Genomic DNA, 113433 nt, shown 5'->3' with positions numbered 1-113433 from the left:
CAGGCCGCCGATGATGAGCAGCAGCAGCAGGGTGCGCGTCGACATGGCCAGACCCGCGATGAGGCCGCCCAGCGCGAGCGCGCCGGTGTCGCCCATGAAGATGCGGGCGGGCGAGGTGTTCCACCACAGGAAGCCGACGAGAGCGCCGGCCGCCGCGGCGGCGATCATCGCCACTTCCAGCGGGTCGCGTACCGAGTAGCAGTAGTTGTTGGCGTTGGCGGCGTAGCCCGAGGTGTCGGCGCACCAGTGCTGGTACTGCCAGGCCGCGATGAAGCTGTACGCCCCGAGCACCATCACCGAGGTGCCGGTGGCCAGGCCGTCCAGGCCGTCGGTCAGGTTAACGCCGTTGGTGGCGCCGAGCACCACCACCACGAACAGGATGATCGCGCCGACCTTGCCGATGTCCAGCCAGTCGATGTCGCGGATGAACGAGATCTTCGTCGAGCCCACCGTCTCGGTGTTCGAGCCGGGGTCGCTCAGCGCGATGATGCCGAACGCCGCGCCGACCAGCAGCTGGCCGAGCAGCTTGCCGCGCTTGTTCAGGCCGCCGCTGTTGCGCCGGCGCACCTTCAGGAAGTCGTCGATGAAGCCGACCGCGCCGGAGAACACGAACAGGCCCAGCAGCACCAGGGCGGTGATGGTCGGCGTGATCTGGGCGATCTGCTTCTCGGGCAGGGTGGTCAGGCTCAGGTGAGCCACCACGTAGGCGATGACCGTGGCGAAGATGAACACCACGCCGCCCATCGTGGGCGTGCCCTTCTTACCCAGGTGGGCCTGCGGTCCGTCGGTGCGGATGGGCTGGCCCGCCTTGAGCCGGGTGAAGGCTTTGATGGCAATGGGGGTGCCGAAGAGGGATACCGCGAACGCCACCAGGATCGCGACGATGATGGATCTCATCGGTGGCCGTCTCCGTCACTCGCGCCCGCCAGGGCGCGCGTCTCGCGCAGTGCGTCCACCACGTCCCAGGTTCGGTATCGCGAACCCTTCACCAGTACGACGTCTGCGGACCGCAGCCGCTCCCGCAGCACGCCGATCGCCGCGGACTGATCGCTGACCAGCACCGACTCACCTTCCCAATGCCGCACCGAGGCCGCGCCGTCGAGGATCGGCGCGGCTGACTCGCCCACCACGATCAGCAGGCCGACGCCGAGCGTAGCCGCCAGCGCTCCCACCTCCGCGTGGCCGTCGCGCTCCGCCGGACCCAGCTCGGCGTGGTAGCCGAGCACCGCCACGGTGCGCCGCCCCGCCTGACCTGCGCCACCCAGGGTGTGCAGCGCGCGCAGCGCCGCCGCCGTCGAGGCCGGATTCGCGTTGTACGAGTCGTCGATGACCGTGACACCGTCGGCACGGTCGAAAACATCCATCCTTCGGGTCGAGACGGCGCGCAACCGGGCCAGCGCCGCGGGCAGTTCGGCCCACGGCAGACCGCAGCGCAGCGCCACGGCCGCCGCCAGCAGCGTGTTGCCCACCTGGTGCGCGCCTGTCAGACCCAGTTCCACCCGCGCGGACTCGCCACCTCGCACCACGGTGTACGAGGGACGCCCGCGCTCGTCCAGCACCACGTCCACGGCCCGCAGGTCCGCGTTCTCGGCCTGGCCCACCAGCACCGACGGCGCGGCGGTGACGCCCGCCATCGCGGCCACCCGGGGGTCGTCGCCGTTGAGCACGGCCAGCCCGTCCGCGGGCAGCGCCTGCACGATCTCGGACTTGGCCAGGGCGATGCCCTCGACCGAGCCGAACTCGCCGATGTGCGCCACCCCGACGTTGACCACCACGCCGATGCTCGGCGGGGCGATCTCGCAGAGGTCCTTGATGTGCCCGATGCCGCGCGCGCCCATCTCCAGCACCAGGAAGCGGGTGTCGGCGCCGGCCTTCAGAGCGGTGTACGGCAGCCCCAGCTCGTTGTTGAACGTGCCCGGCGGCGCCACGGTCGGGCCGAGCCCGCTCAGCAGGCCACCGATGAGGTCCTTGGTGGTGGTCTTGCCCGACGAGCCGGTGATCGCCACGACGGTGGTGTCGAGGCGGTCCAGCACGGCGCGGGCCAGCCTGGCCATCGCGGCCAGCGGGTCGGTGACCACGACCGTCGGCAGCTCGGGCACCGGGCGCGTGCCGAGCACCGCCACCGCGCCGGCGGCCGCGGCGGCCGGGGCGAAGTCGTGGCCGTCGGCCTTCTCCCCCGCGAACGCGACGAACAGGCCGCCGGTTCCGATCTTTCGCGAGTCGAACTCCACCGAGCCGGTCACCCGCGCCAACGGGTCGCCGCCGTGCAGCGTGCCGTCGACCGCGGCGGCGATCTCGGCCAGGGTCAGCGGGATCATCGGCCCTCCTCCTGCTCGGCGGCCCGGTCGGCCGGGTGCTGCTCGGCCGCCACGGCCTGTCCGGCGGCGTCGCCGGTCGGCGCGGCGGCGGTCTCGGAGCCGAAGCGCGCGGTCAGCGCGGCCGCCAGCTCGATCCGGTCGTCGAAGGGCAGGACCTTACCCTGGATCTCCTGGCCGGTCTCGTGGCCCTTGCCGAGCAGCGCGATCACGTCGCCGTCCTTGGCCCGCTCCACGGCCTCGGCGATGGCGGCCCGGCGGCCGCCGATCTCGACGACCTCGGCCGCGTAACCCGCGGTGCCCGCGAGCACGCCCTGCCGGACCGTCGCGGGGTCCTCGGTGCGCGGGTTGTCGTCGGTGACGATGAGCAGGTCGGAGCCCTGCGCCCCGGCCGCGCCCATGAGCGGGCGCTTGCCGGTGTCCCGGTCGCCGCCCGCGCCCAGCACGCAGATCAGCCGGCCGCCGCGGACGTCGGCCAGCGAGCGCAGCGCCAGCAGCGCCGCCTCGATCGCGCCGACCTTGTGGGCGTAGTCGACCACGCCGACCACCGGGCCGGGCGCGTCGACCTGCTCCAGCCGGCCGGGCACGCCCGGGCAGGCCGCGACGCCGGCCGCGGCGGTGCGCGGGTCGACCCCGACCGCGGTCAGGCAGGCCAGCGCGAGCAGCGCGTTGGCCACGTTGTGGCGGCCGGGCAGCCGCACCGCCGCGGGCACCGGCCCGGCCGGGCCGATCGCGGTGAAGTGCTGGCCGAAGCCCTGCTCGACGACGTCGGCGGCGCGCCAGGTGGCGGCCGGGTCGCCGAGGGCGGAGTACGTGATCGTGTCCGTGCGGCGCAGCGGCAGCAGCGCCGCGTCGTCGAAGTTGAGCACCTCGGCACGGCAGCGGCCGTCGAACAGCCGTGCCTTCGACTGGAAGTAGTCCTCGGAGTCGGGATGGAAGTCCAGGTGGTCCGAGCCGAAGTTGGTGTAGCCGCCGACCGCGAAGCGCACCCCGCCGACGCGGCCCAGCTTCAGCGCGTGGCTGGACACCTCCATCACCACCGCGGTGACGCCGTTCTCCCGGGCCACCGCGAACAGGGCGTGCAGCTCGGACGCCTCGGGGGTGGTGCGCACGCTCTGCACGGTGAGGTCGCCCAGGCGGCTCTCCACGGTGCCGATCAGGCCGGTGACGTGCCCGGCCGCGCGCAGCCCGGCCTCCACGAGGTAGGCGGTGCTGGTCTTGCCCGCGGTGCCGGTCAGCCCGATGACGGTCAGCGCGGCGCTGGGCGAGCCGTAGACGGCGTCGGCGACCGGCCCCAGGGCCTCGCGGGCGTCCGCGACGACGAGCACCGGCACTCCGGCCGCGAGCACGGGCGCCAGCGCCGGGTGGGCCGCTCCGGCGGCGTCGGTCAGCACCGCGACCGCACCGGCGGCGAGCGCCTGGGGCGCGAACTCGGCGCCGTGCCGGCGGGAGCCGGTCAGCGCCGCGAACAGGTCCCCGGGCCGCACCTGGTCGCCGGCGTGGGTGACACCGGTCACCTCGACCCCGGCCAGGGCCACCGCGTCGCCGGCCGGGGCCGCCTCCACGAGGCTCGCGAGCGTGGCGAGGCTGACCGGCGCCACGTGGGCCGGCCGCAGCGGTGCGGTGGTGGAGCTGAGTTTCCCGGGCACGGCGTCAGACCTTACCCGCTGGCCCATGACCCATCGCACACCTGTGCCCGCTGTGTCTGACTTCTAGTGACATGGATCAGTAATGCGTCACGAAACTGGGCGACTTGACCGTGCTCGGGAGCACCTTGAAGTGCCGCAGCGTGTACGCCATGATGTCGCGGAACGCCGGGCCCGCCACCTTGCCGCCCGCGCCGACGCCCGGCGTCTTGACGAACACGGCGACCACGTAGCGCGGGTTCTCCGCCGGGGCCATGCCGATGAACGAGCCGACCTCGCCCTTGACGTACTTGCCGTTGAGGACCTGCGAGCCGGTGCCGGTCTTGCCGGAGATGCGGTATCCGGCCAGTGCCGCCGAGCGGCCCGTGGCCTGGTCGACGGTGGTCACCGCCTCCATGATCTCGCGTAGCGCGGCGGCGTTCTCGGCGCTGATGACCCGGTGCGACTTCGGCGGCGCGGGTTCGGTCACCTTGCCGTCGGGCGCGATGGTCTGCTTGATCAGGTGCGGCTGCACCCAGGTGCCGTCGTTGGCGATCGCCGCGTACGCCGCCGCCATCTGCAGCGGCGTCACCGCCATCTCGTGGCCGATCGGGATCGAGCCGTGCGAGGTGCCGCTCCAGTCCGCCGGCGCCTGCAACTGACCCGAGGACTCGCCGGGCACCCCGATCCCGGTGGGCTGGCCGAGCCCGAACAGCTTCTGGTACTCGTACAGCTTCTCCGCGCCCAGTTTGTCGGCGATCTTGATGGTGGCCACGTTCGAGGAGAACGCCATCAGGCCCGGCAGCGTGATCTTGGTGCCCTCGGGGAACTGGTGGGTGTCCCAGTAGACCTGGTCGCCCTTCTTGATCGAGGGACCGATCTTCACCGTCGAGTCGGGCTCGACCACACCCTCCTGCAGGGCCGCCGACAGCACGATCGCCTTGTGCACCGAGCCCGGGTCGACCACCACCGAGGTGGCGTTGTCGGCCAGCGCCTCCGGCTTGGCCGCGCCCGGGTTCGCCGGGTTGAACGTCGGGTACGTGGCCTGCGCGACCACCTCGCCCGTGCGGGCGTCGAGCACCACGGCGGCACCCCAGACCGCCTTCACCTTCTGCATGCTCTCGAACAGGATGTGCTGCGCCTGCCACTGCACGTCGCGGTCGATGGTGAGCATCAGCGAGCTGCCCGGCTGCGCCACGGTCTCCCGGCGGTAGCCGCCCGGGATGGGCTTGTTCAGGTCCCCGTTGCCCGTCTCGTACTGCAGCTCGCCGTTGCGCCCCCGCAGCAGCTGGTCGTAGCGCGCCTCGATGCCGGCCAGGCCGTTGAGGTCGGTGCCGGTGAACCCGATGAGGTTCGCCGCGAGGTCGTCGCCGGGCATGTCGCGGCGCTCGTCGCGCTTGACGATGATGCCGTCCAGGTCGAGCGCCCGCACCTGCTCGGCGTCCTCCACGCTCAGCCCGCGCAGCAGCCAGCGGAACCGGATCGGCGCGCCGCTGACCTCCTGCTTGCCCTTCTGCAGCAGCGGTTCCAGCTCCGACGGGGCCTTGCCCAGCAGCGGCGCGATCACCGCGGCGGTCGTCCGGGGGTCCTTGACCAGCTCCGGGTCGACCGCAACGAAACGGGCCTCGACACTCTTGGCCAGCACCTCGCCGGTCCGGTCGTAGATGGCGCCGCGTGCCGCGGGCAGCACGATCTTGTCGAGCCGGTCCTCCAGCCCCTGCGCGGCGAACGCGGGCGCGTCGGCCAGCTGGAACTGCACCAGCCGCACCCCGATCGCGGCGAACAGCAGCAGCGCCACGGCGGTCGCCAGGCGCAGCCGTCGGCGCGGCTCGCCCATCTTCGGCGGGTCGGGCGGCGGGGCGACCGGGCGCTGCCGGCGGTCCTGCGGGCGGCCCCGTCCGGCGTGCCGCCGGTCGCCGCGGTGCGGCTCGCGGGCGCGGGCGGCCTGCGTACGCCCGATGAACTCGCGGTCGGCGCGGACCGCGGGACGGCCCCGGCCCGCGGCGGCCGTGCGGCGGCGCGGGGCCTCGCGGCCCGGCTCGTCGACATCGAAGTCGCCGCCGCCGAAGTCGCCGCCGCCGGCGTCGCTGCGGCGCGGGCGGCGGACCGACGGGGCACCCGTGACCCGGCCCAGGCGCTGCGGCGGGCGGCCCTCCTCGGCCCGTCCGCCGCGCACCATGCGCAGCTCGGCCCGGCGGCGCTGGAGCTCGGCCTCGGCCTGCGGATCCGGCTCGGAACCCGCGGACGAGCCGCCGTCGCGGGTGGTGCGCCCGCGCGGGGTGAAGGCGCGGGCGTCGCCGATACCGCCGCGGCGGTAACGCCCCCGGTCCTCCGGCTCGTCGGTGTCGCGTCGCGCCATCGTCGCCCTCTCCCGTCGACTACGCAGCCAGTCCTCTACACAGGCAGACGCGGCACGGCTCCCGCGGAGCCGTGCCGCTGTGCCGGTGGCCGGTTCCGGTGGCCCGCCCGGACGGCGGGCCGCCGGGAACCGTTCACCGGCTTCCTGACGTTCACTGGCTGGTGATGCTCGGCTTGCCGGTGGCCGGTTGCGGCACTCCGATGATCTTGCCGTCGGGGAGCCGGATGAAGGCGGGCGAGCCCGCCGGCACCAGGCCCAGCCGCTTGGCCGCCGCCTCCAGGCGACCCGGCGACTCCGCCTCCGTGATCTCCTGGGTGATCTGCTGCTCGCGCAGGTCGAGTTGCGCCTGCTGCCGCTTCAGATCGGTCAGCTGGATGCCGCTCTCGGCGATCTTGGTGTTGAGCACCAGGATGCCGAGCACCCCGGCGACCACGACCAGCACGATGAGCAGCACGAACGGCGTTCGCGGCGCCGCCACCGGCATCGGCGGAGCCAGCCGCAGCCGCGGTCGCCGTGCCTCCGGCGACGTGGCGACTCCCGGCTGCACCGCCAGCGCGGCACTGCCCACAGTCCGGTAACGGTCCCCGGAACGGCCTTCCTCACTCGCCTTCGCATTCAGGTTCGCGGCCCGACCCCCCGGTCGCGACGCCTCCTGCGCTGGCGTTGTGCTGCGGCGCGATGCCCGCAGCGGTGTCACGTTCATCCCTACCCCCTTTGCTCGCAGCCTGTCGGCCCCCGGTCAGGGACCTTGTTTGTCGATCAGTTGCGCGGCCCGCAGGCGCACCGACGCGGCCCGCGGGTTGCGGGCCACCTCGGCCTCCGACGCCATCTCGGCCCCGCCCCTGGTCAGCAGGCGCAGGGTCGGCCCGGTGCCCGGCAGCTCGACCGGCAGGTCCACCGGTCCGGTGCTGCGAGCGCGGGCCGCGAAGGCCTGCTTGGTGATCCGGTCCTCGAGCGAGTGGTACGACAGCACCACCACCCGTCCGCCGGGCGCCAGCGCGTCGATCGCGGCGGGCAGCGCACGCTCCCACGTGGACAGCTCGCCGTTGACCTCGATGCGCAGCGCTTGGAACGTCCGCTTGGCCGGATGTCCCCCGGTACGCCGGGCCGGCGCCGGGATCGAGTCCCGCACCAGCTCGGCCAGCAGGGCCGATGACGTGATCGGCGCCTTGGCACGCTCGCGCAGGATCGCCGCCGCGATCCGGGACGCGAACTTCTCCTCCCCGTAGACCCGCAGGATCCGGGTCAGGTCCGGGTGGGAGTAGCTGTTGACGATCTCCTGGGCGGTGATGCCCGTGGTCTGGTCCATGCGCATGTCGAGCGGCGCGTCCTGCGCGTACGCGAAGCCGCGGTCGGCCTCGTCCAGCTGCAGCGACGACACACCGAGGTCGAACAGGATCCCGTCGACCTGCTCCAGGCCGAGCTTCGGCAGCACCTGCGGCAGTTCGTCGTAGACCGCGTGCACCAGGTGCACTCGGTCGCCGAACCGCTCCAGCCGGCGCGCCGAGTGCGCCAGCGCCTCGGTGTCGCGGTCGAGCCCGACGAGGATGGTCTCCGGGTGCGCGAGCAGCACGGCTTCGGCGTGACCGCCGAGCCCGGTGGTGCCGTCGACGTAGACCGTGCGGCCGCCGGGTGCGCGTCCGGGCCGGTCCAGGGCGGGGGCCAGCAACTCCAGGCATCGATCAAGCAGAACCGGCACGTGTACGCCACGTGGCTCCACCATCTCGACCCCCCTGTTTTCGCTGTGCCTCGTCGTACCGCCAGATCCCCAACCGCTTCCCCGTTCCCACCCTCGTCGCGGCCGAGGATGAGAGCGATGCGCCTGGCGTCGGGGAAGTGACGCCAGGTGCCGGAGCGGGTGGAGATCTCGCGGTACGACTGCCGAGCCCGGCCTGCCATGAACGCGTGCCGGACCCCCGTCCTCACAGACCGCCGGGCAGCACCCCCTCCTCGATGTCGGCGAACTCGTCCTCGTTCGCCTCGAGGTAGGCGTCCCACGCCTGCCGGTCCCAGACCTCGACCCGGGTGCTGGCGCCGATGACCACGAGGTCACGGTCCAGTCCCGCGTACTCCCGCAGGTGGCCCGGGATGGTGACCCGGCCCTGCTTGTCGGGGATCTCGTCGTGCGCACTGGCGAAGAAGACCCGGCTGTAGGCGCGGGCCGCCTTGTGCGTCATCGGAGCCTCGGCCAACTGGCCCGCGATGCGCTGGAACTCCGGCGTCGGAAAGACGTAGAGACAGCGTTCCTGCCCTTTCGTGATCACGACACCTCCTGCCAGCTCGTCACGGAACCGAGCGGGCAGGATCAGCCGGCCCTTGTCGTCGAGCCGGGGAGTATGGGTGCCCAGGAACATCGGCCCCCACCCCCTCCAGCACCGACACCGACGCCGTCTCGTTTCGCGGACGAGTCGGCGTGCGTTGCCCCCGGGGCCGGCGGACCATCCGGCCCGCCATTGCGCCCCACTTTACTCCACTTCCCTCCACGGTCAATGCGGATTCAGCCTTCCGGGTGCCGATTTGCTCCACATAGGCGCAGCTCATGGCCGTAAACGAGCGGTGGAGGGCGGCGCGCCGCGTTACCAAGGTCATCTTTTTGACACCCGGAGTCGGCGCAGAAAAATGCACCCTCCGTCTCCGCGTAATCACCCGGAGGTGGCAACGCGGTGACAGAGGGTGCTTGACAGCTCTCTCTTGGTGCTACTCGGTTATACGGCCGTCGATCGGTGGAGGGCCGTCATGATCGGGTCGCGGCTCACGCGCCGGCGTCGTCCGCTTCGGTGTCGTCGCCGTCCTCCTCGGGACGGGCGTCCGGCGCGGCCGTCTCGGCGTCGGCCTGCGGGTCCTCGCCGGACGGGCGGCGCTGGTCGCGCCGGGCCGCCCCGTCGGGCTGGGCCGACGCGCTGGCGGAGGTCTTGGCGGTGGTCGGGGCGGGTTTGGCGGCGGGAGCGCCGAGCAGGCTGACCGCGGCTATACCGGCGCCCAGGCCCAGCAGCAGTCGGGCGGGGCGCCGCTCGGGGAGTTCGAGCACAGCGATGTCCTTCCAGGGGTGCGGCCCACCACTGTGCCAAGTGCTCGCCACCGTGGTGCGCATTCGCGCACGGCCGCTGTATCGTTTTACCCTTTCGGACCCGATTCGCGCAATACGCCGGGAAAACAGGAAGCCGGGCAGTGGTTCACGCCACAGGCCTGACGCCGTCACGGAGTCAGGTAGCCTCTCCCGCGTGACGGAGAACAAGCTGCCGCTGCGGGCCTCGCTCGCGGCATCGGTCTCGCGCACCGCCGCGGCGCTGTCGCGCGCCACCGGCCGGGGCGACGGGTCGGTCATCGGCGGACGACTAGGCATGATGATCGACCCCGACCTGCTCGCCCACCTGGCGGCCGGGCGGCGCATAGCCCTGGTCTCCGGCACCAACGGCAAGACCACCACCACGCGGTTCACCGCGGCGGCGGTCGGCGTGCTCGGCGAGGTCGCGACGAACTCGTTCGGCGCGAACATGCCCACCGGCCACACCTCCGCCCTGGCCCGCGCCGGCGCCACGCCGTACGCCGTGCTGGAGGTCGACGAGCACTACCTCGCGCAGGTGCTGCGGGCCACCACGCCGCTGGTCGTGGCGCTGCTCAACCTGTCCCGCGACCAGCTCGACCGGGCCAAGGAGGTGGCGATGATGGCGCAGTTGTGGCGCGACGCCCTCACCGACCACCCCGACGTGCACGTCGTCGCCAACGCCGACGACCCCATGGTCGTGTACGCGGCCGCCGCGCACGCCGCCGCGGGCGAGGGCCGGGTCACCTGGTTCTCCGCCGGCCAGCGCTGGCGCGAGGACGCCCACGTCTGCCCGGCCTGCGGCGCGCACATCGAGCGCGACGAGACCGACTCCGACGCCTGGCGCTGCGCCAACGGCGACCTGGCCCGCCCCACCCCGCAGTGGACCGTCGACGACTCCGGCGTGATCGACCCCGACGGCGTACGCCACGAGGTCAAGCTGCAGCTCCCCGGCAAGGTCAACGTCGGCAACGCGGCCACCGCGCTGGCCGTGGCGCACCGGTTCGGGGTCTCCCCCGCCGACGCCGCGCCCAAGCTCGGCGAGGTCGCCAGCGTGGCCGGCCGCTACGCCCAGGTCGACCGCGACGGGCGCAACATCCGCCTGCTGCTGGCCAAGAACCCGGCCAGCTGGCTGGAGGCCTTCGACATGGCCGAGCAGCAGCCCACCCTGCTGTCGATCAACGCGCGGGACCCCGACGGCTTCGACACGAGCTGGCTGTTCGACGTCGACTTCGCCCCGCTGCGCGGCCGCCAGGTCCTCATCACCGGCGACCGGGCGTACGACCTCGCGGTCCGGCTGCAGGTCAACGACGTCGCCTTCACCCACGTGAAGACATTCGACGAGGCTGTCGCGGCGGTGCCGCCCGGCCGCCTCGAAGTGATCGCGAACTACACCGCGTTCCAGGACATCCGAGCGGAGTTGGATCGAGTTGTCTAGCGCACTCCAGATCGTCTGGGTCTACCCCGACCTGCTGTCCACGTACGGCGACCGCGGCAACATGCTGATCCTGGCGCACCGCGCCAAGCTGCGCGGCATCCCCGTCGACACCCTTGAGGTGCGCTCGGACCAGGCCCTGCCCTACGGCGACATCTACCTCATCGGCGGCGGCGAGGACGGCCCGCAGGCGCTGGCCGCCCAGCGCCTGGCCGCCGACCGCGGCCTGCACCGCGCCGTCGACCGCCGCGCGGTGGTCTTCGCCGTGTGCGCCGGATACCAGCTGCTCGGCCACAGCTTCTTCGCCAAGGGCGCCAAGTGCGACGGCCTCGGCCTGCTCGACCTGCACTCCGACCGCGGCCCCACCCGCGCCGTCGGCGAGCTGGCCGGCGACATCGACCCGGCGCTGGGCCTGCCCATGCTCACCGGCTTCGAGAACCACGGCGGCCGCACCCACCTGGGCCCCGGGGTCAAGCCGCTGGCCAAGGTCCGGGCCGGCATCGGCAACGACGGCGCGACCGAGGGTGCGTGGTCCGGCACCGTCATCGGCACGTACTCGCACGGCCCCGCACTGTCGCGCAACCCGGCCCTGGCCGACCTGCTGCTGCGCTGGGCCACCGGCGAGGAGAACCTCGGCGCGGCCGACGACACCTGGCACACCCGCCTGCGCAGCGAGCGCCTCGGCGCCGTGGGACTCGTGTGACGGCCTCGCCCGAGGTCACCTCCACGACCTCCGCACAGCCCGGCACCGCCCCGGCCACGCCGTCCGCACCGGCCCGACCCGGCATCGCCTCGGTGGACCCGGTTCAGGCCGGTGCGAGCCCGGAACCGACCGGGACCGGTGCCACGTCGCCGGACCAGGCCGGCGCGGACGCCGTCAGGCCAGGCCAGGCCGGCGCGGACGCCGCGCTGCCGAGCCAGGCCGGCGCGGACACCGTCAGGCCAGGCCAGGTCGGGGCGGCGACGCACTGGCCGCGGCTGGTGGCGCTCGGAGCGCTCGTCGCGGGCGCGGGCTTCGCCGCGTGGAAACTGCCGCTGGAGCAGCTGCCCACCTGGGTCGACCAGCTGGGCCCGGCCGCACCCGCGGTCGCGGTGCTGGTCTGCGCGGTGCTGCTGTGCGCGCTGGTGCCGCGTACCGCGATCTCGTTGGGTTGTGGCGCGCTGTTCGGCGCGGTCGGCGGGGCCGCCTGGTCGCTCACCGCGGCGCTGCTGGCCGCGACCGTCACCTACGCCGCAGGGCGCTGGGCGGGGCGCGACTTCGTCGCCGCGCACGCCGGTGACCGGCTGGCCCGGCTCGACCGCTGGCTGGCCCGGCGCGGCCTGCTCGCCGTGATCGTGGTGCGGCTGCAGCCGATCGCCCCGTTCGGCCTGGTCGGGTACGCGTACGGGACCAGTTCGGTGCGCTTGCGGCACTACCTGCTCGGCACCGCGCTCGGCGGCCTGCCGTCCTCGTTCAGCTACGCCACCATCGGCGCGGCCGCGATCGCGCCGCACTCGCTGAGCTGGCTGACCTTCATCCCGGCCGCCACCGGCATCCTGATCAGCGCCGCCGCCGCCCTGCACTGGCGCCACCAGTCCCGCACGACGTCCCGCCCCGCCACCGCCTGATCGCATTCCTACCAAAAGCCACGATTCAGGTCTGCTAAAGCGTGAAGATCTGTTTTTGTGGACGCTGGGTGCCCCCACAGGGGCCGTCAGCGTCCACAAAAACAGATCTTGCTCGATGGGCTTAGGCTCTGCGGGCGTGCGTGCGATGCCAAGGGACGACTCTTCCGATCTCGACTTCCTGCTCTTTCGGCAGCACGACGTGCTCAGTCGGGCGCAGGCGCTGGCCTACTTCAGCGAGAAGGCGATCCGTCATCGTCTGGCCACCGGCCGATGGCAGCGCCCACGGCGTGGCGTGCTCGTGCTGCGCGACACGCCCGGCGACGATGACCAGCGACGCTGGATCGCCGTCCTGGCCGGTCCGGCTGGCACGGTCACCGCGGGCCGCACCGCGCTCGCCCAGCTCGGCCTACGCGGCTTCCACGTCCACGCGATCCACCTGCTCATGCCGTCCGCCACCCGTGACCGGGACACGCCGCACGACGTCATCATCCACCGCACGCGACGGCTGGAAGCCTCCGAGGTGCACGACCTCGGCAGCCCGCCGTGCACGATGCCCGCGCGCTCCGTGGTGGACGCGGCGCAGTGGGCTCGCTCCGACGACGAGGCACGCGCGATCGTCGCGGCCGCCGTGCAGCAGCGGCTGGTCGACGCCGCCGACCTGCGTGCCGTGCTCGCCAGGCTGAGTTCGGTGCGACGGCGGCCCGTGATCATGCTCGCTGTGAACGATGCGGCTGGCGGAGCCGGCTCGCTGGCGGAGGCCCAGTTCCTGGCTGTGTGCCGGCGTGGCGGACTGCCCCGGCCGCGGCTACAGGTGAGCCGCCGCGACGGTGACGGCAGGCAGCGCTACCTGGACGCGCTGTTCGAGCAATACGGTGTCCACGCCGAGATCGACGGCGCGCAGCATCTCGACGTGCGGGCGTACTGGGCGGACATGCGGCGGCAGAACGCGGTGTGGGTGCGCGGCGAGCGGGTGCTGCGCTTCCCCGCCTGGGCGGTTCGCAACCAGCCGGACGAGGTACTCGAAACGGTGCGCGCCGCTCTGCGCGCTGCCGGCTGGCCCGGCTGATGATCTGTTTTTGTGGACGCTGATGGCCCCTGGAGGGGCACCCAGCGTCCACAAAAACAGATCATGCGCCTCGACCGCCAGGGGCCTACAGAACATGTCAGGCATAACAGACGGCAGGTGGTCGCGCGCCACCGGCCACGCGGAGCAGGGGCTTGCGGCAGCGGCCGTCGTCCGGCTCGGTGCCCGACGGCCGGTCGCGCGACTGACGCAGAGGAGAACCGCAGCCACAGGTCAGCCGCGCTAGCACGTTAAGAAGGGCACCTTCTATAACGCGGAGCGTTAAGAAGGTGCCCTTCTTTCGGACAAAACCGTCAGGCGACGATGCTGACCAGGCGGCCCGGGATGACGATGACCTTCTTCGGGTCCTTGCCGGCCAGCGAGTCGGTGACCGCGGCCAGGGCGGCGGCGCGGACCTCGTCCTCGGCCGCGTCCGCGGCCACCTCGACCCGTCCCCGCACCTTGCCGTTGACCTGGACCGGGTACGTGACCAGGTCGGCGGTCAGCAGCGCCGGGTCGGCGACCGGGAAGTCGGCGAACGTCAGCGAACCGCCGTGGCCCAGCTTCGACCACAGCTCCTCGGCGATGTGCGGGGCGACCGGGGCCAGCATCAGCACCAGCGGCTCGGCGATCTCACGCGGCGTCGCGCCGGCCTTGGTCACCGCGTTGGTCAGCTCGATCAGCTTCGCGATCGCGGTGTTGAAGCGCAGCGCGGCCATGTCCTCGCGGACTCCGGCGATGGTGCGGTGCAGCAGCCGGCGCAGGTCGTCCGAGGCCGGGGTGTCGACGACGGTGACCGCGCCGGTCGTCTCGTCGATCACGGTGCGCCAGACCCGCTGCAGGAAGCGGTACGACCCGACGACCGCGCGGGTGTCCCAGGGCCGGGACACCTCCAGCGGGCCCATGGACATCTCGTAGACGCGGAAGGTGTCGGCGCCGTACCGCTCGACCATCTCGTCGGGCGTGACGACGTTCTTCAGCGACTTGCCCATCTTGCCGTACTCGCGGTCGACCTTCTCGCCGTTCCAGGTGAAGACGGTCGGCTGCTCCTCGGCGACCTCCTCGGCCGGGACGTACGCGCCCCGGTCGTCCTTGTAGGCGTACGCCTGGATGTAGCCCTGGTTGAACAGGCGGTGGTACGGCTCGAAGCTGGACACGTGGCCCAGGTCGAACAGCACCTTGTGCCAGAACCGGGCGTACAGCAGGTGCAGCACGGCGTGCTCGACGCCGCCGACGTACAGGTCGACGCCGCCGGAGTCGCCGGCCGACTGCGGGCCGACCCAGTAGGCCTCGTTGGCCGGGTCGACGAAGGTCGAGGAGTTGGTCGGGTCCAGGTAGCGCAGCTGGTACCAGCAGGAGCCGGCCCACTGGGGCATGGTGTTGGTCTCGCGGATGTAGGTCTTGGGGCCGTCGCCCAGGTCCAGCTCGACCTCGACCCACTCCTTGTTGCGCGACAGCGGCGTCTCCGGCGAGGAGGTCGCGTCGTCGGGCTCGAAGGTCTTCGGCGAGAAGTCGGCTACCTCGGGCAGCTCCAGCGGCAGCATCGACTCGGGCAGCGCGATGGCCTGGCCGTCGGTGCCGTACACGATGGGGAACGGCTCGCCCCAGTAGCGCTGGCGGCTGAACAGCCAGTCGCGCAGCCGGTAGGTGGTCGCGCCCTGGCCGTGACCCTCGGCCTCCAGCCAGGCGATGATCTTCTCCTTGGCCTCGGCGATGCCCAGGCCGTCCAGCATGCCGGAGTTGATCGCCGGGCCCTCGCCGGTGAACGCCTTGCCGTCGAAGCCCTCGGTCGGCTGCACGGTGCGGATGATGGGCAGCTCGAAGACCTCGGCGAAGTCCCAGTCGCGCTCGTCCTGGCCGGGCACCGCCATGATCGCGCCGGTGCCGTAGCCGGCCAGCACGTAGTCGGCGATGAACACCGGCACGCGCGCGCCGTTGACGGGGTTGATCGCGTACGCCCCGGTGAAGACGCCGGTCTTGACCTTGGCGTCGGCCTGACGCTCGACGTCGGTCTTCGCCGCGGCCTGGGCGCGGTAGGCGGCGACCGCCGCGGCCGGGGTGTCGTGCCCGCCGGTCCAGACCTCGTGGGTGCCCTCGGGCCAGGCCGCGGGCACGATGCCGTCGACCAGCTCGTGCTCGGGCGCGACGACCATGTAGGTCGCGCCGTAGACGGTGTCCGGGCGAGTGGTGAACACGCGGACAACCTCGGCGCTGCCCTCGACGGCGAACGCGATGTGCGCGCCGGTGGAGCGGCCGATCCAGTTCCGCTGCATCGCCTTGATCGGCTCGGGCCAGTCCAGGGTGTCCAGGTCGTCGATCAGGCGGTCGCCGTACGCGGTGATGCGCATCATCCACTGCTTCAGGTTGCGCTTGAAGACCGGGAAGTTGCCGCGCTCGCTGCGCCCGTCGGAGGTGACCTCCTCGTTGGCCAGCACCGTGCCCAGGCCGGGGCACCAGTTCACCGGGGCCTCGGAGACGTAGGCCAGGCGGTGCTCGTTGATGATCGCGCGGCGCTCCGTTGCGGACTTCGACGCCCAGGTCGGGTCCTCGGCGGCGAACTTCTCGATCAGCTCGCCGATCGGCCGGGCGACACCCCGCTCGGCGTCGTACCAGGAGTTGAAGACCTGCAGGAAGATCCACTGGGTCCAGCGGTAGAACTCGACGTCGGTGGTGGCCACCGAGCGCCGGTCGTCGTGGCCCAGGCCCAGCATGCGCAGCTGGGCGCGGTAGCGCTCGACGTTGCGCTCGGTGGTGATGCGCGGGTGGGTGCCGGTCTGCACCGCGTACTGCTCGGCGGGCAGGCCGAACGAGTCGAAGCCCATCGTGTGCAGCACGTTGAAGCCCGCCATGCGCTGGAAGCGGGCGAACACGTCGGTGCCGATGAAGCCCAGCGGGTGGCCCACGTGCAGGCCCGCGCCGGACGGGTACGGGAACATGTCCAGCACGAACTGCTTGGGCGCGCCCGAGCGCGGGTGGGACGGGTCGGCCAGCGGGCCGGCCGGGTTGGGCGCGTGGAAGGTGCCGTGCTCCTGCCAGTAGTCCTGCCAGTGCGCCTCGATGGCGTTCGCGGACGCGGCGGTGTAGCGGTACGGGGGGATGTCGGCCGGGGTCTCGGCGTGCTCGCTCATGTCCAGGTCCTCACGAGTCAGATCAAGATCAAAGTCATCGGGCGGTACGGACGCCTCAGCGCGTCGCGGTGTATCGGCTCCCGTGCCCGCGAACGGGCACAAAAAAGCCCCTCACGCAGGAGGGGTCGCCGTGCTCACGCGCGCTCTGTCGCGTCAGCACGGCTCTCTAAGGAGCGCCAGGGCCCAAGCCATGCCCGCATGATACCCCCGAGCACGTAATCGCTGCATCTCGCATGCCACGCACACCGGCTGATCCCGGCGCGTCGCACCGCGAGCGGATCCCGCCATTGCCGCAAGCGCCGCACCTACGGAACACTGCGGACAAGGCTCGCACTCCGCTGCGAGCCGCCCGACACGCCGCGCCTGCCGTCCGGCCAGGTGGTTGCTCGGCGAAGCAACCTCCCCGACGGAGGTCGGCGTCCTGTCGGGGCGCAGGTGATCAGAATGGTGGGAGGCCAGGGTGAGCGCAGGAAGCGCCCGTCCCACGGGGGCCGTGCCCCGCAGTTGCGAACTACAGGAGGACATGTGACCACGCAACGCAGTGGGGGCGAACTCACCGACCCCATGACGGTCGACGAGTTCCGTGCCACGACCAACGCCATCGTGGCCAACATCGAGCAGGTCATCGAGGGCAAGACCGCCACCGTGCGGCTGGCCCTGGCGGTGCTGCTGGCCGAGGGCCACCTGCTCATCGAGGACGTCCCCGGCGTGGGCAAGACGAAGCTGGCCAAGGCCCTCGCGCGGTCCATCGACTGCTCCGTGCGCCGCATCCAGTTCACCCCCGACCTGCTGCCCAGCGACGTCACCGGCGTCAGCGTCTACAACCAGGAGACCCGCGACTTCGAGTTCAAGCCCGGCGCGGTCTTCGCCAACCTGGTGGTCGGCGACGAGATCAACCGGGCCTCGCCGAAGACCCAGTCGGCGCTGCTCGAGTGCATGGAGGAGCACCAGGTCACCGTGGACGGCGTGACGTACACCATGGAGATCCCGTTCATGGTGGTCGCGACGCAGAACCCGATCGAGATGGAGGGCACGTACCCGCTGCCCGAGGCCCAGCGCGACCGGTTCACCGCCCGCATCGCCATGGGCTACCCGGACGCCGCCGCCGAATACGCCATGCTCGACGGCTACCACTCGCACGACCCGCTGGAGGACCTGACCGCGGTCGTCGACGGCGGCACCGTGCGCCGGCTCATCGCCACGGTGCGCAGCGTGCACGTCGCCGAGGCGGTCAAGCGCTACGCCGTCGAGCTGGTCACCGCCACCCGCGAGGCCCCCGAGCTGCGCCTGGGCGCGTCGCCGCGGTCCACGCTGCAGCTGCTGCGCACGGCCAAGGCCGTCGCCGCCCTCGACGGCCGCGACTACGTCGTGCCCGACGACCTGCAGACCCTGGCCGTGCCGGTGCTCGCCCACCGCGTCATCCCCACCGCCGACGCCCAGCTGGCCCGGCGCACCACCGACGCGATCCTGTCCGAGCTGGTGCACCGCCTGCCGGTGCCGCACGACCGCGGGCGCTCCCCCTACGACACCCGCCCGGCGACGCCGCCCAACTCCTTCTACGACCGGCGGGGCTGACCCATGCGTGAGGCGCTGCGCGGGCTCACCACCCGCGGACGCTCGTTCCTCGCCGCGGGGGCGGCCGCGCTGCTGTGCGCGCTCGCCCTCGGCGAGAAGGACCTGATGCGGGTGGCGGTGCTGCTCGTGGCGCTGCCGCTGATGGCGGCGATGTACGTGGGCCGGGCGCGCTACAAGCTCGCCTGCACGCGCAGCCTCGACCCGTACCGGGTGCAGGCCGGCGGCAGCGCGCGGGTGCTGCTGCGGCTGCAGAACATGTCCCGGCTGCCCACGGGCACGCTGCTGCTGGAGGACCGGCTGCCCTACGCGCTGGGCAGCCGGCCCCGGCTGGTGCTGGAGCGCCTCGGCGCGCAGCAGGCCAGCTCCGTGGCGTACACGGTCCGCGCCGAACTGCGCGGGCGCTACGAGGTCGGCCCGCTGACGCTGCGCATGACCGACCCGTTCGGGCTGTGCGAGCTGACCCGCTCGTTCCCCAGCGCGGACAGACTCACCGTCATCCCGAACGTGTCGGCCCTGCAGCTGGTACGCCTGGCCGGGGAGTACTCCGGCACCGGCGACAGCCGGGCCCGCTCGGTCGCGGTGCACGGCGAGGACGACGCCGCCACGCGCGAGTACCGCCGCGGCGACGACCTGCGCCGGGTGCACTGGCGCTCCACCGCCCGGGTCGGCGAGCTGATGGTGCGCCGCGAGGAGCAGCCGTGGGAGAGCCGGGCCACCGTCCTGCTCGACACGCGGCTCGGCGCGCACCGGGGCGAGGGCCCCACGGCCAGCTTCGAGTGGGCGGTGTCGGCCTCGGCCAGCATCGCCGTGCACCTGCGCCAGGCCGGATACCGGCTCCGCCTGGTCACCGACACCGGCGCCGACATCGACGCCACCGAGGGCGTCGGCGACGGCATGCTGCTCGACCACCTGGCCGAGGTGAAGTCCTCGCCGCGCGGCGACGTCAGCAGCCTGGTCGAGCACACCCGGCGGCGCGCCGACGGCGGCCTGATCATCGCGGTGCTGGGCCTGCTCAGCGCCGAGGAGGCGCGCCTGCTGTCGGCCCTGCGCACCAGCGGCACCACCTGCGTGGCGTTCTTCCTGGACGCCAGCACCTGGCTCAACCTGCCCGCCCAGGCCCGCGAGGCCGCCGAACACGAGCACGCGGCGGCGGCGCTGTCGCTGATGCAGAGCGGCTGGCGGGTCGTCCGGGTCAAGCACGGCGACCAGTTGCCCACGCTGTGGCCGCAGGCCGCCCGGGGCCAGCAGGGCTTCGCGGTGCGCGCGGCGATGGCCGAGACGGTCACCATGGGAGGCGGCCGATGAACTCACGACGTCATCTGGGCCTGGTCGCGGGTGGGGCGACGATCCTCGCCTCGGCCCCGATCTCGCAGATCTTCGCGGGCTGGAGCTGGCTGTTCGAGGGCGGGCTCATGGTCGCGATGGTGACCGGGGCCGCGCTGGGCGCGCGCTCACTGCGCGGGCGGCTCTGGGCCCAGCTGCTGGCCATGCTGGCCGCGCTGCTGATCGGCCTGACCTGGCTGTTCGGCGGGGACACCGCGATTCTCGGCCTGATCCCGACGCCCGACACCTTCGCGCAGTTCGGCTCGCTGTTCGCGCTGGCCGGCGAGGAGGTCCAGAAGAGCTACGTGCCGGTGCCCGACCTGGACGGCCTGCTGTTCGTCAGCGCGCTCGGCATGGGCGCGGTGGCGATCATCGTCGACCTGTGCGCGGTGGGGCTGCGCCGCCCGGCGCTGGCCGGGCTGCCGATGCTGGCCATCTACTCGGTGCCGGTCGCGGTCTACGTGGACTCGGTGACGCCGATCCCGTTCATCATCGCCGCGATCGGCTTCCTGTGGCTACTGGTCAGCGACAACGTCGACCGGGTGCGCCGGTTCGGCCGCCGGTTCACCGGCGAGGGACGCGGCGTCGACGTCTGGGAGCCGTCGCCGCTGGCCTCGGCCGGACGGCGGCTGGCCGTGGTCGGCGTGCTGGTGGCGGTCGCCCTGCCGCTGGCCGTGCCCGCGATGAGCGCGGGCTGGCTCGGCGAGTTCGGCAGCGGCGACGGCCTCGGCCAGGCCGGCAAGGGCCCGCGCGGCAGCGGCCGGGTGGACCTGTTCGCCGAGCTGAGCGGGCGACTCAAGCAGGCCGGCGTGCAGGACATGGTGAAGGTCACCACCAACGACCCGAACCCGTTCTACATGCGCTTCGGCGTCGCCGACCAGATCAGCGGCGGCGGCTTCGCCAGCCACCAGCCCACCGGCCAGCCGGTCAGCGACAACCTGCCCGACCCGGCCGGACTCGACCTCAGCGCGGTGCGCACGCAGGCCGCCACGGCCCGCGTCGAGATCACCGAGAACTTCGCCATGCCGCTGCTGCCGGTCTACTCGGCCCCGACGTCGGTCCGCGGACTCGACGCCGCGTGGTCGTACGACCCGTCGCTGCAGATCGTCTACTCGCAGCGGTCGAACTCCGCCGAGCTGTCGTACGAGTTCGACTACGTGCGGGCCGAGTTCACCCCCGACCAGCTGCGCACCGCGCCGACGATGGCCGCGTCCGACGCCAACCAGCGCGACTACAGCCGGGTGCCGGAGGTGCCCGAGGTCCGCACCCTGGTGAACAAGCTGGTCGCGGGCAAGGCGAACAACTACGACCGGGTCCGGGCCCTCTACGACTACTTCTCCGCCAAGAACGACTTCAAGTACGACGTGGCGGCCCCGGCGGGCACCTCCGGCGCGGCCATCGTCGACTTCCTGAACAACAAGCGCGGCTTCTGCGAGCAGTACGCGGCGGCGCTGGCGTGGATGGTGCGCACCGCGGACATCCCGGCCCGGGTGGCGTTCGGCTTCACGCTGGGCGGCTCGGCGGACAACGGGGTGCGTACGCTCACCAACCGCAACCTGCACGCGTGGACCGAGGTGTACTTCTCCGGCTTCGGCTGGGTGCCGTTCGACGCGACCCCGTCGACGTACGTGGTCGGCTCGGCTCCCACCGCATGGGCGCCGGACGTGGACGCGCCGGAGGAGACCCCCGGCCAGCCGCGGCCCTCGCTCAGCCCCGGCGCGACCGACGGCTCGGCGGGACCGGGCGGGCCGACCCGCGACCCGATCGACCCCGACGGCGGGTTCGCCGGGCCGATCAACCTCGAGACCGAGCTGCCCACCTGGGTCTGGGTGGCGAGCGGCGGCGTCCTCGTACTGCTGGTGCTGCTGGTCACCCCGGCGCTGCGGCGGCTGACGCTGCGGCGGCGGCGCAGCGTGCGGGCCGCGGCGACGGCCACCGGCGACGGGTTCGCCACGGTCGGTGTCTCCCCGGCGGACCTGACCATGACCGTGGTCGGCGACACCGACGCCGCCCGGCGGCAGGCCCACGCGGCCTGGGACGAGCTCATCGACACGATGATCGACCACCGGCTCGTGGTCGACCCGGCGGAGACCCCCCGGGCCACCGTCGAACGGCTGATCAGCACCGCGCTGCCCGCGTCGCCGGCGGTGGAGCAGGCGCGCCTGCTCGGGCTGGCCGAGGAGCGGGCCCGGTACGCGCCGGTGCCGCTGTCGGCCGAGCGCCTCGCCCCGGCCGTCCGCGAGGTGCGCCGGGCCATCGCCGACGAGGCCGACCGGGGTGTGCGCCTGACGGCGCTGCTGATGCCGCCGTCGGTGCTGCTGCGCTGGCGCAACGCGACCTACACCGGGTTCACCGCGCTGTCGGCGCGGACGGCACGGCTGAGCGAGGTCCTGATGCGCGTGCTGCGCCCACTCCGGCCCCGGCGGCTACTGCGCTGACCGAGGCCGACGGTCGGCACGGCCCTCGGGCCGCTGCGCCGGACCAGCCTGATGATCGCCGTTGCTGGTCGAGATCTGCGGTGCGGCCGCAGTATCCGACCGGAAACGGCGATCATTCCCGCGGCAGCAAGCGTCCCGGAACGCGCAGAGGTGACGAGCGCCGCCCCCGTCCAGGGGCGGCGCTCGTCGTCGTCATGGGCACCGGCGCGGCCTCGCCGGTGCAGGGGTCAGCGGTCGAAGTCCCCGCGCTCGCGCCAGCGGTTCTCCAGGCGGTCGATGATGCCGCCGCGGCCGCCCCGTCCGCCGCCGCGGGTGCGGCGGGTCGCGGTGCCACCGACGGAGCGCAGCTCAGCGGTCTGGCTGCGCTTGTGCGCCAGCATCCAGAACGCCGCCGCGCCCAGCATCAGCACGAAACCGACGACGCCCAGCCACAGCTTCTCGCTGTCGGCGACGCCGTAGACCACCAGGCCCAGTCCGGCGAGGATGAGCACGGCGGAGATGATGATCCGCCGGCGGGCGTGGAACTTGGGGTCGCTGTGGCGGACTGCCGAAGCGAACTTCGGGTCTTCGGACAGCGACCGTTCGATCTGCTCGAACAGCCTCTGCTCGTGCTCGGATAGCGGCACGGCTCTCCTCCCCGGTCCGCCAGGTCGGCGTTCCCCTCTCCAGGGTGCGACAGAGCGCCGATTCCCCAGATGAAGATCGCCAAACCGTGAATACGTGTTGCAGCCGGACGACTGCTACCCGTCAGTCTACGAGGGCGGTGGCGGGTCGGAAAGCGGGACGACCATGCCCGGAGCGGGATTTTGCGGCCGCGGGGCCGCCGCACCCGCAGAACGCCGGGTCGTACCGAGAAGACTGGCCGGACGGACGGCCCCGCGACCGAACCGGGCGATGACGGCATCACTGGCCACCTCGGCCTCCCGCCAGCCGTCCTCCTCCTCACCGAGTGCCAGCTGCCGCACCGCGCCCTCGGCTGCCAGCAGCCCCTCCAGGCGCACGCCCACCAGCCGGATGCGCTGCTGGGCACGCACCGCCTCGAACAGCTCCCAGGCGGTGGCGAGGATGTCGTGCGCCACGTCGGTCGGGCCGGGCAGCGTGCGGGACCGGGAGATGGTCCGGAAATCGGCGAACCGCACCTTGATCGACACGGTGCGCCCGGCCTGCCCGGCGGCACGGGCCCGGCCGGCCACCTTCTGCGCCAGCGCCAGCAGCGCCTTGCGCAGCGCCTCCGGCTCGCCCAGGTCGGTGTCGAAGGTCACCTCGGCGCCGATCGACTTCTCCTGGTGCTCGGTGTTCACCTGGCGCGGGTCCCGGCCCCAGGCCAGCTCGTGCAGGTGCGCGGCCAGCGACTGCCCCACCGCGGCACGCAGCAGGCTCGGCGTGGCGTCGGCGACGTCGGCGACGGTGCGCAGGCCGAGCCGGTGCAGAGCCTCCTCGGTGCGCTCGCCGACGCCCCACAGCACCGACACCGGCAGCGGCCGCAGGAACTTCAGCGTCTTGTCGGCGGGGATGACGAGCATCCCGTCCGGCTTGGCCCGGGTGGAGCCGAGCTTGGCCAGGAACTTGTTCGGGGCGACCCCGATCGAGCAGGTGAGCCGCTGTTCCTCGGCCACCCGGCGGCGGATCAGCCGGGCGATCTCGGCAGGCGGCCCGAACAGGCGGCGGCTGCCGGACACGTCGAGGAACGCCTCGTCCACCGACAGCTGTTCGACCAGCGGCGTGATGTCGCGGAACAGCGCCATCACCGCCCGCGAGGCCTCGGCGTAGGCGGTCATGTCGGGCGGGATGAAGATCGCCTGCGGGCAGCGGCTGCGGGCCATCGCGGTGGGCATCGCGCTGCGTACGCCATAGGCCCGTGCCTCGTAGCTGGCCGAGGAGACCACCCCGCGCCCGCCGGTGCCGCCGACCACCACCGGCAGCCCGCGCAGCTCGGGACGGCGGCGCACCTCGACGGCCGCGAAGAAGGCGTCCATGTCGATGTGCAGGAACGGGCAGCCCGAATCGTCGCCGTCAGGCCCGAACCCCTTCGGCGCCCCACCCCCGGAAGCACGTCCCACAATCGTTGACGCTACCGCCCGGGTGAGACATCGCCGCCCAGCCCCGGCCGGGTGGCCCGGCTGGCGGGGTGCCTGCAGTCTCGGGGAAACTGCGCGAAACCCGCCGCCGATTCGTGCACTTTCCCGGAAACTGCGGGCCGACCGCCGGCAACGGCGGCTGGGGCGGGGCCCGGGGGGATGGGTCAGGGGCGGTGGACGAGCAGGGGGATGCGCATTTCGGGTTCGGTGAGGGAGCCGTGCATGGCCACCAGGCGGGCGACCGAGGGCGGGTCGGTGGCGGTGGCCAGGATCGCCCAGTCGTCGCGGCAGACCGCGACCACGTCGCCGAGGCGGGCCGCGTGGCGCTGCGCCATCGGGCCGTACCAGCCGGTGGCGATCGCCTCGTCGCGGGTGCCGAGCCAGGCGACGTGCCCGGCCCGCTCCCGCCAGGCGGCGAGCACGTCCGCGGTCGCGCCGGGCGCGGTGTGCAGGTAGCGCACGCGCGGCTCGCCGGTCACCACGCGCACCCCGGCCGACAGCGCCGGATCGGCGTGCACGTCGACGCGGCGGTCCGCGGGCACGTCGAGCTGGCCGTGGTCGGCGGTGACCAGCAGTGCGGCGTCCTCGGGCAGGCCGTCGACCAGCCGGGCCAGCAGGGCGTCCACCTCGGCGGCGGCCGCGGCCCACTCGGGCGAGGTAAGGCCGTGCTCGTGGCCCGCCTTGTCCAGGCGCGGGTGGTAGCCGTACACCAGGGCGCGCGCCGGGGCCTCCTTGAGCGCCGTGAGCATGCCGGTGGCCAGTTCGTCGGCGTCGACCGCGGGCACGTAACGCGCGCCCGCGCTGGTGGCCGCGGTCAGGCCGCTGGCCGCGAACTCCGGGCGGTTCACCACCGTGGTGTCGATCCCGGCGGCGGCCGCGGCGGCGTACAGCGGCGGCACCGGCACCCACTGCCGCGGCGGCGGATCGTCGGACCAGACGGTGTGGTTGAGCACCCGGTCGGTGCCCGGCACGATGGTGTTGAACGCCAGCACGCCGTGCGCGCCGGGCAGCGCCCCGGTGGCGAGGCCGACCAGGCTGGTCGGGGTCGTCGACGGGAAGCCGCAGGTGGTCGACAGCGCCAGGCCGAGTTCGCCGCGCAGGGTCGCGGCGATGACCGGGGCGACGGGGGCCATCGCGGGCAGCTGGTGATGGCCCATGCCGTCGACGAGCAGCACCGCGATGCGGCGTACCCCGTCGAGCCGGGCGGCCAGGCCCAGCCGGTCGGCGACGCCGGGCACCCCCAGCGCGGCCAGCGCCCCGGGCAGCACGTCGGCGAGCGTGCCCTCGTCGTATCTCGGCGCCACGAACACGGAAGCCTCCCGGCAGGTCAGTCGTCGGACGAGCCGCGGCGGCGGGCCAGCAGGTGCAGCTGGGTGGCCACGTCCCGGTACGGCGGCACGGCGGACGCGGCCAGCTCGAACGCCAGCAGCGACTCCGGGTCGGCGTCGGCGACGACGCCCGGCACCAGGTCGGCGACCACGCGCACCCCGTGCGCCTGCTCGACGTGCAGTCCTGCCTCGGCCAGCAGCGCCTCCGCGCCGAGCAGGTCGAAGCGCCGCCGCACCGTGTCCCGCGCCGCGGCCCGGGCCTGCGTGTCTCCGCTGGTGGCTCGTCCCGAAGGCCCGCCTGGACGGCCGGCCTCCGGGGACTCCCCACCAGCGTCCAGCAGGGCAGTAGCGGCCTGCCACTGCCCGGCGATCGCGCGGGACAGCACGGCGGCGGCCCGGTTGGCCACCAGGACGCTGGCCGCGCCGCCGGGCCGCAGGGCGTCGTGCAGCGCCTGCGCGACCGCGTCGGGGTCGTCGACGTACTCGAACACGGCGTGGCACAGCACCAGGTCGGCGGCGGCGGGCGGGACGAGGTCGCCGAGCGAGTCGGCGTCACCCTGCAGCGCGCGTACCCGATCGGCGACGCCCGCGTCGGTGGCGCGGCGCAGCAGCGACGCGAGCGCGTCGGGGCTGGGGTCGACGACGGTCACGGTGTGCCCGGACTCGGCCAGCGGCACGGCGAAGCCGCCGGTGCCCCCGCCGACGTCCACGACGCTGAGTGGGCGGCCGTCGTGTCCGGCCAGCTCGTCGCGCAGCACCGACCAGATCACGGCGGTACGAGGTCCGGCAATGCGGGCTGTCGTCACAGTTCGCTCCACGTCGCGAGCCTAGCGGCCGCCGGTGGGCGGCCGTCGGGGCACGCCGTCCCGGCGGGCGTCAGCTGTCTCCCCGCAAGCCGCCGCCGAGCGGGCCCCGTTCGATCACGAGTTTCGCGCCGAAGCGCTCCATGAGCTGGGCGGTCTCTTCATCGTTGAGGTCGGCGCGCAGCTGCACCGCGCACGCTCCCCCGTCGATGCTCAGCGAGAACTTCAGCGTGGCCGCGGTGGGCAGGAACCTGCGCTCGCCCAGCTCGACGACCACCTGCTCCAGCTCGACCCGCGAGTGCGGGCAGGTCACCAGCCGGTATGGCTTGCCCTTCAGGTACTTCTCCACGCCTTGGACGACCTCGGGCAGCTTGTTGCCCTCGTGCACCCCGAGCACGACGGTGCCCTTCGGATCGGCTCCGGCCCCGACGAACGTCTCCCAGTGCCCGCGGATGTACTCGTCGAGGGTCGCCGGCGCACCGGCCACCACCACCCGGACCACGCTGCCGCGGGGCACGGTGCTGCCGCCGGGCGGATCGGTCACCGCCACGACGCCCCGTTCCAGCAGCAGCCCTGGCTCGTACGTGACCAGTGGCACCAGCCCCGCCTTGCCGAACTCCTTGTCGAGCCGCCCGATGGCACTGTCGATCACCTGCGGCACCCGGGTCGTGACGACGACCGCGTCGGCCGAGGGCTCCGGCACGTCCGCGGGCGGCAGGTTGCGCGCGGCACACCCGCTGACCGCGGCGGCGGCCGCACCGGCGAGCAGGAGCGCGGCGATCCGCGCCGGCAGGCTGCGCTGTCCGCTCATGTTGAGCCTTTCATCGGTGGCGGGTGGCCGACCTCAGGAGATGAGGATGGTGGCGTTGAGGTGGGACTCGATGTTGGTGAGCTGCTCCGCGACGACGCCCCGGCACTGGCTGGTGCAGCCGATGATCATTCCGAGGGCGACGGCGTTGCTGGTGCCGGATCTGATGTAGACCGGGCCGCCGGAGTCGCCGGTGCGCACGATGACGTCGCCGCCGCGACCGCCCTCCATGAGGCCGTAGGTGCAGCCCTCGGCGTCGCAGATGGAGGTGGTCAGGCTGAACACGGTGATGCCGCAGGTGGCCTTGGTGGCCATGCCGCTGAGGCAGACCACGTCACCGATCACCGGATCGCGCTTGGCGGTGATGTTGCGCTGGGTCGGGCAGCACGGGTCGGTGTGGATGACGTTGTCGTAGGTCTCGGCGGACGATCCCACGAAGATCATGTCGTACGTGGGGTAGTCGCTCTCCCGCGAGGCGGTGCCCCAGTACTGGGTCGATGAGTAGATCTTGTTGCCGTTGGCGAAGCAGTGCCCGGCGCTGATGCCGCCGGTGTACACCGCGGTGTCCCCGGTGACCGACCTGCGCCTGGCGACGAACGCGGTGGTGCAGGTGTTCGTCGGGCCGGAGTTGACCCGCACGCCCGCGCCGCCGAAGTGCGCCTCGCCGTCGTTGAGTCGGCCGGTGCGGGTCGCGGATTCGAGGGTGACCTCGGCGACCTCGCCCAGCGCGGCCCGCAGCGCCTGCGCGGCGGCGGGGAAGCGCGGGTCGAAGCTGACCTGGTAGCGGGAGTCCTCGGCACGCAGCCGGTAGCTGAACGTCGCGTGGGCCGCGTCGGGGTGCCAGGCGCGGGCGGCGAGCAGTTCGTCGGCGGCGGCCAGGCGCTCGGCCGGGAAGCAGCCGACCTTGACGGCCGACTTGACCTCGGGTGCGCCGTCCGCGGCCAGGGACGCCGCGGCGAGGCCGCTGCCGAGGGAGCCGGCCCGGGTGCGCTGCTCCGGGGTCACCACGACGGTCACCGTCCGCGTGTTGTGGTCGATCGCGGTGCCGATGTAGCCGCGCCGCACCTGGTCGGCGATGCGCTCCTTGCCGTCGCCGAGGCCGAGGGCCGCCCGCGCGGCCTGCTGGACGGCCTGGTTGGCCCGGCGGCCCGATTCGCTGTCGAGCCACTGCCCGTAGGCGGGTGCCCGGTCCGCGGTCAGCCCCGCGCCGAGCCCGGTGGCCGGGGCGGCCACCTGGCAGTCCGGGGTGAGCACCGGAGCCGCCTGAGCGGGCAGGGAGGCGACCACTGTGGCCAGCAAAAGGCCGCAACTCGCCACGATCGACGACGATTTCCGCATCTGCTGTCCGTTCGTCCCAGGGGTGATGGGTCGTGCGAACGGTATCGACAGATTCCTGTCCACACAAGACGTACGGTCGTCCTTTATAGACCCGTAGTAGTCAGCACACTACTAACGGAAGTCCCGAGAGGCGGCCGGGGTCGCCACGGTCAGCTCCGCCAGCTGGTCCGCGACCAGGTTGCGCACCCCCGACGCGGACTCCAGCCGGCCCCGGACCAGCAGCGCGGTGCTGCCCCGGGCCACCTTGCGGTAACGCAGCCACAGGCCGGGCGAGCAGACCACGTTGAGCATCCCGGTCTCGTCCTCCAGGTTGAGGAAGGTCACCCCGCCCGCGGTCGCCGGCCGCTGCCGGTGCGTGACCAGGCCGCCGACCAGCACCCGGGACCCGTGCTCGACCCCGGTGAGCCGGGCGATCGGCAGCGCCCCCTGCGCGGCCAGCCGCTCGCGCACCAGCCGGATCGGGTGGTCGTCCGGGGACAGCCCGGTCGCCCACACGTCCGCCACCAGCTTGTCCACCGCGTCCATGCCGGGCAGGGTCGGCGCGTGCACGCCGACGACGGTGCCGGGCAGCCGGTCGGGGGTGTCGGTGGCGGCCGCGCCCGCCGCCCACAGCGCCGCCCGCCGGTCCAGGCCGAAACAGGCGAAGGCGTCCGCGGTGGCCAGCGCCTCCAGCTGGGCCGCGGGCAGGCCGGCCCGCCGGGCCAGATCCGTCATGTCGGCGTACGCCCCACCGCGCCCACGCTCCTCGACGATCCGTTTCGCCACGTCCTCGCCCAGCGTGCGCACGCTGTCCAGGCCCAGCCGGACGGCCGGGCCGCCCAGCCCCCACTGCGACGGCTGCTCCCCCGGCAAGCTGCCCGACCGGTCCCCCGGCGCCCACTCCAGATTCGCCTTGACCAGGCTCGCGTTGACGTCCGGGCGACGCACCTGCACCCCGTGCCGGCGGGCGTCGTCGACCAGCGACTGCGGCGAGTAGAAGCCCATCGGCTGCGCCCCGAGCAGGGCCGCGCAGAACGCCGCCGGGTGGTAGCGCTTCAGCCAGGCGCTGGCGTACACCAGGTAGGCGAAGCTGATCGCGTGGCTCTCCGGGAAGCCGTAGTTGGCGAACGCGGCGAGCTTGGCGAAGATGTCGTCGGCCAGCGCCGGGCCGATGCCGTTGCGGGCCATGCCCTCGTACAGGCGCTCGCGCAGCCGCTCCATCTTCTCCATGGACCGCTTGGAGCCCATCGCCCGGCGCAGCTGGTCGGCCTCCACCGGGGTGAAGTCGGCGACGTCGATGGCCAGCTGCATCATCTGCTCCTGGAACAGCGGCACGCCCAGGGTCCGGGCCAGCGAGTTGTGCATGCGCGGGTGCGGGATGTCCACCGGCTCCAGCCCGTTCTTGCGCCGGATGAACGGGTGCACCGAACCGCCCTGGATCGGGCCGGGCCGGATCAGCGCCACCTCCACCACCAGGTCGTAGAAGCGCTCCGGGCGCAGCCGGGGCAGCGTCGACATCTGCGCGCGGCTCTCCACCTGGAACACCCCGACGGTGTCGGCACGGCAGAGCATCTCGTACACGTCGGGGTCGTCCGGTTTCAGGTCGCCGAGGTCCAGCTCCTGACCGAGGAAGTCGAACGCGTAGTGCAGCGCCGACAGCATGCCCAGCCCGAGCAGGTCGAACTTGACCAGGTCCACGGCCGCGCAGTCGTCCTTGTCCCACTGCAGCACGGTGCGGCCCGGCATACGTGCCCACTCCACCGGGCACACCTCGATCACCGGGCGGTCGCAGATGACCATGCCACCGGAGTGGATGCCCAGGTGGCGGGGGGCGTGCAGCAGCTCGTTGGCGTACTCCAGCACGTGCTCCGGGATGCCGTCGACGTCCTTGGCCGACACCCCGTGCCAGCGGTCGATCTGCTTGCTCCAGGCGTCCTGCTGCCCGGCGGAGAAGCCGAACGCGCGGGCCACGTCGCGCACCGCCGAGCGCGGCCGGTACGAGATCACGTTGGCCACCTGCGCGGTGTGCTGCCGGTCGTAGCGCCGGTAGACGTACTGGATGACCTCCTCGCGCCGGTCGGACTCGATGTCGACGTCGATGTCGGGCGGCCCGTCGCGCTCCGGGGCCAGGAAGCGCTCGAACAGCAGCCCGCCCTCCCCGCCGACCGGGTCCACGTTGGTGATCCGCAGCGCGTAGCAGACCGCCGAGTTCGCCGCCGACCCCCGCCCCTGGCAGTAGATCTTCTCCTCCCGGCAGAACCGCACGATGTCCCACACCACCAGGAAGTAGCCGGGGAACTCCAGCTGCTCGATCATCTTCAGCTCGTGCTCGATGCGCTCGTACGCCTCCGGGTACGCCTGCGGCGGCCCGTACCGCTGCGCCGCGCCTTCATAGGTGCGCTCGCGCAGGAAGGCCACCTCGTCCACCCGGTTGCCGTGCTCGTCGGTGAACGGCGGCAGCTTCGGCGCGACCAGGCGCAGGTCGAACGCCAGCTCACGGCCCAGTTCCGCGGCGTACGCCACCGCGCGGTCCGCGCCCGGGTATGGCATCGCCGCGAACCGGGCCGCCATCTCCGCGCCCGAGCGCAGGTGCGCGGTCGCCGCCGCGGGCAGGTAGCCGTCCAGGGAGTCCAGGCTGGTGCGGGCGCGCACCGCCGCGGTCACCGTGGCCAGCCGCCGCCGCGCCGGGGCGTGGTAGTGCACGTTGTTCGTGGCGAGCACGGGCAGCCCCGCCCGCCGCGCCAGGTACGCCAGGACCTCGTTGCGGTCGGCGTCCGACGGGTCGGCGTGATCGGTCAGCTCCACCACCACGTTCTCCGCACCGAACAAGGCGGTCAGCCGGTCCAGCTCCCGCGCGGCCGCGTCGACCCCGTCGGTGAGCAGCGCGTGCGGCACCGCGCCCTTGCGGCACCCGGTCAGGATCACCGCCTGCCCGGCCAGGGTCTCGGCGATCTTCTCCAGGTCGTACTTCGGCCGCCCCTTCTCGCCGCCCGCGAGATGCGCCTCGGACAGGGTGCGGGCCAGGTTCGCGTACCCCTGCGGCCCCCGGGCCAGCGCCAGCAGGTGCGTGCCCGCCGGGTCGGGCGCTCCCCCGCCGCGCGGCAGCCCGGCCAGGCTCAGCTCCGCCCCGAACACGGTCGGCAGCCCGTGCTCCCGCGCCGCCTCCGCGAACCGCACCACCCCGTAGAACCCGTCGTGATCGGTGATCGCCAGCGCCTCCAGCCCCAGCCGCACCGCCTCGGCGACCAGCTCCTCCGGATCACTGGCCCCGTCCAGAAAACTGAAGTTGGTATGACAGTGCAGCTCCGCATACGGCACCGCCGCCTGCGGCCGCTCGACCGGCTCGGCCCGGTAGGGCTCCCTCTTCCGCGAGAACCCCGGCCCATCCCCCCCATCGGCGACCAGCGGATCGACCACCCGGCCGCCCCGCATCCGCCGCTCCAGCTCCCCCCACGGCAACTGGTTCTGACTGTCGAACCCCACTCGAACAACTGTACTAACCCCCAGCTCACCCCCACCGCCGGGGCCACCCGTTGATCATGAACTTATGGCACGGCTCGACGGCGTGTCGCGGCCACAATTTCATGATCACCTCTGGGTGACGGGTGCCCCGTCCCGTCCCGTCCCGATCGATCATGAGGTTGTGTCAACGACACACCGACGAACCTGCCCATAAGTTCATGATCAACCCGGGGGGGGGTGGGGTGGGGGCGGGGGGCCGGGGTCAGTCGAAGTGGAGGGTTATGGACCATTGGCCGGCGTTGAGGGTGAGCAGGAGGGCTCGGCCGGTGGAGAGGAGGACCTGGAGGCGGGCGGAGCGGTGGGTGCGGCGGCCGTCCCACCACTGCTCCTCGACCGGCCACGGGCCCGCCCAGCCGGTGACCTCGATCTTTCGGCCGTCCCAGACCAGGCGGGCGGGCTGGGCGCTGAGTTCGAGCCGGGCGCTGACCCGCAGCACCTCGCCGGCGGCGTCGAGCAGTTGCACCGGCAGCGGTTCGGGCAGCACCACGGCCGGTGACGGCGGGGGCAGGCGGCCGGGCCAGGGACCCGCCGGGCGCGCGGGCGTCCGCTCGTCGCCCCAGGGCACCAGGGTCGCCTGCGCGCCGGGGTCGCGCCCGCCGCCGAGCACCGCGGTCACCACCGCCTCCGGGCCGAGGATGCCCTGCACCCGGTGCATCGCCCGGTGGGCGCGGTCGCGTTCCTCGCCGACGTCGCCCCACAGGCCGGCCTGCAGCCCGGCCTGCTGGACGAGGCCGTCGGGGATGAGCCGCAGCGCGATGACCCCCGCGGTCATCCGGCGCTGGGTGATCCACCCCTCCAGCTGCCAGCGGGTGCGGTCGGCGATGGCCTGTGCGGTGAGCACGCCGTCGTGGCGCCATACCCGGTGCAGTTCGCGGCCGTCGGCGGTGACCGCGCTGATGGCCAGCCGGGTGGCGGCCATGCCGTACCCGGCGAGCCGCTCGTGCAGCCGTTCGGCCAGCGCCCGTGCGGCGAACGCGGCGCTGTCGACGCGGTCCACCGGTTCGTCGTAGCGCTCCTCGACCTCGAGCTCGGGCGGGGCCTGGCGGACCGCGAGCGGCCGGTCGTCGCGGCCCGCGGCCAGGCGCTGCGCGAGCGCGGCGTCGAGCCCGAACCGGGCCAGCACGTCACTGGGCGGCAGGTCGGCGAAGGCCCCGAGGGTGTGCACCCCGAGCCGCCGCAGCAGGCTGGTCAGCGCGGGCCGGTCCAGGGTGGTGACCGGCATCGCGGCCAGGAAGGCGGCGGTCTGCCCGGGGTCGATGATCCGCCCGGCCCGCGCCGCCAGCAGCGCGGCGAACGTCCCGTCGGCGACGCCGATCTGCGCCTCCACCCCGCACTGCTGGGCGACCTGCTCGACGATGCGCTCGGCGGCGGCCTCCTCGCCGCCGAAGTAGCGGGCCGGGCCGCGGGCCGCGAACGCACACACGCCCGCACGCAGCACCGCCACCGAGGCGGCGATCTCCTCGACGGCCGCGACCACGGGTTCGAAGGCCCGCACGTCGCGGACCGGGTCGTAGTCGATCACGATCACCTGCGGACACCGGCTCTGCGCCTCACGTTTGCGCAGCCCGCGGCGCACCCCGTCGGCGCGGGCGGCGGCCGAGGAGGCGACGACGCGGTTGGCGTGCAGCACCGCGACCGGCTGATGCGCGGGCACGCCGTCGAGCAGGTCGGCGGCGATGACCGGCCAGTCCGGACACCAGACGAGCATGGTGCGCTGGGCGGCCTCGCCCATCACCGCACCACCCGCGGCCGCGCCCGGTCGAGTCCCGCCCGGTGCGGCAGCGCCGTCATGTGTGGACCAACCGCAGGTGGGAGGCCCGGCTCTGCTCCTCGGTGTGGGGCTGCGGGCGCGGCGGCGACACGATCACGGGCTCAGCCGCGGGGACCGCCGGGCCGGACGGGGCGGGCAGCCACATGGTGACCTGGCGCGGACGGCCCGCGGCGCCTCGGCCGCGGGCCGAGACGGTCAGCTCGCGGGCGCGCAGCCGGCCGTGCCCCCGGCCCAGCCCGAGCCACATGCCCTGGACCGGGGAGAGCACCACGTCGGCGCCTTCCCAGCCGCCACCGAACGGCACCAGCACGCTGCCGCGCTGGCGGGCGCGGGCGGCGAGCTGCTGGCGTACGGACGCGGCGACCGGCCCGGTCGGGGCGGCCACCACCACGTCGAACCCGTCGAGCAGCGCACCGACGACGGTCGTCCACTGCGGGCCGGGGTGTGGCACGAGGGCGAGCCGGTCCAGGGCGATGCCCAGCTCAGCGGCGGCGGCCATGCCCAGGGTCGGCAGCCCGACCACGGCGCACCAGGAACCGGCGGACGACGCGGCGGACAGCAGCGCCAGCAGCAGCGAGGTCGTGCCGCCGCAGCCTGGCGCGTCGGCCGAGGCGACCGCGATCGTGCTGCCCCGGCGCAGCCCCCGGCCGGGCAGCAGCTCGCGCAGCTCGGGCAGCACCGGCAGCAAACGGTCCGTGCCCAGGCCGGCCTGCTCGTCGGTGAGGTCGCTGGCTCGCCGCACCGAAGCGTGCCGCAACTCCATTGACCGGGCCATGCTCAGCCCCGTCATGGCGGTCATCCCCCCGTCGTACGTGGTCATCCGTCGTCGTGATCCCGGTGGCCCGTCCCCGGCGGCCGCGGGCGGGCGGCGTCGGGAACGGGCTGTCCGGGTGCGCCCGGCGGGCGCGGTGGGCCCGTGCGAGCCCGGGAACTCAGGGCCCGCCCCCGCGGGCCCTGGAACTCACCGTGCGAGGGCGGGCTGGATCGCGAGATCCAGTGCTTCCTGCACCTCGTCGGTGAAGTGGACGGCCTGCAGCAGCAGGGTGTCCGCCTCCTCGGCGGTGACCCGGGCGATGCCGGCCTCGGCGGCGGACCTCTTGGCCGCGCCGGACGAGAACAGGGACGACCAGGCGCTCATCTCGGGGGCGACCATGGCCAGCAGCACCCATACGCTGGTGATCTGACGGCGGCGGGCGGGCGCGGGCAGCGCGCGGGCGGCGATCACGGCGGCCGCGGCGCGCAGGGCGGCCAGGTGGGCGATGGCGTAGCGCTGTGCGTGGCTCTCGGTCTCCCGGGCCTCGGCGAGCCCGCGGCGGGCGAGGACGATCAGCTCGATCGGAGTGCGGTGCGGCAGCAGATGGGCCGGCACCTTCGTCGTGGCGTTCATGTCGGCGGCTCCCTCCATCGTCGGCCTATACCCGGCCGAGCCCCAGGGCTGTCGTTCGGACCCGGGTCGTTCCGGGCCGGGCGACCGCCCGCTTTCCGAGCCACGGAGGAAGAACGTGGTGTAGCGCTTGCCGGCCGGGCGTGGAGCTTCCCCACGCCACGCCCGGACCGGCTCGCCGGTCGGGCGGCCACCCGCTGCCCGGGGGTCGTTGGGCAGCGGGTGGCACCCGCCTGGTCGGCCGCCGGAGCCGCGAATCTCCGGTGACCTGGGTCGGTGCCGCGAACACCGGCCCGGGGTTCGCGGTAGCGAGCCGTTCCCCCCGAGACATGATCGAACACTTGTCCGAACAACGAGTAGAACGTTAGTTCGAAAAAATCGCGTTGTAAACCCTGGCCCGCGTCGTGTCGCCACCCGGACCGCAGAAGTAAGGACCAGATGAAGTTGCGCCCATGACAACAGGTAGCCTCGAACGGTGCCGTTCCGCCCTCGCCCCGCCCTGGGCATCACCATGGTCACGCTGGCCAGCCTGCTGTTCGCCGTCAACGGCACGGTCTCCAAGCTGATCCTGCGCGCCGGGGTCAGCGCACCCGACCTCACCACGCTGCGGGCGCTGGGCGCATGCGCGGGGCTGATCGCGCTGGGCGCGGTCCTGCGCCCCGGACTGCGCCGGTTCGCCGTCACCGCCCGGCAGTTGCCGCTGCTCATCGCGTACGGCATCACCGGTTTCCTCGCCGTGCCGATGCTCTACTTCGTGGCGATCGCCCGCATGCCGGTCGGCGTCGCGCTGCTGTTCGAATACACCGCTCCGCTGTTCGTCGCGCTGTGGGCCCGCTTCGGTCAGCGCCGGCCGGTGCGCCCCCGGCTGTGGGCCGGCCTGGCCCTGTGCCTGCTCGGCCTGGCCTGCGTCGCCGAGATCTGGGGTGACCTGAGCCTCGACGGCGTCGGCGTGCTCGCCGGCCTCGGCGCGGCGGTGCTGCTCGCCGCGTACTTCGTCCTCGGCGCGAAGGGCGTGGCCAGCCGCGACACCGTCTCGCTGACCGGCTGGGCGTTCGGCGTGTCGGCCGTGGCGGGCCTGCTCCTCCGGGCGCTGTCCGGCGCCGCCCCCGACTGGAGCGCGCTGGGCGGGCACACCGCCGGCGGCACGCCGCTCTGGCTGCTCTGCGCCTACCTGCTGGTCCTCGGCACCATCGTGCCGTACCTGCTGATCGCCGGCTCGCTGCGGCACCTGCCCGCGACCAGCGTCGGCATCCTCGGCATGATCGAGCCGGTGCTCGCCGCCGCGGTGGCCTGGATCACGCTGGGCGAGCGGCTCAACCCGGCGCAGCTCGCCGGCGGCACGCTGCTGCTGATCGGCGTGGCGCTGGCCGAGACCGCCCGGGTGCCCGTGGCGGCGCTCATCGAGCCGGTGCCGCTGGGGCAGAATGAAGCCCATACGGTCGAACGCGACCGCGTGCACAGCGCCCGTTGACGTGCCCCGCCGAGACTTGGATCGAGTGATGTCGTCGCACCCGAACGTGATCGCAGTCCAGCACGCGCTCGACGCCGCCGACGCCCGTGACCACACCGGCGCCGGCTGCCGGGTGGTCATCCTGGACGACGGCGTGCACACCGCCGCCGCGGCCGCGGCCGCCCTGGGCGTCGAGGCCGCGCAGATCGCCAACTCGCTGATCTTCGAGGTCGACGGCGAGCCACTGCTGGTGCTGACCTCCGGCGGGCACCGGGTGGACACCGCGAAGGTCGCCGCCGACCTCGGCGTCGCCAAGCTGCGCCGGGCCACGCCGGAGTTCGTACGCGAGCACACCGGCCAGGCCATCGGCGGCGTCGCCCCGCTCGGCCACCCCAAGCCGGTGCGCACCCTCATCGACACCGCGCTCGCCGCGTACGGCGAGATCTGGGCGGCGGGCGGGGTGCCCCGGGCCGTCTTCCCGATCACCTACCCGGAGCTGCTGAGGGTCACCTCGGCGACACCGGCGGAGGTCGCATGAGGCTGGTCCCCTGGACCTCCGACGACCTCGGCCGGCGTATGGACGACGTGCTGGCCGTGTTCGGCGAGGCCATGTCGTACCACCCGCAGGCACTGGCCGTGCGGCGCGGCTACATCACCACGCACCTGCAGCGCCCGCACTTCCGCGCGATCGCGAGCCTGAGCGACCAGGGCCAGCTGCTCGGTTTCGCCTACGGCTACCACTCCGAACCCGGCCAGTGGTGGCACGACCAGGTCAGCGCGGTGCTCGACCCCGACGCGCGGCAGCGCTGGCTGACCGACTGCTTCGAGGTCGTCGAACTGCACGTGCGCCCCGCGGCGCAGGGCCACGGCCTGGGCGAGGCGCAGCTGCGGGCGCTGCTGGCGATGACGGGTGCGGCGACCACACTGCTGTCCACCCCCGAGGCCGACGAGCAGGCGTCGCGCGCCTGGCGGCTGTACCGCCGCACCGGCTTCCTCGACGTCTCCCGCCACCTGCTCTTCCCCGGCGACCCCCGCCCCTTCGCCGTCCTCGGCCGCCCCCTGCCCATGACCCACTGACGCCGCACGCCGCACGCGTCGCTTGATCATCCGACTTGCCGGGCACTTGTGCGTATCTTGACCGCGAATTCGCCCACCTGCCTGGCAAGTCGAACGACCTTGGTGCCCTGCGGCACCCGCTCAACCCGCGACGGGCCGACGCGTCCGGCGAGCATCGCGATCGGGCCCCGGACGCGGCCCGGTCGCGACCGGACGGCGGCAGGTCAGGTCAGGACTTTGCGGACGACGGTGAGGAGTTGGCCGAGGCCGAGCACGGCCAGGGAGAACCAGAGGACCAGGACCATCGTCACCACGCCGGCCGCGAGATCAGGGCCGACCTGCGCCGTCGACGCGGCCGCGAGCACCAGCGACAGCAGGGTCAGCCAGGCCCGGGTGGGCCGGTCGCCGATGGTCGCCGAGCCCGCCGCGCGCAGCCCGACCGCCCCGGCGCGGGCCCGGATGTACTCGTGCAGCCACACCATCGCCGCGCAGGCCAGCAGCAACGTGCGCTGCGCGCCGAGCGACGCCAGCGCGACCAGCCAGCACACCTCGCTCAGCCGATCGATCATGGTGCGGTAGAACGAGGCCAACCGGGAGGTCCGGCCCAGCAGCACCGCCAGCGTCTGCCCGACCGTGTCGGCGGCCAGTCCCAGCACCAGCACCAGCGCCGCCAGCGCGGGCCACGAGCCACCCCGGGCCGCGAGGACCGGCACCAGCACCGCGCAGGCCACGGCGACCGTCATCGCGTACGCGGGCCGCGCCCCGAATCGCGCCAGGATCCCGCCGACCGTGAACGCGGCACGCAGCCACTTGCGCAGCAGCGGACCCGCGTGGCGGGGGTCGTATCCGTCGTGCGAGTTCGACCAGCCGGAGACATACCCGTCCCAGCTCGTTTCCGTCGTCGGCGCTGCCATGCTCCACTCCCGGTCCGCCCGCTCGCGCGGGCCACCCGGGTGGGAGCTACACCGCGGCGCCCACCCGTAGCCGCTGCCACACCTCACGGGTGGCCGTCGACCGGTTCAACGTGATGAAGTGCAGGCCGGGTGCGCCCTCAGCCAGCAGCTTCGCGCTCAACTCGGTGGCCACCTCGACGCCGATCGCCCGTACCGCCTGCGGGTCGTCGGCGACGGCGCGCAGCCGCTCGGCCAGGTCCGGTGGGAACGCCGCGCCGGACAGCTGCGCCATGCGCTCGATCTGGCTGACGTTGGTCACCGGCATGATGCCCGGGATGATCGGCACGTCGCAGCCGGCCGCGGCGGTGGCGTCACGCAGGCGCGCCCAGTCCTGCCAGTCGAAGAAGAACTGCGTTATCGCGTAGTCGGCCCCGGCCCGGCACTTGCGGACGAAGTGGTGCACGTCCGAGGCGTAGTCGGCCGAGCGCGGGTGCTTCTCCGGGAACGCGGCCACGCCGACGCAGTAGTCGCCGCTCTCCTTCAGCAGCCTCACCAGCTCCTCGGCGTAGTGCAGCCCGCGCGGGTGGGCCACCCACTCCGCCTGCGGGTCGCTGCCCGGCGGGTCGCCACGCAGCGCCAGCATGTTGCGCACACCCGCGTCCGAGTAGTGCCCGATGACGTTGCGCAGCTCGCCGATCGAGTGGTTGACCGCGGTCAGGTGCCCCAGCGGCAGCAGCGTCGTCTCGGTCGCGATGCGCTCGGTGAGCTGCACCGTCGTGTCCCGGGTGCTGCCACCCGCGCCGTACGTGATGGAGACGAAGGACGGTTGCAGCGACTCCAGCTCCCGGATCGACTGCCACAGCAGCCGTTCGCCGTCGGCGGTCTTCGGCGGGAAAAACTCGAACGAGAACGTCGGCTCCCCCGACACCAGCAGCTCACGGACGGTCGGCCGGGGTCCCGGCATGGTGGAAGGAGCACGCAGCGTCACCCTGCCGACTCTATCGGCGCACCGGCCTGAAGAGCGGTTTCGTCCCAGTGCGTGGTGCGCCCGCCCCGCGCGACCATGCTCACGGGCCCCTCCCGCCCCAGCCGCACCGCCCTCGGCCGGCCCGCTCACGGCTGCTCGCCGGTGAGGAACCAGTCCGTGAACGAGGCCGAGCCGCGCCCCACCGCCGGATGGCGGCAGGCGGCGAGCAGCCCGCGCTCGGCATACCGCCGCGGCGGGCAGGGCCAGGGCAGCTCGCACACCCGGCAGCGGTGCACCGGCGGCCGGAAGCCAGCACCCGGCACGTGGTCGTGCAGCAATCGCGCGGCCAGCCGCCACATCAGCGGCTGCACCACCTGCTCCGGCGGCTCCAGCGGCGGGTTCTCCCAGTCGATCGGGGGCAGTTCCATCAGACCCTCCAGGGTGTACGGGCGAACGAAGGCACCGGGGCGGCGCAGGCCATGGGAGATGACGCGCCGCCCCGGCGGCTCACACCGGACTGGGAGTGCCGTCGACCAGCGCGAGCCCGTTCATCACAGCGAAGATTCCGCCCCGTGGGAGGGGCCAGCAGAAAAGTGTGTAGGGGCCAGGAGGCGTTAAGTCCTTACACGCCTGTCACCAGGGCGGACGCCCGCCCTTCGAGCCGGATGTGCGCTATTGCCGCAGCTCATTGGCTGTCAATCGGCCAGTCCGCGAAATGAGCGATCAGTCGCGCAGCGTGTAGACGCTCAGTGCATGGGTGAGTCCGGCCGCAGCACCGGCAACAGCCGGTGCCGTCACGTAGATGCAGCTTCAACAGGTGGCGGGCATACGCCGCCTGCGCATCGGCGTATATGCCAAGTGTTCGAGCATCGAGGGGAGTTCTCATGCCACATGCCCTCCCTTGTGGACGGTGGCATGAGTCAATCACAACTGTTCCGAACAATCAACGTCTGTTCGGAACAGTTGTCAGGCAGAAAACGAGTAGGTCAGCTCGTAGGCGTCAGAGTCGAGGACCATGCGGTTCACCTCGACACAGCGGTCTTCCGCATACGCCAGGCGCGTGATCTCCAGGATTCGCGCCCCGTCGGCGAGCAGGCCAAGGGCAGAAGCCTCCTCCGGCAGCGGGCTACGTCCCACGATCCGTTCAGTGAAGTGGGTGGGGGCCAATCCCTGCTCGGCCAGCCGTGCATAAGTGCCGCCCACACCCGCATCGGTGTGCTCGATACGCGTTCCGCGGGTCAGTTCCGTCGGCAGGTAGGAGGTGGACAGCTGCACCGCCCTACCCTCCACCACGAACCGCCGGGACCTGGTGAGCACGAGTGCTCCTGGCTCCACGCCCAGCGCCTCCGCTACGAAATCGGAAGCCGGCGCATCACCGACGACGATGTCGACGGCCCGCGCCCGCGGACCCGTGTCATGGTCTTGAATCGCCGAACCCCCGCCCCAGTGGTCCCGGGCCAGCCGTCCCGGCGAGCTGCGCACGATGCGCTCGAAACGGCGCACGAAGGTCCCCGCGCCAGGCCGTGCCATCACCAGACCGTCAGCTCGTAGCACATCCAGCGCACGTGTCGCGATGCTCACGGCGACGCCGTACTGCGAGGCGATCTCGCGCAGGGAAGGCAGGCGGGTGCCCTCTGCCAGCTCACCGCTGAGGATGAGTCGGCGCAACTGATCCGCCACCCGCCGGTACGCAGGCTGCTCGCCCGCCATCGCAGACCACCCTCCGTCGTTCGGAACAGTCGCACTCTACGACACCACGATGGATCGCGATCTCCCTCCGCACGGCCGTCGTATCCGCAGATCGTGGCCTTGAGGGCCCGGCAGCTTGCGGCGGCGCGGCTGGCCTCGCGGTGATCGCCGTCTCGGGTCGAAAAGTAAGGCCGGACCGCACTTTCTGACCCGAAACAGCGATCTTGGCCGGGCGGCGGGGCGTGGTGGCCGCAGTGTCGTACGCGGACGGTAGAAACGATCCGGCGCATGGGGGCCTGCGCCGGGGGTCGGCCGTTGTCCGGTAATGCCGTGGGACGAGCCTGGAGGCCGCCGTGTCCCGTCCACCGCTGGGCGGATTGATCGCCGAGACCCGACGACGACGTGGGTACAGCCAGACCAGGCTCGCCGCGCTGCTCTGCGCGGCGGCCGGGGTCACCACGGTGACCAGGCACGAGGTGAGCCGCTGGGAGCGCGGCGACCGGCTGCCCGGTGCACAGTGGCTGGCCTGGCTGGCGCTCGTGCTCGACCTGCCGCCCGCCCTGCTGACCACCGCCGCGCGGCCCACTGGCTCGCCCGCTCCCACCGACGGTGTCACCCGTCTGCATCAGCTCGCCGAGCAGTGGCTGCGCCACACCGTGAACGGTGACACCGCGCCGGACCACACCGCCGACGGATCAGCGCGCATCGCGTCCGGCCGGCTCCTCATCCGGCCAGGCGGGGATGAGGTCGCCGGGTTCGACCGGCAGATCGCCGAGCTGCGGCGGATGGACGATCTCGTCGGCGGGGCCGATCTGGCCCCGATCGCGCACCGGCGCTGGCAGCAGGCCGCCGACCGGCTGCACCGCGCCCGTGGCGCGGACCGGCGACGTCTGCTGCGCCCGGTCACGGAGCTGGCACAGCTCGCCGGGTGGACCGCTGCCGACGCCGGGGACCGCGCGGCGGCGCTGCGGGCCTACCGGGCAGGGCTGGTGCTGGCGACGGAGGCGGGGGGAACCGCGCTGGGCGGGCACGTGCTGGGCGCGGCCAGCCACCTGCTCTGCGACGCCGATCCCCGAGCGGCTTGGCGGCTGGCCCGGATCGCCGCGGCGGGCACCCGCCGGGCGGGCAGCCCCGGGCTGCGGGCGCTGCTCGCGCACCGGGCGGCGCTGGCCGCGGCGCGGGCCGGAGACGGGCGGGCCGCGGCCGACGGGCTGCTGGTGGCCCGGCGGCTCGGCGACCGGGTCCGCCCGGAGCAGGAGCCGTCCTGGCTGTACTGGCTGGACCAGGCGGAACTGGCCGCCATGACGGGCCGGTGCCTGGTCGCGCTGGACCGGCCGGTGCGGGCGCTGCCGCTGCTGGAGCAGCCGGGCCTGCGCCGGCCGCGCCGCGGGCAACCGCGTACCGGGGCGGTCTATGCGGGCTGGTACGCGCGTGCCCTGCTGGGTGTCGGCGAGGTGGAGCAGGCCTGCGCGGTCGGCGCGGACGCGGCGGTCGAGGCGGTGCGGGCCGGGTCGGTGCGGGCGGCCGAGCAGACCCGCGAGCTGTCGGTGCGGCTGGCGGCCCGGCCGCAGACCCGGCCGATCCGTGAGCTGAGTGAGCTGATCACACAGCTCACGTCATACCTACCGGGGTCATCCACACGGCCGGGAGTGAACTAAGTTCGTCCCATGACCATTCACCCGGTGGACCGGGCCGCGCTGCGGCCGCGGGTCGAGAAGGCTCTCGCGGTCTTCCTTGCCGACCGCCGGGCGCACATGGCGGGCATCGACGCCGGCCTGGCCCCGCTGGCCGACGCCGTGGAGGCGTTCGTGCTGGGCGGTGGCAAGCGCCTGCGTCCGGCCTTCGCCTACTGGGGTTACCGCGGCGCGGGCGGCGACGACCGCGACGACGTGGTGTCCGCGCTGGCCGCGCTGGAGCTGGTGCAGGCCAGTGCGCTCATGCACGACGACCTGATGGACGCCTCCGACACCCGCCGCGGCGAGCCCGCGGTGCACCGCCGGTTCGCGATGCTGCACGACCGGGAGCGCTGGCAGGGCGGGGCGGCCGGGTTCGGCGCGGCGGCGGCGATCCTGCTCGGCGATCTGTGCCTGGTCTGGTCCGACGAGATGCTGCACGAGAGCGGGCTCGACCCGGTGACGGTGGCCCGGTCCCGTCCGGTGTTCGACCTGATGCGCACCGAGGTCATGATCGGGCAGTACCTCGACGTGCTCACCCAGGCGTCCGCGGACACCTCGGTGGAGCGGGCGTCTCAGGTGGCCCGGTTCAAGTCGGCGAAGTACACCGTCGAGCACCCGCTGCTGCTGGGGGCCGCGCTGGCCGACGCGCCCGCCGCGCTGAGCGAGGCGTACTCCGCCTTCGGGCTGCCGCTGGGCGAGGCGTTCCAACTGCGTGACGACGTGCTCGGGGTGTTCGGCGACCCGGTCGCCACGGGCAAGCCGGCCGGTGACGACCTGCGCGAGGGCAAGCGGACCTACCTGATCGTGATGGCGCTCGCGCACGCCGCGCCCGCCGACCGCGACACGCTCGCCGCCGCGCTGGGCAGCCCCGACCTCGACGAGGCGGGGGTGGCGCAGCTGCGCCGGATCATCACCGAGTCGGGCGCGCTGGCCCGCACGGAGGCGTACATCGCCGAGCTGACCTCGGCGGCGCTCGCCGCGCTGGAGGCCGCGCCGGTCGAGCCGGAGGCGGCCGAGATGCTGCGCGAGCTGGCCGACGCCGCGGTGCACCGCGCCACCTGAGTCAGCGCAGCACCTGCCGGAAGCTCTCGTAGTGGTCGGCGGTGTAGTAGAGGTCGCCGTCGCGGCCCGCGACCAGCCGCCGCGCGCCGCGGTCGCGGGAACCCGGCGTGGGCACCGTGTACTCCCGGTAGTAGCCGCGCGGCTGCCGGGGCAGGATGCCCTCTAGGTTGCCGAAGACGGTGCCGTCCTTGTCGTAGGGGAACGGCCCGTTCGCGTCGATCAGCGCGACCGTGGCGACCGCCTCCTTGGGCAGGTCGCGCAGGGGCACCGTGGGCAGGCCCGACACCGGCGTCCGGACCGCCGACGCCGCGGGCGCGCCGTCCCCGCCGGAGGGCGCCAGCGCGGTGCGCGCGCAGTACCCGAGCAGCGCCATGACGGCGATCAGCAGCACCGCCACCACGGCGGCGATCGTGATGTTGCGCCGCGTCGCGTACCTGTCCACATCAGGGAGTGTGCGGTGTCGCGCAGTCGCGATCAAGGACCGTGGAATCATCGACTGGTGCTCCCCCACCCCACCTCCCGCGCCACGGTCGCCCTGGGCTGCGTCTCGGGCGTGCTGCTGGCCGCCTCCGCCTACCTGGCGGGCGCGCTGCCGGGCGGCGACCCCGGGCCTGGGCTGCGGCTGGGCGGGTTCGGCGCGGTGTCCGGGAGTTTCCTGCTGGGACTGGCGTGCTGGCTGGCCGGCCTGGCCGGCTGGACGGTCGCGTGGTGGCGGCTGGGCCGGGCCGGCGACCTGATCTCGCCCCGGCCGGGCGTCGCGGGAGCCGCGGAGCGGTCCGGGACGGCGTCCGGGTCCGGCGCGGCCCGATGGTGGCCCGGCTCATCGTGGCGGCTGCTGGCCGTCGGGGCGGCGTGGGCCGCTCCGTTGCTGGTCGCACCGCCGCTGGGCAGCCGCGACGCCTACGCGTACGCCTGCCAGGGCTGGCTGTGGCGCGCGGGCCTGGACCCGTACGCGATGGGGGTCGCCGACGGCGGCTGCCCCTGGACCGCGGCGGTGCCCGAGCTGTGGTGGCACACACCGACCCCCTACGGCCCGGTCGCGGTGCTGCTCACCGGGCTGGTCACCGCCCTCGGCGGCCTGCTCGGCGCCCTGGCCGGCCTACGCCTGCTCACCCTCGCCGCAGTGGCCCTGCTGGCGCTGGCTCTACCACCCCTGGCCCGCGCCTGCGGCGTCCCCGTCTCCGCCGCCTACTGGCTGGCCCTGCTCACCCCCCTGACCGCCGTCCACGCCCTCTCCGCTCTCCACAACGACGCCCTCGTCGCCGCCCTCACCACCACCGCCCTGGCCCTCGCCCTGCGCCACCGCCCCCAAGATCGCGACAATCTTGCGCGAACGGTTGCCCATTTGCCTGGTTCAGGCGTGCCGTCCCCACAGTTCACGCAAGATCGTCGCGGCGATGGCGGCGGGGCAGGGGCGGCGGCGTGGTGGGGCGCGGTCGGGGCGGGGGTGGTGGTGGCGTGCGCGGTGGGGGTCAAGGTGACCGCGGTGGTGGCGGTGCCGTTCGTGGTGATTCTGCTGGGGCGGCGGTGGTGGAGCGCGGCGGTGGCCGGGGTCGCGACGTTCGGGGTGGTGAGTTTCGGGTCGGGACTGGGGCTCGGGTGGGTGGCGGCGCTGCGAGGGACCGGGGAGCTGGTGCAGTGGAGTTCGCCGCCGACCGCCGTGGGCATGGCCGTCGGTTACCTGTTTCGGCTGGCGGGGCGGGGTGAGTGGGTCGACGCCGCGGTGGCCGGGGGGCGGGCACTGGGGCTGGTGGCGCTGGCGGCGGTCGGGGTGTGGGGGCTGGTGTACTCGTGGCGGCGGCGCGGTGACGCGGGGGCCGTGGTGCGGGCCTGCGGGTGGGTGATGGCCGCGACGGCGCTGCTCGGGCCGGTGTTCTATCCGTGGTACGCGCTCGCGCCGCTGGCCGTGCTGGCTGCGGCGGAGACGGATCCGCGGCGGCGGCGGTGGGTGGCCGTGGCGGCGGTGGGCTGCGCGGTGCTGACGCTGCCCAACGGGCTGGGGGTGCCGGTGCTGACCAAGGCGGTCGGCGCGTTCGCGGTCACGGCCGCGCTGATCGTCGCCGCCGTCCGGTCCAGACCCAGAGCGACAGCGTGAACAGCACCAGCGCGAAACCGAAGACCAGATCCTCGACCGGGGCGTACGCGATGCGCAGGCCCGTGATCGCCTCCGGCGCGTAGCGGACCACTCCGCGGCCGGTCAGCACTCCGTTGCTGAGCAGCTGGAACACCAGCACGATCGGGTACGTCGCCCAGAACACGAGGCTGCACAGCACCCGCGTGCGCAGCACCAGCAGGTCGGCCACCACCGCGCCGGCCAGACCGAGCACGGCCGCCACCGTGTACGTCACGGACGCCGCACCCGGTCCAGCACCGTGCGCACGGCCTCGAAGCCGAGGATCGCGCACAGCGGCACCACCAGGAAGAACAGCAGCTCCTCCAGCGGCATCCCGCCGGGCAGCCAGATCCCGAGCACCTGGTCGTGATCGAAGGACCAGTGCCCGGCCGCGATCGCCAGCAGGTCCCACGCGCCGAAGACCAGCACCACGGGCACGGCCACCAGCAGCAGCCGCCGCCACTGGCGCAGCACCCCGACCCGCAGCACCGGCTCCAGCCACAGCGCGCACAGCAGGCAGCCGAGCAGCACCGCCAGGTACGCGTACACCGTCAGAAGGCCACGGCCTGGGCCCGGCGCTTCACCTCGCGGGCCTTGTCGCCGCCCAGCGCCGCCGCGGGCGTCCCCGGAAGCGTGTCGTCGGCGGTGTAGAGCCACCGCACGGCCTCATCGTCGTTGAACCCGGCGTCGCGCAGCAACGTCAGCACGCCGGGGAGGTGCTTGAGCACGATGTCGTTGGCCACCAGTTCCGCGGGCACCTGGCGCACGCCCTCATGGCGCACGGCCAGCAGCGAGCCGTCCTTGATCATCTGGTGCACCTTGAGGATCGGCAGGCCCAGGCGCTCAGCCACGTCCGGCAGGGGCAGCCAGGTCGTGGGTGCGTCGGTCGTCGAGTGCGAAGTTTCGGCCACCTCCACACCTTGCCACGTCGCCGACCGGCCACACCACCGCATCCCCATCCCGAGCGCCGTGCCGGCCGAGGAGAGGAGACCCCGATGAATCCCTGGCAGACGATCAAGCGGGAGATCGACGGCGCGCGCCGCTCGCTGCGCTACGACCTCGCCCGCCGCCGGGCGAACGACACCACCTCCGTCATGCCCGCGGTCGGCGAGGGGCCGCAGCCGCCCCGGACCCGGCACCGGGTGGTGCTGGCGGTCGGCGCGTTGGTGCTCGCCTCGGTCGGGGTCGGCGGCTACTACGCGGTCGCGGCCGGGGTGGACGCCGTGCTCGGGGACGAGCGCGCGCCGGGCGCCCTGCCCCGGGTGCCCGCGCCGCCGGGCTCGGCGGAGCCCGTGCCGTGGCGGCAGGCCAACGCGACACCGAGCCCCACCGATCGGGTGAAGGACGTCCCGGCCGGCCGGGTCGTCACGCCCCGCCCCAGCCCGCGGCGTCCGTCGCCCACGCCGACCCCGTGCGACTGCGAGTCGTCGCCCACGCCGTCCCCGTCGCCCACGCCGTCGCCGTCGCCGTCCCCCTCGCCGAGCCCGTCGCCCAGCCCCAGCCCGTCCGCCTCGGCGTCGGCCTCGGCGTCCGCGCTGGCCTCGGCGTCCGCGATCGTGATGCCGGACACCTCGCAGCCGGGTTCGCCGGCTGCCGGCGAGGACCTGGAGACCCCCTGACATGCAGGAGAAACGCCCGGCCGAGACGCGATCGCACGCGCGGGTGTACGACGCGGGCCACCGCCTGACTTAGACTGCGCTGCGATGGACACTCAGGTCGCCGATCCACTACTCGGCACACTCGTCGACGGGCGCTACCGCATCCGCGGTCGCGTGGCTCGTGGTGGCATGGCGACCGTCTACACGGCTGTGGACGAGCGCCTGGAGCGCACCGTCGCCCTGAAGATCATTCACCCGGCGCAGGTGCGCGATGCCGCCGGCCAGGCGTTCAGCCTCGACCGCTTCACCGACGAGGCCAAGACGATCGCCCGGCTGACCCATCCCAACGTCGTCGCCGTCTACGACCAGGGCACCCACGCCGGCCTGCCCTACCTGGTGATGGAGTACGTACGCGGACGCACGCTGCGCGACATCCTCGCCGAGCGCCGCCGGCTCACCCCGGTCGAGGCGCTCGCGGTGATGGAGCAGGTGCTGGCGGCGCTGGCCGCGGCGCACCGTGCCGGCCTGGTGCACCGCGACGTCAAGCCCGAGAACGTGCTGGTCGCCGAGGCGCCCACCGGCGGCAGCCACAACCTCATCGACGCCGTCGCGAAGGTGGCCGACTTCGGCCTGGCCCGCGCCGTCGAGGCCAGCGCCGACGACCCCAACGGCGGCCAGCTCATGGCCACCGTCGCCTACGTGGCCCCGGAACTGGTCACCGACGGCCACGCCGACCCGCGCAGCGACGTGTACAGCGCCGGCATCGTGCTGTTCGAGATCCTCACCGGCCGCGTGCCCTACGACGCCGAGCGCCCCGTCGAGGTGGCCTGGCAGCACGTGGACCGCGACGTGCCGCCGCCGTCGCGCATCGTCGCCGGCCTGCCCCCGGTGCTGGACGAGCTGGTCGCCTCCGCGACCCGCCGCTCCCCCGGCGGCCGCCCCACCGACGCGGGCGCGCTGCTGGCCGCCGTGCAGGCCGCCCGGGAGAACATCGCCGCGAGCAACACCACGCAGCGGATGCGCCCGGTCGAGCAGGAGACGGTGATCGTCAGCCACGTGACGCCCGCCGCGCGCCCGTCCTGGGCCCGGCTGCCCGACGCGCAGCCCGCGCCGCGCTCGCGCCGCCGCGCCCCGGCGCCGGCCCCCAGCAGCCCGATCGACCGGATCAAGGCGCAGTACCGCAAGCTCATGGGCGATCCGCGGGGCCGCCTGGCGCTGACCGCGGGCGCGGTCGTGCTCGCCCTGCTGGTGCTGACCGGCGGCTGGTGGCTGGGCTTCGGCCGGTACGCGGTGACGCCGCAGCTGACGAACCTGACCAAGGACCAGGCGATCAGCACGCTGGCCCAGGCCGGTCTCGAGTACCGGTTCCTGGACCCGCAGTATCGCGAGGACGTGCCCAAGGACGTGGTGCTCGTGCAGAACCCGCCGCCCGGCGAGCGGGTCGTGCGCGGCGGCACGGTGGTCCTGACCCTGTCCGCCGGGCCCGAGCGCTACCTGGTGCCCGACGTGGTCGGCAAGTCCTGGGAGCTGGCCGTCGCCGACCTGCAGGCGGCGCCGCTGAAGCTGAAGCCGGTCAAGGCCGGGGAGAAGTACGACGACCTCGCCCCGAAGGGCACCGTGCTGTCGACCGACCCGAAGGCCGACACCGAGGTTCCGCCCGGAACCGAGGTCAAGGTCATCGTCAGCAAGGGCAAGGCTCCGCTCAGCGTGCCGTTCGTCGAGGGCAAGACGGTCACCGAGGCGACCGACATCCTGCAGAAGATGGGCCTGCGGGTCAGCGTCGAGCGCGTCGAGTCGGACAAGCCGTACGACATCGTAGTGAAGCAGACACCTGCCAACGGTGCCGGCGCGGAGCCCAACGACGAGGTGAAACTGCAGGTCAGCAACAATCAGAACGTGAAGGCGATGCCGGAGGTGCGCAACGCGCGCTGCGGCGACGCCGAAGGCCTGCTCGCCTCGATGGGGCTGCAGGTCGAGGTCCGAGGCGTGCTCGGGGACAAGAACTGGTTCAAGGTCGTGAACCAGAATCCGGCCCCGAACACGGCGGTGCAGGCGGGACAGCAAGTGGTGATCGAATGTCAGCTGGGATGACGAACCCGGTCGGCGCGCACGCGCCGGTCGCCGGAGGGCTCGCGAAGGCCGCCCTGGCCTACATCGACAAGGTGTCGGCGTCGGCGGTGCAGGTCTACGTGGGAAACCCGCGGGGCTGGGCCCGCCCGGCCGGCGACCCCGGTCAGGACGAGGCCTTCACAGCGGGCTGCCACACCCGGTCCGTCCCCGCCTACGTTCACGCCTCGCTGCTGGTGAACATCGGCTCCCCCACCGCCGCGACGGTCGAGCAGTCCGGCGAGGTGCTGACGCACGCGCTGCTGCGGGCCGCGGCGATCGGCGCGCGCGGGGTCGTCTTCCACGCCGGCTCCTCGGTCGACGCCGAGCACGCCCCGGCCGCGATGCGCCAGGTGCGCGAGGTGCTGCTGCCGCTGCTGGACGCGCTGCCCGACGACGGGCCGCGGCTGCTGGTCGAGCCCAGCGCCGGCGGCGGGCGCTCGCTGGCGGCCCGCGTCGAGGACCTGGGGCCGTACCTGGACGCGGTGGACCGCCACCCGCGCCTGGGCGTGTGCTTCGACACGTGCCACGCCTGGGCGGCCGGGCACGACCTGGCCAAACCCGGCGGCATGACGCTGACCCTGGACGCCCTGGTCGACGTGTGCGGGCCGGACCGGCTGGGCCTGGTGCACGCCAACGACTCCAAGGACCCGATGGGGTCCACTCGCGACCGGCACGAAGCCATCGGCAAGGGCCTGATCGGCTCCGAGGCGTTCGCCGAGATGTTCCGCCACCCCGCCGTCACCGGTGTTCCGATCATCGTCGAGACGCCCGGTGAGACGCACGCCGCTGACATTTCCCTGCTCAGGGGCTTGCGCTAGGCATTTCCTTTAGGGCACCCTTACTGAGGCAAGGCTTGCTTGACCGCGAGCCTCACTCCTCCAGTGCCGAAGGGTCCCTGCTGTGTTCGTGTGCATCTGTGAACGGGTTCGTGAGTGCGAGGTGCGCTCGGCGATCCGCGCGGGCGCGCGCTGCGAGGACTCCGTCGGCGAGGCATGTGGCGCGGGGACCGGGTGTGGTTCCTGCCTGGACCGCATCGTGGACCTGATCGACGAGGAGAACGCCGACACGCTCGTGGCAATCGCCGTATAACGGGACAACACGCGTAGATTTACCCCCATACGAGTTCCCGTGGGGGGTTTCTTCACCATGCAAGGCGACGCCCGAGTCATAGAGTTCCTCAACGAGCAGCTGACCGCCGAGCTCACCGCGATCAACCAGTACTGGCTGCACTACCGCATGCAGGAGAACTGGGGATACACGAAACTCGCGAAGTACACCCGGCACGAGTCGATCGACGAGATGAAGCACGCCGACCGGCTCGCCGAGCGGATCCTGTTCCTCGACGGCCTGCCGAACTTCCAGAAGCTCTTCGCGCTGCGCATCGGCGAGACCGTCAAGGAGCAGTTCGAGTGCGACATGAAGGTCGAGGTCGAGGCCGTCGAGCGGCTGCGCCTGGGCATCGAGTACATGCGCTCGGTCGGTGACGTGACCTCGGCCAACATCTTCGAGGACATCCTCCAGGACGAGGAGCACCACATCGACTACCTGGAGACCCAGCTCGGCCTCATCGCCAGCCTCGGCGAGGGCCTCTACCTCCAGAACGTCACGGAGCACCCGGAACCCTGAGCTCCGCGTACGCGGCCGGGCCGGTGCGTGCGCACCGGCCCGTTCCTTCTTGTTCGAGGGTTTGCGAGCCGGACCGGCTCAGCCGGGTGGCACGATCCAGCGCTGCCGCAGGCCCGGTGCGACGACGGCGATGTCCGCGAAATCGCGGTCATTGTGCACCAGCACCGCGTCATGGTGGACAGCCACCGCCGCGATGATCAGATCCGGCAGCGGCTTGCGGCCCATCCCCCGGTCGAACAGTTCCTCCTGCAGATCCACGGCCTGCACCAGCACCGCGTCCGTGGTCTCCAGCCAGACGCAGTGCTCGCGCAGGTACGCCCTGAGGATCTTGTGCTCAGCCCTGTTACGCGCCGAGTACAGGATCTCCAGTTGCACCATGGCACAAGTCGCGAGCAGGCCCGTCACGGCCAGCGTCTCGAAGGCGCGACCCGCCTTCTCATCGCGTCGCGCCAGCTCGTGGGCGGACTTGTCGGCCAGGAAGAGCATCAGCTCCGCCACGCCTGCGCGCCGGCCTCCTCGGTCAGGTCGAGATCGCGCAGGAGTCGCAGATACTCCTCGGTACGGCGACGGGCCGCGGCAAGCCGCAACGCTTCGTTCACCGTGGCTACTTTCGTCGTCGTGCCCAGCTCAGCAGATGCCTCGGCCAGCGCCTCGTCGTCGATGTCGATCACCGTACGCATGAGCCCCCCAGGTTGATATCAAATCCTCTCGGATAAAGATATCAACTGCGGAAGATGGCTGCCAGCACGTCGATCGCGCGGTCGAGGTCGTCGTCGTCGATGTCCAGGTGGGTGATGAGGCGGCCGGTGCGCGGGCCGAGCGCGCTGACCAGCACGCCCTGCTCCCGGGCTCGGGCTGCCAGGGTGGGCGCGTCGAGGGCGGTCTTGGCGAGGTCGAGGATGACCAGGTTGGTACGCACCCGGTCCAGGTCCACGACGCCGAACGGGGCCAGCGCCTCGGCGAGCCGCCGCGCCCGCACGTGGTCCTCGGCAAGCCGCTCCACGTGGTTGTCCAGCGCGTAGACACCCGCCGCGGCGAGAATGCCCGCCTGCCGCATCCCGCCGCCCATGCGCTTGCGGATCCAGCGCGCCTTGGCGATCTTCTCGGCGCTGCCGACCACCAGCGAGCCGACCGGCGCGCCCAGGCCCTTGGACAGGCACACCGACAGCGTGTCGAACAGCGCGCCGTACTCGGCCAGCGGCACCCCGTCGGCGATGTGCGCGTGCCAGATCCGGGCTCCGTCGCAGTGCATCGCGATGCCGGCGGTGTCGGCCGCCTCGCGCAGGGCACGCAGCGTCTCCAGTCCGATGACGACGCCACCGGCCATGTTGTGGGTCTGCTCGACGGCGATCGCCCGGGTCGGCACGGCGTGGTAGCCGTCGGGGCGGATCATCGAGGCGACCTGCTCCACGTCGATCGCGCCGCCCGCGAAGGGCCAGGTGCGGCTGGAGATGCCGCCGATGGCCGCGGCCGCGCCGATCTCGTACGTCACCACGTGCGCGTTCGCGTCGCACAGCAGCTCCTGTGCGGGCGGCACGATCAGCTGCAACGCGATCTGGTTGGCCATCGAGCCGGTCGGGGCGAACAACGCCGCCTCGTGCCCGAACATCGCGGCGACCTTGCGCTCCAGGGCGTTGACGGTCGGATCCTCGGCGTACACGTCGTCACCGACCTCGGCGGCGGCCATCGCGGCCCGCATCGGCGCGGTCGGCTTGGTCACGGTGTCGCTGCGAAGATCAACCAGTTGCGTCATGCCTCGTTCCTACCGCATCCGCCAGGGCGCATGCCTGGCGGTCCCGGCCGTTCCCGCGCGGTGATCACTGTTTCCGGTCATGATCTGGTGTTCGAGAGCAGATCATGACCGGAAACGGCGATCATGGGCCGAGGTGGCTCAGCCGCGGAGCATCTCCGCGACCAGGAAGGCCAGTTCCAGCGACTGCTGGGTGTTCAGGCGCGGGTCGCAGGCGGTCTCGTAGCGGCGCTCCAGGTCGGCGTCGGCCAGGGCCTGCGCGCCGCCCAGGCACTCGGTGACGTCCTCGCCGGTCAGCTCGATGTGGATGCCGCCCGGGTGGGTGCCCAGCATCTTGTGCACCTCGAAGTAGCCCAGCACCTCGTCGACGATGCGGTCGAAGTGGCGGGTCTTGTACCCGTTGGACGACTCGTGGGTGTTGCCGTGCATCGGGTCGCACTGCCAGACGACCTTCGCGCCGTTGTCGCGCACCGTCTCGACCAGCCGCGGCAGGCTGTCGCGGACCTGGTGGTTGCCCATCCGGCTGATCAGCGTGAGCTTGCCGGGGATGTTGTCGGGGTTGAGCATCTCGCACAGGCGCAGCGCGTAGTCGGGCGTGGTGGTCGGGCCGAGCTTCACGCCGATCGGGTTGGCGATGCGGGAGATGAAGTCCAGGTGCGCGCCGTCGAGGTCGCGGGTGCGCTCGCCGACCCACAGGAAGTGGCCGGACAGGCCGTACGCCCTGCCGTCGGCGATGCGGGTCAGCGCCCGGTCGTACTCCAGCGCCAGCGCCTCGTGCGAGGCGTAGAGCGTGACGGTGCGCAGCGCCTCCTCGTCGGTCATGCCGCAGGCGCGGATGAACGCGAGCGCCCGGTCGATCTCGCGGGCGATGGCCTCGTAACGCTCACCGAAGGCGGAGGTGCGCACGAAGTCGCGGTTCCAGTCGTGCACGGCGTGCAGGTCGCCCAGGCCACCGCCGAGGTACGCCCGCAGCATGTTCATCGCGGCGGCCGCGTTGGCGTACGCCCGGATCATGCGCTGCGGGTCGGCGACGCGGGCCTCGGGCGTCGGCTCCAATGAGTTGATCATGTCGCCGCGGTACGCGGGCAGCCCCAGCGAGTCCAGCGGCTGCGAACGCGGCTTGGTGTACTGGCCGGCCACCCGGGCCACCTTGACCACCGGCATGCTCGCGCCGTACGTCAGCACCACCGCCATCTGCAGCAGCGTGCGGGCGTTGGCCAGCAGGTGGCTCTCGGTGTTGTCGGCGAACGTCTCGGCGCAGTCGCCGCCCTGCAGCAGGAACGCCTTGCCCTCGCAGACCTGCGCCAGCCGCTGGCGCAGCTGGTCGACCTCGTACGGCGCGACGACCGAGGGCACCGAGTCCAGCACCCGGCACACCTGCTCGACCTCGCTGTAGTCCTCCCACGGCGGCATCTGCGCCCGCGGCAGGGTGCGCCAGTGGTCCAGACCCAGATCCTCCGCCGAGGCGACCGTGGTGGGCCGGCCGATGGTGACGCCGGACTCGCCGGGCTGCCGGTTGTCGCCCAGTTCGAGACCGGGGTGCCTGAGCTCATGCCATTCGTGGCGCATGGCCTCAAGGGTAAGGCCGCGTCCGCCGCCGCCCGCAGCCGACGTGGCGCATTCCGCAACCTGAGATCACGCTGCGCGAACGTGTCGCCACCAGGGCACGGCCTCGTTGATCAGGCATGAGCGAGCGAAGCGGTCCGGCGGTGCAGGGCGATGACGTGCGGCGCGAGGCTGGCGCACTGCCGCGGCTGGCCGAGTACACGCCGCACCGGACCGTGGCCGACGTCGACCTCGAAGGGCAGGTCGTGCCGGGGCTGACCGGCGAGTTCTTCCGCCGGCCCGAGGACGGGCGGACCGCCACCGTGGGGCTCTACCGCTACCGGGGCACCGAGCTTTTCATGGCCTGGGGGTACGTCGGGGAGGAGCACTGCCGGTGGACGGCGTACCGGCGTACCGACGGGGTCTGGAGCGCACCGCACACGGGCTGCCCGCGGGTGCGGCACAGCGGCGAGCAACTGGTGCTTGACCTCGACGGCGAGCGGGTGGCCCTGCGCACCGCCGCCCGACCCGGCAGCGGCACCGGATCGGGCGGTTGCGCGGTACCGCCGCCGGCCGTCCGCGACTCGTCGCACACAGCCGACAGCGGGTTCGCACCGTCCGCCGGGTCGCCCCGGCAGCGGGTCTCTCAGCCGGCCTCGACCGCGGCGGCGACGGCGACCTCGCGCCGTACGTAGACGATCGAGGTGACCGTGATCGCGAGGCTGGTCACGAGTGCGGCCGCGTGCAGCACGGGGTCGGGGATGGGCACGAACGCCAGCACGCCCGCGGGGATCTGCACCAGTCCGATCAGCAGCATCAGCGCTGCCGAGCGGCGGCCGCGGGACCAGGCGAAGGCGGTCCACACCGGAGCGGTGACGACCGCGAGGGTGAGCACGTCGAGGATCGCGTGCAGCACGGGGTTGGTGACCTTGTCGTGTGCGTAGGCGTAGGCCGGGGCGGAGATCATGAGGGCGGCGAGGGTGGTCCCGAGGATCGTTGCTGCGCGTCGCATGGCCGTCTCCTTGCGTGCGGCTCCGGGGGCGGAGCTACGGGGCCGGGGGTTCGGCTCAAACTCCCTGGCCCGAGCCTAAGACGACGCTCCGAACAGCAGGAACCCCCGCAGGCGTGAATGATCCTGCGGGGGTCCTCCGATCACGTGAACGTGCTCAGGACGCCTGGTCGGCGATCTCCTTGGCCCGGTCGCGGGCGGCCTCCAGGGCGGCCAGGAACGCCGCGCGCACCCCGTGGTTCTCCAGCTCGCGGATGGCGGAGATGGTGGTGCCCGCGGGCGAGGTGACCGCCTCGCGCAGCTTCACCGGGTGCTCCCCCGAGTCGCGCAGCATGATGGCCGAGCCGATCGCGGTCTGCACGATGAGATCGTGCGCCACCTGGCGGGGCAGCCCGAGCAGGATGCCCGCGTCGGTCATCGCCTCGACCAGGAAGTAGAAGTACGCCGGGCCGGAGCCGGACAGCGCGGTGACCGCGTCCTGCTGGCTCTCCGGCACCCGGATGGTGCGGCCCAGCGGCGAGAACAGCTCCTCGGCGATCCCCAGGTGGTGCGCGGTGGCGTGCGGCCCGGCCGAGATCGCCGTCATGGCCTCGTCGACCAGGGCGGGCGTGTTCGTCATGACCCGCACCACCGGCGTGCCCTCGGCCAGCCACTTGGTGAAGAAGCCCGTCGGCAGGCCCGCGCACAGCGAGATCACCAGCTTGCCGGCCGGGATCTGCGGCCCCAGCTCGGCCATCAGCGCCCCGGCGTCCTGCGGCTTGACCGCGATCGCCACCACGTCGGCGGCGGCCACCGCCTCGGCGTTGTCCAGCACCCTGATGCCGTACCGGTTGCGCAGCTGCTCGGCCCGCTCCTCCCGCCGCGCGGTGGCGACGATCTGATCCACCGGCCACCCGGCCTTCACCAGCCCGGAGAGCAGCACCTCCCCGATCTTCCCCGCCCCGATCACGGCAACGGTGTACATCCCTGCTCCCTCCATAAGCGAAGCGGGTTGATCATGAAGTTATGGACGCGACACTCCGTCGAACCTCAGCACATGGCTCGTCCCGGCGCGCCGCCGCTCAAAGCGGCGCACCAAGCGACTCCCCACGTGCCGACCATAAGTTCATGATCAACCCGCCGTGGCGTGGCCGTCCGGGCTCAGCCGAAGAAGGCCTCGGCCTCGGTGTAGCGGTGGAGGGGGACGGTCTTGAGCTCGCGGGTGGCCTCGGCCAGCGGGACGCGGACGATGTCCGTGCTGCGCAGGGCGACCATCTTGCCGAAGTCGCCCTCGTGGACGGCGTCGATGGCGTGCAGGCCGAAGCGGGTCGCGAGCACCCGGTCGAAGGCGGTCGGCGTGCCGCCGCGCTGGGTGTGGCCCAGCACGACCGCGCGGGCCTCCTTGCCGGTGCGCTTCTCCAGCTGGTCGGCCAGCCAGTTGCCGATGCCGCCGAGGCGCACGTGGCCGAACGCGTCCAGCTCGCCGTTGAGGGTGATCATGTCACCGTCGGTCGGCATGGCGCCCTCGGAGATCACGATGATCGGCGAGTAGTTGGTCTTGAACCGGGTCTCCACGTGCTCGACGACCTTGTCCAGGTCGAACTTCTGCTCGGGGAGCAGGATCACGTTCGCGCCGCCGGCCAGGCCCGCGTGCAGCGCGATCCAGCCCGCGTGGCGGCCCATGACCTCGACGACCACGGTGCGGTGGTGCGACTCGGCCGTGGTGTGCAGCCGGTCGATCGCCTCCATGGCGATGTTGACCGCGGTGTCGAAGCCGAACGTGAAGTCGGTCGCGCCCAGGTCGTTGTCGATCGTCTTCGGCACGCCGACGACGTTCACGCCCAGCTCGGTCAGCTTGGTGGCCACGCCGAGGGTGTCCTCGCCGCCGATCGCCACGAGCGCGTCCACGCCCATGTCGGCCAGGTTCTGCTTGATCCGCTCCACACCGTTCTCGATCTTGAACGGGTTGGTGCGGGACGAGCCCAGGATCGTGCCGCCGCGCGGCAGGATGCCCCGGACCTCCGGGATGCCCAGCGGGCGGGTGATGCCCTCCAGCGGGCCCTTCCAGCCGTCGCGGAACCCGACGAACTCGTGCCCGTAGGTGCCCACGCCCTTGCGGACCACGGCGCGGATGACCGCGTTGAGACCGGGGCAGTCGCCGCCGCCGGTGAGTACGCCGATACGCATTTTCTCGTCCTCCCGATTACGGGTAGTCAGTTGCCGGGCCCCGGGAGACGAGTGATCACGGCTACGCTGCCGGCCGGGGCGGGCCGCAAATGCGCACTGTACTGGGCTTGCCCGGGTAAGGCCAGCACGCCCCGCCGCTGTCCACATGTCGGGGGCGCGAGCCGGTCACCAGGCCAGCGCAACAGTGTCGTCATGGCAAGGTTACCCGTGCGTGACAGAGCGGCGGCAGCCCGGGGCGTGCCGTTCCGGCCCGTCATCGGCCCTTCACCCGGCGTCCACCGCGGGCGGTTTGGCGTCCTTGCGCTTACGCGCCGTCATCGCCTTCCAGCGGGCCAGGTTGTGCCGGGCGTCCACGAGCGCGTCGTGCCGGGCCGTGGCCGCCTCGGGCAGCGTCGGGCGTCCCTTGTCGTCCCACAGCTGGCGCAGCTCCTTGGTGAACCGCGGAATCGCCCGGGGCAGCGCCACCATCGGCCCCCACAGCTGCGCCAGGCACACGTGGTCGTACGCGCCGTACCAGGCCCACAGCTCGATGGTCTCCTGCGGCCGGCCGGCCAGCGGCTCGGTGAGGAACTCCAGCAGCTCGGTGCGGATGCGCTCGCGCGAGCGCCACGCCTTGTCCGCCGGGGACGGGAGCAGGTTCAGCACGTTGTCGCGCACCCACGGGATGGCCCGCTTCGGGTCGAACTCGGTGGACACGGCGTAGAACTCCCGGCCGAACTCGTCGACCACGCCGATCGAGACCAGGTCGATGGTGACTCCGTCCTCGATGAACTCGCAGTCGTAGAAATAGCGGTAGGCCACGTCTTCCCCTGTCCCTGTGCGGTGCGTCCGGCGCCGTGGGCCCTACCCTGGGCGCCATGACGTTCTCGATCGTCGCGCGTTCGGCCGACGGGGTCGCACACGGGGTCGCCGTAGCCAGCAAGTTCCTGGCCGCCGGGGCAGCCGTGCCCGCCGCGGAGGCCGCCGTGGGCGCGCTGGCCACCCAGTCCTACGCCAACCTGGCCTACCGCCCGCAAGGCCTGGCCCTGCTGCGCACCGGCACCGCGGCGGCCGACGTGGTGGCCGGGCTGACCGCCGCCGACCCGGACCGCGAATCGCGCCAGCTCGGCGTGGTGGGCCGCACCGGCGACGGCGCGACGTACACCGGGTCGGGGTGCCACGGCTGGGCCGGTGGGCGCACCGGTGACGGATACGCGATCCAGGGCAACATCCTCACCGGACCCGAGGTGGCCGCCGCCATGGAGACCGCCTGGCTGGCCTCCGACCCGGCCGGCGCGCTCGCGTACCGGCTGCTGGCCGCGCTGCGCGCGGGCGACGGCGCAGGCGGCGACCGGCGCGGACGGCAGAGCGCGGCGCTGTACGTCGTCGCCCCCGGCCAGGGCTACGGCGGCACCAGCGACATCGTCGTCGACCTGCGCGTGGACGACCACCCCGACCCGTGCGCCGAGCTGGCCCGCCTGCTCGACATCCACACCCTGCTGTTCGGCAAGCCCGACCCGGCGACCCTGCTCCCCCTGCGCGACGCCGTCGCCGACGAGGTCCGCGCCCTGCTGACCGCCCGCGGCCACACCGCGTCCGATCTCGACGCCGCCCTGTCCGACTGGGCCGGCATCGAGAACCTGGAGGAGCGCATGGTCCCCGGCCACATCGACCCCCTGGTCCTCACCCACCTCCGCACCTGCTGACCGTTCACCGCGCATCGCGCGGCGCGAGCCGGGGACGGATGCAGGAGCGGGGTCAGTCGAGCAGGGCGGTGCGGGTCTCGTCGAGGCCCGCTCGGCAGCGGTCGGTGTCCGCAGGGGTCAGGTCGCCGGTGACCAGGGCGTGGGCGTACGCGTCGGCCTCCAGCGCCCAGCGGAAGCGCAGCAGGGTGTCCAGGCTGCCCTCGATCTCGGCGACCGGCACCGGGCCCGCGGCCGCGTACGCCGCCAGCAGCTCCCGCGCCCGGTCCGGGCCGCCCGCGTGCCGGACGGCCGAGGCCACGTCGTACATCAGCGGGCCGAACCCCGCATACCGCCAGCTGACCAGCCCGATGCGACCGGTGTCGTGGTCCAGCCGGAACGCCGCCGGGTGCGGGTCGCCGTGCAGCGGGCCGACCGTGAGCCGATCGGTGATCTGCAGCTTCGTCAGCGCGGTGACCGCGCCGGTGATCGCCGGCCGCAGCCAGCCCGCACAGGACAGATACGGCGCGTCCGGACGCAGCGGATGCCACTCGGCCAGACCCGGATGCCGGAAGCCGGCGAGCCCGCGGTGCGCCGCGCCGAGCCGGTCGCCCCACCACTGCTGGTCCACGGGGTCGGCGCCGTCGAGCGGGCGGCCGGGCACGAAGACGACCAGGGCGAGCACGTGCTCGCCGACGGGCACGCTCAGCGCGCCGTCCGCGGCCCGCACCGGGGCGCCGGTGTCCACGCCCTGCCGGTCGAGATGTTCGGCCGCGGCGAGCCCGGCCTCGAACCGGCGCCGCTCACCGCCCGCCACCAGGACCGCCAGGTACCGCCGGTCACCCACGGCAACCGTCCTGGTCGATGTCGTCGGCTCACCGTCCAGCGGAGTGCAGCCGTCCGGCTGAAGGTGCCATGCCGTACGAAGTGTCGTGCGGATCGTATCGTCAGCCAGCACGGGCGGATTATCACACGTGGCGACACGGTGTCGTATCCGTCGGAGGTGTCTGCGTTACGGCAGATCTGTTGATGGACGGCCTCCGATGGCGACGCACGGAGTGGACGTGGCGGCTCACGCACGCGATGATCTGTCCAGGGTTGCACCGGCCACCACGACCGTGGATGCCGGTGGGGGTGGGAACACGGAAGGGGTAGGCGGTGGAGATTCGCATTCCGGAAGCTGCGGACGCGCTCACCGGGGTCGACATGTTCGCTGGTCTGGAGCCTGAGGTTCGGCAGCGGGTGATCGCCGCGGCGGTGCCCCGCACCTTCCGTAAGGGGCAGCTGCTGTTCGTGGAGAACGACCCCGGCGAGTCGCTCATCGTGCTCAAGCGCGGATCGGTGGCGGTCTTCCGCACCTCTCCGACCGGCGAGCGCGCGGTGCTGTCCGTGATGCGCCCGCCGGACGTGCTCGGCGAGGTGTCCCTTCTGGACGGTGCGGCCCGCTCGCTCTCGGCCGAGGCGCTGGAGGACTGCACCGCGCTGGCGCTGTCGCGTGGCGCGTTCATGGAGCTGGTGCACTCGAACCCGCGCATCCTCGACGCGGTCATGCGCTCGCTGGGCGCGCTGATCCGCCGGCTGACCGAGCAGAACGCCGACCACGTCTTCCTGGACCTGCCCGGCCGCGTCGCCAAGACGCTGGTGCGGCTGGCCGGGGAGAGCCAGGCTCCGATGATCACGATCGAGCTGAACCAGAGCCAGCTGGCCGAGATGGCGGGCGGCTCGCGGCAGAGCGTGAACCAGGCGATCGGCTCCTTCGCCAGCCGGGGATGGCTGCGCACCGAGGGCCGCCGCATCGTGGTGATGGACGTCCCCGCCCTGCGCCGCCGCGCGGGCATGCAGGACCGCTGACGCTCGACAGCTCCACCGATCAAGGCTCCGCCCACACCGGGACGGAGCCTTGATCCGTTGTGGCGCAGGGCTTTCGGCCTCTACTGAACCGCTTTACCTGAACGGGGCCGGGCCCTACTATGGGAGCGCTTCCATTGACGGCTGTCCTCATCGCCCGCGATGTGCCCGCATCGCTGAGGGCGGCCGCGCTCCCAAGGAGACTCCATGTCCCGTTCCCCACGGCGTGCCCTGCTGGCCGCGCTGGCGGCGGTCACGGCCACGCTGGCGCTGGCCCTGCCGTTCGTCGGCTCCCCCGCCGCCCAGGCGGCCGACCCGCGCGACAGCTTCGTCACCCGCTGCGGCATCCGCTTCTGCCTGGACGGCAAGCCCTACTACTTCGCCGGAGCCAACACCTACGACGTGTTCACCTTCGGCTACGACTGGCTGCCCGGTGAGCAGTACGTCGACAAAGCCAAGATCGACGCCCACATGACCCGGCTGCAGAGCGACAACGTCTCGGTGCTGCGGCTGTGGATGTTCAGCCACGAGGACTGGATGGGCTTCGAGGCCGCCGAGGGCGTCTACACCGAGGAGGCGTTCATCCTCTTCGACTACGTGATGAAGTCGGCCCGGGACCACAACATCCGGCTCATCCCGGTGTTCGAGAACTTCTGGGAGGCGTACGGCGGCATCGACAAGCGCCTGTCCTGGGAGGGCCTGCCCACGGGGTACGCCAACCGCTGGCGCTTCTTCAACAAGACCGCCTGCCCCGGCTGCTTCACGCAGTACCGCGACTACGTCACCAAGGCGCTGACCAGGACAAACTCGTTCACCGGCGTGGCCTGGAAGAACGACCCGACCATCCTGGCCTGGGAGCTCATGAACGAGCCCCGCTACCCCGACGCCACGCCCAACGAGAACACCACGGGCACCACCCTGCGGGCCTGGGTCGACGAGATGGGCGCGCTGGTCAAGAGCCTGGACCCGAACCACCTGCTGGGCACCGGCCAGGAGGGCCAGGAGACGAAGTACGGCTACGGCGGCGACTCCGGCGGCCCGTGGACCTACATCCAGTCCTCGCCGTACATCGACTTCACCTCGGGGCACATGTACCCCACCGAGGGCTGGGCCGGCCTGAACTTCGCCTCGGCCCGCGCGCTGCTGCGCCGCTGGATCAGCGACGCGCACACCGTGGTCGGCAAGCCGTTCTTCCTCGGCGAGTGGAACGTGCACGACGACAAGACCACCTGGTGGTCCGAGATGTACGCCGAGATGGAGGCCTCCGGCGGCGACGGCGACGCGTTCTGGTGGTTCCCCGCCAACAGCAACTGCGGCGGCTTCGACTCCGGCCAGGGCTGCCCCGAGCACGCCGTGTTCCGGCAGCACTCGCTGAACATGAAGGCCAAGAGCGGGGTCGTCGACCCGTCGCCGAGCGTCAGCCCGTCCCGCTCGGCGAGCCCGTCGCCGTCGGCCAGCCCGAGCGCGAGCCCCAGCCCGAGTCCGAGCCGCAGCACCAGCCCGTCGCCGAGCGCCTCGCCCAGCCCGAGCGCCGGCCCGAACACCGGGACGAGCTGCCGGGCGGTGTACCGGATCGACAACTCGTGGCCCAACGGCTACAACGCCTCGCTGGTGATCACCAACACCGGCAGCACCACGTTCGCCAACTGGGTGCTGACCTTCACGCTCGGCAGCGGCCAGGTGATCGTCAACGGCTGGAACGGCACGTTCACCAGCAGCGGCGGCACGGTGACGGTCACCGCGCCGGGCTGGGCCCCGAACCTGGCGCCCGCACAGAGCTGGACGGTGAGCTTCACCGGCTCCGGCCCGTCCACCGCCCCGACCAACGTGAAGCTCAACGGGGTGGCCTGCACCGCGAGCTGAGCGAACGGCAGGGGGCGGGCCGGATCTCCCGGCCCGCCCCCTGCGTCAACTCAGGCGGTCACGGCTGCTCGTCGGTCTCCGCGTCCGGGTCGTCGGCCGGCGGCGCGCCGGGGCCCACCCATGCCTTGTCACCGGCGGGCGGCGACCCGGGGCCGACCCACGCCTTGTCACCGGTCGGCGGGGCACCGGGGCCGACCCAGGCCTTCTGCGGCTGGTCGGGCGTCGGCTGAATCTCGGTCATGTTCTCCACCACTCCCTGCTCTTCGAGCTCGGCGAGGGTGACCGCGTCGATGTCCACAAGCTCGCCCACGCCGTGCGCGACCCCGAAGGGGTCGGTCCAGGCGAGCGCCAGTCGCACCAACATCGTTCGGCCTCCCACGTACGACCATCGATCGGTTAGCGTCCGCTGGCGTGCGCACCGGCGGCCCGCCTCCGGCGGGACCCCCCGAACGCCTCCAGCGCCACACGAGACCCCGGCGCGCAGGCCGCGGTCTGTCAGTGCACGAAACTGTAGCCGCGCGGCGGTGTTGGTGCGGACCCCTTGTCGCGTTAGCTACAGCGGTAAGGAAACGACCCGGGCGGTCAGGCCATACTGGACCTCCGGCGACCTGGCGGAGACGTGAAGACCCCAACCTGCGCGCACTGCTCCCGCGCGGCCGGCCCGGACGACAGGTTCTGCGGCGGCTGCGGGGCGAACCTGACCCCACCTTGCGTCCATTGCGGACGTACGGTGGCTTTCGGCGACCTCTTCTGCACCGGCTGCGGCAACCCGCTGGCCGCGGGGCAGGGTCCGCCCGCGCGCGAGGACCGGCGTCAGGTCAGCGTGCTGTTCGTCGACATGGTCGGCTTCACCACGTACGCCGAGCAGTCCGACCCGGAGCAGGTGCGCACCCTGCAGCAGGAGTACTTCAGCGCGGTGCGCCAGGTGGTCCGGCAGTTCGGCGGCGTGGTGGAGAAGTACATCGGCGACGCGGTGATGGCCATCTTCGGCGCGCCGGTCGCCACCGAGACCGACGCGCTGCGCGCGGTCCGGGCCGGGCTGGAGGCGCAGCGGGTGCTGAGCCGCGGGCCGCTGGCCGCCGCGGCCACCTTCCGGGCCGGGGTGGCGACCGGGGAGGCGCTGGTCGACGTGGGCGCCGCCCGCGACGGTGGGCAGGCCATCGTGGCCGGCGACGTGGTCAACACCGCGGCCCGGCTGCAGGCCGCCGCCCCGCCGCACGCGGTGTTCGTGTGCGCCGACACCGCCCGGGCCAGCGCCGACGACATCGAGTACGACGAGCTGCCGCCCCGCACGCTCAAGGGCCGCAGCTCGACCAGCCGGGTCTTCCTCGCGGTGTCCGCGCGGCTCCAGCGGCGCGACCGGGACGAGTCCACCCCGATGGTCAACCGTGACCACGAGCGCGGCCTGCTGGTCACCGCGCTGCACCGGACCATCCGCGACCGCAGCCCGCAGCTGGTCACCGTGTTCGGGCCGGCCGGCATCGGCAAGAGCCGGCTGCTGCGCGAGCTGGCCCGGCACGCCGAGCGCATCCCGGAGACCACGGTGTGCTGGCGGGTCGGGCACTGCCCGCCGTTCGGCGAGAACGTGACCTACGCGGCGCTGGCCGAGATCGTGAAGGCGCAGGTCGGCATCCTCGACACCGACGACGAGGCGACCGCCCGCAACCGGCTGGAGACCGCGCTGCGGGCCATGTGCGGCGAGCTGGAGGCGGCCCGGCTGGGCGACGCGCTCGGCCCGCTGGTCGGTCTGCCCGGCGCCGGGCTCAGTCCGGCCGAGACCGAGTCCGCCTGGCGGCGCTTCCTGCTGGCGATGACCACGGCCAACCCGACCGTGCTGGTCTTCGAGGACATGCACTGGGCCGACGAGGCCATGCTGCGCTTCGTCGAGATGCTGGGCAGCATCGGTCCCGGCGTGCCGCTGCTGGTCGTCGCCACCGCTCGGCCCGAGCTGCGCGAGCGGCGGCCGGGCTGGACCAGCGCGGTCAGCGGCGCGGTCTCGGTGTCGCTGGGCCCGATGCACGACGAGCACATCGCCGCCATGTACCGGCTGATGTTCGGCCAGGCCGTGTTCCCCGCCACCGGGGTCGCCCCGCTGGTGGAGCTGGCCGGCGGAAACCCGCTCTACGCCCACGAGTTCGTGCGCATGCTGGTCGAGCGGGGCGAGTTGCGGCCGGTCGGCGGCAACTGGGCGCTGGCCGACGGCGATGCCACCCCGATGCCGCAGACGGTGCAGGCGGTCATCGCCAACCGGCTCGACCTGCTCGACCCGACGGACCGCTCGGTGCTGCAGGCCGCCGCGGTCGTCGGCACCCAGTTCTGGCCGGGTGCGGTGGCCGGCTCGCTGGGCCTGCCCGTCGACGTGGTGACCCGGTCCCTGCAGCGGCTGCAGCAGCGTGATCTGGTCGCCGAGCACCCGACCTCGGCCATGGCCGGCGAGCCGGAGTACGCGTTCCGCCACGTGCTGGTCCGCGACGTCTGCTACCAGCGGCTGCCGCGCAGCGAGCGGGTCACCCGGCACCAGCGCACCGCCGACTGGCTGGAGCAGATCGCCGACAACCGGGTGACCGACCTCGCCGAGGTGCTGGCCAACCACCGCTGGGCCGCCCACGAGATCGCCCGGACGCTGGGCATGGACCCCGAGCCGTACGCCCCCGCGGCGCGCACCGCGCTGCACCGGGCGGCCCGGCGCGCGTACGCCCTGCATGCCCTGGACGCCGCGGCGACGCTGCTGGACCGGGCGTTCAGCCTGAAGCTGGCACACGACCCGCTGCTGGACCTGTTCGCCGCCGAGCTGGCGCTGTACCGGGCCGGGGACGAGTTCGCCGACGGCGGCGGCGCGCAGCGGCTCGCCGAGCTGGCCGAGGAACTGGACCGGCTCGGCGAGCGGGCCGGCGCCGCGCGGGCGCTGACCCTGCTCGGCACGGTCGCCTGGAGCCGCGCGGACCGGGCCGCGACGCTGGCGCACCTGGACGCCGCCGTGGAGCGCTACGAGGAGCTGCCGGAGACCCTGGAGAAGGCCGAGGCGCTGCTGGAGCTGGCCCGGGTGCACATGATGAACTACGAGACCGAGCCGGCGATCGCCGCCGCCGAGGCCGCGGCCGACATCGCCGACCGGATCGGCCTGGCCGAGGTGCACGCCAACGCCCGCATCACCTCCGCCACGGCGCGCTACATCGCCGGCGATCCGACCGGGTTCAGCGAGCTGGAGCTGCTCACCGAGCACTGCCGGGAGCACCGGCTGACCAGCCGCCGCCGGGCGGTGCAGAACTACGCCTGGGCCTGCCTGGAGGAGGGCGACCTGCCCCGGCACCACCGGCTGCTGGACGAGCAGCGCACCGTGGACATCGCGGGCGGGCTGAGCCTGGCCACGAACTTTCACAAGGAGGCGGCCGACGCCTTCTTCGCCGGGGACTGGGACACCCAGGTGCGCGCCATCAGCGAGACGATGCGCTCCAGCGCGGCCGAGTGGGATGCCATGTCGGTGCTCACCTCGTCCTGGATCCGGGTGTTGCGCGGCGAGCAGCCCGACGACGACGCCATCGAGAAGCTGCTCGACTCCGCCCGCCGCAGCGGGTTCCACCGGGTGCTGCGGGGAGCCGTCGCCCCCGCCGCGCTGTGCCGGGCGCTGCAGGGCCGGGCCGAGGAGGCCTCGTCCCTGCTCGGCGAGCTGGAGCAGGACTGGCAGGCCCGGGTGATGCTGCCGTTCGGCGAGTGGGTGGCGGCCGCGGGGCACGCGGCGGCGCTGCTGGGGGCCGTCGACCAGGAGCGGGTGCGAAACATGCTGGCGCGCTCGCCACGGCGTACGCCCTGGGTCCGGGCGGCCCTGGCCACGGTCGCCGGTGAGCACGTCACCGCGGCCGCCCACTTCGCCCGCATCGGCGACGCCAGCAACCGGATGCTGTCGCTGGCCTGGGCGGCGCGGGCCGGCAGCCTCGACGAGCCCGGCCTGGCCGAACTGCGCGAGTTCGCGGCCCGCTACCGCGCGACGGGCCTGCTGAGCTGAGGACTAGACGGCAGCCGGCGCGGCGTTCTTGATCTTCACGGCGTACGTGTCGACGTACTCGCGGCCGGAGAGCTCCATCACCTCGTACATGATCTCGTCGGTGATCGCGCGCTCGACGAACCGGTCGCCGGCCATGCCCGCATACCGGGAGAAGTCGAGCGGGGCGCCGAAGCGGATCTTCACCCGCATCACCTTGGGGATGAGCTTGCCGGTGGGCTGCACCACATCCGAGTTGAGCATCGCCACGGGCACGACCGTCGCGCCGCTCTCCAGGGCCAGGCGGGCCACGCCGGTCTTGCCCCGGAACAGCCGCCCGTCCGGCGAGCGGGTGCCCTCCGGGTAGATGCCGGCCAGGCCGCCCGCGCGCAGCACGCGCAGCTGGGTGTCCAGGGCGGCCTGGGCGGCGCGGCCGCCGGAGCGGTCCACCGGAATGGTGCCGGTGCCCACGAAGAACATCTTCGTCAGCCAGCCCTTGACGCCCTTGCCGGTGAAGTATTCCGCTTTGGCCACGAATGTGACCTTCCGCTTGACCACCAGGGGCATGAAGATGGAGTCGGAGAACGAAAGATGGTTGCTGGCGAGGATCGCCGGGCCCCGGTCCGGCACATGTTCGAGACCCTCGACCTGCGGCCTGAAGATCAACCGCAGCAGGGGGCCGAGGATGATGTATTTCAGCAGCCAGTAGAGCACTGAGTCCCGTCCAAGTCGATCGGCGAACGTGGTGTGGCGCTTGACGATCCGGCTCGGAGGGGCCGGCCGGGACATACCGTGTTTGTGGCATGCATCGCAGAGCCTACTGCCGGAACACGGGTGTCACGTGTCAGGATTTGAAGCGATGCCCACCGGCCCCACGACGAGCCCCTATCCCGCCAAGGAGTGTGCCAGGTGCCAGCCACGGACGACCCGGACCGCACGCCGGCCGAACCCGCGCGTCCCGGGCCGTCGGGCAACGAGGCGACGCCCGAACAGGTCGACGCGGAGTTCGCCCGCATCGTCGCCGGATTCGACACGCCGCTGACCTCCCGGACCTGGCCCGCCGGCGAGGAGCCGACCGCGGGCCCGACCGCACCGGCCGGCCCGGTGATGCCCGCCGCGGGCCCGATCCTCAACCGCGCGCTGTCCGGCGACCCGAGATCGGTCTCCCCCGGCGACCCGTCGCTGCTCGACTCGCTCGACTCGTTCGGCGGCGGGCTGCCCGACGACACGCCGGAGGAGTTCGTCCCGCCGCCGCCCCCGCCGCTGCCGCGGGTGCCGTTCGCCGCGATCGTCGCCGTGCTGTCGATCGTCTTCGGGTTCGTGCTGTTCTTCGACACCCGGCTGCTGCCCTTCAACGATCGGGTGAGCATGCTGTTCGCGCTGGTCTGCATCCTCGGCGGGGCCACCGCGCTGATCATGCGGCTGCGCCCCGGCGACGAGGACGACGAGCTGCCGCCCGACGACGGCGCCGTCGTATAGGAGAAGCCCGTCGAAGCGGCCGCTCGGTGTTCAGCCTGCGCTTCGCTCCGGCTGAACACCGATTAAGGCCGCGTAGCGGGCTCCGCGTGACTCAGCGCTCCGCATGACTCAACTTCAGTCGGACTTCTCCAGCCAGTCCAGGATCGCGTCGATGGGCTCCCGCCAGCGGGTGTCCAGCATCAGGTCGTGGCCCATGCCCGGGAACAGCAGTGGCGCGCCGCCGTAGCCGCGGGCCACCCGGCGCAGCGCCGTGTCGGACACGATGCGGTCGTCGGGGCTGCCCACCACGAGCACCGGCGGGTCGCCGACCGGCGGCTGCGGGGAGCGCCCGCGCAGCAGCTGCCACTGCGCCCGGGTCGAGGCCCGGCCGAGGCGGGCGGCGTACCCGCGGGAGGCGCTGGTCGGCAGCTCGCGGCTGAACAGCTGCCCGGCGGGCAGGCGCAGGCCGCCGCCGAACAGCGCCGGCAGGCTGAGCATCGGGTTGCGCAGGGCGGTGCCCGCCCCGCCGAAGACCGGCGACAGCAGCACCGCGGCCCGCGCCGGGTAGCGCGCCAGCGCGTGCGCGGTCACCAGGGCGCCGGCCCCGTGCCCCACGATCACCGCGCGGCGCGGCAGGGAGGCTGCCACCTGGGCCACATCGTGGGCGTACGCCCGCAGCGTCGCCTTCGGCGCCTTGGCGCTGTCGCCGTGCCCGCGCAGGCTCACCGCGTACGCCGGGAAGCCCCGGTCGGCGGTGTGCTCCAGCCAGTGCTCGGCGAACACCCACGCGCCGTGGCCGAACCCGGGCACGAACAGCACGGGCGGCTTGCCCTCGTCCACCTCGGGGGTGGCGCGGCGCACCTCACGGCGTACCGCCGCGATCGGGAACGCCCACTCGCGGGCGCGCATGACCTTCACTTCGCCCCCTCCAGGCTGAGTTCGTCGAGCAGGCGCTGGATGGCCTTGAGGTACGTGGTGTGGCTGATCTCGAACCAGTGCCGGGTGGAGTCCTTGACCTTCGCCGTGGTCCACCGCCGGTCCAGGTCGGCCTCCAGCTTGCGCTGCACCGCGACAGCCTTGGCCGGGGACGCCTCGCGGACCCGCAGCATCCGCGCGAACGCCACCATCTGCCAGTGCACCAGCGGGAACAGCCCGGAGTCCGGCTGCAGCAGCCCGGCCACGGCCAGCGTCGGCTGGCGCTTGGGGAAGGCGTGCATGGCCAGCCGCGGGCGGCCCTGGGCGTCGACGCCGAGCAGGTTGCCGTCGATGAACTCGAACGTCGGGTGGTAGCCGGTGGCCAGCACGACCAGGTCCGGCTCGATCACCTCGCCGCCCTTGAGCTCCACGCTGTGGCGGTGGAAGCGGGCCACGTCCGGCACCGGCGCGATCGCGCCGTGTCCCAGGTAGTAGACCAGCTGGCTGTTGACGATCGTGTGCGTCTCGTAGATCTTGTGGTCGGGCTGGGGCAGGCCGAACCGGGTCAGGTCGCCGACGGTCGACTTCAGCGTCCGGTGGGCCAGGAACTGCCGGGCCCGCAGCGGCAGCTTCAGCCACAGCATCAGGTCGTTGACCTGGTCGGCCGGGCGGCCCAGGGTGTACTTGGGCGTGTACCAGTAGCCGCGCCGGGTCGAGTGCCAGCAGCGCGCGGCCTGCTGGGCCGCCTCTACCGCGATGTCGCAGCCGGTGTTGCCCGCGCCGACCACCAGGACCTTCTTGTTGCGCAGCTGCGCCGGGTCCTTGAACTGCGCGGCGTGGATGACCTCGCCCTTGAAGTCCTCCAGGCCCTCGTACTCGGGGCGCTTCGGGGACCAGTTGTGGCCGTTGGCGATGACCACCGCCGCGTACCGGTGGATGCGCTCGCCGCCGTAGCCGCCGGTGCTGCGCGTGGTCACGTCCCAGCGCTCGCCCTCGGCCGGCTCGACCTTGACGACCTCGGTGCCGAACCAGATGTGCGGCTTGAGGTCGAAGTGGTCGGCGTAGTGGTCGAGGTATTCCAGCACCTGGGTGTGCTTGGGGTAGTCCGGCCAGCTGTCCGGCATCGGGAAGTCCGGGAACTGGCTGAACGGCTTCGAGGAGATCAGGTGCGTGCTGGCGTACACCGGACTGCGGTCGTGCCGCCAGTTCCAGGCGCCGCCGACGCTGGTGTCGCGCTCGTAGCAGTCGACGCCGAAGCCCTGCTCCTTGAGGTTCTTCATGGCGGTCAGCCCGCTGGGGCCCGCTCCGATGACGCAGACCGTGCCGCTGCGGTCGTAGACCGGCCAGCCGTCACGCCACGCGGTCGCGGGGGCACCCGACTCGGGATCGCCGTAACCGGCCGAATACGTCACCCACGACCTCCACGACTAGGTAAGACGCAGAGCATCTTTCCCGTTTGCGGCAGAGGTTGTAAAGCGCGGATTCCTAGACGATGTCCACGACCAGGGGGTAATGATCACTGGCCCGATCCGCCGCGTCCGATGTGACGACCTGGTATCCACCCAGCTCGAGCCGGGGGTCGAGGAGGATCGCGTCGATCCGCCGGGTCGGGTTCGGGGTCGGGAAGGTGGGCCGGTCCTCGAGGTCGGCCAGCGCCGCGGCGTCGCCGAGCCGGTCGGTGAGCAGCTGCCAGGAGCCGCCGTCCGGGCACTCGTTGAGGTCCAGCCCCACGATCACCGGGTCGTCCAGCGCCAGCGCGGGTTTGAGCAGTGCGGCCTGCGCCGGCCGCTCGGTGTCGTCGGTCGACAGGTGCGACCCGACCACGGTGAACGGCCCTCGCCCCGGCACCTGCAACCGGGCGAAACACGCCCCGCGCATGTGCCGCCCCGGGGTGAGCGGATACCGCATGCACCAGGTGTCCAGCACCCGCACCCGCAGGCTCGTCATGATCACATTACCCAGGCTGGGCATCCCGCCGACAGCCATGAACATGCCGAACGACTCGGCCAGGTTCGCGCATTTGGTCCGCCACCGCCACCGCCGCGGCGCCTCCTGCACCACCAGCACGTCCGGCGCCACTCCCCGCACCACCCCCGCCAGCGCCCCGAGGTCATCCCGCAACGAATGCACGTTGTACGACATCACCCGCACCGACATGCCGCCCAGCATGCCCCACCCCCACCACGATGATCATGAAGTTATGGCCATGACACGCCGTCGAGCCTTGCCATAAGTTCATGATCACCGCGGTACGGCGGGTGGGGTCAGAGGCGGGCGAGGTCGGCGGCGCCGACGAGGCCGGCGACGTTGCCCATCTTGGCGGCGCGGAGTTCGGCCACCGGGAGGCGGCCTCGCTGGGCGAGGCTGTCCAGGTAGGACTGGCGGGCCGGGGTCATCAGGAGGTCGCCGGCGTCGATGACGCCGCCGCCCACCACGAGGACCTGCGGGTCCAGGATCTGGACCAGGTCGGCCAGGCCCTGGCCGAGCCAGTAGCCGATCTGGCTGAAGGCGTCGATCGCGACCTCGTCGCCGGCCTGGGCCGCCGAGGTGACGATCGGGCCGGTGATGTTCTCGACCTTGCCGTCCGCCTTGCCCAGCAGCAGCGCCGCCCGCTCCGGCTCGGCCTGCGCACCCGCGCGGGCGAACCGGACCAGGGCGTTGCCGCTGGCGTACTGCTCGATGCAGCCGTGCCGGCCGCACCCGCACACGTGCCCGTCGGGCACGGCGAGCATGTGGCCGATCTCGGCCGCGATGCCGTGCGCGCCGCGCACGAGACCGCCGCCGAGCACGATGCCGCCGCCGATGCCGGTGCCGACGGTGAACATCACCATCGAGTCCTCGGCGTCGGCCGCCGCGCCGTAGCGGAACTCCGCCCACGCCGCCACGTTCGCGTCGTTCTCCACCACCACGGGCAGGTTCACCGCCTTGGCGACGTAGTCCCGCAGCGGCTCGTCGCGCCAGGCCAGGTTCGGTGCGAACAGCACCGTCGACCGGGTCGCGTCAATCCATCCGGCGGCGCCGATGCCGACCGCGTCCACCTTGTGCTCGGCGGACAGATCCTTCACCACATCGATGATCACGTCCCGGGTCGCGGCTACGTCGCCGGCCGGGGTATCGCGACGACATGTCGCGATCACGGTGCCGTCAGGATCGACCACACCGCCGAGCACTTTCGTGCCACCGATGTCCACGCCGATGGTGAGTGCCACGGCCGAACCCTTTCTTGCTGGGCTTGCCGGCGGTGACGCTTTTGGGGAGCCCACGCCGTTCTACTGGGCAACACCCTAACGCCGGAAGTACCGCCGCCGAGCGTCGCCCGCCGAAGATCGGTCTCACAACTCCGGCGGCGGGTGCGGCTCCGCCTTCCGGACGGCCTTTTTTGCAGCCTTAACCCGTCCGGGTGACGCGGAGGTTTCCGACTCGGGAACAGCCTGTGTCGGGTTAGTGACAACTTTCTTGACGATCTTCTTGACCGCTTTCTTGGCCGTCGGCCGTGCCGCCGGGGCCTCCCCCGTCGCGTCGCCCTCGGCGGCGGCCTCGGCGTCCGCGGACGGCGCGCCCGGGTGGGCCGTGGCGTCGCGCCAGGCGGCGTCGCCGGGCCGGTGTGTGGACACGCTGCGCAGGAAGCTGGCCAGGCCGGCGGCCAGGTCGCCGGCCCCGGTCGCGACCCGCTCCACCAGTTCCGGATCGGGGTCGCGCACGGCCGCGATCACCTTGCAGAGTGGACACACACAGCACTCGGGCGAACCCGTGGCCAGGTGCGGGTTGGCGTTGGCGGCCAGCGTCGCGGCGGCGAGCACCGCCGCCACCAGCCGCTCCGCCTCCTCTCGGGCCGTGCCCGGTGAGATGTCCATGCTCAGGCCGCCTCGACCTGCTTCTTGAGCTCCTTCAGAGCGGTATCCATGATCGCCTTCTCGGCCTTCTTCTTGAACATGCCCAGCATGCCGATCGAGAGGTCCACCGACAGCGTGTAGGTCACCGTGCAGGTGCCGTCGCCGTTGTCGGTGATGTCATAGGACCCGTCCTGCGCCTTCTGCATCTTGGACGGTGCGACCAGGTGCCACTCGATCCGCGAGATGTCCTCGGCGTAGTCGTAGTGCAGCGTGTACTCGTCCTGCACGATGCCCGCGTCGATGACGAAGCGCACGGTGGCCGGATAGCCGTCCTCGTACTCCTCGAGCACCTCAGCGGCCTTGATGGCCTGGGTCCACCGGGGATACGAGGGGTAGTCGCAGATGACCTCGGCGATACGGGCCGGGTCCGCGTTGATCACGATCGACTGGGAGGAGGAATCCGCCATGAACAGCAGGCTACCCGTACCGGTCGGGGCCGGGCCGACCCGCCACGACGGCGCGATGGCAACCCGTCGGAACAGGGACAGCGTTTGCAGAGAGCCCGGGACGACGTTCTACAGTGCCGGGGGCGGCAGCGGCACCTGCCGCCGGGCGGCGCGAAGGCGCCAGGTGCCCGAACGAGCAGCTCAAGGAGCACGTGGTGCGGCAGTTTTCGCAGGCCCCGGCGGTGATCGTCGATGACGTCGACCGCTTGACCGACCCCGTGTGGGACAACGCGGCACAGACACCCCAGCTGGTGCAGTTCTCCCGCCGCGCCGGCTCCGGGTGGGCGGACGTGACCTGCGCCGAGTTCCACGCCGAGGTGGTCGCGCTGGCGCGCGGCCTGGTCGCCGCGGGCGTGCAGCCCGGCGACCGGGTGGCCCTGATGAGCCGCACCCGGTTCGAGTGGACGCTGATCGACTACGCGATCTGGGCCTGCGGCGCGGTGACCGTGCCGATCTACGAGACCTCCAGCACCGAGCAGGTGCAGTGGATCCTGGCCGACTCCGGCGCGGTGGGCTGCTTCACCGAGACCCCGGCGCACACCGCGACGGTCCGCGAGGCCGCGCCCGCGCTGCCCCGGCTCTGGCAGATCGACGGCGGCGACCTGTCCACGCTGGTCACCCGGGGTGAGGGCGTCGACGCGGCCGAGATCGACGTGCGCCGCAAGTCGGGCAGCGCCGACGACCCGGCGACCATCGTCTACACCTCCGGCACCACCGGGCGGCCCAAGGGCTGCGTGCTGACGCACCGCAACATGCTCTCCGACATCGGCAACGCCATCCCGGCCCTGGACATTCTGTTCCAGGAGGGCTCCTCGACGGTGCTGTTCCTGCCGCTGGCGCACGCGTTCGCGCGGCTGCTGCAGATCGGCGTGGTGCAGGGCCGAGTGCGCACCAGCCACACCGCCGACGTGAAGAACCTGGTCGACGACCTGGGCGCGTTCAAGCCGACGTTCCTGCTGAGCGTGCCGCGGGTGTTCGAGAAGGTCTACAACAGCGCCCGGCAGAAGGCGTACGCCGGCGGCAAAGGCGCGATCTTCGACAAGGCCGAGGCCGTCGCGATCGCGTACAGCCAGGCCCTGGAGACGCCCGGCGGCCCCGGCCTGAGCCTGCGGATCAAGCACACCGTCTTCGACAAGCTGGTCTACGGCAAGCTGCGGGCGGCCCTGGGCGGGCGCTGCCACAGCGCGATCTCCGGCGGCGCGCCGCTGGGCGAGCGGCTGGGCCACTTCTTCCGCGGCGTGGGGCTCAACGTGCTGGAGGGCTACGGCCTGACCGAGACCTCGCCCGCGATCACCTTCAACCGGGCGGGCTCGCAGAAGATCGGCACGGTCGGCCAGCCGCTGCCCGGGGTGACCATCGCCATCGCCGACGACGGCGAGATCCTGGCCCGCGGCGAGGTCATCTTCCCCGGGTACTGGAACAACCCCGCGGCCACCGCGGAGGCGATCGACGCCGACGGCTGGTTCCACACCGGAGATCTGGGCTCGCTCGACGACGACGGCTTCCTGCGCATCACCGGGCGCAAGAAGGAGATCATCGTGACGGCGGGCGGCAAGAACGTCGCGCCCGCCGTGCTGGAGGACCGGGTCCGCGCCCACGCGCTGGTCAGCCAGTGCATGGTGGTCGGCGACCGGCAGCCGTTCATCGCCGCGCTGGTGACCATCGACCCCGAGGCGCTGCCGGGCTGGCTGTCCGGACGCGACCGTCCGGACACGCCCGTTTCGTCGCTGGTCGACGACGCCGACCTGCGCGCCGAGATCCAGGCCGCGATCGCCGAGGCCAACAAGGCGGTCTCGGCGGCCGAAGGCATTAAGGTCTTCACGATCCTGCCCCGTGACTTCACCGAGGCAACCGGAGAGCTGACCCCGTCGCTGAAGGTCAAGCGCGCGGTCGTGATGAAGGAGTACGCGGAGGAGATCGATGCCATCTACCGCCGCTGAGCGCCCGAAGCGCCGCCTGCTGCGGCGCGTCCCGGCCTCACAGCTGATCGCGGTCGCCGTTCGCGGCACCATGCTCCTGCTGGTGGGCGTGCTGATCATGGCCGCCACCAAGGACTGGTCGGAGCTGCGCTGGGTCGCCCTGCTGGCGCTGGCCGGGCTGCCGGGCGTGCTCACGCCCCGGCACAACGTGCTCGCCCCGCTGGGCCGGTTCGCCGAGACCGTGCTGGTCGGCCTGGGCGCGAGCGCCGTCGCGCTGGCCGCCGACCAGATGTACTCGCTGTCCGACGGAGCGGGGGCCTCGGCGATCCTGCCGTACCTGGCCGTGCCGATCACCGCGGCGATGCTCAACCACCGCCCGCTGGAGTCGGCCGGGCTGCTCAGCGCGGCCGCGCTGACGCTGACGGTGGCGGGCTGGCTGACGGTGCTGCCCGACGGCACCCGGCAGCTCAGCCACTTCGGCTACCTGGCGGCCTGCGCCCAGTGGCTGATCCTGGCCGCGGTCGGCACCATCACCACCGGCGCGATGCAGCGGGCCGCGCTGATCCGCCGCACGCCCCAGCCGTACGCCGAGGCGACCCGCCTGCTCACCCAGCTGCGCCAGGTGGCCCGGCAGCTGCCCGGTGCGACCCTGGACCCGGGCAGCATCGCCGAGCACCTGCTGGAGGAGCTCCGCCCGATCGGGCGGCCGCAGCGGGCCGCGGTGCTCGCGGCCAGCGGCGCGGGCCGCCTGGTGGTGCTCGCCCAGTTCGGGGTCGAGGCCGACGACACCTCGACCCGGGCGGCCTGGGAGACCAGCCTCGACGCGGACTCGGCCATCGCCGACGCCTGGGCCAGCCAGCAGCCGCAGATCTCCGGGCGCTCCCAGCTGCGCTCCTTCGACCAGACCGGCCCGGTCTCGGCCGTGGTCGTGCCGCTGATCGCCGGCGTGCGCACGGTGGGCCTGGTGGCCTTGGAGCGCGACGGCACCAACGGCTACCCGCCGGCGCTGACCGGCCGGATCGTCTCCGCGGCCACCCCGGCGGCACTGCGGCTGGAGGCCGCGCTGCTGTTCGAGGAGGTGCGCTCGATAGCCACCAACGAGGAGCGCCAGCGGCTGGCCCGCGAGATCCACGACGGGGTCGCCCAGGAACTCGTGATGATCGGGTACGGCGTGGACAACGCGCAGGCCACGCTGCCCGAGGAGGCCAAGGACACCGCCGAGGAGCTGCGGGTGCTCCGGGCCGAGATCACCCGGGTGATCACCGAGCTGCGGCTGAGCCTGTTCGAGCTGCGCAGCGAGGTGGACCGGCACGGCGGGCTCACCGCCGCCATCGCCGAGTTCGCCCGCATCTCGGGCAACCAGGCCGGGCTGAAGGTGAACCTGTCGCTGGACGAGGCGGGCCGGCTGCCCGCCTCGATCGAGTCGGAACTGCTGCGGATCGCCCAGGAGGCGATCACCAACGCCCGAAAGCATGCGAATGCCGCGAACCTGTGGGTGACCTGCACCGTCGACCCGCCGTACGGCCTGATAGAAGTGTCCGACGACGGTCGGGGCATACCCGATGAGCGTACCGACGGACGCTACGGTCTTGCGATCATGGCGGAGAGGGCGGAACGTATCCGGGGCCGACTCGAGATCAGGCCTCGGGACCCGGTGGGGACGACCGTCGCCGTGGTCGTGGGCGGTTCCTCTCGACAAGAGGGCCGGGCGACGCGATAACGTGTGTCACCCGCACAGCCAGAGCGCGGGTGCCAGAAGGGGAGAAAAGCGGGCATGTCAACCAGTACTGTGCCGACAGGGCGCACCAAAGTCCTGCTCGTCGACGATCATGACCTGATCCGCAAGGGGCTTCGCCACGCCTTCGAGCGGGACCGCCAGTTCGAGGTCGTCGGCGAGGCGAGCACCGCCGCCGAGGCCGTACGCCAGGCCGGCGCCCTGCACCCCGACGTCGTGATCATGGACCTCCGCCTGCCCGACGGCAGCGGCCTGGAGGCCACCCGCACGCTGCGCAAGTCCAGCTCGACGATGGGCATCGTGGTGCTCACCATGTACGCGGGCGACGACCAGCTCTTCGGCGCGCTGGAGGCCGGCGCGAGCGCGTTCGTGCCCAAGACCGCCCCGGCCGACGAGGTCGTCGCGGCGGCCCGCCACGCGGCCAGCGCCCCCAGCGCGTTCACCGCCGCCGACCTGGCCGAGGCGATGAAGCGCCGGCTCACCCCGAGCGGCCCGCAGCTGAGCCCGCGCGAGGGCCAGGTGCTCAAGCTGCTCGCCGAGGGCATGAGCGTGTCCGGCATCGCCAAGCAGCTGTTCGTCAGCGAGTCGACCGCCAAGACGCACATCTCGAAGCTGTACGAGAAGCTGGGCGCCGCCAACCGCGCCCAGGCCCTGATGACCGCGCTGCGCCTCGGCCTGCTGCAGGCGCCCGACGCCCCGAACCTGTCCTGATGGGCAGGCACGCGCACGCCAGCGGTGACGAGCTGCTCACCGACTGGCGGACCGACCGGCTGGGTGCTGCCCGGCGCGGCGACAACCCCCTCGTCATGGCCAAGCTCAACAGCGGCTACGCCGTCTTCGGCGACACGCAGCACCTGCCGGGTTACTGCGTGCTGCTGTCCGACGTGGACAACGCCGACCACCTCACCGACCTGACCCGCACCCAGCGGGCGGACTTCCTGGCCGACATGGGCCTGCTCGGTGAGGCCGTCTTCGCCGCCTGCAACGGTTTCGACCCCGCGTTCCGCCGGCTCAACTACGAGATCCTCGGCAACTCGCTGCATCACCTGCACGCGCACATCCACCCCCGCTACTCGTGGGAGGCGCGCGAGTTCCGCGACGCTCCCGTGTGGCGGTACCCGAACGAGGTGCGTTTCGCCGAGGAGCACGACACCCTCGTCTCACCGAAGGCGGAGGAGTACGACCAGCTCCGCGAGGCCATCACGGCCGAACTGGCCAGGCTGGCCTGAGCCGACACACCCGAAGGGGGTCCGACCGCGGTGCGGTCGGACCCCCTTCGCATGTTCGGCATGTTTGATCCGGCACCCAGCGGGCAGGGAACTATGGGACATTAGCGGAGGATCCCGCTGAGGGGCGGTGAGCCCGATGGGCGAGAAGGTGCACCAGCACGTCTTCACCCGTGCCGACCGCGCGCGGTACCGGGAGAAGGTCCGCCGGTGCCTGGACGTGTTCGCGCTGATGCTGGGCGAGTCGCAGTTCGAGTTCGAGCGCCCGCTCACCGGGCTGGAGATCGAGCTGAACCTCGTCGACGAGCAGGGCCTCCCGTCGATGCGCAACGCCGACGTGCTCGCCGCCATCGCCGACCCGGCGTTCGTCACCGAACTCGGCCAGTTCAACATCGAGATCAACATTCCGCCGCGGGAGCTCGCCGGGGGCGGGCTGAGCGCGTACGAGGACCAGATCCGGGCGAGCCTGAACGCCGCCGACGGCAAGGCGCGCACCGTCGGCGCGCACACCGCCATGATCGGCATCCTGCCGACGCTGAAGCCGGAGCACCTGACCCAGGCCTCGCTGTCGGCCAACCCCCGCTACGCGCTGATCAACGAGCAGGTGTTCGCGGCGCGCGGCGAGGACCTGCGGATCAGCATCGACGGGCCGGACCCGCTCACCGTCACCGCCGACACCATCGCCCCCGAGGCCGCGTGCACCAGCGCCCAGCTGCACCTGCAGGTCAGCCCGGCGCAGTTCGGGGCGTACTGGAACGCCGCCCAGGCCATCGCGGGCGTGCAGCTGGCCATCGCCGCCAACTCGCCCTTCCTGTTCGGCCACGAGCTGTGGCACGAGACCCGCATCCCGCTGTTCAAGCAGGCCACCGACACCCGCCCCGAAGAGATCAAGACCCAGGGGGTACGCCCCCGCGTCTGGTTCGGCGAGCGCTGGATCACCTCGGTGTTCGACCTGTTCGAGGAGAACGTGCGCTACTTCCCCGCGCTGCTGCCGATCTGCACCGAGGACGACCCCGCCGACCAGCTCGCCGGCGGCGAGGTGCCCGAGCTGACCGAGCTGCGCCTGCACAACGGCACCATCTACCGCTGGAACCGCCCGGTGTACGACGTCGCCGACGGCATGCCGCACGTACGGGTGGAGAACCGGGTGCTGCCCGCCGGCCCCACCGTCGTCGACATCATGGCCAACGCGGCGTTCTGGTTCGGCCTGGTGCGCACCCTGGCCGAGGGCGGCCTGCCGGTGTGGTCCCGGATGCCGTTCCGGCAGGCCGACGAGAACTTCTACACCGGCGCGCGGCAGGGCATCGGCGCGCACCTGTTCTGGCCGGACCTCGGCTACGTGAGCGCGTACGAGCTGGTGCTGCGGCGGCTGCTGCCGCTGGCCCACCAGGGGCTGGAGAGCTGGGGTGTCGACTCGCGCGAGCGCGACCGGCTGCTGGGCGTGATCGAGCAGCGCTGCCTGCTCCGCCGCAACGGCGCGACCTGGCAGATCGACACCGTGCACCGGCTGGAGCGCAAGGGGCTGGACCGGCCGGAGGCGCTGCGCGAGATGCTGCTGCGTTACATGCGCCACATGCACGAGAACATCCCCGTGCACGAGTGGCCCCGCGAGGACTGAACCGCGCCGCAACCGGTCACGTTTCGAGAAGCGCCCTGCTCACGTGGTCACTTAGTGTGACGGACGTAGACGTCACCACGACCTCAGGAGTAACGATGACCGGCTCGCCAACGCAGGGGATCATGACCGTGCTGCACCCCGTGTCCGATCTCGCCGCGGCCAAGACGGTGTACTCGGCGCTGCTCGGCGTGGAGCCGACCGCCGATTCGCCATACTATGTCGGTTTCGACGCTGCCGGGCAGCACATCGGCCTGGTGCCGGGCGGCGGGCCCCAGGGCATGACCTCGCCGGTGGCCTATTGGCACGTGGCCGACATCGAGGCCAAACTGGCCGAGGTGACCGCCGCGGGAGCCACGCTCAAGGAGGCCGCACACGACGTGGGCGGCGGCCGCCTGGTGGCCACCGTCACCGACCCCGACGGCAATGTGCTCGGGCTGCTCCAGGACAGCTGAGCACGTCAAGAGAACGTCAGCCGCAGGCCGTAGGGTCTGCGGCTGAGGATTGTCCGGCGCACCGCTCGCCGCCGGTGGGATCGAGCCCGGTGCACCGGCACAGGCCGCGTTCGCGACCCGCCCCCTGACCAGATGGAGACACGATGAGCAAGGCCAAGAAGGCGGACACGCCGTCTGAGCTGCACGCCGCGGACAGCCACGACCTGATCCGCGTGCACGGCGCCCGCGTGAACAACCTCAAGGACGTCAGCGTCGAGCTGCCCAAGCGCCGGCTCACGGTGTTCACCGGCGTGTCCGGCTCGGGCAAGAGCTCGCTGGTCTTCGGCACGATCGCCGCCGAGTCGCAGCGGATGATCAACGAGACCTACAGCACGTTCGTGCAGGGCTTCATGCCGACGCTGGCCCGCCCCGACGTGGACGTGCTCGACGGCCTGACCACCGCCATCATCGTCGACCAGGAGCGCATGGGGGCCAACGTCCGCTCCACGGTCGGCACCGCCACCGACGCCAACGCGATGCTGCGCATCCTGTTCAGCCGGCTCGGCAAGCCGCACATCGGCTCCCCGCAGGCGTTCTCCTTCAACGTCGCCTCGATCAGCGGCGCGGGCGCGGTGACGATCGAGAAGGGCGGCACCACCACCAAGGAGCGGCGCAGCTTCAGCATCACCGGCGGCATGTGCCCGCGCTGCGAGGGCATGGGCCGGGTCAGCGACTTCGACCTGTCGGCGATGTACGACGACAGCAAGTCACTCAACGAGGGCGCGCTGACCATCCCCGGCTACAGCATGGAGGGCTGGTTCGGCCGCATCTTCAGCGGCTCCGGCTTCTTCGACATGGACAAGCCCATCCGCAAGTACACCAAGAAGGAACTGCACGACCTGCTCCACAAGGAGCCGACGAAGATCAAGGTCGAGGGCATCAACCTGACGTACGAGGGCCTGATCCCGAAGATCCAGAAGTCGATGCTGTCCAAGGACGTCGAGGCGATGCAGCCGCACATCCGCGCCTTCGTGGAGCGGGTGATCACGTTCGGCACCTGCCCCGACTGCGGCGGCACCCGGCTGAGCGAGGCGGCCCGGTCCTCGAAGATCGGCAAGGTCAACATCGCCGACGCGTGCGCGATGCAGATCAGCGACCTGGCCGACTGGGTGCGCGGCCTCGACGAGCCGTCGGTGGCCCCGCTGCTGGAGAAGCTGCAGCACACCCTGGACTCGTTCGTGGAGATCGGCCTGGGCTACCTCTCCCTCGACCGGCCCGCGGGCACCCTGTCGGGCGGCGAGGCGCAGCGCACCAAGATGATCCGCCACCTCGGCTCCTCCCTGACCGACGTCACGTACGTCTTCGACGAGCCGACCATCGGCCTGCACCCGCACGACATCCAGCGGATGAACGGCCTGCTGCTGCGCCTGCGCGACAAGGGCAACACGGTGCTCGTGGTCGAGCACAAGCCGGAGGCGATCGCGATCGCCGACCACGTCGTCGACCTCGGCCCCGGCGCGGGCACCGGGGGCGGCACGGTCTGCTTCGAGGGCACCGTGGACGAACTGCGGGCCAGCGACACCCTCACCGGCCGCCACCTCGACGACCGGTCCAAGCTCAAGGACAAGGTGCGCTCGTCCACCGGCAAGCTCGCGATCCGCGGCGCGAAGGCGAACAACCTGCGCGACGTCGACGTCGACATCCCGCTCGGGGTGCTGACCGTGATCACGGGTGTCGCCGGCTCCGGCAAGAGCTCGCTGGTGCACGGCTCCATCCCGGACGACGCGGGCGTGGTGTCGATCGACCAGGGCGCGATCCGCGGCTCGCGGCGCAGCAACCCGGCGACGTACACGGGCCTGCTGGAGCCGATCCGCAAGGCGTTCGCGAAGGCCAACGGCGTGAAGCCGGCCCTGTTCAGCGCCAACTCCGAGGGCGCCTGCCCCACCTGCAACGGCGCGGGCGTCATCTACACCGACCTGGCGATCATGGCCGGGGTCGCGACCGTCTGCGAGGAGTGCGAGGGCAAGCGGTTCGACGCTTCGGTCCTGGAGTACCGCTTCGGCGGCCGGGACATCAGCGAGGTGCTCGCGATGTCGGTGACCGAGGCCGAGCAGTTCTTCGCCGCGGGCGACGCGCGCACCCCGGCGGCGCACGCCATCCTGGCCCGGCTCGTCGACGTCGGGCTCGGCTACCTCAGCCTGGGCCAGCCGCTGACCACACTGTCCGGCGGCGAGCGCCAGCGGCTCAAACTCGCCACCCACATGGCCGAGAAGGGCGGGGTGTACGTGCTCGACGAGCCGACCACCGGCCTGCACCTGGCCGACGTGGAGCACCTGCTGAGCCTGCTCGACCGGATCGTCGACTCGGGCAAGTCGGTCATCGTCATCGAGCACCACCAGGCGGTCATGGCCCACGCCGACTGGATCATCGACCTCGGCCCCGGCGCGGGCCACGACGGCGGCAAGATCGTCTTCGAGGGCACCCCCGCCGACCTCGTCGCCGCCCGCTCCACCCTCACCGGCCAGCACCTCGCGGAGTACGTCTCCGCCTGACCCCGCCTGCACGGGACCGGCCGGGTGGGCCGCTCCCGTCGCCAGCGGCCGGCCGCCCGCGCCTGCTCGTGCGGGCGGCCGCCCGACCGGCGACCGCCCTTGATCGTTCGACTTGCCTGGCACCTGTGCGTATCTTGACCCGCCATTCGCCCACCTGCCTGGCAAGTCGAACGATCACGGTGCGTGACGTCCCCGGCTCACCCGTTCTCGGCGCTCGGCGACCCTGTCCGGGCCGGACACGCCCGGTCACGTTCGCTGGCGACCATGCGCAGCGTCAGGAGTCGGACCCGCGGAGCAGGTCGCGCAGGCGGCGGGCCTGGAGGTCCCAGCCCCACTCCTGCTCGACCCAGGCGCGGCCGGCCGCGCCCATCTTGGCCCGCAGGGCCTCGTCGGACAGCAGCTCGACCAGGCGGGCGGCCAGCGTCTCCACGTCGCGGCCGGGCACCACGAAGCCCGTCTCGCCCTCGCGGACCGCGTCCGGCGCACCGCCGGAGTCGCCGGCGATCACCGGCAGGCCCACCGCGGACGCCTCCAGGTAGACGATGCCGAGCCCCTCCACGTCCAGGCCGCGGTTGCGGGTGCGGCACGGCATCGCGAAGACGTCCCCCGCTGCGTAGTGCATGGGCAGGTCCGACCACGGCACCGAGCCGGTCAGCACCACATGGTCGGCCACGTCGAGTTCGCGGGCCAGCCGCTGCACGGTGGGCCGGTGCGGTCCCCCGCCGACGAGCAGCAGCGCCGCGTCCGGGATCGCCTTGCGGACCAGGGGCAGCGCGCGTACCAGCGTGTCCTGGCCCTTGCGCGGCACCAGCCGGGACACGCACACGATCACCGGCCGGCCGGTGAGCCCGTGCCTGGCCCGCACGCTCGCGCCGTCCACGTCGGGGTGGTACATCGTCGAGTCCACGCCCGGGGCGAGCCGCTGCAGGCGGGTCCGCTCCCCCAGCGCCTTCGCCAGCCGCACCCGCTGGTACTCGCCGAGGTAGGTGAGCACGTCGTTGCCGTCGGCGATCCGGCGCAGGGCGCTGCGGGCAGCCGGCAGCGCCGCCCAGCCGATCTCGTGCCCGTGCGTGATGCCCACGGCCCGGCGCACGCCCGCCCGCTTGCGCAGACCCTGTGCCAGCAGCCCGAGCGGCGCGGCCGCGCCGAACCAGACCCGGTCGCAGCCCTCCGCCCGGGCCAGCTCGGCCACCCGCCGCGCCACCCGCGGCGTGGGCAGCAGCACCCCGGTCCGGTCCCGGACCACCGGGTACGGCTGCTCGGCGTCGAACTGCTTCGGGTCGCGCCAGGTCGAGGCGTAGACGACGAGCTCGCCGTCGGGCTGGCGGATCGCGAGGTTGTGCAGGAACTGCTGGATGCCCCCGGGGCGGGGCGGGAAGTCGTTGGTCACCAGCAGCGTACGCATCCGCGCAGCCTACCGGGCGTGTGATCCCCGCCCGGCAACGCCGAGATCGCGGTTTGGCGTCACCATGTGCCGGTCAGCGCCCGCGCGCGAAGGCCCGCGCCGCCGCCATGCGTTCCACGGTGGTCGGGTGGCTGCCGAACAGAGCCTGCTCCCAGGCGGGCGGATCGGGGTCACCGAGGTTGACCAGGGACAGCCGGCCCTGCATCTGCTCGAAGCCGGCCGGGTCGCCGGTCAGCTCCAGCGCGTGCTCATCGGCCCGCGCCTCGATCAGCCGCGACACGTACGCCTGCGCCGGCCCCGCCAGCAGCCCGCCGACCGTGGCGATGGCCAGCAGCAGCCCGATCGCCCGCGGCTCGGCGATCGACTCGACCCCGGCCCGGTGCAGCAGCCATGTCCACGCCCCCAGCAGATACAGGCCGACCACGAAGATCGCCGCGCCGAGCGCGCCGATGACCGTGCCGATCACCACGTCCCCGCGTTTGGCGTGCCCCAGCTCGTGCGCGGCGACCGCGACCACCTCCGCCTGCGGGGCCTCCCGCAGCAGCGTGTCGTAGACCACGATGCGCCGGGTCGGCCCGATGCCGCTGACGTACGCGTTGAGCGCGGTGGTGCGCCGGGACGCGTCGGCGACCAGCACGTCGCGCACCGGCACCCCGTCGCGCCGGGCCAGGTCCATCAGCTCGGTGCGCAGCGGCCCGTCGGCCATCGGCGTGAACTTGTTGAACACCGGCTCGACCAGCACCGGGAACACGAAGCTGAGCAGCACCACCAGCACCGCCGCGCCGACCGCGCCGACCGCCCACCACCAGTTCGGCAGGAACCGGGTCAGGGTGTAGAAGCCGAGCAGCGCGATCGCGCCGAGCACCGCCGCGACGGCGTACCCCTTGAGCAGGTCGACGGCCCAGCCGCCCCAGCCCTGGGTGGACAGCCCGTAGCGCACCGCCACGGTGTGCCGCCACGCCGCGAACGGCAGCGTGATCAGATCCGCGACCAGCAGCACCAGCAGCCCGCCGCCGAGCACCTTGGCGATCCACGGCCCGGGGACCAGCCCCACCAGCCAGGAGCCGAGCGGCGTCAACCCCAGCACGAGCGCCGCCGCCAGCCCGATCAGCATCGCCGGGTAGGTGATCCAGCGCAGTTCGCCGCGCAGCTCTCGGGCCTTGGCGACCCGGTCGGCGGGCAGCTCGGCCAGCGCGGCGAGCTGGTCGGCCCGGGGCGCGGGCGGCCGGTGCCACGGCACCAGCACCGCCACGGCCACCGCCAGCGCGGCACATAGGACGATCAACGTCAGCCAGGCCCAGCCCCGCACCGTCATCGCCCGATCCTAAGCCCGGCGGGCGGGTTCAGCTGCGGGTGAGGCGGCGGACCAGGGATTCGGAGTTCATCGGGTACGCGCCGTGGCGGCGTACGCCGTCGGCGACCTCACGGTCGGAGGAGACCACGACGATGGGGCGGCCCGGCGGCTCGGCCCGGACCAGGCGGCGGATCACCTCGTCGGCGGTCTCGCCCTTGCGGGAGAACAGCACCCGCACCCCGCGCGGCGGGGCGGGCAGGCCGTGCACCCGCTCGGCCCCGTCGAAGACCACGGTGACCTCGGCGCCGGTCTGCGCGGCGACCCCGCCCAGGCCGGTGACGAGGCGATTGCGCTGCTGCTCCAGCGACATCTCGGCGAAGCCGCGTTTGGTGACGTTGTAGCCGTCGACCACCAGGTGTGCCTTCGGCAGGGCGAGCAGCTGGGCCAGCCGGGCCGGGTCGTCGGCGTCCTGGGCCCGGTTGGCCGCGGTGGGAGCGCCGGCCATGTCGGCGTACGCCGCGGCCACGGTGTCCCCCGGCAGCACCTTCGCCGGGTCCAGCGCCAGCTCCCGGCGCAGCCCCGCGGCGGCCTGCCCGATGGTCTCCAGCAGCAGCCACAGCCGCGCCTCGTCGACGGCTCGGCTGTCGCGGGCGGCCTGGCGCGCGTCGCCCGCCACCGCCTCGGCGTCGGCCAGTTTCGCGCGCAGCCGGCGCAGCTCGGCCTCGTGGTCGCCGTGCCCCTTGGCGGCCCGGCCCTTCTCGATGGCCAGCAGCTCGCTGGCCCGCTTGAGCTGGGCCTGCGTCTCGCGCAGCGCCTTGCCGCTCGCGCGGGCCTCCTCGCGCACCTGGTTCAGCTCGTCGCGCACCCGGGCCAGCTCGTCGCGCAGCTTGTCGGCCTCGACCCGGGCGACCGCCCGGTCGTGCTCGGCGCGGGCGGCCCGCGTCTCGGCGTCGCGGATGTGCTCGGCGACGGCCGTGCTCTCCGCCTCGGCGGTGACCGCCTGCCCGGCGGCGTCGAGCAGGTCGCGCCAGCCCTCGGGGCGGGCGAGGTAGGCCAGGGCGGCGACCTCGATCGGGTCGGCGGCGGCCGGGGCCATGCCGCCGAGCACCGCCGCGCCCAGCTCGCCCGCATCGGCCAGCACCCGGCCGCTGATCCGCTGCCGGAACACCGCGTCGGCGGTGAGCTGCGCCGCGATCGCCGCGCCGCCCAGCCGAGCCCGGCGGTTGGGCGCGAATTTGGCGACCTTGCGTAGCGCGACGGGCATCTCGTCGTTGGGCAGTGCGGTCAGCACCGCCGCGGCCAGCGCGACCACCCGCTGGCGGATGGGCTCGGGCAGGATCGGCTCGGGCGCGAAGTCAGCCGCCCCCACCGGGTCCCCGGAGGAGGCGTCGAACGAAAGTTCAGCGGCTGACATGGTCCTAGTGTTCCACCGACTTACCGATCTTGTCGCTCAGGTTCGCGGCTCGGCGTCCCCGCCGACCACCCATGTCGTACCGGACGTTTAGCGTCCGGTCTGTGCCGTCCCCGTCCCAGGTGCCGTCCGCGCGCCCCGCCGCGCCCGGTGACCGATTCGAACAGCCGACCCTCGACGGCATGCTGGCCGATCCGCTGCAGCTCGACCTGCGGCACACCACCTTCGTGGTGCTCGACCTGGAGACCACCGGCGGCGCTCCGGACGGCGCGGGCATCACCGAGATCGGCGCGGTCAAGGTGCGCGGAGGCGAGGAGCTGGGCTCGTTCGGCACGCTGATCAACCCCGGGGTGCCGATCCCGCCGTTCATCACCGTGCTGACCGGCATCACCACCGCGATGACTATCGAGGCCCCGCCGATCGAGGCGGTGCTGCCGTCGCTGCTGGAATTCCTGTCCGGCGCGGTCCTGGTCGCGCACAACGCGCCGTACGACACCGGCTTCCTCAAGGCGGCGTGCGCGGCGCACGGCTACCGCTGGCCGAATCCGCGGGTCGTGGACACCGTGGCGCTGGCCCGGCGGGTGCTCCTGCGCGACGAGGTGCCCAACAACAAGCTGGGCACGCTCGCGGCGTACTTCCGGGTAGGCGACCAGCCCAACCACCGGGCCATGGACGACGCGCGGGCCACGGTCGGGGTGCTGCACGCGCTGATAGCCCGGCTCGGCGGGCACCGGGTGCACACGCTCGGCGACACCATCGAGTTCGTCAAGGCGGTCGCGCCGGTGCAGCGGGCCAAGAAGCACCTGGCCGAGAACCTGCCGCACGCGCCCGGGGTCTACCTGTTCCGGGCCGCCGACGACCGCCCGCTGTACGTCGGCACCTCCAACGACATCGCGACCCGGGTCCGCAGCTACTTCACCGCCGCCGAGCGCCGGGCCCGGATCAAGGAGATGCTCGGCGCGGCGGTGCGGGTGGACGCCGTCGAGTGCGCCCACGCCCTGGAGGCACAGGTACGCGAGCTGCGGCTGATCGCGGCGCACGCGCCGCCGTACAACCGGCGCTCCAAGCACCCGGAGCGGGTGCAGTGGCTGAAGCTGACCGCGGAGGCCTTCCCCCGGCTGTCCGTCGTCCGACAGCTCACCGCCGATGGCGCGTCCTATCTCGGGCCGTTCGCCGGGCGGGCGGCCGCCCAGGCGGCGGTGGACGCGATCCACGAGGCGCTGCCGCTGCGGCAGTGCACGCCGAAGCTGTCGCCCCGCAAGGCCTCCCCCGCCTGCGCGCTCGCCGAACTCGGCAAGTGCCCGGCCCCCTGCCAGCTCTCCATCAGCGTCGAGGAGTACGACGCGCAGGCCGCCGCGCCGCTGCGGGCCGCGTTCGACGGTGACCCGGACGCGGTGGTGGACCCGCTGCTGGCCCGCATCCGCAAGCTGTCCGACGCCCAGCGCTACGAGGACGCGGCGGCGGTGCGCGACCGGCTCGCCGTGTTCCTGCGCGCGGCGGTGCGCATGCAGCGCCTGGCCGCGCTCACGTCGATCGAGGAGTTGATCGCGGCCCGGCGCACCGAGCGCAACGCGTGGGAGATCGCGATCGTGCGACGGGGGCGGCTGGCCGCCGCGGCGACCGCTGAGCCGGGTGTCCACCCGCGACGGACACTCGACGTGCTGCGGCCGACCGCCGAGACGGTGCTCGCCGCGCCCGGCCCGACGCCGGCGGCCACCCCGGAGGAGACCGAACGCATCCTCGACTGGCTGGAACGGCCCGAGACGCGTCTGGTGGAGGCCACCTCGGGCTGGGCGTCCCCGGCCCGCGGCGCGGCGCGCTGGAAGATGCTCCTCCAGGCGAGCCGGCCCTAGGCGACCGCGGTTGCGGGCCGCTCGGTGACATCCGGAGCGAATGCGGAGGATGTCACCGATCAAGGCCGCAGAGCGGTCGCCGGAAAGTACAGTCCGTTCGGCCATTACTTGACCGAACGCATGAAAGGTCTTGACCATTCGGCCACGACGTTCGTTACTAGGCTATGGAGCGATATCCAGAGATCTCTCGGAAGTGGGCAGTCGTGACGGGGCGTCGAGGCCTCGTACGCGCCGCGCGACGCTCCACCTCCACGCGGTGAGGGGGGTGTCCTCAGTGGACGCGGAAGCCGCCACGGTGGCGACGGGGATTCCGGTAACCGGCCGGGCCGGGGAGAGCATGCTCACCACCCGGCTGCGGGCGATGCTCAGCTGGCCGAACATGCGCGAGCGGGCGCCGGTGCCCGCCGATCCGGTCACCGCACTGATCAAGGCGCACCACCAGGTGCACTCCGGCTCCGACGTCGCCCTGCTGCGCCGCGCCTACCTGGTCGCCGAGCGCATGCACCGCGGCCAGATGCGCAAGAGCGGCGACCCGTACATCACGCACCCGCTGGCCGTCGCGGAGATCCTGGCCCACCTGGGCATGGACGGCACCACCCTGGCCGCGGCGCTGCTGCACGACACGGTCGAGGACACCAGCTACACCCTGGCCCAGCTGCGCGCGGACTTCGGACCGGACGTCGCACACCTGGTCGACGGGGTCACCAAGTTCGACAAGGCGCACTTCGGCGCACGCGCGGAGGCCGAGACCATCCGCAAGATGATCGTCGCCGCGGGGCAGGACATCCGGGTGCTCGTCATCAAGCTCGCCGACCGGCTGCACAACATGCAGACCCTCGACGCCCGCTCGGCGGCCTCACGCGCCCGCATCGCCGGCGCGACCCGCGAGGTGCTGGTGCCGCTGTGCGACCGGCTCGGCATCCAGGCACTCAAGCGCGAGCTGGAAGACAAGGTGCTGCTCTTCCTCGACCCGGAGGAGTACGAGCGCATCGACGGCATGGTGTCCAACCGGCCGGACTGGAACGACTACGTGCAGAACCTGGTCGCCCTGGGCCGGGGCGCGCTGCGCCGGGAGAAGCTCGACGGCCGGGTCAAGCCGCGCCCCCGGCACTACTACTCGATCTGGAAGGACACCCAGCAGGCGGGCAGCCCGGTCCCGATGGACCTGCCCCGCATCGTGGTGATCCTCGACGGCGACGACCCGGACTGCTACGCCGCCCTGTGCGCGGTGCACCAGCAGTGGAAGCCCATCCCCGGCAGGTTCAAGGACTTCATCGCCGCACCCAAGAACAACCTCTACCGCTCGCTGCACACCACGGTGCTCGGCCCCGGCGACCAGATGGTCGAGGTGCTCATCCGCACCGAGCAGATGCACCGCGCGGTGGAGTACGGCGTGGTCGCCCCGTTCCGCTACCCGGCCCGCCAGTCGCGGCGCAGCACCGCGCTGAGCATGTTCAACCCGGTGCGCACCGCGGCCCGCGAGGTCGTGCCCCCGCCCCGCCAGCACGGCGAGCACGCCTGGCTGCGCCGCGCGCTGGACCTGGAGCAGGCCGCCCCGGACGCGGTCCAGTTCGTCGAGACGCTGCGCTGCGACCTGGCCGAGCAGCAGATCCAGGTCTTCGCCTGGGGACGCCAGCTGCTGCTGCCCGCGGGCGCGAGCCCGGTCGACGTGGCGTACGAGCTGGGCACCCGCACCGGCGACCGCTGCGTCGCGGCGACCGTGAACGGCGTGCTGACCCCGCTCAACGCGGCGCTGACCGACGGCGACGTGGTGGACGTCCTGGTCAGCCGGGCGCGCAACCACCCCGGCCCGCGCCGGGAGTGGCTGGAGTTCGTCAAGTCGCCCAACGCGCGGCTGCGGCTGAGCCGCCGCTTCACCGAGCCGGAGGTCGCCGCGGGCACCGTCAGCGACCGGCTGCAGCTGGGCCGGGCCGCGATCGGGCTGGCCCTGCGCCGGCGGGATCGGGCCCTGGCCGACGAGCAGCGCCTGATCAGCCTCGCCCAGGCGCTGGACTACCCCGACCTCGACACGCTGCTGATCGCCGTCGCCGAGCACCGGGTGTCCGCGGACACCATCGTCGACCAGCTCATCGCCAGCGTCGACAACCAGAACGAGGCGGCCCGCACGCCCCCGGTGAACGTGGTCCCTCCGCGTCGCGACGCCGCTGACACGCCGCCGCGACGCTCGTCGACTAGCCTGGCAAGGTGAAGAACGAGGAGCGAACCGGCGAATCCCCCAGCGCGAACCCCGGCACCCGGGTGAACCGGCGCTCGCCGCTGGGCACGAAGCTCGTCTCCTTCGGCTACGGCGTCTTCTACCGGATCCCGCCGCGCTGGCGCAGCCGCATGGTGAAGCTGGTGACCGCGCGTTATTCGGTGGGCTCGGTGGTGCTCATCTTCGACAGTGAGGCCGCCGGCCCCGAGCGCATCCTGCTGCTGCGCCAGCCTCCGGGACGCGGCTGGACGCTGCCCGCCGGGCTGCTGGAGCGGCGGGAGCCCCCGATCGTCGGGGCATGCCGTGAGGCGGCCGAGGAGACCGGCATCCGGCTCACCATCGACCAGGTCAGCCCCGCGATCCCGAACGCGGTGGTGCATCACCGCGGGCACTGGGTGGACATGGTCTTCACCGCCCGGGTGCCCGCCGCCCGCACCCCGCTCAGTGTGGACGGGGCCGAGGTGTGGGAGGCCCGCTGGCATGCCGTCGACGAGCTGCCGGTGGTGACCCCGGCGACGGCCCGGCTGCTCGGCCACTACGGCATCGGCCCGGAGGCTCACCTGCGCGACAACATGGACGTGGCCCGGTGAGAGCCCCCGACGACGTCTGCGCCGTGGTGCTCGCTGCGGGGCTCGGCACGCGGCTGCGCCCGCTGACCATGCTGCGGCCCAAGGCCCTGGTGCCGGTCGGCAACCAGACGCTGCTGGACCGCACCCTCGACCGGCTGGCCGAGGTCGGGCTGACCGGGCCGGACCGAGCCGCGGTCAACACGCACTGGCTGGCTGGGCAGATCGCCGAGCACGTCGACGGCCGGGTGCGGCTGTCCTTCGAGCCGGAGCCGCTGGGCACCGCCGGGGCGCTGGGCAACCTGCACGGCTGGATCGACGGCAGGGCGGTGCTGGTGCTGAACGCCGACGCGTACGTCGTCGCCGACGCCCCCGAGGACCTGGCCGCACTGCTGTCCGGGTGGGACGGCGAGCGCGTGCGCATGCACGGCGTCAAGGCCGGACTGCCCGACCCGTTCGGCGGCTACAACTTCGCGGGCGCGTCGCTGCTGCCCGCCGCCGACGCCGCGGCCCTACCCGACAAGCCGCGCGAGCTGGTGCGCACCACCTGGCGGCCCGCCGAGCAGGCCGGACGGCTGGACGTGGTCCCCCTGCCCGGCCGCTACCTCGACTGCGGCACCCCCGCCGACTACCTGGACGCCAACCTGGACGCCGCCGGCGGCGGCAACCTGTTCGGCGACGACGTGCAGGTCACCGGCGAGGCGCACGGCAGCGTGCTCGGCGCCGGCTCCCGCGTGCACGGCACCGTCCGCGACTGCGTCCTGTGGCCCGGCGCCACCGTCGCTCCCCACGAGAACCTGCACCGCGTGATCCGAGTCGGCTCCGATCTCACCGTCCCCGCGCCGCACCCGGTACAGTGATCATGAACTTATGGCACGGCTCGCTGGCGTGTCGCGGCCACAACTTCATGATCGACAGACGCACGGCGTGAGGAGCCCACGGTGATCACAGCGATCGTTCTCATCGACTGCGCGACCGACGCGATCCCGGAGGTCGCCGAGGAGCTGGCCAACCTGGAGGGCGTCAGCGAGGTGTACTCCGTCGCGGGCGGCGTGGACCTGATCGCCATCGTGCGGGTGCGCGAGTTCGACCACATCGCCGAGGTCATCGCGGGCGGCATCTCGAAGGTGCCGGGTGTGCTCAACACCGACACGCACATCGCGTTCCGCTCGTACTCCCGGCACGACCTGGAGCAGGCGTTCGCCATCGGCTTCTGAGCAGTGCGGGTGACCCCATCGAGCGGTCCGCGTCACACCTCGCGGTGCTTACTTGCGAGTAACCTCGCGGTCTAGGCTGCTGCCATGCAGCTCACCGTGGACCGTGGCAGCGACCGGCTCGGCGTACAGCTCCACCCCGTACAGGATCCCGACGCTCCCCTGGTCGTGGTCTTCCCCGCGATGGGCGTGCCCGCCGGTTACTACACCCGGTTCGCGCACTCCCTCAACGCGGCCGGCCTCGGCGTCGCGGTCGCCGACCTGCGCGGCACCGGCGACAGCGCGCCCCGCCCCGGCCGGAACAGCCGGTACGGCTACACCGAGCTCGCCGACGACGTCCCCGCGGTGCTGGAGGCCCTCGCGGAGCACCGCGCCGGGCGGCGCACCATCCTGCTCGGACACTCCCTCGGCGGGCAGATCTGCGTGCTGCACCTGGCCCGCGAGGCCGCCCGCGGCACGGGCCACAGCGTTGACGGGCTGGTCCTGATCGCGGTCGGGCTGCCGTACTGGCGGACCTACCCCCGGCAGCGGCTGGGCGTGCTCGCCATGACGCAGTTCGTCAACGCCGTCTCCGCCGTCCTGCGGGTCTGGCCCGGCTGGGGCTTCGGCGGCCGCCAGGCCCGCGGTGTCATCCGGGACTGGGCGCACACCGCCCGCCACGGCGAGTTCCCTGCCCACCTGGGCGTATCGGCGGCGCTGTCCCGGGTGGACCTGCCGGTGCTCGCGATCAGCGTGGACGACGACCAGTACACCCCGCCGGAGACCACCGACCACCTGGTCGCCGCCCTGACCGGCGCGAAAGTCCACCGCGACCACCTCACCACCGCCGACGCGGCCGCGCCCCTGGACCACTTCAAGTGGGTCAAGGCGGGCGCTGCCCTGGCTCCCCGCATCACCGCCTGGCTCCCGATCCGCCACTGACCGTCCACGGCCCCCGCCCCGGCGCGACCGGGCCGGGCGGGTTCCTCACCAAGGTCATTCGACTTGCCAGGCACCTGGGCGATTGCGGGCTCAAGATACGCACGACTGCCAGGCAAGTCGGACGATCATGGAGGCCGGAGTGGCGGGCCGTCAGGCCGTGATGGGCAGGGTGGCGTAGCCGCGGAAGCCGAGGCGGTCGCGGCGGGTGGGGACGCCTGCCGAGCGCAGGTGGGGCAGCTTGTCCAGGAGCAGCGGAAAGGCGATCTGGGCCTCCAGCCGGGCCAGTGGCGCGCCGAGGCAGTAGTGCGCGCCCGCGCCGAAAGACAGCGACGGCACGGACGGGCGGTCGGGCAGGAAGTCGGCCGGCGCGGCGAAGCGGCGCGGATCGCGGCCGGTCGCGGCGAGCACCAGCAGCACCTCCGTGCCCGCGGGCAGCTCCACCCCGGCCAGCTCGGCGTCCTGCCCGGCGTACCGGGAGGTGACCTGCACGGGCGGGTCGAGCCGCAGCATCTCCTCGATGTAGGCCGCGGACAGCGACGGGTCCGCACGCAGCCGGGCCGTGTGCTCCGGCCGGTCGAGCAGCATGGCCAGGCCGTTGCCGAGCAGGTTGGTCGTCGTCTCGAAGCCCGCGACCAGCAGCAGCACCAGGTGTGAGACGAGTTCCGCCCCGCCGATCCGGCCGTCCGCGCCCGCCGCGAGCAGGTCGCTGATCATGTCGTCGCCGGGTTCGCGCTGCCGCCGCGCCAGCAGGTCGACGAAGTACTCGGCCAGCTCGTCGCTCGCGGCGTCGGCGCGGGCCAGCTCCTGCGGGTCACCGGCGAACACCTCCAGGGCCAGGGTCAGGTCCTGCGCCCGCGGCCGGAACCAGTCCCGGTCGGCGACCGGCACCCCGAGCAGGGCGCAGATCACCGACACGGGCAGCGGGTACGCCACCTCGTCCATGAAGTCCACCGGCCCGCCCGCCGCCGCGATCGGCTCGACGAGCTCCTCGGCCAGCGCCGTGACGTCGGCGCGCAGCGCCGCGACCCGGCGGGCGGTGAACGCCGAGCCGGCCAGCCGCCGCAGCCGGGTGTGGTCGGGGGCGTTCTGCCAGAGCATGGTGCGGCTCAGCCACTGCCAGGAGGCGACGGTGCGCCAGCCGGGCATCGCCCGGTCGAGCGCGACGGCGTCGGTGACCCGGAACGAGGCGTCCCGCAGCACCTGGTCGGCTTCGGCGTGCCCGGTGACGACCGCGAACCCGTCGCCCAGCGGCGCCACCGGGCCCGCCGCGCGCAGCCGCTCGTAGTGCGGGTACGGATCGGCCCGGCCCTCGGCCGTCGCCAGTGCCTGCATCGCCGCCAGTGCGTCCTGCATCGCCGCCCCCTGCCCCGCCGTCCTGACGGGAAGACTACGACGCGGGGGCGAGCACACCGCCGAGCCACGTGGCACGGGCCGTGCGGGCTCCTAGTTGGGCATCAGCGACATCGGCCGGCAGCCCGGACCGGTGTGCACCGTCGCGCAGCAGCTCGTCGTCCACTGCCCGTTGAAGACGGCGTGCCGGGCCAGGCCTGTGGCCGCCACGGGCCGGGGTGCCGCCGGTGCGGTCCGCGGGTCGCGCTTGCCCGCGTGGCCTGCTGTGATCATGTGATTGCCTCCTGGAACGAACCGCGCGCCGACGTCTGATGCGCCACGACTATGCCATGGCCGTCCCCAAGATCCGCGGTTGGCGGCGTCGCGGCCCGGGTGACGGTGCCCACCCGGGCACGGAAACGGCGAGGGCGCCCACCTCGGGTGGACGCCCTCGCACCGTGCGGAACCGTTGCCGGATCAGCTCTTGCCGCTCGTGATCTCCTCGCGCGGCTGCTCCTCCTGCTGCGGCGGAGCCGGCTGCTCGATCGGCCGGAAGAAGCCGCGGACGGCCGGACCCAGCGCGCCGAGGCGGTTCATCTTCTTCGGCACCGTCCAGCCGACGTACGGCAGGTCGGTGTGGCCGTGCTCGTCCGGCGCGGCCAGCGGCTGGTGCACCTCGACGAAGCGCCCGTCCGGCAGCCGCTTGATGATGCCGGTCTCGACGCCGTGCGCCAGCACCTCGCGGTCGTGCTGCTGCAGACCCAGGGCGAGGCGGCGGGCGAAGTAGTACGCCAGCGGCGGCAGGATCAGCAGGCCGATGCGGCCGGCCCAGGTCATCGCGTTCAGGCTGATGTGGAACTTGTCGGCGACGATGTCGTTGCCGCCGGAGATCGTCAGCACCAGGTAGAACGCCAGTGCCATGGCGGCCAGACCGGTGCGGTCCGGCACGTCACGCGGGCGCTGGAGCAGGTTGTGCGACGCCTTGTCCTTCTTCCAGCGCGCCTCGATCCACGGATACGCCATGGGCAGCACCGTCAGGATGCCCGGGAGCACCACGGTCGGCCAGAACAGCGGTGGGATGTTGTACCCGAGGAATCTGATGTCCCAGGCGGGCATCAGACGGGTCGAGCCGTCGAGGAACATGACGTACCAGTCGGGCTGGCTGCCCGCGGAGACGACCGCGGCTTCGTACGGGCCGAACAGCCAGATCGGGTTGATCTGGAACAGGCCGCCCATCAGCGCGATGACCGCGAAGACGAGCATGAAGAAGCCGGCCTGCTTGATCGTGTACCGCGGCACGAAGCGCTCGCCGACCACGTTGTTGTTCGTCCGGCCCGGCCCCGGCCACTGGGTGTGCTTCTGGATGAAGACGAGGCCCAGGTGGATGCTGACCAGCGCGAGCAGGATCAGCGGCAGCAGGAAGACGTGCAGGATGTACAGGCGGGACAGGATGATCTCGCCGGGGAACTCGCCGCCGAACAGCGACGTGGTCACCCAGGAGCCGATCACCGGGATGGACAGCATGATCGCCGAGGCGATGCGCAGGCCGGTACCGGACAGCGCGTCGTCGGGCAGCGAGTAGCCGGCGAAGCCCTCGGTGAAGCCCAGCCAGAACATGCTCAGACCGATGATCCAGTTGAGCTCGCGCGGCTTGCGGAACGCGCCGGTCATGAAGATCCGGAACATGTGCACCACGATCGCGGCCATGAACAGCAGCGCCGCCCAGTGGTGCATCTGGCGCATGATCAGGCCGCCGCGCACGTCGAACGACAGGTCCAACGCCGTCTCGTACGCCCGCGACATCTGCACGCCCTGCAGCGGGATGTACGAGCCGTCGTAGTGCACCTCCTGCAGCGAGGGCTCGAAGAACAGCGCGAGGAACGTGCCGGTCAGCAGCAGGATGATGAACGAGAACAGCGCGATCTCGCCGAGCAGGAACGACCAGTGGTCGGGGAACACCTTGTTCAGCATGCCGCGCAGCGGGGTGGCGACGGGCAGCCGGGTGTCCACCTCCTGGGCGGTCTTGCCCGGGAGGGCTTTGAGGTCAACCTTGCGACGCTTCATGGTCAGTCCTTCTCCCAGAACGCCGGCCCGACCGGCACCTTGTAGTCGCCGGTGGCCACGAGGTAGCCCTCCTTGTCCACGCTGATGGGCAGCATGGGCAGGGACCGCGTCGCCGGGCCGAAGATCGGCCGGGCGTTGTCGGTGATGAGGAACTGGGACTGGTGGCACGGGCAGAGCAGGCGGTTGGTCTGCTGCTCGTACAGGCTCGCCGGGCAACCCGCGTGGGTGCAGATCTTCGAGTACGCCACGAAGCTGCTCCAGGTGCTGCCCTGGTTGATCGTGTACAGCTGGCCGTTCAGCTTCGCCGCGTCGTCCTCCCGCAGGTGGATCAGCAGCGTCGGCGAGTCGGCGTGGTGGTTGCTGGCCCCGCCCGGGATGTTCGGGAACACCGTGATCTGGCCGCCGGTGCTCACGTGCTCCGGCCGCACCAGCGTGCCGTCGTCGTGCATCAGCCGGATCGGGTTGGTCGGCGTCGCGCCGGCGAAGCCGGTCTTGAACAGGATGTCCGGGTGGTGCGGGTCCTTGATCAGCGCGCCGATCGGCACCGCCGCGGCCGCCAGCCCCAGCGGGGCCAGGCCCAGCAGCGACCACTTCAGGACCGGCCGCCGGCCCAGGCCCATCTCCTCGCCGACGAACTGCAGCGTGTTGCCGGTGAGCTTCTGCTCCTCCGGTGCCGACGGGCCGTCGTGCCGCTCCTGGATCGCGATCTCGTGCGGGAGCAGCTTCTTGCCCCAGGTGAGGATGCCCAGGCCGACGCCGACCAGGGCCAGGCCCAGGGTCAGGCCGAGGACCGGGGTGTAGTACTTGCTGGCGTGCGGGCCCAGCTCGTACTCCCACGGCCACCAGATGAAGGCGATGACGAACAGGGTCGACATGATGCCGGTGAGCAGGAAGAAGAAGGCGACGATGCGAGTCATGCGCCGCTCGCCCTTCGAGCCCGGCGGGTACTGCGCCTCGTAGTGGACGATCTCCACGCCGTCGCGCCGCGCACCCTCGCGCACGATGTCGAACCGGGTCAGGTTCGGGTTGTCCAGGTCGACGCCCGCGGCGTCGCGCACCTGGGTGTTCGTGTCACTCATGACTTACCCGCAATCCACAGCGCTGCGAAGACCAGTGCCACGACGCCGACCAGGAAGATCGCCAGACCCTCGGTCACGGGGCCGAAACGGCCCAGGCCCCAGCCACCCGGGTCGCTGTCGCTCTTCAGGTTCTGCACGTAGGCGATGATGTCGAACTTGTCCTGCGGCGTCAGTTCGTTGTCACCGAAGACGGGCATGTTCTGCGGGCCGGTCAGCATGGCCGCGTAGATCTGCCGGTCGGTGGCCGGCTCCAGGGTCGGCGCGAACTTGCCGCTGGACAGCGCGCCGCCGCCGCCGGAGAAGGCGTGGCAGGACGAGCAGTTGATCCGGTACAGCTCACCGCCGCGGGCGATGTCGCCCTTGGACGCGAAGTCCTCGCCCTCCGGGAGCTGCGGGCCGCCGCCCAGCTCCTGGATGAAGGCGCCGAGCTGCCGGGCCTGGTCGTTGGTGAACATCGGGTCCTTGCGCTCCGCCTGGGCCTCCTGGCGGGCGGCCGGCATGCGGCCCGTCTCCACCTGGAACTCCACGGCCGCCGAGCCGACGCCGATCAGGCTCGGTCCGCGTCCCTCGACGCCCTGCGCGTTCGCGCCGTGGCAGGAGATGCAGCTCACGTCGTACAGCGCCTTGCCGGCCTCGGCGGCCGGGGTGAGCGGGGCGGCGCCCTGGGCTCCGCCGGGCGCGACGATCGCGTAGATGCCGCCCGCGAAGACCAGCGCGGCGAACATGCGCAGCGCCGAGTTCAGCCGCCGGCGTACCCGGCTGCGCTGCTTGGGCGCACCCGCCGCCAGGCGTGGGGTGTCTGGTGTCATAGCCGAGCTCACATCCGCTCCAGCAGGTAGATCATGAAGAAGAGGCCGACCCAGACCACGTCGACGAAGTGCCAGTAGTACGACACGACGATCGCCGAGGTTGCCTGCGCCGGCGTGAACCGACCCATGGTGGTGCGGATCATGTAGATGATGAAGGCGATCAGACCGCCTGTCACGTGCAGGCCGTGGAAGCCCGTGGTCAGGTAGAACATCGAGCCGAACCCGTCGGCGTTGATCTTGATGCCCTCACTGACCAGCACGCGGTACTCGTTCACCTGGCCGAGCACGAACGTCAGGCCCATCAGGAACGTGATGGTGAACCAGAGCCGCAGCCCGTACACGTCACCCCGCTCCGCGCGCAGGACGCCGATCTGGCAGGTGATGGAGGACAGCACCAGGATCGTCGTGAAGAACACCGCGTACGGGAGGTTGAGCACGTGGGAGTGCTGGATCCACTGGTCGTAGTCCGCGGCGCGGATCGCGAAGAACATCGCGAAAAGCGCCGCGAAGAACATGAGTTCGCTGGAGAGCCACACGATCGTCCCGACGCTGACCATGTTGGGCCTGGTCAGGGAGTGGATCCTGCTCTTGTCGATGGCTGAGGCGGCAGTCACGCGGTCATTATTGCCCCCTACCTGCATCGGCGAGCGTCGGGGTGCCTGGTTGGCGGCGTGTCGTGACCCGCCGGACCGCCCGCGACGAGCACGGTCTAGCCTCGGGTGGTGCCGCCTGTCGATCATTTCATCGCGCTGACCTCGAACGTTGCGACCTTGGCCGCCGAGACTCCCCCGTTCACCGTGGCGACACTGGTGACCGGCGCCCGGCTCGACTCGTGGCTCGCGGTCGGTCTGCTGCTGGCGGGTGCGCTTTATCTCTACGGCACGCACCGGCTGCGGATGCGCGGCGACCGGTGGCCGGTGGGGCGCACCATCGCCTTCCTCGGCCCCGGCCTGGGCACGCTGGCCCTGGTCACGGTGAGCGGCATCGGCGGATACGACACCACGCTGCTGTCGGTGCACATGCTGCAGCACATGGCGCTGTCCATGGTCGCGCCGATCTTCCTGGCCCTGGGCGCGCCGGTCACGCTGGCCCTGCGCACGCTGCCCGCCCGCTCCCGCCGCACCCTGCTGGCGGTGCTGCACAGCAAGGCCGCCGCGGTGCTGGCGAATCCGCTGGTGGCTTTCGGCATCTTCGTGGCCAACCCGTTCGCGTTGTATTTCACCAGCCTGTACGAGCAGACGCTGCGCCACGAGTGGCTGCACGAGATCATGCACGCGCACTTCATCGCCACCGGGTGCCTGTTCTTCTGGCCCCTGCTGGGCCGCGATCCGCTGCCGGGACGCTGGCCGTATCCGGCCCGCGCGCTGCTGATGCTGTTGAGTGTCCCGTTTCACACCGTGCTCGGGCTCACCATCATGCAGCAGAAGACCCTCCTCGGCGGCGACTGGTACCCCTCGCTGAACCTGTCCTGGATGGACCCCTGGGCCGACCAGGTGACGGCCGGCGGCGTGCTCTGGGCCGGCGGTGAGCTGGTCTCGGTCACCATGCTCGCGGTCCTCGTCGTCCAGTGGATCAAGCAGTCCCGCCAGGAGGCCGCCCGCATCGACCGCCAACTCGACCGCGAGGAGGCCGCACAGGCCGCCGCGGAAGCCGCCGCGGCGGCCGGGTCGGCGCAGGTCGACGCGGACGGCGCACCGCACGACCACGAGATCACTTCACCGCTTAGGATGAGCGCATGAGTACCAAGACCGTCCTGCTCTACAGCGACGACCCGCAGGTCCGCGACCGGATGCGGCTGGCCATCGGCGAGCACCCGGCGCCCGACCTCGATGTCGAGTTCGTCGAGGCGTCCACCTACGCCGAGTGCGTCAAGCTGGTGGACGACTACGAGATCGATCTGCTGGTGCTGGACGGCGAGGCGACCCCGGGCGGTGGCCTGGGCGTGGCGCGTCAGCTCAAGGACGAGATCGACGAGTGCCCGCCCTGCTGTGTCGTCATCGCCCGCTCGGCCGACCGCTGGCTGGCGGCGTACGCCCGCGTCGACGCGACGCTGGTGCACCCGCTCGACCCGATCGAGACCGCGAAGGTCATCTCCAACCTGCTGCACGACGAGACCGTGGCCGCCTGACCCGAGCACCGCGCGCCACGCCCTTCACCCCTGGAGGCCCGATGGGCGACCGGAACACCTGGCCCCACCTGCTCGGCGCGCTGCTGCGCCGCGAGGAGCTCACGCCGGACGACACGGCCTGGGCGATGGGCGAGATCATGTCGGGCGTGGCGACACCGGCGCAGATCGCCGGGTTCGCGCTGCTGCTGCGGGCCAAGGGCGAGACCGCCGGTGAGGTGTCCGGCCTGGTCGCCACGATGCTGGCGAACGCGGCCCCGCTGCCGCAGACCGACGAGCAGCGCACAGCCACCCTGGACGTGGTCGGCACCGGCGGCGACCAGGCGCACACCGTCAACATCTCGACGATGTCCGCCATCGTGGCCGCCGGCGCGGGCGCGCGCGTGGTCAAGCACGGCAACCGCGCCGCCTCCTCCTCCTGCGGCACGGCGGACGTGCTGGAGTTCCTCGGCATCCCGCTGGACCTCAGCCCGGAGCAGGTGGCCGCGGTCGCCGAGGAGGCGGGCATCACGTTCTGCTTCGCCGCGACGTTCCACCAGGGCCTGCGCCACGCCGGCGGAGTACGCCGCGAGCTGGGCGTGCCCACCGCGTTCAACTTCCTCGGCCCGCTGACCAACCCCGCCCGGCCCCGCGCGGGCGCGATCGGCTGCGCCGACGTCCGGATGGCCGGTGTCATGGCGCAGGTGTTCGCCGACCGCGGCGACACGGCCCTGGTGCTGTGCGGCGAGGACGGCCTGGACGAGTTCACCACCGCCGCCCCCACGCGCGTCTGGGTGGCTCGTGGCGGGCGCGTCACCCCACTCACGATCGATGCCGCCGATCTCGGCGTGGCCCGTTCCGCTCCCGGGGACCTGCGCGGCGGCGACGTGTCGCTCAACGCCGACGTCGTGCGCCGCCTGCTCGGCGGGGAGACCGGCCCGGTGCGCGACGCCGTGCTCGTCAACACCGCCGCCGGGCTGACCGCCCACGACTGGGCGGTCAAGGGCGCGGGAGCCGCCGACGCGGACTCGCTGGTCGAGGAGCTGACCGACGCGCTGCACGCGAACATGCGCCGCGCCGCGGAGGCCGTCGACTCGGGCGCGGCGGCCGCGGCCCTGGAACGCTGGATCGCCGCCGCCTCGGCTGCCAAGTACGCCCAGTAGCGCAGACTCACGAAATGAAACCGGCCCCCTCCGCTGTGGAGGGGGCCGGTTTCATTTGCTTTCGGTGCGGAGGATCAGTGCTCCGCGGTGCGGCGGGTGCCGGTGTAGTACTCGAACAGCATCGCCGAGGTGGACAGCAGCACGCACACGATGCCGAGCGCGATCAGCCACCACATCCAGAACACCAGGCCGAGCGAGGCGATCAGCGCCGACATCGCGATGCCGAACGGCCAGTAGCTGCCCGGGCTGAAGAAGCCCAGCTCGCCGGCGCCGTCGGCGATCTCGGCGTCGAGCCGGTCCTCCGGGCGCGGGTCGATGCGGCGCGAGACGAACCAGAAGTAGCCGCCGCACATCAGGCAGAGCAGGAACGACAGCGCCAGCGCGGTGGTGCCGATCCACTCGATCCCGCCCATGGACAGGTCCGTCCACCAGCCGTAGACCACCGCGGTGACGATCAGGAACAGCGCGACGCCGACGAAGATGCGGTATTCGGTCTTCATGTCTCCAGCCTCAGTTCGCGGTGCGCAGGGTCGGGAACGGAGTCGTCGTCGTGGCGTAGGGCGTCTCGCCGATCGCGGTCAGCGCCTCGGGAGTGCTCTTGCCCGCCTTCAGCGCCGCCACGAACTGCGCGTACTTCTCCGGCGTCACGGCCCGCAGCTCGAAGTTCATCATCGAGTGGTACGTGCCGCACAGCTCGGCGCACCGGCCGACGTAGCTGCCCGTCTGGGTGACGTTCACTTCGAACTGGTTGATCACGTTGCCGGGGAACACGTCGCGCTTGAACAGCAGCTCCGGGACCCAGAACGAGTGGATGACGTCGTTGCTGTGCTCGACGAAGCGCACCGTCTTGCCGACCGGCACGACCACGACCGGGATGTAGTTGCTGTCGCCGGGCGTGCTCTCCACCTTCTCGGCGTCCACCTCGGGGCTGGAGAGGTAGTTGAACTGCCAGTTCCACTTGAACGCGACGACCTCGACGGTGGCGTCCGGGTTCTTGGTCAGCTTGTTGACGTCGGTCTGCACGACGGCGGTGTAGTAGAACAGCACCGCGATCACCAGGAACGGCAGCACCGTGTAGAGGATCTCGATCGGCAGGTTGAACCGCGTCTGCGTGGGCAGGTCGGCGTCACCGCGCTTGCGGCGGTAGGCCGCCACGCACCAGAAGATCAGACCCCAGACGAAGAAGCCCACGGCGAAGGCCGCGACGACCGAACCGACCCACAGGTCGTACATCCGCTCGGACTGCTGGGTGATGCCGCCCTGGGGCCAGCCGAATCCATCGAACGCCGCGCCGACGTTGCACCCCGCGAGCAGGGTCACCGTGATGACCGCCATCGCGCTCAAGCCGACGGCTCGCCTGCGGGCTCGTGTTGCGACCACCTGCTCCTGCCTCCCTTAGCAGCGCCACCTTCGGACGCACCGGTGAGGGGCGTGACCGACGGTCGCAGAGTACTTCACCCCGGGGCCCCGGCCGGGCCTGGGGTCGGCCCGGTGATCCGGCGTGTCCGCGGGATTCGGTGACGGCGACGACTGCCGTCACCGCTAGATCACGATACCGTCGAGGGGTGGGAGATCCCCGGCAGGCCGGACCAATCGATCAGGGCGAAGACGTGCGCGGCGCGTATTTCGATGCGGCGACGGCGACGCCGCTGCACCCGGCCGCACGCGAGGCGCTGCTCGGCGCGCTCGACGACGGCTGGGCCGACCCGGGCAAGCTCTACACGCAGGCCCGCCGCGCCCGCCTGCTGCTCGACGCGGCCCGCGCCACGATCGCGCAGGTCCTGGGGGTACGCCCGGACGAGCTGACCTTCACCAGCAGCGGCAGCACCGCCGCGCACGCCGCCGTCCTGGGTGGACTGGCCGGCCGCCGGCGCGCCGGGGCGACCCTGGTCCGGTCGGCGATCGAACACTCGGCCGTGCTGCACGCCGGCGAGCGGCACGTACGCGACGGCGGCGGCGAGGCCGAGGTCCCGGTGGATCTGCTCGGCCGGGTCGACCTCGACGCCTGGACCTCGGCCGTGTCCGCGCCCGGGGCGGCGCTCGCCGCACTGATCAGCGCGAGCCACGAGGTCGGCACGGTGCAGCCGGTCGCCGCCGCGGCGGCCGCGTGCCGCGAGGCGGGCGTGCCGCTGTATGTCGACGCCGCCCAGTCGCTGGGCCGGATTCCGGTGCCGGACGGCTGGTCCCTGCTGACCGGCTCGGCCCGCAAATGGGGCGGCCCGCCCGGGGTCGGCCTGCTGGTGGTGCGCAAAGGAACCCGCTGGGTGTCGCCCTACCCGGCCGACGACCGGGAGTCCGGCCGCTTCCCGGGGGCACCCGACCTGCCCGCGATCCTCGCGGCGGCCGCGTCGCTGCATGCGGTGCACGAGACCGCGGCACAGGAATCAAAACGCCTGTCCGGCCTGGTCGACCACGTCCGCGCCACCGTCGCGGCGATCGTTCCCGACGTGGAGATCGTGGGCGACCCGGCCGACCGGCTGCCGCACATCGTCACCTTCTCCTGCCTGTACGTCGACGGCGAAGCACTGCTCACCGCCCTCGATCGGCGCGGTTTCGCGGTGTCCTCCGGTTCGGCCTGCACGTCGTCCACCCTGCGGCCGAGCCACGTGCTCGCCGCGATGGGCGTGCTGACCCACGGCAACATCCGGCTGTCGCTGCACCGCGACACCACCGCCGACCAGGTGGAACGTTTCCTCGCCGAACTGCCCGGCATCGTCGCCGCGCTGCGGGCGGAGGTGGGCATGTGAACCCGGACACCCCGGTCGACGTACTGGACTGCCTGGGGCAGCGCTGTCCACTGCCGGTGATCGCCCTGGCGAAGCGCCTGCCGTCGGTGCCGGTCGGCGCGGTCGTACGCGTGCTCGCCGACGACCCGGCCGCCGCCGTGGACGTCCCCGCGTGGTGCCGTATGCGTGCCCAGGAGTACCTCGGCGCGGTCTCCGTCGACGGCTCCCCCGCGTTCGACGTCCGCCGCCTCAGCTGAGTCCGCTCCGCGCCTGGCCAGGTATCGGTCCCGTGCGCATTTGCTCTGCACCCAAAAGCTTGCTCTGCACCCACCGACGCAACACGGCGCCCGCTCGACGGCGCTGCGCCCTTGCGTATTCGGGTGCAGAGCAAGCGAATGGGTGCAGAGCAAAGTCGGCGCGGGGCAACGCCCCACGCCGACGTCGATCGCCCTTCGGGGCAGGTCAGTTCAGGTGGGGCCGGATGTCGGCGGCGACGGCGTCGCCGTAGGACTCGGCCAGGCGCTTGAGGAAGTTGTCCGGCTCGACGTCGTACTCCTGGGTGCCGACGGTCTCCAGGACCAGCGTGGCCAGCAGCGCGCCGACCTGCGCGGCCCGCTCCAGGCCCTGGCCCCAGGACAGCGCCGCGAAGAAGCCGGCCCGGAAGCCGTCGCCGACGCCCGTCGGGTCGTACACCTGGATCTCGCGGGCGACCGGAACGTGGATCGGCGCGAAGTCGCGGCCGGTGATCCGGACGCCGTTCTTGCCCAGCGTGGTGACCCGCACCTTGACCCGCTCCAGCACCTCGTCCGAGGTCAGACCGGTCTTCTGCTCCAGCAGCGAGTTCTCGTACTCGTTGGTGAGCAGGTACTCCGCTCCGTCGATGAGTTGCAGCACGTCGTCGCCGCTCATCCGGGCCAACTGCTGCGACGGGTCAGCGGCGAACGCGTACCCCCGGTCGCGGCACTCCTGCGAGTGGCGCACCATCGCCACCGGGTCGTTCGCGCCGACGATGACCAGGTCGAGGCCGTCGAGGCGCTGGTGCACCGGGGACAGCTCGATGTTGCGGGCCTCGCTCATGGCGCCGGCGTAGAACGAGGCGACCTGGCACAGGTCCTCGTCGGTGGTGCAGACGAAGCGGGCGGTGTGCGCCACCTCACTGACGTGCACCGAGTCACAGTCGACCCCGTTGCGCTCCAGCCACGAGCGGTAGTCGGCGAAGTCCGCGCCGACCGCGCCGACCAGGGTCGGCTGCAGGCCCAGCTTGGCCAGGCCGAAGGCGATGTTCGCCGCCACGCCGCCACGCCGGATCACGAGGTCGTCGACCAGGAACGACAGCGAGACCTTGTCCAGCTGGTCGGCGATGAGCTGGTCCGCGAAGCGGCCCGGGAAGTGCATCAGGTGATCCGTGGCGATCGATCCGGTAACGCAGATCTTCATGGTTGACCTTCAGGTCGGCGAAAGATGGGCGCGGAAAGCGTACCGGTTGACGCACATACGACAGCGGCACTCCGGCATGGCCGGAGTGCCGCTTGTGTCGTCGCCCACAGCGGGCGGCGATAAAGGCTCAGTGGAACGAATCGCCGCAGGCGCAGGAGCCGCCGGCGTTCGGGTTGTCGATGGTGAAACCCTGCGCGTCGATGCGGTCGGCGAAGTCGACGGTCGCGCCCGCGAGGTACGGCGCGCTCATCCGGTCGACGACGACCTCGACACCGCCGAACTCCTTGACGATGTCGCCGTCGAGCTCACGCTCGTCGAAGAAGAGCTGGTAACGCAGGCCGGAGCAGCCACCGGGCTGAACCGCGACCCGCAGCCGGAGGTCATCGCGACCCTCCTGCTCCAGCAGAGCCTTGACCTTGCCGGCCGCGACCTCGGTGAGGTTGATGCCGGTGGTGTCCGTCTTGCTGTCGGGCGTCGAGATGTCGGGCGTCGTCACGTGGTGCTCCCCAAGCGTGAAGTGCTGATAATCCTTCGAGGTAACGCTAGCGCGCCCCGGTTTGATTCCCCAGAGCGCCTCACGGGCTACTGCCCCAGTGTGGTGTTGATGACTGCGCGGTGGGTGGGCCGCGCCGCAGCGTGCCGTTCCCGCCCGGCGTCGGTGGGGTGCACGAACACCCCGCGCCGGTCGGAGGTGCAGAGCTGCCGCTCCACCAGCCCGTCCTTCTCCAGCCGGGCGACGGTGCGCGACAGCGCGCTCTGGCTGAGGTGGATCTGCTCGCCGAGTTCCTGCATGCGCAGCCCGGTGCAGTCCGTCGCGCCGACGAGCCGGTCCAGCACTTCGAACTCGCTCATGCCGAGCTGGTGCTGTTCCTGCAGCGCGCTCTCCAGGGCGCAGGAGAGAGCCGCGTACTGCCGGGACAGCTCTCGCCACGCCTTCACGGCCACCTCGTCGGGCATGCGCGGAGCTTAACATGCAGACGCAGTAAATGTGAACGCATTTTATGCTTGCGCATTCAATGCACGTGCAACTAACGTACCGACCATGTCCTCCACCGCGACGCTGTCGCCACCTGCCCCTGGCACCTCCTCTCCGGCCCCCGCGGACCAGCGCTGGACCCCGCGGCTGTGGGGCACGCTGCTGGTGCTGTGCGCGGTGCTCTTCCTCGACGGCCTCGACGTCTCGATGGTCGGCGTGACCCTGCCCGCCATCCAGTCCGACCTGGGCCTGTCCACCGCGACGCTGCAGTGGATCGTCAGCGCCTACGTGCTCGGCTACGGCGGGCTGCTCCTGCTCGGCGGGCGCACGGCCGACCTGCTCGGCCGCCGCCGGGTGCTGCTGATCGCCCTGGCCGTGTTCGCCGGCGCGTCCGTGCTCGGCGGCCTGGTCGAGGACGGCACGCTGCTCATCGCGACCCGGTTCGTCAAAGGCCTGGCCGCGGCGTTCACCGCGCCGGCCGGCCTGTCCATCCTGACCACGACCTTCCGTGAGGGACCGGTGCGCAACCGGGCGCTGGGCATCTACACCGTCTTCGGGGCCAGCGGCTTCTCCTCCGGCCTGATCCTGGGCGGCCTGCTCACCGAGATCGACTGGCGGGTCACCTTCCTGCTGCCCGCACCGCTGGCGGTGCTCGCCCTGATCGCGGGCCTGCGGCTGATCCCGCGCGACGGCGCGCGCAACCCCGGCGGCTACGACGTGCTCGGCGCGGCCACCTCCACCGGCGCGCTGCTGCTGCTCGTGTTCACCGTCGTCAACGCGCCCGAGGCGGGCTGGACCTCGCTGCGCACCCTCGGCTCGCTGGCCCTGGTCGTGGCACTGGCCGCCGCTTTCGTGATCGCCGAGCGCACGGTCGCGCACCCGCTGGTGCGGCTGGGCATCTTCGCCAACCGCAGCCTGGTCCGGGCCGACCTCACCGCGATGGCGGTGTCCGGCGGTTACCTGAGCTTCCAGTTCATCGTCGCGCTGTACCTGCAGAACGTGCTGGGCTGGTCTCCGCTGCAGATGGCGCTGTCGCTGCTGCCCGCCGGGGTCATCGTGGCGAGTTCCGGCCCGGTCGTCGGCAGGCTGATCACGCGGTACGGCACCCGGCGGCTGATCGCCCTGGGCATGGTCGCGTTCGTCGCCGCGTACGCCCTGTTCCTGCGGGCCGGGCCGGAGCCGGAGTTCCTCACCGTGATCCTGCCGACCGCGCTGCTGCTCGGGCTGGGCTTCGCGCTGAGCTTCTCGGCCCTGAACGTGCAGGCGACCAACGGCGTCGCCGACGACGAGCAGGGGCTGGCCTCCGGGCTGGTGCAGAGCTCGTTCCAGGTCGGCGGCGCGATCGCGCTGGCCGTCACCAGCGCGGTGGTCGGCGGCGGGGCCATCGAACCGGGGCGGCTGCCGGACACCTTCGTGCCCGCCATCGGCCTGGTCACCGCGATCTCGCTGCTCGGCCTGCTGGCCGCCGTGCTGGGTCGGCGGCCCGGCCGCCACGCCGGCAACCGGGCGACGCGTGAGGATGATCGGTATCTCGTGTCAGAAGGTGCGGCCTGACCAGAGGTTTCACCGCCGACCGGCGATCATCGCCGACACCGGTGTTAAGAAGGGCACCTTCCTCTACGCGTAGCGATGGGAAGGTGCCCTTCCTTTGCTTCGGGTCAGCGGGACCACTGGTGGGCCAGGCGGGTGGAGAGTTCGCGGAGGCCGCGGGCGGGTTCGGCGAGGGCGAGGTCGACGCTGCCGAAGTGGTCGACCAGGGCGTGGGCCTCGGTGACGCCGGCCGCGCCCTGCTCGCGGCGGCCGGTGGTGACCCGGCCGGCCAGCACCACGCACGGGATGCCGAGGTCGCGGGCCGCGCCGGCCAGGCCGGAGATGGCCTTGCCGCGCAGCGACTGGTGGTCGAACGAGCCCTCGCCCGTGATCACCAGGTCGACGTTCTCCAGCACCTCGTCCAGGCCGGTCAGCTCGCGGACCAGGTCGATGCCGGAGGCGACCGTGCCGCCCAGGGCCAGGATCGCCGAACCGAGCCCGCCCGCCGCGCCGCCGCCGGGCAGCTCGGCGAGCTTCGCCGGGCACCCGGGCAGTTCCCGCTCCAGCACCGCGGCCCAGTTGGCCAGGGCGGCGTCGAGCAGCGTCACGTCCTGCGGGGTCGCGCCCTTCTGCGGGCCGTACACCGCCGACGCGCCGTGCAGGCCGGTCAACGGGTTGTCCACGTCGGTCGCGGCGATCAGCTCGACGCCGTCCGGGAGCAGGCCGGCCCCTTCGCCGAGGGTGAGGGACGCGCAGGTGGTCAGGGCCGCGCCGCCGGGGGCCAGTGGTTCGCCCGCGGCGTCCAGGCCGACCGCGCCGAGGGCCGCGAGCAGCCCCGCGCCGCCGTCGTTGGTGGCCGAGCCGCCGAGCCCGATCACCACGCGCCGGGCGCCGTGCGCGACCGCGGCCTCGATCAGCGCGCCCAGGCCGTACGAGGAGGTGACTTTCGGGTCCCGCTCCCCCGGTTCGACCAGGTGCAGGCCGCAGGCCTGGGCGCTCTCGACGTACGCCGTGCCCGCCCCGTCCCCGGCCAGCAGCACCGCGCCGAGGACCGGGCGGCCCAGCGGATCGGTCGTGTCGACCTCGACCAGCTCGCCGCCGATCGAGGCGTGCAACACCTCGACGAAGCCGGGGCCGCCGTCGGCGATGGGGCGGCAGATCAGCTCGTCGGCCGCGGCGGCCTCCCGCCAGCCTTCGGCGACGGCCTGCGCCGCCTCCACCGCGGTGAGGGTGCCGGCGAACTTGTCGGGACAGATCAACACTCGCATGGGCTGCACGATAGTGACCCGCCCCGGCCGTATGGGCGACCGGCGTGACCGCGTCCCACGCCCCGGCCGCCGTGGGGCAGGCCACAGCCGTGCGGGCGAGCCTGTCCCGCCCGGTTGGTGCGACGATGGGAGGCGTGACTGCTCCCGTACTGCTGCTGCTCGGCCGCGGCAAGGACTCGAACTCCGAACGCGGCGTCGACTGTCCGGGCGACCTGCCCGCGCCCAGCGACCCCGGGCTGGTCGAGCGTGCCGCCGCCGCCAAGGCCGCGCTCGGTGACCGGGTCTTCGTCCTCGGCCACCACTACCAGCGCGACGAGGTCATCCAGTTCGCCGACGTGACCGGCGACTCGTTCAAGCTGGCCCGCGAGGCCGCGGCCCGGCCCGACGCCGAGTTCATCGTGTTCTGCGGCGTGCACTTCATGGCCGAGTCGGCCGACATCCTCACCTCCGAGACCCAGCGCGTGGTCCTGCCGGACCTGGCCGCCGGCTGCTCCATGGCCGACATGGCCGTGCTGGAGCAGGTCGAGCAGTGCTGGGACCTGCTGAGCGACCTCGGCATCGCGGACTCCGTGGTGCCCGTCACCTACATGAACTCCTCCGCCGACATCAAGGGCTTCGTCGGCCGCAACGGCGGCGTGGTCTGCACCTCCTCCAATGCCAAGCGCGCGCTGGACTGGGCGTACGCCCAGGGTGAGAAGGTGTTGTTCCTGCCGGACCAGCACCTGGGGCGCAACACCGCGGTGCTGGAGATGGGCTACTCGCTCGACGACTGCGTGCTCTACGACCCGCACAAGCCCAACGGCGGCCTGACCGACCAGCAGCTGCGCGACGCCAAGATGATCCTGTGGCGCGGGCACTGCTCGGTGCACGGCCGGTTCACCCTGGAGAACGTGCAGGCCGTGCGCGAGCAGGTGCCGGGCGTCAACATCCTGGTGCACCCGGAGTGCCGGCACGAGGTGGTCACCGCCGCCGACTACGTGGGCTCGACGGAGTACATCATCAAGAAGCTGGAGGCGGCCGAACCCGGCTCCGCGTGGGCCGTGGGCACCGAGCTGAACCTGGTCCGGCGGCTGGCCGCCGCACACCCGGACAAGCAGGTCATGTTCCTGGAGAAGACGGTCTGCTACTGCTCCACGATGAACCGCATCGACCTGCCGCACCTGGTCTGGGCGCTGGAGGAGCTGGTCGCGGGCCGGGTGCCCAACCAGATCACGGTCGACCCCGACACCGCGCACCACGCTCGGGTGGCGCTGGACCAGATGCTGGCACTGCCGTAGGCGACTGATTACTCTGAGTGCGAGCACCGCGTCCGAATCGCGGTGCTCGTGCTCATTTAAGCTTCCCGTGTTCCGTCACACATCACGCAGCGCTATGCTGCCGGGGTTTGCTTTTCACGCGCGCCACACCCAGGAGGTCGCCTTGTCGGACGACGTGCTCATCGTCAGCGGAGGTAGCCCGCTCAAGGGCGAGGTGCGGGTCCGCGGGGCCAAGAATCTGGTCTCCAAAGCCATGGTCGCCACCGTGCTGGGCGAGAGCCCGAGCCGCATGTACGACGTCCCGCGCATCCGCGACGTGGAGATCGTGCGCGGTCTCCTGGAACTGCACGGCGTCAAGGTGAGCAACGGCCAGCTCGACGGGGAGCTGCTGTTCGACCCCTCCAACGTCGAGCGCGCCGGCATCGACGAGATCAACGTGCACGCCGGGTCCAGCCGGATCCCGATCCTGCTGTGCGGCCCGCTGCTGCACCGGCTCGGCCACGCGTTCATCCCGGACCTGGGCGGCTGCCACATCGGCCCGCGCCCGATCGACTACCACCTGGAGGCGCTGCGGCGCTTCGGCGCGGTCGTCGACAAGACGCCCGAAGGCCTGCACCTGTCCGCCCCGGACGGCCTGCACGGCATCAAGTACGAGCTGAACTACCCGTCGGTCGGCGCGACCGAGCAGATCCTGCTCACCGCCGTACGCGCCGAGGGCGTCACCGAGCTGAGCAACGCCGCGGTCGAGCCCGAGATCATCGACCTGATCTGCATCCTGCAGAAGATGGGCGCGATCATCAAGGTGCACACCAACCGGGTGATCGAGATCGAGGGCGTGCCGCGCCTGGGCGGGTTCTCGCACCGGCCCATCCCGGACCGCATCGAGGCCGCGAGCTGGGCCTCGGCCGCGCTGGCCACCCGGGGCGACATCACCGTCAAGGGCGCCCGCCAGGCCGACATGACGACGTACCTCAACGTCTTCCGGTCCATCGGCGGCGAGTTCGAGATCGACGACAACCCGGTCGACGGCGGCATCCGCTTCTGGCACCCCGGCGGCGACCTGCGCCCCGTCGCGCTGGAGACCGACGTGCACCCCGGCTTCATGACCGACTGGCAGCAGCCGCTGGTCGTGGCGCTGACCCAGGCCAACGGCCTGTCCGTGGTGCACGAGACGGTGTACGAGAAGCGCTTCGGCTACACCAGCGCGCTGAACCAGATGGGCGCGCACATCCAGGTGTTCCAGGACTGCCTCGGCGGCACCCCGTGCCGGTTCGGCCGGATGGGCTTCCGCCACTCCGCCGTCATCGCCGGCCCGGCCAAGCTGCACGCCACCGACCTGGTCATCCCGGACCTGCGGGCGGGCTTCAGCCACCTGATCGCGGCCCTGGCCGCCGAGGGCACCTCCCGGGTGCACGGCGTCGACCTGATCAACCGCGGCTACGAGGACTTCGAGGCCAAGCTCGCCGGCCTCGGCGCCACCGTCTCCCGCTGACACCCGCACCACCGGCACCACCCGCCCCACGGGCACCCTGTTTTTCGTATAGCACGGTCAACGTGACCAGCGCGTCCCAGTTCCTCAGCGAGATCAACTCGTCCGGGACGAAGACCATCACGTTCTCCGGCACGTTCAACATCAG

At 72.4% G+C, this 113433-nt stretch carries 103 protein-coding genes and 1 pseudogene (1 of these 104 only partly in view); 45 read left to right on the top strand and 59 right to left on the bottom strand.

Annotated elements, in window-relative coordinates; all coding sequences use genetic code 11:
* The 8 genes and pseudogenes from mraY to AB0B35_RS16050 all read right to left on the bottom strand — a co-directional run.
* Window positions 1-897: the 5' portion of a phospho-N-acetylmuramoyl-pentapeptide-transferase gene (gene mraY, locus AB0B35_RS16085; protein WP_361045687.1), read on the bottom strand. It extends 213 nt beyond the left edge of the window; 897 of the gene's 1110 nt are visible here — the first part of the coding sequence; its start codon is at window positions 895-897; its stop codon lies off the left edge, out of view.
* Window positions 894-2318: a UDP-N-acetylmuramoyl-tripeptide--D-alanyl-D-alanine ligase gene (murF, locus tag AB0B35_RS16080; protein ID WP_361045685.1), complete on the bottom strand. Its 1425-nt coding sequence runs from the start codon at window positions 2316-2318 to the stop codon at window positions 894-896. The genes mraY and murF overlap by 4 nt, the downstream gene beginning before the upstream one ends.
* A 98-nt stretch (window positions 2319-2416) precedes the next feature.
* Window positions 2417-3880, bottom strand: a pseudogene (locus AB0B35_RS16075) (UDP-N-acetylmuramoyl-L-alanyl-D-glutamate--2,6-diaminopimelate ligase); the annotation flags it as partial.
* 160 nt (window positions 3881-4040) lie between these two features.
* Window positions 4041-6299 (bottom strand): penicillin-binding transpeptidase domain-containing protein, encoded by a 2259-nt coding sequence (locus tag AB0B35_RS16070; protein WP_361045682.1) that lies wholly within the window; start codon window positions 6297-6299, stop codon window positions 4041-4043.
* A gap of 151 nt (window positions 6300-6450) precedes the next feature.
* Window positions 6451-6867, bottom strand: coding sequence for a hypothetical protein (locus tag AB0B35_RS16065; RefSeq protein WP_361045680.1), 417 nt, complete (start codon window positions 6865-6867; stop codon window positions 6451-6453).
* 171 nt (window positions 6868-7038) lie between these two features.
* A complete protein-coding gene (gene rsmH, locus AB0B35_RS16060) occupies window positions 7039-8022 on the bottom strand; it encodes a 16S rRNA (cytosine(1402)-N(4))-methyltransferase RsmH (RefSeq protein ID WP_361045678.1) in 984 nt (327 codons plus the stop codon).
* Between the two features lie 199 nt (window positions 8023-8221).
* Entirely contained in the window at window positions 8222-8653 is a 432-nt protein-coding gene (gene mraZ, locus AB0B35_RS16055) for a division/cell wall cluster transcriptional repressor MraZ (protein ID WP_361045675.1), read from the bottom strand.
* Window positions 8654-9051: 398 nt separating this feature from the next.
* Entirely contained in the window at window positions 9052-9327 is a 276-nt protein-coding gene (locus AB0B35_RS16050) for a hypothetical protein (protein ID WP_361045672.1), read from the bottom strand.
* 208 nt (window positions 9328-9535) lie between these two features.
* Here AB0B35_RS16050 and AB0B35_RS16045 point away from each other — a divergent pair, with 208 nt between their 5' ends.
* From AB0B35_RS16045 to AB0B35_RS16030, 4 genes are all read left to right on the top strand, one after another.
* Window positions 9536-10780, top strand: a complete 1245-nt coding sequence (locus tag AB0B35_RS16045) for a MurT ligase domain-containing protein (RefSeq protein WP_361045863.1) — start codon at window positions 9536-9538, stop codon at window positions 10778-10780.
* On the top strand, window positions 10767-11480 hold the full coding sequence (locus AB0B35_RS16040) for a glutamine amidotransferase (protein ID WP_360539828.1): 714 nt from the start codon (window positions 10767-10769) through the stop codon (window positions 11478-11480). Before AB0B35_RS16045 ends, AB0B35_RS16040 begins: the two co-directional genes overlap by 14 nt.
* Window positions 11477-12385, top strand: a complete 909-nt coding sequence (locus AB0B35_RS16035; RefSeq protein ID WP_361045670.1) for a VTT domain-containing protein — start codon at window positions 11477-11479, stop codon at window positions 12383-12385. Before AB0B35_RS16040 ends, AB0B35_RS16035 begins: the two co-directional genes overlap by 4 nt.
* A gap of 145 nt (window positions 12386-12530) precedes the next feature.
* Entirely contained in the window at window positions 12531-13451 is a 921-nt protein-coding gene (locus AB0B35_RS16030) for a DUF559 domain-containing protein (RefSeq protein WP_361045861.1), read from the top strand.
* A 311-nt stretch (window positions 13452-13762) separates the two neighbouring features.
* Here the strand turns inward: AB0B35_RS16030 and leuS are convergent, their stop codons facing one another.
* On the bottom strand, window positions 13763-16576 hold the full coding sequence (gene leuS, locus AB0B35_RS16025) for a leucine--tRNA ligase (RefSeq protein WP_361045667.1): 2814 nt from the start codon (window positions 16574-16576) through the stop codon (window positions 13763-13765).
* Between the two features lie 564 nt (window positions 16577-17140).
* On the opposite strand from leuS, the gene AB0B35_RS16020 reads away from it, so the two are divergent.
* From AB0B35_RS16020 to AB0B35_RS16010, 3 genes are read left to right on the top strand one after another with little or no spacing between them, the layout of a single operon-like run.
* Entirely contained in the window at window positions 17141-18151 is a 1011-nt protein-coding gene (locus AB0B35_RS16020) for a MoxR family ATPase (protein ID WP_360539830.1), read from the top strand.
* 3 nt (window positions 18152-18154) lie between these two features.
* A complete protein-coding gene (locus tag AB0B35_RS16015) occupies window positions 18155-19456 on the top strand; it encodes a DUF58 domain-containing protein (RefSeq protein WP_361045665.1) in 1302 nt (433 codons plus the stop codon).
* Entirely contained in the window at window positions 19453-21912 is a 2460-nt protein-coding gene (locus AB0B35_RS16010; protein ID WP_361045663.1) for a DUF3488 and transglutaminase-like domain-containing protein, read from the top strand. Before AB0B35_RS16015 ends, AB0B35_RS16010 begins: the two co-directional genes overlap by 4 nt.
* 227 nt (window positions 21913-22139) lie before the next feature.
* On the opposite strand, the gene AB0B35_RS16005 is transcribed toward AB0B35_RS16010, so the two are convergent.
* The 10 genes from AB0B35_RS16005 to AB0B35_RS15960 form a co-directional block, all read right to left on the bottom strand.
* A complete protein-coding gene (locus AB0B35_RS16005; RefSeq protein WP_361045661.1) occupies window positions 22140-22538 on the bottom strand; it encodes a DUF3040 domain-containing protein in 399 nt (132 codons plus the stop codon).
* A gap of 126 nt (window positions 22539-22664) precedes the next feature.
* A complete protein-coding gene (locus AB0B35_RS16000) occupies window positions 22665-23972 on the bottom strand; it encodes a DNA polymerase IV (RefSeq protein WP_361045659.1) in 1308 nt (435 codons plus the stop codon).
* Window positions 23973-24154: 182 nt separating this feature from the next.
* Window positions 24155-25300: a nucleotide pyrophosphatase/phosphodiesterase family protein gene (locus tag AB0B35_RS15995; RefSeq protein ID WP_361045657.1), complete on the bottom strand. Its 1146-nt coding sequence runs from the start codon at window positions 25298-25300 to the stop codon at window positions 24155-24157.
* 17 nt (window positions 25301-25317) lie between these two features.
* Window positions 25318-26136, bottom strand: coding sequence for a methyltransferase domain-containing protein (locus AB0B35_RS15990; RefSeq protein ID WP_361045655.1), 819 nt, complete (start codon window positions 26134-26136; stop codon window positions 25318-25320).
* A gap of 58 nt (window positions 26137-26194) precedes the next feature.
* Window positions 26195-26932 (bottom strand): PASTA domain-containing protein, encoded by a 738-nt coding sequence (locus AB0B35_RS15985; protein ID WP_361045652.1) that lies wholly within the window; start codon window positions 26930-26932, stop codon window positions 26195-26197.
* Window positions 26933-26965: 33 nt separating this feature from the next.
* A complete protein-coding gene (locus AB0B35_RS15980; RefSeq protein WP_361045649.1) occupies window positions 26966-28216 on the bottom strand; it encodes a hypothetical protein in 1251 nt (416 codons plus the stop codon).
* Between the two features lie 162 nt (window positions 28217-28378).
* Window positions 28379-31729, bottom strand: coding sequence for an error-prone DNA polymerase (locus tag AB0B35_RS15975; protein WP_361045647.1), 3351 nt, complete (start codon window positions 31727-31729; stop codon window positions 28379-28381).
* A 241-nt stretch (window positions 31730-31970) separates the two neighbouring features.
* A complete protein-coding gene (locus AB0B35_RS15970; protein WP_361045645.1) occupies window positions 31971-33500 on the bottom strand; it encodes a DNA polymerase Y family protein in 1530 nt (509 codons plus the stop codon).
* A gap of 55 nt (window positions 33501-33555) precedes the next feature.
* A complete protein-coding gene (locus AB0B35_RS15965) occupies window positions 33556-34338 on the bottom strand; it encodes a hypothetical protein (RefSeq protein WP_361045643.1) in 783 nt (260 codons plus the stop codon).
* 162 nt (window positions 34339-34500) lie between these two features.
* Window positions 34501-34926, bottom strand: coding sequence for an SAV_6107 family HEPN domain-containing protein (locus AB0B35_RS15960; RefSeq protein ID WP_361045640.1), 426 nt, complete (start codon window positions 34924-34926; stop codon window positions 34501-34503).
* A gap of 472 nt (window positions 34927-35398) precedes the next feature.
* Here AB0B35_RS15960 and AB0B35_RS15955 point away from each other — a divergent pair, with 472 nt between their 5' ends.
* From AB0B35_RS15955 to AB0B35_RS15945, 3 genes are read left to right on the top strand one after another with little or no spacing between them, the layout of a single operon-like run.
* The gene (locus AB0B35_RS15955) at window positions 35399-36394 is read left to right on the top strand and encodes an EamA family transporter (protein WP_361045638.1); all 996 of its coding nucleotides are present in this window, start codon (window positions 35399-35401) and stop codon (window positions 36392-36394) included.
* A gap of 28 nt (window positions 36395-36422) precedes the next feature.
* Window positions 36423-36911 (top strand): YbaK/EbsC family protein, encoded by a 489-nt coding sequence (locus AB0B35_RS15950; protein WP_203687957.1) that lies wholly within the window; start codon window positions 36423-36425, stop codon window positions 36909-36911.
* On the top strand, window positions 36908-37450 hold the full coding sequence (locus AB0B35_RS15945; protein WP_361045636.1) for a GNAT family N-acetyltransferase: 543 nt from the start codon (window positions 36908-36910) through the stop codon (window positions 37448-37450). Before AB0B35_RS15950 ends, AB0B35_RS15945 begins: the two co-directional genes overlap by 4 nt.
* Before the next feature lie 203 nt (window positions 37451-37653).
* Here the strand turns inward: AB0B35_RS15945 and AB0B35_RS15940 are convergent, their stop codons facing one another.
* From AB0B35_RS15940 to AB0B35_RS15925, 4 genes are all read right to left on the bottom strand, one after another.
* The gene (locus AB0B35_RS15940) at window positions 37654-38343 is read right to left on the bottom strand and encodes a CDP-alcohol phosphatidyltransferase family protein (protein WP_361045634.1); all 690 of its coding nucleotides are present in this window, start codon (window positions 38341-38343) and stop codon (window positions 37654-37656) included.
* Between the two features lie 46 nt (window positions 38344-38389).
* Complete coding sequence (gene metF / locus AB0B35_RS15935; protein WP_361045632.1) at window positions 38390-39310, bottom strand: methylenetetrahydrofolate reductase [NAD(P)H]; 921 nt, start codon at window positions 39308-39310, stop codon at window positions 38390-38392.
* Window positions 39311-39435: 125 nt separating this feature from the next.
* Window positions 39436-39717, bottom strand: coding sequence for a hypothetical protein (locus AB0B35_RS15930; protein ID WP_360539799.1), 282 nt, complete (start codon window positions 39715-39717; stop codon window positions 39436-39438).
* A 538-nt stretch (window positions 39718-40255) separates the two neighbouring features.
* Window positions 40256-40999 (bottom strand): GntR family transcriptional regulator, encoded by a 744-nt coding sequence (locus AB0B35_RS15925; protein WP_361045630.1) that lies wholly within the window; start codon window positions 40997-40999, stop codon window positions 40256-40258.
* A 332-nt stretch (window positions 41000-41331) separates the two neighbouring features.
* On the opposite strand from AB0B35_RS15925, the gene AB0B35_RS15920 reads away from it, so the two are divergent.
* Both AB0B35_RS15920 and AB0B35_RS15915 read left to right on the top strand, forming a co-directional pair.
* A complete protein-coding gene (locus tag AB0B35_RS15920) occupies window positions 41332-42636 on the top strand; it encodes a transcriptional regulator (protein WP_361045627.1) in 1305 nt (434 codons plus the stop codon).
* A 9-nt stretch (window positions 42637-42645) separates the two neighbouring features.
* Window positions 42646-43716 (top strand): polyprenyl synthetase family protein, encoded by a 1071-nt coding sequence (locus AB0B35_RS15915; RefSeq protein ID WP_361045624.1) that lies wholly within the window; start codon window positions 42646-42648, stop codon window positions 43714-43716.
* A 1-nt stretch (window position 43717) separates the two neighbouring features.
* On the opposite strand, the gene AB0B35_RS15910 is transcribed toward AB0B35_RS15915, so the two are convergent.
* Entirely contained in the window at window positions 43718-44158 is a 441-nt protein-coding gene (locus tag AB0B35_RS15910; RefSeq protein ID WP_361045622.1) for a ribonuclease domain-containing protein, read from the bottom strand.
* Window positions 44159-44215: 57 nt separating this feature from the next.
* Between AB0B35_RS15910 and mptB the strand changes: the two genes are divergently transcribed.
* Window positions 44216-45811: a polyprenol phosphomannose-dependent alpha 1,6 mannosyltransferase MptB gene (mptB, locus tag AB0B35_RS15905; RefSeq protein ID WP_361045619.1), complete on the top strand. Its 1596-nt coding sequence runs from the start codon at window positions 44216-44218 to the stop codon at window positions 45809-45811.
* On the opposite strand, the gene AB0B35_RS15900 is transcribed toward mptB, so the two are convergent.
* Genes AB0B35_RS15900 through AB0B35_RS15890 form a run of 3 tightly spaced genes read right to left on the bottom strand, consistent with a single transcriptional unit; the run spans window position 45756 to window position 46740 of the window.
* Complete coding sequence (locus tag AB0B35_RS15900) at window positions 45756-46064, bottom strand: lycopene cyclase domain-containing protein (protein ID WP_361045616.1); 309 nt, start codon at window positions 46062-46064, stop codon at window positions 45756-45758. The genes mptB and AB0B35_RS15900 overlap by 56 nt on opposite strands.
* On the bottom strand, window positions 46061-46378 hold the full coding sequence (locus AB0B35_RS15895) for a lycopene cyclase domain-containing protein (RefSeq protein ID WP_361045614.1): 318 nt from the start codon (window positions 46376-46378) through the stop codon (window positions 46061-46063). Before AB0B35_RS15895 ends, AB0B35_RS15900 begins: the two co-directional genes overlap by 4 nt.
* 2 nt (window positions 46379-46380) lie before the next feature.
* Window positions 46381-46740, bottom strand: a complete 360-nt coding sequence (locus tag AB0B35_RS15890) for an Rv2175c family DNA-binding protein (RefSeq protein WP_239167012.1) — start codon at window positions 46738-46740, stop codon at window positions 46381-46383.
* 84 nt (window positions 46741-46824) lie between these two features.
* Here AB0B35_RS15890 and AB0B35_RS15885 point away from each other — a divergent pair, with 84 nt between their 5' ends.
* The 5 genes from AB0B35_RS15885 to bfr all read left to right on the top strand — a co-directional run bounded on the left by AB0B35_RS15885 (window position 46825) and on the right by bfr (window position 51162).
* Window positions 46825-47448, top strand: coding sequence for a hypothetical protein (locus AB0B35_RS15885; RefSeq protein WP_361045612.1), 624 nt, complete (start codon window positions 46825-46827; stop codon window positions 47446-47448).
* A gap of 84 nt (window positions 47449-47532) precedes the next feature.
* Entirely contained in the window at window positions 47533-49518 is a 1986-nt protein-coding gene (pknB, locus tag AB0B35_RS15880) for a Stk1 family PASTA domain-containing Ser/Thr kinase (RefSeq protein ID WP_361045611.1), read from the top strand.
* On the top strand, window positions 49503-50354 hold the full coding sequence (locus AB0B35_RS15875) for a deoxyribonuclease IV (protein WP_361045608.1): 852 nt from the start codon (window positions 49503-49505) through the stop codon (window positions 50352-50354). Before pknB ends, AB0B35_RS15875 begins: the two co-directional genes overlap by 16 nt.
* Before the next feature lie 82 nt (window positions 50355-50436).
* On the top strand, window positions 50437-50625 hold the full coding sequence (locus tag AB0B35_RS15870) for a (2Fe-2S)-binding protein (RefSeq protein WP_203687941.1): 189 nt from the start codon (window positions 50437-50439) through the stop codon (window positions 50623-50625).
* 57 nt (window positions 50626-50682) lie between these two features.
* Window positions 50683-51162, top strand: coding sequence for a bacterioferritin (gene bfr / locus AB0B35_RS15865; RefSeq protein ID WP_203687940.1), 480 nt, complete (start codon window positions 50683-50685; stop codon window positions 51160-51162).
* A 78-nt stretch (window positions 51163-51240) separates the two neighbouring features.
* Here the strand turns inward: bfr and AB0B35_RS15860 are convergent, their stop codons facing one another.
* The 4 genes from AB0B35_RS15860 to AB0B35_RS15845 form a co-directional block, all read right to left on the bottom strand.
* A complete protein-coding gene (locus tag AB0B35_RS15860; RefSeq protein WP_361045605.1) occupies window positions 51241-51660 on the bottom strand; it encodes a PIN domain-containing protein in 420 nt (139 codons plus the stop codon).
* The gene (locus AB0B35_RS15855; protein WP_361045602.1) at window positions 51648-51842 is read right to left on the bottom strand and encodes a type II toxin-antitoxin system VapB family antitoxin; all 195 of its coding nucleotides are present in this window, start codon (window positions 51840-51842) and stop codon (window positions 51648-51650) included. Before AB0B35_RS15855 ends, AB0B35_RS15860 begins: the two co-directional genes overlap by 13 nt.
* Before the next feature lie 41 nt (window positions 51843-51883).
* Window positions 51884-52915, bottom strand: a complete 1032-nt coding sequence (locus tag AB0B35_RS15850) for a GntG family PLP-dependent aldolase (RefSeq protein WP_361045600.1) — start codon at window positions 52913-52915, stop codon at window positions 51884-51886.
* Window positions 52916-53053: 138 nt separating this feature from the next.
* Complete coding sequence (locus AB0B35_RS15845) at window positions 53054-54481, bottom strand: class II 3-deoxy-7-phosphoheptulonate synthase (RefSeq protein WP_361045597.1); 1428 nt, start codon at window positions 54479-54481, stop codon at window positions 53054-53056.
* A gap of 116 nt (window positions 54482-54597) precedes the next feature.
* On the opposite strand from AB0B35_RS15845, the gene AB0B35_RS15840 reads away from it, so the two are divergent.
* Entirely contained in the window at window positions 54598-55152 is a 555-nt protein-coding gene (locus AB0B35_RS15840; RefSeq protein WP_361045595.1) for a hypothetical protein, read from the top strand.
* On the opposite strand, the gene AB0B35_RS15835 is transcribed toward AB0B35_RS15840, so the two are convergent.
* The 4 genes from AB0B35_RS15835 to AB0B35_RS15820 form a co-directional block, all read right to left on the bottom strand.
* Window positions 55104-55469 carry a hypothetical protein gene (locus AB0B35_RS15835; RefSeq protein ID WP_360537344.1) on the bottom strand — a complete coding sequence of 122 codons (366 nt, stop codon included), beginning with the start codon at window positions 55467-55469 and terminating at the stop codon, window positions 55104-55106. The genes AB0B35_RS15840 and AB0B35_RS15835 overlap by 49 nt on opposite strands.
* 154 nt (window positions 55470-55623) lie before the next feature.
* Window positions 55624-56430, bottom strand: coding sequence for a pyrroline-5-carboxylate reductase (proC, locus tag AB0B35_RS15830; protein ID WP_203687934.1), 807 nt, complete (start codon window positions 56428-56430; stop codon window positions 55624-55626).
* A gap of 176 nt (window positions 56431-56606) precedes the next feature.
* On the bottom strand, window positions 56607-57632 hold the full coding sequence (locus AB0B35_RS15825; RefSeq protein WP_361045591.1) for a 6-phosphofructokinase: 1026 nt from the start codon (window positions 57630-57632) through the stop codon (window positions 56607-56609).
* A 264-nt stretch (window positions 57633-57896) separates the two neighbouring features.
* On the bottom strand, window positions 57897-58433 hold the full coding sequence (locus AB0B35_RS15820; protein ID WP_360537338.1) for a polyadenylate-specific 3'-exoribonuclease AS: 537 nt from the start codon (window positions 58431-58433) through the stop codon (window positions 57897-57899).
* 56 nt (window positions 58434-58489) lie between these two features.
* Between AB0B35_RS15820 and AB0B35_RS15815 the strand changes: the two genes are divergently transcribed.
* A complete protein-coding gene (locus AB0B35_RS15815; RefSeq protein WP_361045589.1) occupies window positions 58490-59317 on the top strand; it encodes a DUF1028 domain-containing protein in 828 nt (275 codons plus the stop codon).
* Between the two features lie 52 nt (window positions 59318-59369).
* Here AB0B35_RS15815 and AB0B35_RS15810 read toward each other — a convergent pair whose 3' ends face one another.
* On the bottom strand, window positions 59370-60251 hold the full coding sequence (locus tag AB0B35_RS15810; RefSeq protein WP_361045587.1) for a phosphotransferase: 882 nt from the start codon (window positions 60249-60251) through the stop codon (window positions 59370-59372).
* A 200-nt stretch (window positions 60252-60451) separates the two neighbouring features.
* On the opposite strand from AB0B35_RS15810, the gene AB0B35_RS15805 reads away from it, so the two are divergent.
* Both AB0B35_RS15805 and AB0B35_RS15800 read left to right on the top strand, forming a co-directional pair.
* Window positions 60452-61144 (top strand): Crp/Fnr family transcriptional regulator, encoded by a 693-nt coding sequence (locus AB0B35_RS15805; RefSeq protein WP_120316161.1) that lies wholly within the window; start codon window positions 60452-60454, stop codon window positions 61142-61144.
* Between the two features lie 204 nt (window positions 61145-61348).
* A complete protein-coding gene (locus tag AB0B35_RS15800) occupies window positions 61349-63004 on the top strand; it encodes a cellulose binding domain-containing protein (protein WP_361045584.1) in 1656 nt (551 codons plus the stop codon).
* Between the two features lie 58 nt (window positions 63005-63062).
* Here AB0B35_RS15800 and AB0B35_RS15795 read toward each other — a convergent pair whose 3' ends face one another.
* The gene (locus tag AB0B35_RS15795; RefSeq protein ID WP_361045581.1) at window positions 63063-63368 is read right to left on the bottom strand and encodes a hypothetical protein; all 306 of its coding nucleotides are present in this window, start codon (window positions 63366-63368) and stop codon (window positions 63063-63065) included.
* Between the two features lie 255 nt (window positions 63369-63623).
* Between AB0B35_RS15795 and AB0B35_RS15790 the strand changes: the two genes are divergently transcribed.
* Window positions 63624-67007 (top strand): AAA family ATPase, encoded by a 3384-nt coding sequence (locus tag AB0B35_RS15790; protein ID WP_360537328.1) that lies wholly within the window; start codon window positions 63624-63626, stop codon window positions 67005-67007.
* A 3-nt stretch (window positions 67008-67010) separates the two neighbouring features.
* Here AB0B35_RS15790 and AB0B35_RS15785 read toward each other — a convergent pair whose 3' ends face one another.
* Window positions 67011-67697, bottom strand: a complete 687-nt coding sequence (locus tag AB0B35_RS15785; protein WP_361045578.1) for a lysophospholipid acyltransferase family protein — start codon at window positions 67695-67697, stop codon at window positions 67011-67013.
* A gap of 195 nt (window positions 67698-67892) precedes the next feature.
* On the opposite strand from AB0B35_RS15785, the gene AB0B35_RS15780 reads away from it, so the two are divergent.
* A complete protein-coding gene (locus tag AB0B35_RS15780; RefSeq protein ID WP_361045575.1) occupies window positions 67893-68462 on the top strand; it encodes a DUF308 domain-containing protein in 570 nt (189 codons plus the stop codon).
* A 114-nt stretch (window positions 68463-68576) separates the two neighbouring features.
* On the opposite strand, the gene AB0B35_RS15775 is transcribed toward AB0B35_RS15780, so the two are convergent.
* The 6 genes from AB0B35_RS15775 to AB0B35_RS15750 form a co-directional block, all read right to left on the bottom strand.
* Window positions 68577-69350, bottom strand: a complete 774-nt coding sequence (locus tag AB0B35_RS15775) for an alpha/beta fold hydrolase (protein ID WP_360537370.1) — start codon at window positions 69348-69350, stop codon at window positions 68577-68579.
* A gap of 5 nt (window positions 69351-69355) precedes the next feature.
* On the bottom strand, window positions 69356-70768 hold the full coding sequence (locus AB0B35_RS15770) for an NAD(P)-binding domain-containing protein (protein WP_361045573.1): 1413 nt from the start codon (window positions 70766-70768) through the stop codon (window positions 69356-69358).
* A gap of 73 nt (window positions 70769-70841) precedes the next feature.
* The gene (locus tag AB0B35_RS15765; RefSeq protein WP_361045570.1) at window positions 70842-71513 is read right to left on the bottom strand and encodes an endonuclease/exonuclease/phosphatase family protein; all 672 of its coding nucleotides are present in this window, start codon (window positions 71511-71513) and stop codon (window positions 70842-70844) included.
* Window positions 71514-71620: 107 nt separating this feature from the next.
* Window positions 71621-72565, bottom strand: coding sequence for an ROK family glucokinase (locus AB0B35_RS15760; protein ID WP_360537318.1), 945 nt, complete (start codon window positions 72563-72565; stop codon window positions 71621-71623).
* 123 nt (window positions 72566-72688) lie between these two features.
* Complete coding sequence (locus AB0B35_RS15755; protein WP_361045567.1) at window positions 72689-73210, bottom strand: hypothetical protein; 522 nt, start codon at window positions 73208-73210, stop codon at window positions 72689-72691.
* 2 nt (window positions 73211-73212) lie between these two features.
* Complete coding sequence (locus AB0B35_RS15750; protein WP_203687919.1) at window positions 73213-73656, bottom strand: SRPBCC family protein; 444 nt, start codon at window positions 73654-73656, stop codon at window positions 73213-73215.
* 194 nt (window positions 73657-73850) lie between these two features.
* Here AB0B35_RS15750 and AB0B35_RS15745 point away from each other — a divergent pair, with 194 nt between their 5' ends.
* The 7 genes from AB0B35_RS15745 to AB0B35_RS15715 all read left to right on the top strand — a co-directional run bounded on the left by AB0B35_RS15745 (window position 73851) and on the right by AB0B35_RS15715 (window position 83176).
* Window positions 73851-75635, top strand: a complete 1785-nt coding sequence (locus AB0B35_RS15745; protein WP_361045564.1) for an AMP-dependent synthetase/ligase — start codon at window positions 73851-73853, stop codon at window positions 75633-75635.
* On the top strand, window positions 75616-77334 hold the full coding sequence (locus AB0B35_RS15740; RefSeq protein ID WP_361045561.1) for a histidine kinase: 1719 nt from the start codon (window positions 75616-75618) through the stop codon (window positions 77332-77334). Before AB0B35_RS15745 ends, AB0B35_RS15740 begins: the two co-directional genes overlap by 20 nt.
* 54 nt (window positions 77335-77388) lie before the next feature.
* Complete coding sequence (locus tag AB0B35_RS15735) at window positions 77389-78060, top strand: response regulator transcription factor (protein WP_120316171.1); 672 nt, start codon at window positions 77389-77391, stop codon at window positions 78058-78060.
* Window positions 78060-78578 carry a diadenosine tetraphosphate hydrolase gene (locus AB0B35_RS15730; protein WP_361045558.1) on the top strand — a complete coding sequence of 173 codons (519 nt, stop codon included), beginning with the start codon at window positions 78060-78062 and terminating at the stop codon, window positions 78576-78578. The genes AB0B35_RS15735 and AB0B35_RS15730 overlap by 1 nt, the downstream gene beginning before the upstream one ends.
* 136 nt (window positions 78579-78714) lie before the next feature.
* Window positions 78715-80193: a glutamate--cysteine ligase gene (locus AB0B35_RS15725; RefSeq protein WP_361045555.1), complete on the top strand. Its 1479-nt coding sequence runs from the start codon at window positions 78715-78717 to the stop codon at window positions 80191-80193.
* A 95-nt stretch (window positions 80194-80288) separates the two neighbouring features.
* Window positions 80289-80645: a VOC family protein gene (locus AB0B35_RS15720; protein WP_361045553.1), complete on the top strand. Its 357-nt coding sequence runs from the start codon at window positions 80289-80291 to the stop codon at window positions 80643-80645.
* Window positions 80646-80788: 143 nt separating this feature from the next.
* Window positions 80789-83176 (top strand): excinuclease ABC subunit UvrA, encoded by a 2388-nt coding sequence (locus AB0B35_RS15715; RefSeq protein WP_361045550.1) that lies wholly within the window; start codon window positions 80789-80791, stop codon window positions 83174-83176.
* Between the two features lie 274 nt (window positions 83177-83450).
* Here AB0B35_RS15715 and AB0B35_RS15710 read toward each other — a convergent pair whose 3' ends face one another.
* From AB0B35_RS15710 to AB0B35_RS15700, 3 genes are all read right to left on the bottom strand, one after another.
* Window positions 83451-84581 (bottom strand): glycosyltransferase family 4 protein, encoded by a 1131-nt coding sequence (locus AB0B35_RS15710; protein WP_361045547.1) that lies wholly within the window; start codon window positions 84579-84581, stop codon window positions 83451-83453.
* Between the two features lie 73 nt (window positions 84582-84654).
* A complete protein-coding gene (locus AB0B35_RS15705; RefSeq protein ID WP_361045545.1) occupies window positions 84655-85896 on the bottom strand; it encodes a M48 family metallopeptidase in 1242 nt (413 codons plus the stop codon).
* A gap of 28 nt (window positions 85897-85924) precedes the next feature.
* Complete coding sequence (locus AB0B35_RS15700; RefSeq protein WP_361045543.1) at window positions 85925-87289, bottom strand: NYN domain-containing protein; 1365 nt, start codon at window positions 87287-87289, stop codon at window positions 85925-85927.
* Window positions 87290-87468: 179 nt separating this feature from the next.
* Between AB0B35_RS15700 and AB0B35_RS15695 the strand changes: the two genes are divergently transcribed.
* The 6 genes from AB0B35_RS15695 (at window position 87469) to AB0B35_RS15670 (ending at window position 94055) form a co-directional block, all read left to right on the top strand.
* Window positions 87469-89139: a DEDD exonuclease domain-containing protein gene (locus AB0B35_RS15695; RefSeq protein WP_361045858.1), complete on the top strand. Its 1671-nt coding sequence runs from the start codon at window positions 87469-87471 to the stop codon at window positions 89137-89139.
* Between the two features lie 361 nt (window positions 89140-89500).
* Window positions 89501-91348 (top strand): HD domain-containing protein, encoded by a 1848-nt coding sequence (locus tag AB0B35_RS15690; protein WP_361045855.1) that lies wholly within the window; start codon window positions 89501-89503, stop codon window positions 91346-91348.
* Between the two features lie 50 nt (window positions 91349-91398).
* Entirely contained in the window at window positions 91399-91944 is a 546-nt protein-coding gene (locus AB0B35_RS15685) for an NUDIX hydrolase (RefSeq protein ID WP_361045853.1), read from the top strand.
* The gene (locus AB0B35_RS15680; RefSeq protein WP_361045541.1) at window positions 91941-92780 is read left to right on the top strand and encodes a sugar phosphate nucleotidyltransferase; all 840 of its coding nucleotides are present in this window, start codon (window positions 91941-91943) and stop codon (window positions 92778-92780) included. Before AB0B35_RS15685 ends, AB0B35_RS15680 begins: the two co-directional genes overlap by 4 nt.
* An 81-nt stretch (window positions 92781-92861) precedes the next feature.
* Complete coding sequence (locus AB0B35_RS15675; protein ID WP_203687908.1) at window positions 92862-93137, top strand: Lrp/AsnC ligand binding domain-containing protein; 276 nt, start codon at window positions 92862-92864, stop codon at window positions 93135-93137.
* Window positions 93138-93221: 84 nt separating this feature from the next.
* Window positions 93222-94055, top strand: a complete 834-nt coding sequence (locus tag AB0B35_RS15670; RefSeq protein WP_361045539.1) for an alpha/beta fold hydrolase — start codon at window positions 93222-93224, stop codon at window positions 94053-94055.
* A 150-nt stretch (window positions 94056-94205) separates the two neighbouring features.
* Here AB0B35_RS15670 and AB0B35_RS15665 read toward each other — a convergent pair whose 3' ends face one another.
* From AB0B35_RS15665 to AB0B35_RS15640, 6 genes are all read right to left on the bottom strand, one after another.
* Window positions 94206-95408 carry a cytochrome P450 gene (locus AB0B35_RS15665; RefSeq protein ID WP_361045536.1) on the bottom strand — a complete coding sequence of 401 codons (1203 nt, stop codon included), beginning with the start codon at window positions 95406-95408 and terminating at the stop codon, window positions 94206-94208.
* A 90-nt stretch (window positions 95409-95498) separates the two neighbouring features.
* Entirely contained in the window at window positions 95499-95678 is a 180-nt protein-coding gene (locus AB0B35_RS15660; protein WP_361045533.1) for a hypothetical protein, read from the bottom strand.
* A 183-nt stretch (window positions 95679-95861) separates the two neighbouring features.
* Complete coding sequence (locus AB0B35_RS15655) at window positions 95862-97448, bottom strand: cytochrome b N-terminal domain-containing protein (protein ID WP_360537289.1); 1587 nt, start codon at window positions 97446-97448, stop codon at window positions 95862-95864.
* Window positions 97449-97450: 2 nt separating this feature from the next.
* Complete coding sequence (locus tag AB0B35_RS15650; RefSeq protein ID WP_361045531.1) at window positions 97451-98527, bottom strand: Rieske 2Fe-2S domain-containing protein; 1077 nt, start codon at window positions 98525-98527, stop codon at window positions 97451-97453.
* A complete protein-coding gene (locus tag AB0B35_RS15645) occupies window positions 98524-99336 on the bottom strand; it encodes a c-type cytochrome (RefSeq protein WP_361045529.1) in 813 nt (270 codons plus the stop codon). The genes AB0B35_RS15650 and AB0B35_RS15645 overlap by 4 nt, the downstream gene beginning before the upstream one ends.
* A gap of 8 nt (window positions 99337-99344) precedes the next feature.
* Window positions 99345-99950: a heme-copper oxidase subunit III gene (locus AB0B35_RS15640; protein WP_120316188.1), complete on the bottom strand. Its 606-nt coding sequence runs from the start codon at window positions 99948-99950 to the stop codon at window positions 99345-99347.
* Between the two features lie 129 nt (window positions 99951-100079).
* Between AB0B35_RS15640 and AB0B35_RS15635 the strand changes: the two genes are divergently transcribed.
* From AB0B35_RS15635 to trpD, 3 genes are read left to right on the top strand one after another with little or no spacing between them, the layout of a single operon-like run.
* Window positions 100080-101075 carry a cytochrome c oxidase assembly protein gene (locus tag AB0B35_RS15635; protein WP_361045850.1) on the top strand — a complete coding sequence of 332 codons (996 nt, stop codon included), beginning with the start codon at window positions 100080-100082 and terminating at the stop codon, window positions 101073-101075.
* Window positions 101072-101464 carry a hypothetical protein gene (locus AB0B35_RS15630; RefSeq protein WP_360537283.1) on the top strand — a complete coding sequence of 131 codons (393 nt, stop codon included), beginning with the start codon at window positions 101072-101074 and terminating at the stop codon, window positions 101462-101464. Before AB0B35_RS15635 ends, AB0B35_RS15630 begins: the two co-directional genes overlap by 4 nt.
* A 41-nt stretch (window positions 101465-101505) precedes the next feature.
* The gene (trpD, locus tag AB0B35_RS15625; protein WP_360537281.1) at window positions 101506-102603 is read left to right on the top strand and encodes an anthranilate phosphoribosyltransferase; all 1098 of its coding nucleotides are present in this window, start codon (window positions 101506-101508) and stop codon (window positions 102601-102603) included.
* A gap of 74 nt (window positions 102604-102677) precedes the next feature.
* Here the strand turns inward: trpD and AB0B35_RS15620 are convergent, their stop codons facing one another.
* Window positions 102678-103103, bottom strand: coding sequence for a cytochrome c oxidase subunit 4 (locus AB0B35_RS15620; RefSeq protein ID WP_361045526.1), 426 nt, complete (start codon window positions 103101-103103; stop codon window positions 102678-102680).
* 10 nt (window positions 103104-103113) lie between these two features.
* Window positions 103114-103938, bottom strand: a complete 825-nt coding sequence (gene coxB, locus AB0B35_RS15615) for a cytochrome c oxidase subunit II (RefSeq protein WP_361045847.1) — start codon at window positions 103936-103938, stop codon at window positions 103114-103116.
* A gap of 275 nt (window positions 103939-104213) precedes the next feature.
* Between coxB and AB0B35_RS15610 the strand changes: the two genes are divergently transcribed.
* Window positions 104214-105350 carry an aminotransferase class V-fold PLP-dependent enzyme gene (locus tag AB0B35_RS15610; protein ID WP_361045524.1) on the top strand — a complete coding sequence of 379 codons (1137 nt, stop codon included), beginning with the start codon at window positions 104214-104216 and terminating at the stop codon, window positions 105348-105350.
* A complete protein-coding gene (locus AB0B35_RS15605; protein WP_360537275.1) occupies window positions 105347-105586 on the top strand; it encodes a sulfurtransferase TusA family protein in 240 nt (79 codons plus the stop codon). The genes AB0B35_RS15610 and AB0B35_RS15605 overlap by 4 nt, the downstream gene beginning before the upstream one ends.
* Window positions 105587-105791: 205 nt before the next feature.
* Here AB0B35_RS15605 and AB0B35_RS15600 read toward each other — a convergent pair whose 3' ends face one another.
* The 3 genes from AB0B35_RS15600 to AB0B35_RS15590 all read right to left on the bottom strand — a co-directional run bounded on the left by AB0B35_RS15600 (window position 105792) and on the right by AB0B35_RS15590 (window position 107723).
* The gene (locus AB0B35_RS15600) at window positions 105792-106766 is read right to left on the bottom strand and encodes a carbohydrate kinase family protein (RefSeq protein WP_361045522.1); all 975 of its coding nucleotides are present in this window, start codon (window positions 106764-106766) and stop codon (window positions 105792-105794) included.
* A 127-nt stretch (window positions 106767-106893) separates the two neighbouring features.
* Entirely contained in the window at window positions 106894-107247 is a 354-nt protein-coding gene (locus AB0B35_RS15595; RefSeq protein WP_360537358.1) for an iron-sulfur cluster assembly accessory protein, read from the bottom strand.
* Window positions 107248-107348: 101 nt separating this feature from the next.
* A complete protein-coding gene (locus AB0B35_RS15590; protein ID WP_361045520.1) occupies window positions 107349-107723 on the bottom strand; it encodes a MarR family transcriptional regulator in 375 nt (124 codons plus the stop codon).
* Between the two features lie 85 nt (window positions 107724-107808).
* Here AB0B35_RS15590 and AB0B35_RS15585 point away from each other — a divergent pair, with 85 nt between their 5' ends.
* The gene (locus AB0B35_RS15585) at window positions 107809-109296 is read left to right on the top strand and encodes an MFS transporter (RefSeq protein WP_361045518.1); all 1488 of its coding nucleotides are present in this window, start codon (window positions 107809-107811) and stop codon (window positions 109294-109296) included.
* A gap of 104 nt (window positions 109297-109400) precedes the next feature.
* On the opposite strand, the gene AB0B35_RS15580 is transcribed toward AB0B35_RS15585, so the two are convergent.
* Window positions 109401-110540, bottom strand: a complete 1140-nt coding sequence (locus AB0B35_RS15580) for a glycerate kinase (RefSeq protein ID WP_361045515.1) — start codon at window positions 110538-110540, stop codon at window positions 109401-109403.
* A 125-nt stretch (window positions 110541-110665) separates the two neighbouring features.
* Between AB0B35_RS15580 and nadA the strand changes: the two genes are divergently transcribed.
* Together nadA and murA are read left to right on the top strand one after the other, a co-directional pair.
* On the top strand, window positions 110666-111817 hold the full coding sequence (gene nadA / locus AB0B35_RS15575) for a quinolinate synthase NadA (protein ID WP_361045511.1): 1152 nt from the start codon (window positions 110666-110668) through the stop codon (window positions 111815-111817).
* A 142-nt stretch (window positions 111818-111959) separates the two neighbouring features.
* A complete protein-coding gene (gene murA, locus AB0B35_RS15570) occupies window positions 111960-113288 on the top strand; it encodes a UDP-N-acetylglucosamine 1-carboxyvinyltransferase (protein ID WP_361045508.1) in 1329 nt (442 codons plus the stop codon).
* Window positions 113289-113433 lie beyond the last annotated feature (145 nt).

This window comes from Catellatospora sp. NPDC049133 (genome assembly GCF_040648455.1).
In the GTDB taxonomy this organism is placed as follows: Bacteria; Actinomycetota; Actinomycetes; order Mycobacteriales; family Micromonosporaceae; genus Catellatospora; species Catellatospora aurea.
Note: the sequence above shows the minus strand (reverse complement) of the source record. Positions and strands in the feature narration are given on the sequence as shown.

Bases quoted from the DNA above. Each gene is read 5' to 3' on its own strand.
- murF (WP_361045685.1), bottom strand. From the start codon at position 2,318: ATGATCCCGCTGACCCTGGCCGAGATCGCCGCCGCGGTCGACGGCACG.
- AB0B35_RS16070 (WP_361045682.1), bottom strand. From the start codon at position 6,299: ATGGCGCGACGCGACACCGACGAGCCGGAGGACCGGGGGCGTTACCGC.
- rsmH (WP_361045678.1), bottom strand. From the start codon at position 8,022: ATGGTGGAGCCACGTGGCGTACACGTGCCGGTTCTGCTTGATCGATGC.
- mraZ (WP_361045675.1), bottom strand. From the start codon at position 8,653: ATGTTCCTGGGCACCCATACTCCCCGGCTCGACGACAAGGGCCGGCTG.
- AB0B35_RS16030 (WP_361045861.1), top strand. From the start codon at position 12,531: ATGCCAAGGGACGACTCTTCCGATCTCGACTTCCTGCTCTTTCGGCAG.
- leuS (WP_361045667.1), bottom strand. From the start codon at position 16,576: ATGAGCGAGCACGCCGAGACCCCGGCCGACATCCCCCCGTACCGCTAC.
- AB0B35_RS16020 (WP_360539830.1), top strand. From the start codon at position 17,141: ATGACGGTCGACGAGTTCCGTGCCACGACCAACGCCATCGTGGCCAAC.
- AB0B35_RS16015 (WP_361045665.1), top strand. From the start codon at position 18,155: ATGCGTGAGGCGCTGCGCGGGCTCACCACCCGCGGACGCTCGTTCCTC.
- AB0B35_RS16010 (WP_361045663.1), top strand. From the start codon at position 19,453: ATGAACTCACGACGTCATCTGGGCCTGGTCGCGGGTGGGGCGACGATC.
- AB0B35_RS15985 (WP_361045652.1), bottom strand. From the start codon at position 26,932: ATGAGCGGACAGCGCAGCCTGCCGGCGCGGATCGCCGCGCTCCTGCTC.
- AB0B35_RS15970 (WP_361045645.1), bottom strand. From the start codon at position 33,500: ATGGGCGAGGCCGCCCAGCGCACCATGCTCGTCTGGTGTCCGGACTGG.
- AB0B35_RS15965 (WP_361045643.1), bottom strand. From the start codon at position 34,338: ATGACCGCCATGACGGGGCTGAGCATGGCCCGGTCAATGGAGTTGCGG.
- AB0B35_RS15960 (WP_361045640.1), bottom strand. From the start codon at position 34,926: ATGAACGCCACGACGAAGGTGCCGGCCCATCTGCTGCCGCACCGCACT.
- AB0B35_RS15950 (WP_203687957.1), top strand. From the start codon at position 36,423: ATGTCGTCGCACCCGAACGTGATCGCAGTCCAGCACGCGCTCGACGCC.
- AB0B35_RS15945 (WP_361045636.1), top strand. From the start codon at position 36,908: ATGAGGCTGGTCCCCTGGACCTCCGACGACCTCGGCCGGCGTATGGAC.
- AB0B35_RS15940 (WP_361045634.1), bottom strand. From the start codon at position 38,343: ATGGCAGCGCCGACGACGGAAACGAGCTGGGACGGGTATGTCTCCGGC.
- AB0B35_RS15930 (WP_360539799.1), bottom strand. From the start codon at position 39,717: ATGGAACTGCCCCCGATCGACTGGGAGAACCCGCCGCTGGAGCCGCCG.
- AB0B35_RS15925 (WP_361045630.1), bottom strand. From the start codon at position 40,999: ATGGCGGGCGAGCAGCCTGCGTACCGGCGGGTGGCGGATCAGTTGCGC.
- AB0B35_RS15915 (WP_361045624.1), top strand. From the start codon at position 42,646: ATGACCATTCACCCGGTGGACCGGGCCGCGCTGCGGCCGCGGGTCGAG.
- AB0B35_RS15885 (WP_361045612.1), top strand. From the start codon at position 46,825: ATGAATCCCTGGCAGACGATCAAGCGGGAGATCGACGGCGCGCGCCGC.
- pknB (WP_361045611.1), top strand. From the start codon at position 47,533: ATGGACACTCAGGTCGCCGATCCACTACTCGGCACACTCGTCGACGGG.
- AB0B35_RS15875 (WP_361045608.1), top strand. From the start codon at position 49,503: ATGTCAGCTGGGATGACGAACCCGGTCGGCGCGCACGCGCCGGTCGCC.
- bfr (WP_203687940.1), top strand. From the start codon at position 50,683: ATGCAAGGCGACGCCCGAGTCATAGAGTTCCTCAACGAGCAGCTGACC.
- AB0B35_RS15855 (WP_361045602.1), bottom strand. From the start codon at position 51,842: ATGCGTACGGTGATCGACATCGACGACGAGGCGCTGGCCGAGGCATCT.
- AB0B35_RS15850 (WP_361045600.1), bottom strand. From the start codon at position 52,915: ATGACGCAACTGGTTGATCTTCGCAGCGACACCGTGACCAAGCCGACC.
- AB0B35_RS15845 (WP_361045597.1), bottom strand. From the start codon at position 54,481: ATGCGCCACGAATGGCATGAGCTCAGGCACCCCGGTCTCGAACTGGGC.
- AB0B35_RS15840 (WP_361045595.1), top strand. From the start codon at position 54,598: ATGAGCGAGCGAAGCGGTCCGGCGGTGCAGGGCGATGACGTGCGGCGC.
- AB0B35_RS15835 (WP_360537344.1), bottom strand. From the start codon at position 55,469: ATGCGACGCGCAGCAACGATCCTCGGGACCACCCTCGCCGCCCTCATG.
- proC (WP_203687934.1), bottom strand. From the start codon at position 56,430: ATGTACACCGTTGCCGTGATCGGGGCGGGGAAGATCGGGGAGGTGCTG.
- AB0B35_RS15825 (WP_361045591.1), bottom strand. From the start codon at position 57,632: ATGCGTATCGGCGTACTCACCGGCGGCGGCGACTGCCCCGGTCTCAAC.
- AB0B35_RS15815 (WP_361045589.1), top strand. From the start codon at position 58,490: ATGACGTTCTCGATCGTCGCGCGTTCGGCCGACGGGGTCGCACACGGG.
- AB0B35_RS15800 (WP_361045584.1), top strand. From the start codon at position 61,349: ATGTCCCGTTCCCCACGGCGTGCCCTGCTGGCCGCGCTGGCGGCGGTC.
- AB0B35_RS15795 (WP_361045581.1), bottom strand. From the start codon at position 63,368: ATGTTGGTGCGACTGGCGCTCGCCTGGACCGACCCCTTCGGGGTCGCG.
- AB0B35_RS15775 (WP_360537370.1), bottom strand. From the start codon at position 69,350: ATGCGCGCCCGCGAGTGGGCGTTCCCGATCGCGGCGGTACGCCGTGAG.
- AB0B35_RS15765 (WP_361045570.1), bottom strand. From the start codon at position 71,513: ATGTCGGTGCGGGTGATGTCGTACAACGTGCATTCGTTGCGGGATGAC.
- AB0B35_RS15755 (WP_361045567.1), bottom strand. From the start codon at position 73,210: ATGGACATCTCACCGGGCACGGCCCGAGAGGAGGCGGAGCGGCTGGTG.
- AB0B35_RS15750 (WP_203687919.1), bottom strand. From the start codon at position 73,656: ATGGCGGATTCCTCCTCCCAGTCGATCGTGATCAACGCGGACCCGGCC.
- AB0B35_RS15740 (WP_361045561.1), top strand. From the start codon at position 75,616: ATGCCATCTACCGCCGCTGAGCGCCCGAAGCGCCGCCTGCTGCGGCGC.
- AB0B35_RS15735 (WP_120316171.1), top strand. From the start codon at position 77,389: ATGTCAACCAGTACTGTGCCGACAGGGCGCACCAAAGTCCTGCTCGTC.
- AB0B35_RS15730 (WP_361045558.1), top strand. From the start codon at position 78,060: ATGGGCAGGCACGCGCACGCCAGCGGTGACGAGCTGCTCACCGACTGG.
- AB0B35_RS15725 (WP_361045555.1), top strand. From the start codon at position 78,715: ATGGGCGAGAAGGTGCACCAGCACGTCTTCACCCGTGCCGACCGCGCG.
- AB0B35_RS15720 (WP_361045553.1), top strand. From the start codon at position 80,289: ATGACCGGCTCGCCAACGCAGGGGATCATGACCGTGCTGCACCCCGTG.
- AB0B35_RS15715 (WP_361045550.1), top strand. From the start codon at position 80,789: ATGAGCAAGGCCAAGAAGGCGGACACGCCGTCTGAGCTGCACGCCGCG.
- AB0B35_RS15710 (WP_361045547.1), bottom strand. From the start codon at position 84,581: ATGCGTACGCTGCTGGTGACCAACGACTTCCCGCCCCGCCCCGGGGGC.
- AB0B35_RS15705 (WP_361045545.1), bottom strand. From the start codon at position 85,896: ATGACGGTGCGGGGCTGGGCCTGGCTGACGTTGATCGTCCTATGTGCC.
- AB0B35_RS15700 (WP_361045543.1), bottom strand. From the start codon at position 87,289: ATGTCAGCCGCTGAACTTTCGTTCGACGCCTCCTCCGGGGACCCGGTG.
- AB0B35_RS15695 (WP_361045858.1), top strand. From the start codon at position 87,469: ATGCTGGCCGATCCGCTGCAGCTCGACCTGCGGCACACCACCTTCGTG.
- AB0B35_RS15690 (WP_361045855.1), top strand. From the start codon at position 89,501: ATGCTCAGCTGGCCGAACATGCGCGAGCGGGCGCCGGTGCCCGCCGAT.
- AB0B35_RS15670 (WP_361045539.1), top strand. From the start codon at position 93,222: ATGCAGCTCACCGTGGACCGTGGCAGCGACCGGCTCGGCGTACAGCTC.
- AB0B35_RS15665 (WP_361045536.1), bottom strand. From the start codon at position 95,408: ATGCAGGACGCACTGGCGGCGATGCAGGCACTGGCGACGGCCGAGGGC.
- AB0B35_RS15660 (WP_361045533.1), bottom strand. From the start codon at position 95,678: ATGATCACAGCAGGCCACGCGGGCAAGCGCGACCCGCGGACCGCACCG.
- AB0B35_RS15655 (WP_360537289.1), bottom strand. From the start codon at position 97,448: ATGAAGCGTCGCAAGGTTGACCTCAAAGCCCTCCCGGGCAAGACCGCC.
- AB0B35_RS15650 (WP_361045531.1), bottom strand. From the start codon at position 98,527: ATGAGTGACACGAACACCCAGGTGCGCGACGCCGCGGGCGTCGACCTG.
- AB0B35_RS15645 (WP_361045529.1), bottom strand. From the start codon at position 99,336: ATGACACCAGACACCCCACGCCTGGCGGCGGGTGCGCCCAAGCAGCGC.
- AB0B35_RS15630 (WP_360537283.1), top strand. From the start codon at position 101,072: ATGAGTACCAAGACCGTCCTGCTCTACAGCGACGACCCGCAGGTCCGC.
- trpD (WP_360537281.1), top strand. From the start codon at position 101,506: ATGGGCGACCGGAACACCTGGCCCCACCTGCTCGGCGCGCTGCTGCGC.
- AB0B35_RS15620 (WP_361045526.1), bottom strand. From the start codon at position 103,103: ATGAAGACCGAATACCGCATCTTCGTCGGCGTCGCGCTGTTCCTGATC.
- coxB (WP_361045847.1), bottom strand. From the start codon at position 103,938: ATGGCGGTCATCACGGTGACCCTGCTCGCGGGGTGCAACGTCGGCGCG.
- AB0B35_RS15600 (WP_361045522.1), bottom strand. From the start codon at position 106,766: ATGAAGATCTGCGTTACCGGATCGATCGCCACGGATCACCTGATGCAC.
- AB0B35_RS15590 (WP_361045520.1), bottom strand. From the start codon at position 107,723: ATGCCCGACGAGGTGGCCGTGAAGGCGTGGCGAGAGCTGTCCCGGCAG.
- AB0B35_RS15585 (WP_361045518.1), top strand. From the start codon at position 107,809: ATGTCCTCCACCGCGACGCTGTCGCCACCTGCCCCTGGCACCTCCTCT.
- AB0B35_RS15580 (WP_361045515.1), bottom strand. From the start codon at position 110,540: ATGCGAGTGTTGATCTGTCCCGACAAGTTCGCCGGCACCCTCACCGCG.
- nadA (WP_361045511.1), top strand. From the start codon at position 110,666: ATGGGAGGCGTGACTGCTCCCGTACTGCTGCTGCTCGGCCGCGGCAAG.